Below are 114,074 nucleotides of genomic sequence, written 5' to 3' on the forward strand. Positions count from 1 at the left end.
GGGGCCCACCATGCTCATCTCGCCCTTGAGCACGCTCAGGATCTGGGGGAGTTCATCAATGCGCGTCTTGCGGATGAAAGCGCCCACGCGGGTCACGCGCGAATCGATTTTCTTGGCCCACACGGCCACGCCGTCTTTTTCGGCATCGGTGCTCATGCTGCGGAACTTCAGGCACATGAAGATCTTGCCGCCCAGGCCCACGCGTTCCTGGCGGTAAATGATCGGGCCTTCGCTTTCCAGCTTGATGGCCAGCATCGTGATCAGCATGATTGGCGAAGCCAACAACAACAGCACAGACGAGCTGACGATGTCGAACATGCGCTTGATCGCCATGCGGGTGCGGTCCTGGGCAAAGCCCTGGCCGTACACCAGCCAGCTGGCCTTCAGGCTGTCCACCGGCACTTCACCCGTGGTTTGTTCGTAAAACGCGGCCAGGTCCAGCACAGGAATGCCCTGGATGCGGGCGGACAGCAATTGGTCCATGGGGACGCTGCCACCACGCTGTTCTTTCACGGCCACGATGATCTGGTTGATGTCGTGGCGTTGAATGATGTCCTTGATCGACAGGGCGTTGGAGAAAATGTTGAATCGCTTGTCGGTGACGCCATGATCGGCTTCGCCCGCAGGGTAAAAACCGATCACCGAATGGCCCTGCACGCGACGAGCCTTCAGGTCGGAGGCGACGGAATGGGCTTCCTTGCCCGTGCCAACGATCAGGATGCGTTGCTGTACGAAAGCACTGCGCCAGGTGGTCATCAAGTAACCGCGCACCACCACCAGGCCAAAAACCAGGTAGGCCGCGGCAAAACCCATGAGCTGGTAAGCCTGGGTGCCGTCCAGCATGGTTTTGATGGCCAGCTGGTAGGCAATGGGGGCGCCCAGCAGGCAGCCCAGCAGGGCGCGGCCCAATTTGGCACGGGGGGTCTTGCGTTCTGAGCCTTCACGGTACACACCCAGCAGGCCGCAGTGCAGTGGCATCACAAAAGCAAAGCCCAAGCCGGCCCACAAGGCCGTGGACATGCTAACCAGATCGGGGGATGTGCCCGTCATGTGCAGGAAGGTCATGACCCCCAGCACGATCGCCAGGAAACTGGTCAGGCTGTCCGCCAATAGCTCGGACAGCGTCGCGATGGAGATGTGATGCTGGAAGACCCGGAACATGTGGAGCGCCTCTCAAGACCAGGCAAATCGTGCAGCTATGCAACAACCTGCTTAACCCGTAATTATTTGTAATGGCCAATTATCGGCATACCGGGTGCTTGAAATAATCCTCCAAACGAGGGGGGGGCCCTAACTCAAGGGGGTTAGTGGCCAATATCGTGAATAATTGATGCATCGCAGCAAAATGTGTGCGTGCATGGTGCAGCGGGAGCGCTGTTAGCTCAGGTCTGGCGCCGTGAGTGGGTGTTGGCCAGTCATGGCATTCTTCAGCAGCCTCAAGACCAGGCGCTTGGGGTTGTCGTCCCAGGGAGAGAACCGTGGCAATTGGAAGCGATCGCATGATTTTGTGGCAACGCCCCAGGCTGTCGACACGGCGAAGCGATAACCCAACTCTTTGAGGAGCGCCACATGTTCATGACCATAATCATGAACAGGGCGGCCATTGGGGTAGGCAAAAATCAGGGGCTCTTGGCCCACCAGGGCACCCAACAGTTGTCGATTGCGGGCGATGTCTTCGCGTGCACTGTTCAGGTCGATCCGATTCAAAATGGGGTGTGTGTGGGTGTGTCCACCAATGGTCATGCCTTGCGCCGCGAGCTGTCGAATTTGCTCATCGTTCATCATCAGTCGAGGGCGTGCCTTGCCTGATGTGGCGGTCTCCCACACGCGGAGACAGGCTTGCTCTCTTTCCTTGAATGGCAGGTATTTGACGGTGCTCAGTATCTTTTGGGCGCAGCCTCGCTTGGAGGCCATGTCATGCGCGGGCTGTTGGCCCAGCCCCAACCAATTCAGATCGAGTTCAGTGGATTCGCAGGCTCTCAACGCTTCGACAATGATGTCGTTGAACATGAGCCCATCATTGATGTAGCCACTGCACACGAAAAAGGTCGCTTTGAATCCATGCCGCTGCAGTATGGGCAGGGCAATGGTGTAGTTGTCCTGGTAACCATCGTCAAAAGTAATGCTGAGCGCGCGAGCGGGCAGGGTTCCACGCTCCAGGTGCTCGAGCGCTTGTGGCAGAGGCAGCACATTGAAGCACTCGGAGATGACCGCCATGTGCCTGGCAAATTTCTGGGCGTCAACCTGGTCGCTGGACAGCAGGGGGTCGATGTCCGGCGGCACGCGGTGGTAGGTCAGAATGGTGAGTTTGCCCTTGGTTCCTCCCGGCGACACAAGTCGTCCTGCGGCACGGAACAATGGCGTGACGGCGGTCATGTCCTGGGGGTCCTTCGCTCAGTGGCGGTGCCTGCCATCGGCAATTGCTTCCATCATATCGATTAGTGCCGCTAAAACGCCATCAAAAACCGGCTTGTTGTTCAAGTGGCAAAGGTGTTTGTGCTGCGTCAGGTCGGCTGGGGTTGCCAACCCCCTTGGTCTTGGTCCATGTCACCAGATGCTCGGCCATCCGGATGGCGGTTTGGCCATCCCAAAACTTGGGCAAGCGCCCCTTTTTCCCACCGCCGCGCAAAATCTCTCCGATGGCTCTGCTGATCACGCTGCTGTTGCGTCCAACCGCGATGTTGGTGCCCTGCTCGACGGTGATGCGCCGTTCGGTGAAGTTGTGCAGCGTGAGGCAGGGGATGCCGAGGATGGTGGCTTCTTCCTGCACAGTGCATGAGTTGGTCAGAACGCAGGCCGAGTGGCCCAGCAAGCCAATCATCTTGTGGTAGGGGATCAAGGGAAGCGTCATGATCTGACCTTCGTGCATGCCATGCAGTAAACCCAGGTGATCCAGGCAGGCTTTTGTGCTGTCGTGCATGGGCCAGATCAGGGGAATGTCTTTGCTGACCATGCGCAAGATGCTCATCAGATTGGTCAACTCTTCAGGATCGAGTGCCGTGTCCAACTGCTGGAGGTAGACCACGCCTATGCCGCTTTTGCTTTTCAGGATGTCGGTGGGCTGGTTCAACTGGCGCAAGGTGTACTTGGGCTGGGAGGCTTGCGGCAGCATGGCGCGGATGGCGTCCATCAGCAGGTTGCCCACGAACAGGACACGGTCGGCGGGAATGCCTTCTCTGGCCAGATTGTCGTGTGCCACCCATTCAGAGGTGAACAACAGCTCGCCCATGTGGTCGCACATCATCCCGTTCACCTCCTGTGGACGGGAACGATCGAAACTGCGCAAGCCGGCTTCCAGGTGGATGATGGGGATGTGGTGCCGCTGAGCGGCCAAGCTGCCAGCCAATGCCGTGTCATCGCCCGCCTGAACAATGATGGCGGCAGGATGATGCTGTTCGAACAACTGATCCAGTTGCTGCAGCGTGGCGGCCAGATGTGTCAAGCCATTGCCTGCGGGCAGACGCAGTCGGTAGTCGGGCGTGCGCAGCCCAAGGTGCTCTGACCAGTCCTGCGTCAGCTCGAACTGGCCTGGTGTGTCAATGTGCAAAAGGCGCGCCGGTGGCAGGTCTGCGCGGCAACTCAGTGCCTTGAGCAAGGGCGATGCGCGCAGGCAACCCGTCCGCGAGCCCGTCAGGCACAACAAGAATGGTGTATTTGGATTGGCCTGCGGGTTGATCTCCGGTGCCACCCACTGGTTGTTGGAGACCGGGCCGTCCAGTCCCTGGGTCAATGTGGGAATGACCGATTCTTTCAGCGTCAGGCTGGTGGCGGCCGATGCCGATGCCCCCGTGTTGCTGAGGATGGGTTCGCCGATCTCGGCACGTATCTCCTGGGCAATGCGCGACACGTTGGCGGCCGAGATGTCGTGCTCGCCAGCCAGGAATGTGGCGAGCAGTACCCGGTTGCACAGCAAATTGATGCGGCGGGGAATGCCCAAGGTCCATTCGTAGAACTCGTCGAATGCTTCAGCGCTGATCTGAGGGTTGTCGGTCCAGCCGACCTTGCGCAGACGATGCTCGATGTAGCGGCGCGTCTCGTCGCGGTCCATCGGGCCCAGGTGGTATGACGCGATGACCCGCTGGCGCAGTTGCTCCAATGAGCGCGACAGCAGCATGGTGCGCAACTCGGGCTGTCCGATCAGAAAACTTTGAAGCAGGGCCTGGTTGCCAAACTGGAAGTTCGACAGCATGCGCAACTCTTCAATCGCATCGCGACTGAGGTTCTGGGCTTCGTCCACGATCAACACTGCCCGCTTCTGCTGAGTCGCCAGCAGTGTCAGATACGCTTCGAGCGTGGAGATCAGATCCGCCTTGCTGTTGCCTTTGCTGGGGATGCCAAAGGCAGTGATCGAGGCGCGCAGCAGATCACCGGCTTCCAATTGTGTGCTCACCAATTGGGCTGCCACCACCTTCTCATGGTCGATGTCATTGAGCAGTGTGCGCACCAGGGTGGTCTTGCCCGCACCGATGTCTCCGGTGATGACGATGAAGCCCTCGGCTTGGTACAGGCCGAACTTCAGGTAGGACAGCGCGCTGCTGTGACCTTTGCTGTCAAAGAAGAAGCTGGGGTCCGGGTTGAGCAGGAACGGCGCACCGGTGAAGCCGAAATGGGTCTCGTACATGGGTTGGCGTCAGTAGCGGTAACCCAGGCCGACGTACATGGCTGATTCGTCGTTGGCGTAGAGTTGGGTGCCCTTGGCGGCGCGGTGCCGCAGGCCGAAGGTGGCTGTGGCATAAGGAGAAAGCCTGGTGCTGATGTCTCCACGCCAAAGAATGCTGCGAGTCTGGCCGGTGGGTGTCGCAATGGGGGCGGCCAGATTGGCAGTCGAGTCCACATTGGAGCGGGTCCAGCGCAGGCTGGTGTTCACCGAGGTCAATGGGGTCAGGCGCCTGCTGAACAGGGCTTCAACATAGCGCTCTCGCGTGTTATCGCCGATGATGGGCTGAGCCGTTCCCAGAGGCAGCGGTTCCGCTTTTTCCATGCCGCCAGCCAGCGTCAAGGTGTTGCGCTGCCCGAGAAATACCATGCGCCCTTGAAAAGTCTGGCGCAGAGATGCTGCCAATGAAAATGCAGGGTCGATGGCGCTGGGGCTCCCGTCATTGGTGGGAAGCGTGGCTCGGCCTAATGAGGCGGCGTAAGTGCTGGAGGTCCGCTCAGACGTGAACCCCCAGTTGAACAGCGGCCTGCGGTGGTTCCAGTCCACTTTCCAGCCGGTGCCAAAAAAACGGCGCTCAACTTTGGAGTTCAATGCTGCGCGTTCGTTGGGGTGCCACGCCAGCGTGATGCCGCGGATGGTATCGCTTTGCCGATCAGTGGCCTGTCGGATGGATTCGCGTCCCAGGATCAAGCCGACATGCACTTGCTCGTTGAGCGCATAGCTCACGCCGCCGCGGGTGGCGTTTTCCTGGTACGTGTAAGTCGATGGTGGCGTGCCGGAGGTTTGAGTGTCTTGTGCTGTCCATTCAAGCGATGCGCCGATCGGGACGGGTTGGCGCTCCAGTCGCACGATGTGCTGTGAGGCGTAGAGGTCTGGGATCGAGGCCTGGCTTTGCGTGACTTCGGTGGACTTGATGACCGAGCGTTCGAACTGCGCTTTCAACTTGGTGTTGGCATCGAAGGAGCGCTCGATGAAAGGTGCAATCGACGCCTTCGTGGTGGTGTAGCTGTCAGGAATGGCGCTGAGGTCCAGTGGGCTGGCCACTTGCCGAGTCTGGACGGATGCCTCCAGGCCCCCCCATTGGTCCACGAGGTTGGAGCGCAGGATCAACTCACCGCTTGGCAGCGTTCGATCGGGCTGGCTGTCTCTGGCGTAGTGAATGTTCTCGACCTTGAGCCGCCCGTCGATGCGCGAGCGGGCTCCGCCATACGCGATGCTCACCTCTGGCGACACGCTGATCACCAAGTCCTTGCGGGGAGCCTGATTGGTTTCCGACGCATTGGTCGTGGCCGTGGCGGTCATTTCCACCCCCGGCTTGATCGTGAGTTGCTGCGCATGCACTGCACTTGGCAACAACGCTGCCATGGCCGAGGCGAGAAGGGCGAGGGGCTCACGGCGCATAGTAGCCATATGCTCTGTTGCCCTTCGGGCCGGTGTACTTGTTCAACATGGACATGACCACCGGGCATTCCTCCACGGTCGCGAAGGCTTGCTTGACGGTGTTGAGCGCGGTTTTGCCTGCTTCAACCACCATCAGTACCTGGCCCATGGAGGTGGCCAACACCCGTGACTCGGTGCTGGGCAGCAGTGGCGGGGTGTCAAAAATGATGACCCGGTCTGGGTAAGTGGTCGCCAGTTCTTCAAGCAGTTTGTCCATGGCGCCGCTGGCCAACAGCTCGGTTGAGCGGGAGCTTGAGGTGCCTGCAGGCAGCAGCGTCAACTTGGGGATGTTGGTCTTGAGCAAAACCTCGGACAGGTCGGTTTCCGGGTGGGTCAGCATGTCCAGCAATCCTTTGGACGCAGGGATGCCCATGCGTTCCAAGGCGGAGGGGCGGATGACGTCCGCCTCGACCAGCAGCACTGTGTGGTCGAGCTCCATGGCAATGCTGACAGCCAGGTTGATGGCCGTTTGTGTTTTGCCTTCGCCTGGCAGCGCGCTGGTCACCATGATGATGTTGGCGCGCTTGGGTCGTGAGGCGGTTTGGCCGCGCACGTTTTCCAGCAAAGGTCTTTTGATGATGCGGAACTCTTCTTCCAGCTGTGAGCGTGGGTGACCTGGCACCAGCAAGCCGCAACGTGCCATTTTCATCAAATCGAGCTCGACCAGGCGAGATTTGCGCTCGTCGCCAGTGGATGTCACGGGCGCCCTTGCTGAGGGGCTTGGTGATGCCGGGGTAGTCGGGGTCGCTGGCTCTGGTGTGGCTTGCTGTGCCGCGGCCGGTGCTGCAGCTGGAGCCGGTGGCAACGCTGCCGCCACATCCACTCCGGCTCGGCGCAACTCTTCCAGGCGTTTGGCGGCTTGTTCAATGGTGTTCATGGGCGCATCAGGGTAGGAGTTGACGAGCTACGACCACGATCCATGCCGCGTTCAGAACAAAGAACACGCCGGCATTCAAGGTGAACAAGCGATTGCTTCGCTGCATGGACTCGCTGATCGCTGGACTGATGACCAGCGAAACACTGCCCAGCACCGGGCGTCCGGAAATTTCTTTGAGCTGACGGCTGTCTTGCACGGTTGGGAAAACCTGGGTCAAACCAAAGGCTGTGGCGGCACCAGCGGCCAGGGCGGCGAAAACAGCCAACAGCGCAATGATCAGTCGACTTGGTTTGACGGGGCTGGGTTTCACCCGCGGGGGTTCGACCACCCGAAAATCTGCCACTTTGGTGGTTTGGTCGATTTTTTCTCCCAAGGAAGCTGACTCGCGGCGCCCAACCAGTTGTTCGTAGTTCTTGCGCACCACTTCATAGTCTCGGTTCAGCTGCGCCAGCTCGGCCTCGACCTGGGGCATTTTCCCAGCGAGGGCGCGGGTGCGTTCCAGCTGGGCATTTTGCTCTCCAAGCTGGCCGCGCAAGGATGCCACCTTGGCTTCGGCCTCAGCCAGTGCAATGCGGATGCGCTGGAACACCGGGCTGGTGGGGGCGGCGCGCAATCGCGTGCCGCCTTGCGCGCGCAGCCTGGCATCCAGTTCTGCTTTGCGCTGTTGTTCAAGCTGGGCGATGGTGCGCCTGGCACTCACCACGTCGGGGTGTTCGTCCGTGTAGCGACGCATCAACTCATCCAGTTGGCGTTTCTGAACATCCAGACGCATTTCGAGGTCTGTGCTGGGCGTGGCGGACGAGCCCCCGTTGCCCAAAAGCTCAGGCGGGATGGAGGGTTCTTCAGTGGACAACTCTCGACGCAGTGCGTCGCGGGCCTGTTCGGCCGCACTCAGTTCCACGCGCAACCTGCCTGTTTCGTCGGAAAGGTTCGACATGCGCGCGAAGTAGTCTTGGTTGGACGTGCCAGTCAAGCCAAAGTTGCGCAGCTTGAAATCCTTGAGCTTGTTTTCAGACTCGCTGAGCTTGCTTTCGTAGGACTGAATTTGCTCGTCCAGGAACTGGCGAGCCTGCTCCGAATCACGCTGCTTGTCGCCAACCCCCGCAGTCATGAACAGAGAAACCAATTCTTCCACGATGCGCTGGGCTCGTTGGGGATTGATGTCTCGGTAGATGATCTCGTACAGGTTGTTGTTGCCACTGGGATTGACTTTGATGTCTTTCATCAAGCGATCAATCACCTTTTCCTGGTCACGTTCGTTCAGCTTGTCCAGCCCAATCCGGGGCGAGGTCATCAGGCGTTCGATGTTGGGCCGACTGATGAGGGTGCGGGCGAGCATGCGGACCTGCTGATCCACATCGGGCTGAAATGCCAGGCCCGTCATCAATGGTTTGAGCACGGTTTCCGTGTCAACGTAGATGCGGGCAGATGCTTCGTAGTGGTCGCGGATGATCAGCACCGCGAAAACGCCGACGATGGCGATCAGCCATGCCATGGCGGCACCCAGCCAACGCCGTTGCCACATGGCATTCAGTATCCCGGCGACTTGTCGAAGAAGGTCATCCATACCAAAAAGGGTTTGACGCCAGCAGCCGCGATGATGGTTGCCAGTCGTCAGATGTCATACAGCACAAGTCGGGTCAGAACCAGCTTTGTGGAACGATGATGATGTCACCGGGTTTGATTTCAACGTTGGCAGAGATGTCGCCGCGCTTGATCAGGTCCTTGAGTCGCAGGCTGTACTGCTTGCCTTGTTCTGAGCCACGCACCAGGACGGCACCATTGCCATCGGCGAAGTCGGTCAGGCCGCCGGCCTGGATCATGACGTCAAGCACGGTCATGTTTTGGCGAAAAGCGACAGCTTGTGGGCGAGTCGCCTCACCCACAATTCGAATCTGCTCGGTCGATACGCCTTGGAAATTGCTCACGATGACAGTGACCACCGGTTCGCGGATGAATTTGGCCAATGCCTTCTCGATGTCACGCGACAGATCGGCAGGGTTGCGACCAGCGGCCTCGAGGTTCTCAACCAAGGGCAGTGAGATGCGGCCGTCCGGGCGAACAGTGACCGAAGAGGACAAGTCTGGATTGCGCCAGACCACGATGTTGAGCGTGTCTAGCGCACCGATCTTGTACAGGTGATCTGACTTGCTGGCCACAGTGGGCGCTGGCGGGTAGCGGTTGAACGATGTGCACGCCGTCCCTGCCAAAACCAGGGCACTCATCAACGCGATGCGACAAAAAGAAGAAATAGCATTGTGACGAAAGACCATTGTCATTACCCCGGAAAAGTCTATGACGTAAGCATAGAGCCAATTTACATTCGGAAACGCACCAATTGCATCCCCATACCTCAAGCTTGGGGGGATGTGTCATTGGCGCGCCAAGTCGGTTTTATCACGCCTTGGTGCCCGCAGAGCTCGCCTCCCCCAAAAGAGACTGCTTGGATCAGCTCAATGATTGAGACCAGCGGGTCAGCCAAGGTGTGATGGCGCCGAATAACTTGGGCTTCTTGGCTGCCAGTATGAGTGCCATATCGGCATCCTTGGTTTTCCAGGCTTTCAGAACAATGGTTCCACCCAGCAGAATCAATATGTATGCAAAGCCGACGCCAATCTGAGTCATGACGGCAGGGTGGCTGGGCATGAGCAGCCACGATGCCAGGCCCGCGATCGTTGCCGCCAGGCACAAACGCATGATGTGGCTGATGGGGAAAGTCACGCTCAGTGATTTTTTAATCCAGATGGCGGTGATCAAAAATATGACGATCCTGGTACTGGCGTGAGAGATCAAAGCGCCTGTCAGCCCGAATTTGGGAACCAGCGCAAAAGCTGCCATGGCGCTGATCACCACAGACAGGGTCGCAATGCCTGCGCGTAGTTTTTGGTTGTCGGTGGTGGACATCAATGCGCCGAATGCGCCTTCTGGCAAGGTCAATCCGCCCACCACGACCATGACTTGCAAAACTGGGATCACGGCTTGGTATTGGCTGCCATAAAGGATGGCAATGCCGGGTTCGGACCAAATCAAGCCCGCGCCACCAATGATCAGGCCAAAAAACAAGAAGTACCTGATCGAATCACTGAGGATGATGTTGACCTTTTCGCTGCCGCCGGCGCCGTAGGCGTGCGCCATGATGGGCATCAGCATGGCTGTCAACGACGAGGACAGCAGGTCGATGCCGCCGCGGGTCAGCATGGTGGCGATGGTGAAATAACCCACTTCTTTGGCGCCGATTTGGGTGCCCAGCAAAAACGTTTCGATGGTTTTGTTGCTGAGTGTGGCGACCGCCACCAAAACAACGGTCCAGGCAATGTGTGGTCTGATGTGTTGAGTCAGTTCCGCAGGGCAGGGCGTGTAATCGGGTTTGATGCTGTTTTTTCGCATTAACCACCAGACCATGCAAATGTGCATGAAACTGACCACGCCGAAAAATATTGCGTAGTCGTTCAATTTTGCATGAGCCAGTGCAAGCAGGCCAACGCCTGCGGCATAAACCAAACTCATGACGGTATTGGTCAGTGCTTCAATGGAAAATTTCTTGTAGCCTTTGGCGATGGATACATCAAACAGATAAGCGGCCTTGGACGCAACCCCGATGATCAATATGGACAGCAGCAGCGTTCGTTGCAACTCCCAACCAGCCATTGGGATCCACCACGATGCAATCGTGAATGCAATCAATATCAACAATGTGCTGAGTTGTTGCCACTTGTTCAGCCAGCCATGTATTTGTCTGGCAAGCTGTGGCTCCCCCCGTCCCATGTATTCAGAGACGAAGCGAATTCCGGAAATTCCCAGGCCGTGATTGCAAAATACCACCAGCAAACCCGCCATCCAGATGAGGTACGAGTACTTGCCATAGTCTTCCGGGCCCAGGCTGCGCGCAATGATCGTGCTGACCACCAGGCCCATCACCGTGGTGACGTAAGTGGCCGCTGTGATGAACAACGCATCGCGGAGAGACGAAAGGCGTCCTGATTCTGGGGCTGTCACAGCGGTGTAGGATGGTCTCGCTGCATCGCCGCAGCAACATGCCAGAGGCTTTTGCTCAAAGAGGTAGTGTAACATCGCGAGTTGTTGCTCGCGTTGCTACATACTATCGGTTTGTTCGGTTGGCAATGTGTGTCCGATGTACAAATATTTTTCGCGACCATGACGTCTTTCCTATTTGTGACTTTGATGGTCGGCGTTGTGGCGATTGCCTACCTGGTCACGGAAGTCCGAAAAAAAAATACGCTTGTTTGGTTGCCCAGTTACTTTAAACAGGACTGGAAAGCGCCCGTCACGCCAGGCGTGACCAAGCATTTGATGTTCTGCTTTGTTGATCACTACGAGCCGATGTGGCTCAAGCCGACTTACGCGGTCGAATGTGCCCGAGTTGCGCGGTGGCGGCAGGACTATCCCAAGTTGTGCGCCAACCACAGAGACGCGGATGGTCGGGCGCCCGTGCACAGTTTTTTCTACCCGGAAGAAGAATACCGCCCTGAGCACATGCGGGCGCTGGTCGAGTTGTGCCAGTTGGGCTTGGGTGAGATCGACATTCATCTGCACCATGACAAGGACACGGAAGCAGGTCTGCGAGAGAAGCTGTCGCGCTTCACGGAGTTGCTGGCGCGCGACCATGGGGCCCTGCCGAGAAATGCCCTGACCGGGCAGCCGATGTGGTCGTTCATCCACGGCAACTGGGCGCTGGACAACAGCCATCCGCAGGGTCATTTCTGCGGGGTCAACAACGAGTTGGTCATCCTGCGTGAAGAGGGTTGCTATGCAGACTTCACGCTGCCGTCGGCGCCCGATCCCTGCCAGACCAGCACCATCAACAAGATTTACTACGCCATTGATGATCCGCACCGTCCCAAGTCGCACGACAAGGGCCCTCGGGTGCGCGTTGGTGGCCAGCCCACTGGTGATCTGATGATCATTCAAGGGCCGCTGGGGTTCATGCCGGGTAGCCGCAAGTTTGGCATCATTCCCAGAATCGAAAGTTCAGATGTGCGCACCAGTTGCCCACCTAAATTGGACCGGATCGACGAATGGGTGCGCACAGGCATCCATGTGGAGGGGCGTCCCGAGTGGATCTTCGTCAAGGTTCACACCCATGGTACGCAAGAGCGTGACATGGACACCTTGCTTGGCGAACCCATGGACAAGGCCTTCACGCACCTTGAGACGCGTTACAACGACGGCACGGACTGGAAGCTTCACTATGTCAGTGCCCGCGAGATGTACAACATCGTCAAGGCCGCCGAAGCAGGGTTGGATGGCGACCCCGGCCAGTACCGGGATCTGGTGGTGCCTCGGCCCAGCTACGTGCCTGAATCGGCATGATGGTGCTTGAGTGGGTAGTGGCTGCCAGCCTGGGGCTGGTGTTGTACTCGTATGCACTCTATCCCATGGTTCTGACCCTGGTGGCCATGGTGGTGCAGGTGCGAAGAGATGCCAGGTACGTGGCATCCAAGCAAGACCGTCGCATACCGACGCAAGCACGCATGCTGCCAGCGGTGGCGGTGATCATCTCGGCTTATAACGAGCAGGTGCATCTGCGCCAGCGCATCGACAATCTGCTGGGGTTGAACTACCCACCGGAGTTGCTGCGGTGTTACATCGGATCAGATGGCAGCAGTGACGCCACGGCCAGTATCCTGGCCGAGTGCGCCGATCGGCGTATTCAGGCTTGTGTATATGACGTCAACCGTGGCAAGGCCAGTGTTCTGAATGACCTGGTCGCCCAAGCTTCGGCGCCCATCCTGGTTTTCTCCGACGCGAATACTTTCTTCCATCCAGACGCGATCACTGTCCTGGTCAAGCATTTCGACCAGCCGGATGTGGGCGGTGTGAGTGGCGAGTTGCGCTTGAAGGGCAGTGGCGGAGACAACCAGGACAGTTTGTATTGGCGCGTGGAGCAGTTTCTGAAGTTCTTTGAAGCGCGCATCAACGGTCTGTTGGGCGCCAACGGTGCCATCTATGCCATTCGGCGTGACTTGTGGCAGCCATTGCGGCCAGACACTATTTGCGATGATTTTTGTGTGGCCATGAATGTGTCGGCATCCGGGCATCGGCTGGTGTATGAGCCAGCGGCGTGGGCCGAAGAGGACACGCCTCAAGCCATTGCCGAGGAGTACAACCGACGCCTGCGCATTGGCATTGGCAACTTTCAAGCTTTGGTCAGGCATCCCGAATACATCACGCGCACCTCGCTTGGTACTTCTTTCGCCTATCTTTCGCACAAGGTGCTGAGGTGGACGGCGCCGCACCTGTTGTTGCTCGGGCTCTTGGCTTCGGCCATCTTGGCGGTGGAATCCAGCGCCTGGCTGGGCTTCACGCTGATGCAGGTGTTGGCCTATGGCGCGGCCGTGATGCTGTTCCGGTTGACGCAACGCCAGGTGGCGCTGCCTTCATTGCTCAGGATGGTGGCCTTCCTTTTTGCGCTGAATTGGGCGTTCATGGTGGCGTCATGGCGCTTTGCGCGGGGCAACTACCGTGGCTCATGGCGCCGCACCGAGCGCTGAGCGGTAAAACCGGTCGTAGGCATGGTGCAGGGCTTTGGCCGACGCGTGTTCAAGTACCCAATCCCGAGCAGTTTCACCCAGTCTGGCGCGCAAAGAGGCGTCTCCCAGTAGTTGCAACAGCGCGGCTTGCGTTGCTGGCGCATCGTCGCTGCCGACCAGGATGCCGCTGTGGCCATCTTTGATGATCTCGGGGTTGCCGCCCACGGATGTGGCCAAGACGGCCAAACCAGTGGCGCAGGCTTCGAGTAGCGCGATGGACAGTCCTTCGGTCAGTGATGGCAAGGCAAACACATCAAACGCTGGCAGAAGGTCGGCCACATCGGATCGTTGACCGGTGATCAGCAGGTGTTTTGACATCCCCAATCCGGCCGCCTGCGCATTCAGCGCTTCGTGCAGTTCGCCGTAACCGACGATGACGAGCTTCAGATTCGGGTGTGATTGGGTCAACGAAGGCAAGAGCTCGATCAACAGCCGGTGATTCTTCAGGCCCACGAGGCGCCCGACGCAGCCAATCACCAAGTCGCTCGGTGCCAGTTCGAGCAGGGTGCGAGCTCTTTGTCGGCGCTCGGGTGTGAACGTGAATCGCTCCACAGGAATGCCATTGAGCACCGTGTCGGCACGATCTTTGGGCACCATGCCAGCTTGGATGTAGCGGTCAAAAACCTGCTGCCCCACCATGGCGACTCGTGCGGTGCGCTTGAGCGAGCATTCGAACAGGAATTTCAGCCGTTTGTGGCTCAGGCGCGTGCCCATGTCGTGGCATGTGTTCACCAGCTTTGGGGCGCCCCACCAGGCCAGCAGGGACAACGCGGCGTAGTAGTTTGGAACGAAATTGTGAGCATGCACGATGTCGGCCCGCATGCTGGATGCGGCATGCCGCAATGACTTGATCACGCCCCAGTCCAGAGTGCCGCTTTTGTGGCCAATGTGGACGGGGATGCCGACCGCTTTCAGTTCGCTGGAAAAACCGGTGGTGGTATTGATGCTGAAAACCGCCACCCGGTGCCCGTGCTGCTGCTGGGTGATCGCCAGGTCGGTGACCACGCGTTCCAGGCCGCCGAACTCAAGTGAATCAACGACATGAAGGATGCTCAGGGGCGTTTCCGAGGTACTCATCAGATGCTTTTGCCCACGGTGGCATTTTTGAGCGTGACAACGATGAAGATCACGATGATGCTGAGAATTTCAAAGGTGAAAGTGTGCTTGCGCCAAATAATAGGCTGCTGGAATTGAGGGGTTGCTTTGCCTGCAATGGACTGTTCGGCACAGTAAACCGTGGCAATCGACAGGCTCAGCAAGATGTACAACCCGGGCTCATAAACTCGCGATAGAAACAGGGCGCAGGTGAAAAAACCAAGCAGCGCCGAGCGCATCAGAAGTGCCCAGTAACGCTCTTCCGAGCTGGGCGGCAAGAACTCCAGCACCCTGGTAAGGCCTTTGTAGGTCACCATGATCATGCCAAGCCAGCAGAAGTATCCGAGTAAACCGAGCTCGGAGAAGCACAGCACAAAGGAGTTGTGGGCCGTGTAATAGTGGTGGTCGGTGAATTGTCCATACCCCACGCCAAAGATGGGGTGATGGCGCAGCATGATCAAGCCTTCATGCCAGGCATCAATCCGCCCCCCTGCCGATTCTTCATTGGCACTGTATGCCCGCCCCCCTGTCATGTTCACCGCGAGCGCACCGGCCATGCCAAAAGCCATGAGCAAGGCTGTCTTGACCGTGCCCAGGAAGTTTTTGATGCCAAAGAATAACAATGAAGCCACCCCGAGCAGCGCACCTCGAGAATGGGTCAGGTAAATGGTGTAAAACACCACGGCGGCGGGCAGGCCCACAATGATCAGATTTCTGAAGAAGCGACGTTTGATGTACAAACCAGCCAGTATGGGCAGGGCCACCACCAAGGCTTGACCAAAATCATTCGGGTCACTCAAAAATCCAACGCTGCGCACTCGCCATAAATAACGGGCCGAGGTTTCCTCGGCGGGAATGTCTGATGGATCCGCTTCTGAGGCGGTTTCTTCTTCTGAATCAATATTTTGCCTGAGCACCAGTTTTTCGACCATGAATCCGGTGTGGTAAGCCGCTATACCGGCAACCCCCAGCGTCACTGTGCAAAACGCGACCACGGCGCAGGTGATTTTCAGGCGCTTCATGCTCGTCACGTTCATGACGGTGGTGAGGTACAGGAGCGCGGAAATCATGAACTCGAACACGGCTGGAAGTGCGCCGCCTGCCCAGCCATTGAAAACCCGGGATATGCCCAGTGAGAAAACAAAGGCCGCCAGGAGCTTGAGGTGCAATCTGCTGGCGGCAATCTTTCCATTGTTTCTGGAGTGCACGTAAGAAACGATGAGCGTCAGGATACTCATGACCAACATGGGTCTGTACGCTACCAACTCGGGTGCAAAAACCTCGATGGGCCGTAAATATGTCAGGATCAGGTAGAAGATATAAAGCGTGAAGCTCATGTGATATTGGTGTTGCCTGTTGTGGGGTCAGGCAATGCGGTCTTTGAGCTTCAGGAAAGGGCGTTCCACCAGTCGGTGCGACAAAATCGCTGCGGCAAAAGCCAGGACGATGTTTTGCGGAAATGAGGCCACCCAGTTCAACGATTGGAAGTTCAAGAATGGTTGTTGCCAAAGATAGAGCGAATAGCTCAGAACGCCAATTTTGACCAGAAAGCGCATGTTGAGGATCTGGCTGGCAGTGCTGGTCGGGTGTCTGACCAAATGCTGCAGGATCAAGGCAATCCCGATGTTGGCGATGGTTTGTCCGATCAAAAATGCAGCGGGCCTCGACACGTAGGCGAGACCATAGCCACTGGCGACACACATCAGGCCAATTGGAATGGCTGGCCAACGCGTGAGATGAACAAACCAGCGCCATTCCCCCAGCTTGTTGTGCAGCATGGCCGCCAGGCAACCTGTGGCCAGAGCGTCGGCCACGGCCTGGAACTCTCGGCTCAACCGGATTTCGGGGCCATCGCTGAACGTGATCATCAGAAACCGAAAGCATGGCGCGAGTACCAGCATGAGGAGTCCAGCCCACACTGCCCGTCTGGTTCCCAGCAAAAACATGGTGAAGGGCCAGATCAGGTAAAACTGCTCTTCGACGGACAGCGACCACAGGTGGTTGAAGTACCAGTTGTAGTCATGTTGGTAGTTGGCAGTGAAGGTCAGGGCATGAGCCAGGTCCGGGAGGGCTGATGAGGAGTTGGTGCGGGAGGTCAGGTGATAGGTCAGGTCAATGACGCCCGCCAGGTACAGCAGCCACATGATGGCGATGTAGCAAAGGGCCGCTGGCAGGATGCGAAGGCTGCGCCGCATGTAGAACAGTTTGAGCCGAATCTGCCCATGCTTTTCGATGTCACGCAGCATCAGGGTCGTGATCAGGAAGCCGGACACGATGAAGAAGAAGCGCACTCCCACATTGCCCAGTGAGGTGAACATCGGCCGGTCGAGCCAGATTGGCGCGCCGTTGGTTGAGGCGATGTGACCGAACAGAACCAGGCAGATCGACAGGGCTCTCAGGCCATCCAGGGATGGAATGTGCGCGGGGAGTCGGGGTGCTTTGATGGGGGCCATTGGCAATGAATGTTTGCTTCGCGCTGAAGTTATGCTGGCGTGACCCGTCACAGAGGCGCAAGCTTTGTAACCCCGGATGTTAGACTGGCTTGGGAGCAAATCGACGATGATTAACCGGAATTTGTCCGAACGACCTGGGCCAGTTCATGCGCTGATGGCGGCAATCCATGCTCAAACAATGAGTGGTTTCTCATGAAGCTGCTCGCTGATTTGAGGGCCAAGCAGGCGCTTTATTCCCAATATGGGCCACCTTGTTCCTTGCTGAAGGCCGTGATGTCGGACGGCTCATTGGCGAATGCCTTGTTTCGATTGCAAGAATGGCTGGCGGGTCTTGGGTTGGCGCCATTGGCGTTGGTGCCCCATTGCTTGAACAAATGGATCAATGGTTGTGTGATTGGAACCCGGGCAAGCTTCGGTCCGGGATTTGTCCTGATTCACCCTATCGGGGTGGTCATCAACTCCAGTGTCCGTGGTGGCTGCGACATCTGGCTTGAAAGCAGTGTCGTCATTGGTGACAACCGGGGGCAGTCGCCACGGCTGGGTAGCCGCATCTTTGTGGGCTCGGGCGCCAAGATCATTGGTGGCGTGACCATCGGTGACGGGGCCAGCATTGGTGCCAATGCTGTGGTGACCAAGAGCATTGGTGGTGGTGTGACCGCCGTCGGTATCCCTGCTCGTGCATTGCCCAAGCAGGGATAGTTTTGCCCAGGCTTACCAGGACGCCGCCATCGAGTCCTTGTTGAACCTGGTGTCTTGCGTGATGGCATTCAGGCTCACGAACTCCAGCTTGTCCAGGGTGATGCCTTGTTGCAGTTGCGACCAGGTGTTGGTGTTCCACTTCACGCTGGGCTCGCCCTGCACGTAAAAGCTCGAGCCATTGTCGGCAATGTAAAGGCCATACCTTTTCATCGCGGTGGCAACGGCCTTGGCCTGTGTGTTCCAGGTTGACGGGATCACGAAGTCAGGGCGCAGGCGCAGCAAGGCGCCGAAGGGGATGCCGCCGGTTGCCAATTGCCCGGCAGCATGGCGGCCTGGCCACACATAGCCGTTGCTGGCGCGGATGCTGGCCATGACGCTTCCGGGTAATGTGACGCGCAGGGCGTGCTTGATCTCGCCTGCGCTGGCTTCATCTGCCCGCACCAGAAGCGGCAGGATGGGCAGTCCGGCGGCATCGCCGGATCCCCAGGAGGCGGGGCGCAGTTCAAGCGAATTCAGATCCCAGGCTGCTGAGGCATAGCTGTGCCACTGGCCATTGTATTTGTAGGTGTAATAACTTTCCCACAGTCGGCACGATCCGGTTTCAAGAACCACGGCATGACTGTCGGTGGCGAACTGATTCGAGACGTTGGTGCCGCCTTCGATCTTGATGGTCGCGTCCGGCGGGAAGGGGAAGCGGCGCTGAGATGCCGCCACGCTGCCGCAGTTGCGTTGCAATTTGAAAGATGAGCCGTTGGTCACGGCGCAATCGCTTTCGTCGGGGACGCCCGCGCCGTTACCGTCTCGGGGATCGGTGATGTCGTACGAAATCAATGGCCAGGTCGTGGTGCTTGGGGAGCCGTCAACGACGTTGTACGGTATGCCGTAGTAATCAGCTGCAGCCGGGTCTTCGGTCACACCCCAGTCCAGGTGCATGCGCGGGTTGCCGAGTTTGCTCTGCATCAAAGCCTTCCACGTTGAGTTCTGGGCGTGGGCCGGGAACTTGGTGGTGTCGTCAACGCGGGTGTTGAAAATCGCATTGGCGGGAAAGATGGCGCAACCGGCGATCACTGGGCCGGTGGTGGTGCCAGTGGTGGTGCCTGTGCCGGTAGTGGTGCCTGTGCCGGTAGTGGTACCTGTGCCGGTAGTGGTACCCGTGCCAGTGGTGGTACCCGTGCCAGTGGTGGTGCCAGTGGTAGCTGGTGGCACGGTCGTGGTGGCTGGCGGCACGGTCGTGGTGGTGGTGCCACCGCCGCCGCCGCAAGCAGTCAGTGTGGCAATCAGCGACAGGCTGAGCAACTGGATATGAGGATATTTACTGAGAGAGTTCACGCTTGATTCAATCCATGCATTTTCACTACAAAATTGCCTTCTGCCGACGTGCACGACAGCCTTTGAAAGCAGCATGGTTCTAGGTTAGCGGCAAGGTGTTTTGGCTCGGGGGCAAGTTGTAAGCGAATATAAAAATCAATTTTTTAAAGAAACATCTAAAAGTGTGAAATAAGTCAACCCCTTGAGTGGGTGCTTGTTTGGTTTACCCAGGGAGGCTGTGTCGTTTGTGCTGATCCTTGCTGGGGCCGTGTGCCTGTGGTTGTTACAACTTGGCGCATTATCCGCAACATGGGTCTGCCTTGCCTAAGCATGATGCATTCATTGGTTGGGAAAAATCGCTCTCATCAAGCGGTTAGGGTTCTGGCAAACGGTCGATTGGTTACATGAGCAGGTGGTCGCATTGGATGTAGCGGCTACAGTGCTGGCCAAGTCGGTCGAAGAATTTGTGAAGAGCCGGGCCGTGTTGGGTCATCCCAAGTTTGGACATGTTGCTCGCAATGCGAGCCTGGCTTGGCGCATCTAGTCATGTGCAGTAAGAGGTATCAATGCTTATTTCTCGTCAATTTCTTTTCGCCGCAGTGACTTCCGCCATGTTGGCTGCCTGCGGCGGTGGCGGTACTACTACAGGGACGGAGACGCCGAGCTCAGGCGGTTCTGGCACAGGGGGAACGATCCCGGCTGGCACCGGCTCAACCGGCTCGACCACGGGTGGTACGACCACGACGCCGACCACGCCCACAGTGCCTGCGGCCACGGTCACGATCACCGCACAGCCCATCAATGTGAGCACCTCTGCTGGCGGAGATGCCTCATTCAGTGTCTCGGCGTCTTCGACGGACAGCTTGAGCTATCAATGGCTGCGTGACGGTGTGGCCATTGCCGGTGCAACAGCCTCCACTTTCGTGGCCAAGGCTGTTCAGTCCGCCGACAGCGGCGCCAAGTTTTCTGTGGTTGTCAAAACCGCAGCAACCAGCGTGACCAGTTCGCAAGCGGCTTTGACGGTGACCATGGCGTCCATGACGGCATATCCCATCATGTTCGTGACCAGCGTGCCTGCTTTGGGTTTCGCCAACCAGATGAACACCTTTGGCAACCATGGCAGTGGCGTCACCGACGCGATTGCCGGGGGGGACTTGTATGTTCGCTATCCAGATGGCACTTTGCGGAATCTGACCAAGGAAGCTGGCTGGGGCGTTGACAGCGGCGGCATCCAGGGTGGTGCCAAGGCCATTTCTGTCCGTCAACCTGCGATGCATTGGGATGGCAAGAAGGCCCTGTTCTCCATGATGGTGGGCGGAGCCACTGCGCGCTATCAGGTGCCGACCAGAAATTGGCAGATGTATGAAGTGACCGGCTTGGGCAAGGGTGAGAAGGCCGTCATCACCAAGGTGGCCAACCAGCCCGCCACTTACAACAACATTTCGCCGATTTATGGCAGCGACGACAACGTCCTGTTCATTTCAGACGCCCCCTTGTTTGGCATGACCGCAACTTATCCGCAGTTGGATGAGTACGAGGCTGTTGCCACCAACACCGGTGTCTGGAAGCTGAATGTGTCAACCGGCAAAGTCACGCAACTGGAGCATTCTCCCAGCGGTGTTTTCGACCTCTTCCTGGACAGCTATGGCCGCGTCCTGTTCACCAAGTGGGATCACTTGAAGCGTGACCAGGAAGCCGACATCGACCGCTACCAGGGTGGTGTCTATGGCACCATCGATTACGAGTCTGAAACCTCGACCAAAACCAAGGCCTATCCTCGCAAAGATGCCAGCGGCAAGCTCATTGCTGACACGAAGGGCGTGCTTTATGACGTGTTCCCCGAGGCCCGTCACTTGCAGGATCCCACGCGTGATCCCAATGAACCGCTGCACGACTACAACCAGTTCATGCTGTGGCAGGTCAATGAAGATGGCTCTGACGAAGAAACCATCAACCATGTGGGCCGACACGAGTTTGGCGGCAGCTACAACGCCGGGGTGTTTCTCAATGACCCGAACTTGAGCGACGCTTTCCCGAGTTTTGGTGCCAATGTGAGCATGCGCGGCACATTCCGCCCAGATGCTGGCATGTTCCAGATGCGTGAGGACATCAACCGTCCCGGTACTTACCTTGGCACGTATTCCATGGAATTCGCCCGTCAAACGTCTGGCCGCATTGTTGAGTTCTCGATGCCTCCTGGCAAGAATCCTGAGGATGTGGCGGTGACCGACTACACGAACGCCACCCTTGATGCGGATCCCTATGGTTCTGCCGCACGTCTGGCCACGATGACCGGTCACTATCGCAACCCCTTGCGCCTCACGGATGACAGTATTCTGGTCAGCCATACGCCTGAATACCGCGTGAACAACGCCAACAGTCCTTACCGCTTCCTGTTGAAGAAGCTGGTGCCAAATCCGTTTGGCAAGGACATGATCGCGGGTCCTTCTCTGACGGGTGGTATTGTCAAGAATATCCTTTATTGGACTGATGAGGCAACGCCCCGCCAGTACCTGGGTCCTCTGAATGAGCACGATTCCGTTGAAGTTCGCTCACGTCCACGCCCTGTGTCTCGCAAGATGACGGTGGCTGATGTCGAAAAGAAGGTGCTCACGGAAGAAGGTGTGAATGAAACTGAACTGCGCACGTGGCTGCAAAGCAAGAACCTGGCGCTGATCGTGACTCGCAATGTGACCACGCGTGACCGTGCTGATGTCAGCCAGCCTTACAACCTGCGTGTGCCTGGTGGTGTTCAAAACGTGCCCAAGTCCGGTGCGGTCTATGACATCGCTGGTTTGCAGATTTTCCAAGGTGATTTGACTCGTGGCTATGGCAATGGTGCTGCCAAGGGGCGCCGTGTTTATGCCCGACCTGTTCACAACAGCACGGTTCACACGGATGTGGAATCCTGGTACCCCACGGGTGGGCAGCCTGGTACCGTGCAGATTGGCAAGGATGGGTCTACAGCTGCTTTCGTGCCTGCTGGGCGTGCATTGAGCTGGCAGTTGACCAGCCCCACTGGCAAGCCGGTGGTGCGTGAGCGGATTTGGGTGAGTTTTGCGCCTGGTGAAATCCGCACCTGCGCCAGTTGCCACGGTATCAACAAGCAGACGATCAATGGATTGACCGAGCCCAAGAATCCGCCGGAGGCTTTGCGTGATCTGATGCGCACCTGGAAAACTCGCAAATAATTCGAAGTTTCCTGATGCAATGGCGGCCCCTTGGGCCGCCATTTTCATTTGGACTTGGCGATCAGTATCGCAATGAGACCAATGCGAGGTTGACCACGCTCCAGGCAGCCAATGATTTGGTCAGCGTGATCAGCCTGGCATCTTGATGTGCCGCGAATGCGAACATGGACAGGGCAAGCGGCCAGATGTAGAAGTCCACATACTTGATGTAGAAGACGTTGCTGATGGCCAGGGTGGCGGACAACCCCAGCAATGTCAGCGCCGTCATGGGATCTTCTCGGAGCGGTGGTACACACAAGGCCAAAATCCCGGACAGGATGACCGGGCTGCTGAGGCACCAGCCCCATCGCTGGGCATCCATTTTGTCCAGAATGGAAAAGATGAATCCGCCGCGGTCGAAATGGATGGAGGCGTTGTAGGCGATCAGGCAAACGGGCAGCAGAATCAGCCAGACCAGCAACAGGGGCCGCCAACTGGTGCGGGTGGGCAGAAGCTTCCAGTTGAACAGCGCCAAGCCCATCATGGCCATGGAGACCAGGAACGTGCGGCCGCTGACGGCCATGTGGTCCTGGAATTTGGGTGGCGTGAGGCCATGCCAGTGGTAAACCAGCGCCAGCAGCATCGCCCCGGCCAGGGCCATTTTCAAGGCGAGGTTCTTGAATCGCCCTTGTTGCAGATCCCACAGCCCCAGCCCCCCGAGGATGGCAATGGCGGTTTGGCGGCTGGTGACCGACAGGGCGGACAGCACCGACGCTGTGGCCACAAACCCTTGTGTGTGCAGCCAGAGCGCCAGGAAAACCAAAAGCGTGGCCAGGGTTTCCGGGTGCCCCCACAGTGCGGGGCCCAGCTGAAATGGCGAGAAGTAAAACGCGCCGGCCAACAGCCAAGGCCAGGCCGTGGCGCCCAGTCGGCGATACGCCAGCCACCAGACCAGGCCCGTCGACATGACATGCAGCAGCAGGGTGCTGATTCGGATTGAGTCAGGCCCCATGGGAGTGCTGCCCATGAGTGCATAGTAAAGAGGGCCTGAGGCCGTGTTCATTTCACGCAGGAATGCAAAGAAATCCAGCGTGCGGAACTGTTCGATGGTGGGGTAGTGAAACCTTGTGAAATCGATTCGCGCCCCGAATGACGGGTTGTATTCAATCTTGCAGAACAGCACGCCCAGTGCCAGGCAGCCAAGTAGAAACAAGGCGGCCATGATGCGTTGGCGGCCAGGCATTGCGGGTGTATTCATGATGAAGTTTGAATGTCAGGGGCGGTTCGCAATCACCTGCTCGCACACGGCCAGTGTTTCGGTGGCGACATCGTCCCAGGTGCGGGTCATGGCCTTGGAGATGGCCGATCTGCTCCAAGGATGGCGCAGGGCCTGCTCAAGCCCATTCTCCAGAGCCGCTGTGTTCTTGGTGGGCACGAGCACGCCATTGCTGTCGTTGATGATCTCGGGGATGCCTCCAACACGGGTGGCCACCACCGGGCAGCCGCAAGCCAGGGCCTCGACCAGCACATTGGGGTAGCCCTCGGACCAACTGGGCAGCACCACGAGTTCCGCGTTGCTCATCCATTCAGCGACCTGCTGAGGCAGCAATCCCCCGGTGAGGATGACTTTGTCGCCCATGCCGCGCTGTTGAGCCGTGGCCTGGAGTTCGTCCCGCAGTGCGCCTTCGCCAATCAGGGTGAGCCGAACACCGGGGTCGCGTTGAGCCAGGCGTTCGAAGGCGTCGATCAACTCACGCAAGCCCTTGGCCTCGATCAGGCGGCCCACGTAGACCATCAGGCGGTGTTGATCATTCAAGCCGTGCTGTGCGCGCAAGGGACCGCGAGGCCTGGGATAGAACACCGTGGTGTTGAAGCCGTTGACAATGGTGTGGACTTTTTGCCCAGACACCTGGTAATGCTGGACGGTGAACCGGGTCATGGCATCACTGACGGTGATGACCGCGTCGGCTTCGCGCAGGGTGTTGCCTGTCATGCGTGCACTCAGGCCGGAGCGGACATGGATGTCGGTGCCCAGCGCTCCGATCACGATCGGACAATGGAGCTGTCGAGCCGCCTGGAGGGCGCCGGCCCCTTCGGGGTAGACCCAATAGCCGATGACGATGTCGGGCGCGAATGCGCGCAGCTTGGGCAGCAGGCTGCGCCCACAGGCCCAGCCATTGGTCAGGCGTGACAGCACTGGCAAGGCAGGGTAGGTGCCCGCCTGCACGTCGATGCCGGGCAAGGTGAAGTCGGGCCCCACCGGTGGAGGCGCCGGGCTTCTGGGGCGCAGGCCTGGAATCGAGGGATATTGGGTCTGTTGCAAGAAGACCCGAACCGTGGCTTGTCGGGACAGTGCCTGTGCCGTTTCGTAGATGAAGCGCCCCCGGGTCTTGTCAACTGGCACAGGCAAGATCGGCGTGACCACCGCAATTCGTCTCATGTGTGTTTTCAGTGATTGAGCAGCCCGACGCAGGCGCCATTGCGTGCCAATTGTCTCAGCTTGTGGGGGCTTGGCGCGTTTTAAGCGCAGCTCGGCTCAATCAGCCGCGCAGGCGCAACAGCAAATCGTCGGTTTCCTGGCTGGCTTCGCGCTGGGCGTTTTCGTCGGTGAGGAAGGACAGTTCCTGCAGCGACAGGCTCAGGTTCACCAAGCCGTCGCGCAGGTTGAACAGGGCCGCCTGCATGTCGAGGAGCTTTTGCCTCATTTGCTCTGCGCGTTCTTCGTCATGCATCACCGTACTCCTGCCCCCGAGACCATCACAACTTCAAGCGGGCCACGGGGCGGCCTGCATGCTTGACGGTCTCACTTTACCCGCGGGTCTTGAGGCGGGCTAGTGCCTATTCGCGGGGGGAGGGGCGGTGGTGTCAGCGATTGCTCTCGTTGACGATCACCCATTGGCCATCGATCAGTTTCCAGGTCAGTGCCTTGAAGCTGCTGTCCTTGAAGTTTTGCGATGTGTAGTTCTGGGTGAAGCTGGTGACCACGGCGTCGCCTCGGGCTTCGGCCTTGACCTGATTCAGCTGGACCTCGATGGGGCCGGATTTGCTGAGCAGGCGGCGGCGTTCATTGATCCATTTGGCCGAGGTCGAGCGCGCGGGGGCGAAGTCCTTGGCGTAAAAACCCATGTAGCGGTCGATGTCCTTGGCGGCCCAGGCGCTGGCCCAGGCGCGAAGGCGTTCGGTCACCGTGGGGACGGCCGCGATGGCGGGTGACGATGCCGTGCTGGCCACCACGGGCGTCGCGCTGGCAACCGCCGGGCCGCTCAACTTCTTGGCGCGGTTGTTCAGTTCTTCGCGGTTGATGGTGGGCGCGTCAATGTTGATGGCCGGGCAGCGCTGGGCGGCGTCTTCGGCCGCTTGCCAGTTCTGACCACGCTCGTTGGCGGTGTCCGCGCTGGGGTTCAGGCCCAGGTTGGCCGTCAGCGAGTTCTTGGCCGCGTGGGTGCGAGCAAAAGCCAGTTGCAGGTCGGCTTCTGCATTCACATAGGCGCGCTTGGCGGTGTACAGCTCGTTTTCGGAGTTCAGCAAGTCGAGCAGACTGCGTTGGCCGATGTCGAATTGTTGGCGGTAGGCGTCGCGGGCCTTCTCAATGGCCAGCACATTGCGGTCCAGGGCGGTCAGCTGATCCTTCAGCTTTTGGATGTCGTTGTGGGCGATGGCGGCGGTCTGGCGCACGTCGCGGCAGGCCTTGTCGCGTTGGTCGGCGGCCTGGTTGACCAGGTTGGCCAGCTGGCGGGCGCGGGCCTGGTCGGACCCACCGTTGTAGAGGTTCCAGGACATCAGGATCTCGGCGGAGGTGTCGCGCTTCTGGGTTTCGATGCCATCGAAGTTCTTGCCAACGCCGCTGCGCACGCGGGCTTCCACCTTGGGTTGGTAGTTGCTTTTCTGGCCCGAGGCCTGGGCTTTGGCGGCGCGCAGGTTTTCAACGGCGGCTTCCACCGTGGCGCTGCCGATCACGGCTTGGTTGGTGGTGTCTTCGCTGCTGCTTGAAATGCCTTTGTCCAGGCCTTGAACAGCCGCCTGGTTGCTGGCGGGGGCTTCACCCACGACGCGCAGGTAGCGGGCACTGACGTCGTGCAGGTTGGCGGCTTCGGTGGTGAGGTTGGAATCGGCCAGTGCCAGGCGGGCGTTGGCTTGCTCCGAGTCAACGCCTCGCCCCACGCCGGCTTTGACCTTGGACTGCAGTTGGTCTTGCACGTAGCGGTGCTGCACGTAGTTGTCCTGGGCCAGCTCCACCAGCCTGCGGTAGCGCTGCACGTCGATGTAGGCGCGGGAGGCTTCCAGGGCGGCCTCTTCGGTGGCGGACAGGAATTCGAAATAGCGGGTGAGCTTGGCATGCCCCAGGCGTTCGACTTCACGCCGTGTTTGCAAACCGTCCCACAGCACCTGGTTGGCACTCAATGCCACGCCATTGCGGTTGAGGCTTTGAGATTCAGGGGTGCGGTTGGTGATGCGGTCACTGTCGCGGCCCACGCTGGCCGACAGGTCCACCCGGGGCAGGTAGCCGCCTCGGGCAACGCTGATCTCGTCGGTGGCGGCGCGCAGGGCGTTCAAGCGCGCGGTGACTTCAGGGTTGCTGTCGATGGCTTTCTGGGCCGCAGCGCTCAGGCCTGTGTTGGGCGCGGTCTGGGCCTGTGCGGCGAGCGCGAAGGCGGCCAAAGCAATGGCGGTCATGCCATGTTGGAAAGTCGCTTTTTTCAAATCTGACCTCGTTCCTGGGGTTGTGGCCGCAAAAGCCTTGGGCAAAGCACGCTCATTTTGTCATCAATCGTTACATGAGCATTCACCCATTTCGGTGATTTCGCGCCAGAAGTGGCCTCGGAGCGGGACGGGCATCAAGTTTGGGCGGGGGCTGTCGATTCAGTGAGGTGACTGTTGGCGACCTTGACCCTTGACTGAGCCCCCATTGGAATGAGCCTGGCCCGTGCCGCATTGACATTGCCCTTGAAGGGAGGCTGGCCGGGGCGGGGTGTTGCAAGCACGTTCGGGGCCTGGCTGGTGCGCTGGATGGTGGTGGGCAGCTTGCTGATCGGGCCCGTTGGCAGTGCTTTTGAGTCTCAAAAGATCATGTCGGCGGCGCAACGGATGGGGCCGAGCACGGCCAATCAGGCCCAGGCCCTGATCCAGGAGGTCGCCGAGGCCGCCTCCAGCGACGAAGCCAGTCGCCTCAAGCGCATCAATTCATTTTTCAACCGCCGCGTGGAATACCGTGATGACCGTGACGTCTGGGGGCAGGTTGACTACTGGGCCACGCCGCTGGAAATGCTGAACAAGGGCGCTGGCGATTGCGAGGACTATGCCATTGGCAAGTATTTGTCCCTGATCGCGGCGGGCGTGCCTGCGGCGAAGATGAGGCTGGTTTATGTGCGGGCCGAGCTGGGTGGTGCGATCCTGGCGCACATGGTGCTGGCTTACTATCCTGAGCCCCTGGCCGAGCCTTTGATCCTGGATAACCTGATCACGGACATCCGGCCCGCGTCCAGGAGGCCGGATTTGGCGCCTGTTTTCAGCTTCAATGCCGAAGGTTTGTGGCAAGGTGTGGGCAGTACCACGGCTGGGGATCCGGTGGCACGTCTTTCGCGCTGGCGAGAGGTGTTGACCAAGACACGGGCGGAGGGTTGGTGGTGATGTGGATGACAAGGGACACTGCATGTCGCTGATTCGTCAGATCTGGCTGCTGTTGGTGGTGACGCTGCTGATGGCTTTTCTGGGCAGCTTCGCGGTCTGGATGGTTTCGTCGCGGAACTATCTGGAGACGCAGTTGCGCCTGAAAAACGCGGACAACGCCCAGTCCTTGGCCTTGGGGCTGTCGCAGCAAAAGGGCGATCTGGCCTTGATGGACCTGGTGGTGGCGGCCCAGTTCGACACCGGCTTCTACAAGCGCATCTCGCTGCGGGATCCGCGCGGGCAGGTGGTGTCCAACCACGAGGCCGACCAAAAGCGCACCGATTCACACGCGCCGACCTGGTTCGTGAACATGCTGTCGATCGATTCCACGCCAGGTGTGGCGCAGGTGTCCGATGGCTGGCGCGCCTTGGGCTCGGTGGAGGTGGTCAGCCATTCGTCGTTTGCCGATGACCAGTTGTGGCAAGGCAGCATCACCACGGCGATGTGGTTGGCGGCGTTGGGGGCCTTGGCGGGCCTGGGTGCCAGCTTCGGGGTGCGCGCCATTCGCCGGCCGCTGGATGCCACCGTCGGGCAGGCCCAGGCCTTGATGGAGCGGCGTTTCATCACGGTCGAGGAGCCCCGGGTACCCGAGTTGGCGCGTTTGAGCCAGGCCATGAACGCGGTGGTCGAGCGGCTCAAGTCTCAGTTTGACGACCAGGCTTTTCAGGTGGAGCAGTTGCGCAAGCAGGCGCATTGCGACCCATTGACTGGCCTGTCCAACCGGACGCACTTTGTGGCTCAGCTGGGTGCTGCCTTGAACAACGATGAGGGTTCGGGCCGCGGTTTGCTGTGCATGATCCGCGTGGTGGACCTGGCCATGGTCAACCGGGTGATGGGGCACCGGCAGACCGATGTGTTGCTGCAGAAGCTGGCGGCGGTGCTGAATGAGGTGTCGGTGGGCGTGGTGGGCATGGCCATCGGGCGCCTGAATGGCGGCGATTTCGCGGTGTGCCTGACGCACGACGACGTGCCTTTGCCCCAGCCTGAGCATTACGCCGACGCCATCAAACGTGCTTTTGCCGAGCTGGGCACGAGTGCCAGTGTGGTGGTGGGTGCCACACACTGGGAGCGTGGTGTGGCCATGCAGCAGGTGTTGGCCGCAGCCGATTCGGCCCTGGCTCGTGCTGAGAGCCGTGGCGGCTTCGCGGTGGAGTTGTCGCAGTTGAGTCCGGCGTCTGAATCGGCCATGGGCGAGGATGAGTGGCGCCGCCGCATGAGTTCTGCCTTACTCGAAGACCGTTTACTGTTGGTGCGCTTCCCCTTGCTGGACCGTGAGTCAAAGCTGGTGCATCACGAGTCGCCGATGCGCATGCAGTTGGAGCCGGGTGGGCCGTTCGAATCCGCAGCGCATTGGTTGCCCATGGCTTTGCGTTGCAACCTGATTTCGCAGATTGACGAAGCCGCGGTGGCCCTGGCCTTGTCGCAGATCGCGTCTGACCAGCAGCCGCGCGGGGTCAACTTGTCGCCCGCGTCTTTGCTGGACAGTGGTTTCGTGCCGCGTCTGCGTGCGCGTCTGGCCGAAGCGCCCGACGAGGCTCAGTTTTTGTGGCTTGAGGTCTCGGAAGTGGCGGCGGTCGAGCGTTTTGAACTGGTGCGAGAGCTGTGCAAGCAGTTGCGTCCGCTGGGCGCCCGCATTGGACTGGAGCACGCCGGTGAGCGCCTGACGCGCATCGAGTTCCTGTTCGAGGCGGGCCTGGACTACGTCAAGCTGGACGCCTCGGTGGTGCAGGGTGTGGCGCAGGACCTGGCGCGTGCGGCCTTTGTGGCGGCCACGGCGTCCATGCTGCATGGCCTGGGTTTGCAGGTTTACGCGGAAGGCGTGACCGAGCTTGAAGACATTCCCGCCTTGATCAATTGCGGCATCGATGGGGTGACCGGGCCGGCCGTCAAGGAATGAGGCGGCGGGTTCTTCTTCAGCGCTCTCGCAGCGCGTAGGCCTGCGCTTTGAGCACGGGCTTGAGCAGGTAGGACAGCACCGTTTTCTTGCCGGTGAGGATGTCCACCTCGGCCGTCATGCCTGGGATGATGGGCATCTTGGCGCTGAAGTTGGCAGCCTTGGTGCGCACGCGCACGACGTAATAGGTGTTGACGCCGCGCTCGTCGGTGATGGTGTCGGGGCTGATGTTTTCCACGATGGCGTCCATGCCGCCGTAGATGGAAAAGTCGTACGCCGTGAGCTTGACGGTGGCGGCCTGACCGGGGTGGATGAAGGCGATGTCGCGCGGTTGCACGCGGGCTTCCAGCACCAGGGCATCGTCCAGCGGCACGATTTCCAGGATGTCTTTGCCAGGCTGCACCACGCCGCCCACGGTGTTGGCCAGCAGGCGCTGGATGCGACCGCGAACCGGCGACTTCACCTGGGCTTTGTCGACCTTGTCGGCCAAGGCCACAGCGCCTTCGTTCAGGGCGTTGAGCTTGCCCAGCACGTCCGACAAATCCTTGCGGACCTCGTTGCGGAAGGTGAGTTCGGTTTCCTGGATCTTGCGTTGCGCTTCATTGATGGCGGCCATCACGCGGCCGCTTTGCGCGCCAGCTTGCTCCATGTCGCCCCTGGCCTTGCTGACGTCACGCTCCAGCCTCAGCACTTCCACTTCAGAAACTGCACCGGTGGCCAGCAAGGGGCGGGTCTTGGCCAGCTCCTGTTGCGACAGATCCAGGGTGCGCACAGCGGATTCGCGGCGTGAGCGCATTTCGCTCAACTCTTGCTGCCGCTGTGCCAGTTGTTGTTGGTTGATGCCGATCATGGAGGCCAGTTCAGCGCGCTTGGCATCGTAGAGCTGGCGTTCCTCGTCGACGATGCGCAGTTCGTCGGCGTTGTCGGTGGTGGGCGTGGGCGGCGCAAAGGCCCCGCCTTCGGCCAGTGCTTTCAAGCGGGCGAGCTTGGTGCGCAGTGCAAAGGCGTTGGCGTTGCTTTCGCGCATGCCGGAGGTGGCCCGGGTTTCGTCAATCTTCAGCAGCAACTGGCCTTGCTCGACCACCTGGCCTTCCTTGACCAGGATCTCCGACACCACACCGCCGTCGTAAGACTGGATGACCTGCAGTTGCCGCGAGGGGATGACCTTGGCCTCGCCCTTGGTGACTTCATCGATCTCGGCGACGGCGGCCCAGACGATCAGACCCAGCACCACGAACATGGCTGAGCGCACCAGGGTCTGGGCGCGGTAGGTGCCGTGGGTGGACATGACCGCATCGGCGTCCAGCTCGAAGCTGCGCATGCCGGCGGCCTGGGCGGATTCGGCGGTGACGCGCGGCCCGGCGATGTGGTCCAGCAACCAATCGGTGGCGGGCGCGGTGAAGCGCCGGATCGACTCCAGCACGGCGATCATCACTTGGCCCAGTTTCATGAGTGTCTTCATGGTCGCTGCCTTGGTGCTGCTTCAGACAGCGCGGGCGATGCGCCCGGACGCCAGTGCCTGCAGGATCTGCTCGCGCGGACCATCGGCCATGACCTTGCCCTGGTCGACCACGATGACGCGGTCGACGAAAGACAGCATGGAGGTGCGGTGCGTGACCAGCACCACGGTCTTGCCGGCCGAAAACTCTTTCATGCGCTGGGTGACGAAGGCCTCGGTGGAGAAGTCCATGGCGCTGGTGGGTTCGTCCAGCAGCAGGATGGGTGCGTTGTGCAGCACCGCGCGGGCGATGCCCACGCCTTGCCGTTGTCCGCCCGACAGCAACTCGCCACGCTCGCCCACGGGCATGTCAAAGCCTTGCGGATGGCGGTGGATCATGTCGCTGATGCCGGCCAGCTCGGAGGCTGCCACGATGGCGTCGTCTTGCGCATGGGGCATGCCAAAGATGATGTTTTCGCGCAGCGTGCCGAAGAACAAGGTGACGTCTTGCGAGACATAGCCCAAGTTGCGGCGCACGTCGGCGGGGTCGAGCTGGCGCATGTCGATGCCGTCCAGCAGCACCGCGCCCTGGGCAGGCTGGTACAGGCCCAGGATCAGTTTTTGCAGCGTGGTCTTGCCGGAACCCACCTTGCCGATCAGGGCGACCTTTTCACCCGGCTTGATCTTGAAGCTGATGTTGTCCAGCGCGGAATCCTGGCGGCCGGGGTAGGCGAACGACACATGGCGAAATTCGATCTCGCCCTTGATCTCGCGGCGTTCCACGAAGTTGGTGCCCAGGGGGCGCTCCACCGGCTGGTCCATGATCTTGTTGAGCGACTCCATCGCGGTGACAGCGCCCTGGTACTGCATCAGCAGGCCCACGATCTGACCTGCGGGTGCCAGCGCGCGGCCCGCCAGCATGGTCGCGGCGATCAATCCGCCCATGGTCAGGCTCTTGTCGGTGATCAGGTACACGCCGATCAAAATGATGGCGACCGAGACCAGTTGTTGCAGGCTGGCCGTGGTGTACATGGCACTGGACGACAACCCGCGCATGCGCACGTTCAGCTTGGCGAGGTACTGGTTGGCGCGCTCCCAACGGGCCTGGATCAGGCCTTCGGCGCCTTGCGATTTGATGGTCTCGATGCCGGTCAGGCTTTCCACCAGCGTGGCATTGCGTTGGGCCGACGCCTGGTAGGTGCTTTGCGACAACTCGTGCAGGCGGTGCTGCAGCACATAGCCTGCCACCAGGATGAAGGTGAACACCAGCACCACCGGGATCACCAGCCACAGCGAGATCCAGCCAATGACGACCACGAACAGCAAGGCGAAGGGCAGGTCGACCAGGGCAGTGACGGTGCTGGAGGCGATGAAATCGCGCACTTGCTCGAAGCCACGCAGGTTGGCCGCGAAGGAGCCCACCGACTGCGGTCGATTCTCCAGTTTCATGCCCAGCACGCGCTCCATCAGCGTGGCCGAGATTTGCACATCGATGCGCGCGCTGGCCTCGTCCACAAAGTGGCTGCGCAACAGGCGCATGGCCAGGTCCGAGGCCTGCACCAGCATCACGCCGATGGCCAGCGCCCACAGGGTTTCGACAGCGTGGTTGGGCACCACCCGGTCATACACGTTCATCGAAAAAATGGGAAAGGCCAGGGCGAACAGGTTGATCAGCAGGGCGGCCGACAGCACGTCACGGTAGACAAAGCGCTGGGCCAGCACGGCGCCCCAGAACCAGTGGCCGGTTTTGGTGTCGCGCACTTCAGGCGTGCGCTCGTCGAATCTGAAATGGGGCCGGGCGAACAACACGATGCCGCTGTAACGCGCGGCCATCTCCTGCGCGGACAGCTCGATGCTGCCTTGCCCGGTCTCCGGCAGCAGCACCTTGGCCTTGCCCTGGGCATCCTGGCTGAGCAGCACGCAAGCCTGGTTGTCCTTGAGGACCAGGATCGCGGGCAGGGTCTTGTCGTCGATGTCTTTCAGGCTCAGGCGCTGCAGCTTGGCGGCCAGGCCAGCCCGTGCGGCAGCCCGTTCGCCCAGTGCCAAGGGCAGGGGGCCTTTGTCCATCGGCAGCCCGGCTGACAAGGAGGCGCGGGTGGCCGCATGGCCATGCAGCCGTGCCACTTCGATCAGGCAATCCAGCAGTGGGTCGGGGGCGATCAGATCCTCGCGCAGGCGAGCCGTGGCGTCAGCAGGCGATGTGCTGGATGGCGGCATGACCGCGGCAATGGGTTCCTGGGGCTTGTTCACTCAACGGATATCGGCACAGTGGACGCCAAATTGACCACTTACGCGGTCGGCGTAGTACTTTTCAAGCGTCATGCGGACAGTGCGGAAGGCCAGTTCGTTCCAGGGGATGTCCTTCTCGCTGAACAATTGGGCCTCGATGGTTTCCGGGCCCGGCGCGAAATCGGTGTCCAGCAGGCGTGCGCGGTAGAAAAAATGCACCTGGCCGGCCGTCAGCACATTGATCACGCAATACAGGCCTTGCATCTCGAAGTGGGCGCCGGCTTCTTCGTCGGTTTCGCGGGCAGCGCCTTCTTCGGTGCTTTCGCCCAACTCCATGAAGCCGGCGGGCAAGGTCCAGAAACCTTTGCGAGGCTCGATGTTGCGCCGACACAGTAGCACCTTGTCTTCCCAAATGGGAAGGGTACCCACCACGTTGAGCGGGTTCACATAGTGGACATGGTGGCAGGCGGGGCAGACCGCGCGCTCCCGGTTGTCGTCATCGGGCACGCGATATTCGACTCGGGTGCCACAGACTTGACAGTGCTCGATGCGGCGTGAAAAAAGCATGGGCCTCAGTGTAAGGGCATCAGGCTGGATCAGTCGGCGTGGCGGGTCAAGCGGTGGGCGTCCAGTTGCACGATCCAGGGGGCGAAAGACTCCATCACCCGCAGGGCCTGCCCGTGCTGCCAGAACACCGAGCTGCGTGCCCAGCGCGGATGTCTGCCCGGCCATGCCGCGCGCAGCCGCGATTCGGCCCGGCCATGTCGGGCCAGTTGCTGGATGCGCAGAGGTTCGCGGCAGACATGGCTGCGCTGGAACAGCAGCTCGGCCAGCGGTCGCGTGCCCAGGCCGGTCAGCGCTTTCCAGGTGCCTTGCAGTGCGCGGTGCGAGGTGGCGCTGCGTGCCCAGACCACGGGCACACCATCGAGCAGGAGCACCACTTCGCGGACGTGGCCACTGCGGCAGGCCAGGTCTTGGCGCTCTTGCGGCCAAAGGCGTTGGCTGCCCTGGCGCTGCACCCGAACCTCGACCACGCCATGCGCCCGCAACCGCGCGGTGAGCGAGCCCGTGGCGGTCAGCCAGGCGTGCAGCGATGCGCTGGAGGGGTGGGGATCGCGACGCCGACCATGGTGGCGGGCGCTGCGGTGGTTGGGCAAACTGGGGGCGGCGGAACGAGGTAGCATCGGGCCGCGATGATAGCCTCGACACCCCAACCTTGGCCTGCGGGCTGGATTTCCCCGCCGTTCGGGCCGGGCGTGCGCGCGCTCATGACGGCGCGCGAAAGCTTGAACATCGCCACCGCCAGCCAGCCACCCTGGGACGGGTTCAACCTGGGCAACCATGTGGGCGATGACCTGGCCGATGTGTTGAAGCACCGCGCCGAACTGGCAGCCGCTTTGCAAGCCCAACCCGTTTGGTTGCAGCAGGTGCACGGCCACCGCGTGGTGCGCTTGACCCAGGCGAACGCAGGCGCCTTGGCCGAGACACAAGCCGATGGCGTGTTCACCACCGAGCCCGGCCTGGTTTGCGCCATCATGGTGGCCGACTGCCTGCCCATCCTGCTGGTGGCGCCAGAGGGGCGCGGTGTGGCGGCGCTGCACGCGGGTTGGCGGGGCCTGGCTGGGGCCGGTGACTTGAATGGCCTGGGCATCGCCGACGCTGGGGTGGCCGCCCTGTGCGAGGCGACCTCATCTGATCCGGCCGACTTGCAGGTCTGGCTGGGCCCCTGCATAGGCCCGACAGCGTTCCAGGTGGGCGTTGATGTTCTGACAGGTTTCGGCGTTGATCCCACCCAAGACCATCATCGCTTCGTCCGGCAGTCACCGGACCGTTGGCTGGCAGACCTGGCAGGTTTGGCGGCAGACCGGCTTCAATCGGTGGGCCTCAAACGCATCGAAGGGGGCCAGTGGTGCACGGTGTCCGAGCCTTCACGCTTCTTTTCGTTCCGGCGTGACCGTGTCACTGGGCGGCAGGCCGCCTGCATCTGGCTCGACGGCGCGTGAGGCTTGTGCGTCTTCGGCGGCCTCTTTCGCGCGGCGGGCCTGTCGGCGCATCGGTGTGCCCAGCAGGTACATCACCAAGGCCAAGGGGCCGACGCCGTACAAGAAAAAGGTGACGATTGCCCCCAGCACGCTGCCGACGGGGCTGACGGCTTCGGCCACCGTCATCAACATCACCACGAACATCCAGGCTATCGCAACGATCCACATTTCAGGTCAGGGCCTTTGTCAAGCCATGGGCGGCCCGAAGTTTGCTTTGAGTGAGGCGAAAACACATCAAACCGAGGACAGATGTTGATCCACCGTAAAAAAACTGTGCTCAGAATACGGCAACATTGATGCACCCACCCGGGTGTTCGCAACCTCGCAGGTCCTGCCAAGGAGACATATGGCTGTCATTCAACGGTCTCGCTCAAAAAAATCGACGAATGCTTCCGCCGCGAACCCGCCGCCACCGCTTGAATCCACGCAGATTCTGACCGACAGCGTGGGCACCAGCCTGCAATCCATTGCTGGCTTGACTGTGCCTTGGGACCAGATGTCCCGCATCCAGCAAGAGTATGTCGATCAGGCGACGACCTTGTGGAACCAGGCGCTGGAGCAACCCGGACAACTCAAGCCCGACGATCGCCGCTTTGCCGCGCCCGAATGGAGCAGCACGCCGGCCAGCGCTTTCATGGCCTCGATGTATTTGCTCAACGCGCGCACCTTGCAGCGCCTGGCTGACAGCCTGAGCGGCGACGAAAAAGCCCGCGATCGTGTGCGCTTTGCCGTGCAGCAATGGGTGGACGCGGCCGCGCCCTCCAACTTCCTGGCGCTGAACCCCGAGGCGCAGAAAAAAGCCATCGAGTCCAAGGGCGAGAGCATCACCCAAGGCCTGCAGATGCTGCTGAGCGACATCCGCCAGGGGCACATGTCGCAGACCGACGAAAGCGTGTTCGAAGTGGGCCGCAACGTGGCCACCTCTGAAGGCTCGGTCGTGTTCGAGAACGAATACCTGCAGTTGATCGAGTACAAGCCGCTGACCGACAAGGTCCACGCCTTGCCCTTGTTGATCGTGCCGCCGTGCATCAACAAGTTCTACATCCTGGACCTGCAGCCCGACAATTCGCTGGTGCGGTTTGCCGTCTCGCAGGGCCACCGCGTGTTCGTGGTCAGTTGGGTCAATGCCGATGAAGACCTGGCCCAGTCCACCTGGGACGACTACATCGAAAAAGGCACGATCGAGGCCATCAACGTGGTCCGAGAGATCACGGGCGCAGAAAAGATCAACACGCTGGGTTTTTGCGTGGGCGGCACCTTGCTGGCCACGGCCCTGGCGGTGATGGACGCGCGTGGCGACAAGCCCGCGGCCAGCATGACCTTGCTGACCACCTTCCTGGACTTCATCAACACCGGCACCCTGGATTTGTTCGTGGACGAGGCGATGGTGCAGATGCGCGAAACCAGCATTGGCGAACGCAGCCCGCAAGGCGGGGGCCTGATGCGCGGCGGCGAATTGGCCGCCACGTTCTCGTTCCTCCGCGCCAACGACCTGGTCTGGAACTACGTGGTGGGCAATTACCTCAAGGGTGAAAAGCCGCCGGCTTTCGACCTGCTGTACTGGAACGGCGACAGCACCAACCTGCCCGGCCCCATGTATTGCTGGTACCTGCGCAACACCTACCTGGAAAACAAGCTGGCCCAGCCCAATGCCGTGACGGTGTGCGGCCAGCCTGTGGATTTGCGCCGTCTGGACATGCCCACTTTTGTGTACGGTTCGCGTGAAGACCACATCGTCCCGTGGGACAGTGCTTACGCCTCCACCCAGTTGACGCAAGGGCCCATCACCTTCGTGCTGGGCGCCTCAGGTCACATCGCGGGGGTCATCAATCCGCCGCAGAAAAACAAGCGCAGCTACTGGACCAGCGGCAAGCCAGGCACATTCCCGCCCACCGCCAAAGAATGGATGGCCACGGCGCAAGAGCATCCCGGCAGTTGGTGGACCACCTGGGCCGAATGGCTGGGCAAGCACGCGGGCAAGCAGATTGCGGCACCCAAGCAGTTGGGCAGCAAAAAACATCGGCCGATCGAACCGGCCCCGGGCCGTTACGTCTTGCGCAAGGCGTGAACCGCGCTCATCATTCTTCATCGCTGATTGACCTTCTGGAATAAAAAGGAACCTGTCATGACTGACATCGTGATCGTGGCTGCTTCTCGCACCGCCGTGGGCAAGTTTGGCGGCACCTTGGCCAAAACCCCTGCCTCCGAACTGGGGGCCGTGGTGATCCAGGATTTGCTCAAACGCACCAAGTTGGCGGGTGACCAGATCAGCGAAGTGATCCTGGGCCAGGTGCTGGCGGCCGGTTGTGGCCAGAACCCGGCCCGCCAGGCCGTGATCAAGGCAGGTTTGCCGCAGGGCGTGCCTGCCTTCACCATCAACAAGGTGTGTGGCTCGGGCCTGAAGGCCGTGATGCTGGCCGCTCAGTCCATCCGCGACGGAGACTCCGAGATCGTGATCGCGGGTGGCCAGGAGAGCATGAGCCTGGCCCCGCACGTCTTGCCCGGTTCGCGCGAAGGCCAGCGCATGGGCGACTGGAAACTGATCGACACCATGATCACCGATGGCCTGTGGGACGTCTACAACCAGTACCACATGGGGATCACCGCCGAGAACGTGGCCAAGAAGTACGAGATCAGCCGTGAGCAGCAGGATACGCTGGCGCTGGCTTCGCAACAGAAGGCTGCGGCTGCGGTTGATTCCGGTCGATTCAAGGACGAGATCGCCCCGGTGCTGATTGCCCAACGCAAGGGTGACCCGTTGGTGTTTGACACCGATGAGTTCGTCAACCGCAAATCTACCGCCGAGGTGCTGGCAGGCTTGCGCCCTGCCTTCGACAAGGCGGGTACCGTGACGGCTGGCAATGCCTCGGGCTTGAACGATGGCGCGGCGGCCGTGATGGTCATGAGCGCCAAGAAAGCCCAGCAGCTGGGCTTGACGCCCCTGGCACGCATCGCCTCTTATGCCAGCGCTGCGCTGGATCCGGCCTACATGGGCATGGGGCCCGTGCCCGCATCACGCCGTGCGCTGGAACGCGCCGGCTGGAAGGCGGCCGACCTGGACCTGCTTGAAATCAACGAAGCCTTTGCTGCGCAGGCTTGCGCCGTGCACAAGGAAATGGGCTGGGACACCAGCAAGGTCAATGTCAACGGTGGCGCCATCGCCATCGGCCACCCCATCGGAGCTTCGGGCTGCCGCGTGCTGGTCACGCTGCTGCACGAAATGCAAAAACGCGATGCCCACAAAGGCATTGCTTCACTGTGCATCGGCGGCGGCATGGGCGTGGCCCTGACGGTCGAACGCTGATCGCCCGATTTGTTCTTTATTCCTTTCTCTCTCGCAACGATTAGATTTTTTCCCCAAAAGAGGAGCATTCCATGAGTCAAAAAGTGGCCTACGTGACCGGCGGTATGGGCGGCATCGGCACCTCGATCTGCCAGCGTCTGCACAAAGACGGTTTCAAGGTGATCGCAGGCTGCGGGCCCAGTCGTGACTTCAAGAAGTGGCTGGATGAGCAAAAGGCGCTGGGCTACAACTTCTACGCTTCAGTGGGCAATGTGGCCGATTGGGATTCCACCGTGGAAGCCTTCAAGAAAACGCGCGCCGAGCATGGCCCGGTTGATGTGCTGGTCAACAACGCCGGCATCACGCGTGACGGCATGTTCCGCAAAATGACCAAGGCCGATTGGGATGCGGTGATGGACACCAACCTGAACAGCCTGTTCAACGTGACCAAGCAGGTCATTGATGACATGGTGGACCGGGGTTGGGGCCGCGTGGTCAACATCAGCTCGGTCAATGGCGAGAAGGGCCAGTTTGGCCAAACCAACTACTCGGCCGCCAAGGCTGGCATGCATGGCTTCACCATGGCCCTGGCCCAGGAAGTGGCCAACAAGGGTGTGACGGTGAACACCGTGTCCCCAGGCTACATTGGCACCGACATGGTGCGCGCGATTCGCCAGGACGTGCTGGACAAGATCGTGGCCACGATTCCGGTGAAGCGCCTGGGCACGCCTGAAGACATCGCCTCGATGGTGTCGTGGGTGTCCAGCGACGAGTCGGGCTTTGCCACGGGTGCGGATTTCTCGATCAACGGTGGTCTGCACATGGGCTGAGTCTGTGCCCTTGGCATTGGCGTTGGCTTGACCAAAAAGCCCCGCAGGTCTTTGGATCGCGGGGCTTTTTCTCGCCTGGACAGCCGTGGTGTTTCAGGCGGCTGCTTCTTGCTCCAGCACCAGGCGGTCGAGCGCGGCGCAAACATCGGCGAACCGGCCTGCGATGACGGTGCGGCGGGCATCGGCCGGGTCGCTGCTGATGCGCAATCGACGTGGGGTGATGACCCCAGGGCTCGTGAGCCGCTGCTCGGGCGCGAAGCTGGGCTCGGTGCGAGCGGCCACGGCACGCGCAGCGTTGGAAGAGCGAACAAAAAAAGCACGGGCAAAGTGATGAATCATGGAGAACTCCGGCAACAACGATTGAAGTTCGGCAGGATTCCAAAATGGCGTCAACGTGCGGGACTGCACGCTCAACAGAGGCGCAAATGCCCGCCACCCGCACGGTGACGTTGCCAACATGGCAAGTTAGATCACATCAAGAGCTGATTTCGGATCAGGCCCACGGCCAGCCCTTCGAGTTCGAACTCGGGGTGGTCGGGCGGCACGATGATGGGTTGGAAATCAGCGTTTTCGGGCAACAGCTCAATGCCTTTGGCCGTGCGCATGAAGCGCTTCACGGTGACTTCATCGCCCAGGCGCGCCACCACGATCTGGCCATTGCGGGCTTCTTTGGCGCGGGCCACAGCCAGCAGGTCGCCGTCGAGGATGCCGATGTCTTTCATGCTCATGCCGCGCACGCGCAAGAGGTAGTCGGGGCGCTTGGAGAACAGGCTGGGTTCAAGCGAATAACTTTGCTCAACGTGCTCTTGCGCGAGGATGGGGCTGCCGGCGGCCACCCGACCGATCAGCGGCAGCACCAGTTGCTCAAGACCCGGCAGGCTCAAATTGAACGGAGCGCCAGCAGAGCCGGATTTCTTGCGGGTTTCGTTCACGGTGCGCAGGGTGCCGGCCTTGAGCCGGATGCCACGTGATGTGCCGCCCAGCAACTCGATCACACCTTTGCGCGCCAGTGCTTGCAGGTGTTCTTCAGCGGCATTGGCCGAGCGAAAACCCAACTCGGTGGCGATTTCTGCGCGGGTGGGTGGTGCACCGGTGCGCGCGATGGCCCGCTGGATCAGCTCGAAGATCTCTTGCTGGCGGGGCGTGAGTTTGGGTTTATCGTTCATCTGGCTGTTTGGTTGCTTGTGTGATCTGCTAACCGCTGGATGGCTTGGTTGACTGTCATTCTATACAGGCCTGTTCGTTTGTCCAGTGTTTTTGATGAAAGTGCGTGACATGGATGTGAATTCGCCCTTGGTGGTGGTGCTGGGCACCGGTGGCACGATTGCAGGCACGGGGGCGGGACCTGACGATGTGAGCTACCGGGCTGCACAGCTGAGTGTTGAACAGTTGCTGCAGGCTGTGCCAGGTTTGGCAGGCTTGGCGCTGGAAACCCGGCAAGTCGCGCAGATCGACAGCAAGGACATGGACTGGTCGGTGTGGCAGGCCCTGGCCGATCAGCTTCAGGAAGTTCTGGCGCGCAATGACGTCGGAGCGGTGGTGATCACCCATGGCACCGATACCCTGGAAGAAACCGCTTACCTGTTGCACCGTTTGCTGGATGTCCACAAGCCCGTGGTCCTGACGGCGGCCATGCGCGCCGCGACCTCGGCTCAGGCGGATGGGCCTCGCAATCTGCGTGACGCGGTGCGGGTGGCTGAGCACGCGGCGGCTCAAGGGTGGGCTGGCGTCGTGGCGGTGATGGCAGGGGTGATCTGGCCCGGGCATGCCGTGCGCAAATCTCACACCTGGCACATCGATGATGCGTTTGACGGCGGTGGCGATGTGCCTTTGGGGCGCATCACCGACAGCGGCACCATCCTGGAGGGCATGCCCTGGCCGTCTCCAGGCCGCGGCGGGTGGTCCTGCCTGGAGCCTGGTGGGGTGCCCCCTCGTGTTGAGATCGTGACCAGCCATGCGGGTGCCGACGGGCGCCTGGTGGAAGCGCTTCTGACGCAAGGCCAGCAGCTTGGTCACGCCGTGGGTGGTTTGGTGGTGGCCAGCACCGGTCACGGCACCATCCACCAGGCATTGACGCGGGCTCTTGAGAAGGCCGAGCTGCAAGGCATCAGGGTCTGGCGAAGCAGCCGGGTCGCGCGGGGCGGGGTGCTGTCGCGTGAGGGCGATCATTGGCCCGCGGCGGGCACGCTGACGGCGGCCCAGGCCCGTGTGGCCTTGATGCTGGATTTGTTGGGTGTCCCGTGTGGCGGGATGAAGGACTGAACCCGTGCTGCGGTGTCCGACTAGCCAAGTGCTGCCTTCATCCCTGAGGCAAGCATTTGCCCCGAGACAGCCGTGACTTTAGAGCCAGGTCATGACAGGCTGATGACAGCCCAGGCCCGCGTGCGGATCAGGATTTGACGCGCAGCATGACGGCCTGGCCGCCGCCGGCCTTGAGCCCCTGCTCGACGCCGGGATTGGCTTCGCCCAGGGCGGGCCACCAGATCTGGACGCGGTGTTCGCCAGCCGGCAGGTCCAGGTTCAACTGACCATCGGTACCGCTCACACCAAAGTGAGGTGTGTCGACCACGTGGATGTAGCCCAGCATCTGGTCGTGGATGTTGCAGCCCAGCGTGGCCGTGCCGGCTTTGTCGAACACCACGGGTGCGGCCGGTGTGCCGGCGTAAAGCTTGATCTCGAACTTCTTGATGGGCGAGAAAGAGTAGACATGGTGGCGAACCGTGTCGAAATTGGGGAACAGCACGGGCGTGCCGGTTTGCACGACCAGCACGGTGGGCTGGAAGGCGCGGCCCTTCTGGGCCATGTTGGCGGTCGCGCTGGTGGTGGCCATGGCGCGCGTGCCTTTGATGTACACCGACACCGCTGCGTGCGCCACAGGCTGGCCCGCCTCATTGGTGACCAGGATGGCCTGCGGCGCGGCGTGGGTGCCCAGGCTGGCCGCACTGAGGGCGGTCAGGATCACGATTCGTGCTGCGGGTGACATCAGGACGGTGGCTCAGGAGTTCTTGACGATGTCGCGGCGCGTGGGCGCCAGGCGCTTGAGCAACTCGTTCTTGGCCCCGGTGGGCGCTTGGGCCCGGTTGATTTCATCACGCAGGACTTCCACCATCAGGTCGAATTCGGCGCCGGTGATGCCCAGGTCCGCGTGTGAATTGCGCATGGTTTCACCTTCGTAGACGCAGGGACCATCGGCCACCTTGCAGACGTAAGTGGCCACGCTCTCCTTGAGCGCTTTCATCTTGATGTTCGCAAAGGTGCGTTGGGTGCGCGGATCGGTAGAGACCCGGTCCAGCGTGCGGTCGGTGATCTGCGTGATGCTGGCGACACCGCCCAGTTGCTGGTACAGCGGAGCGCTGGTGCTGGGTTTCGTGGAGGATGCGCAGGCCATCAGGCTGGCCAGTGTCCAACTGATGGTCAGGCCCACCACCAGGGTGATGAGGTTGCGCTTGCGCTCGGGCGTGAGTTGAATGCGCAGGTCTGAAAGTTTCATGAATGCCACCTTTGTGATCCTTCTTTCGGCGTTTGCAACTCAATGTTGAGGCGTTCTGGTCGATACCGATCTGTCAAACAAAGGTGTTTTGGCCCGATTGGGCCGTGAAAAGGCAGTTCAGCATGCAGCGATTCCCGGCAAGTCAAACCCGAAAAAATGCGTGGCTCACCTTGGCGGTGGCGGCCGCGTGTGCGGTGTTGGTGCCCAATTCGGCTCGCGCGGGTGACCGGCTTCTGGCCACCTGGGGCGTTACTCAGGTGGAAGGCGCAGGCGGCGGCGGGCTCACGCCTTGGGCCACCATCGCAGGCAGTGGCAGCAGCAATCAGATCGGGGGCTCAGCCTTTGTCACGCACACCAGAACCAACGATGGCTATGAGCTGAAGGTGGCGGGCGCGGCAGTGGGCATCCACGACCGGGTGGAATTGAGCATGGCGCGCTGGAGCTTCAAGCTCAGCGATGTCGTGCCAGATAAATCCATCGAGATGAACTCGCTGGGTGTGAAGGTGAAAGTGATGGGCGATGCGGTGTACGACCAGGACAGCTGGCTCCCGCAGATCAGCGTGGGCGCGCAGTACAAGTCCAACGAGGACAAGGCACTGGTGAACTCGTTTGGCGCCGACAACAGCGACGTGGATGTGTATGCCTCGGCGACCAAGCTTTGGCTGGGCGCGGCGGGTGGCTACAACGTGTTGGCCAACCTGACGCTGCGCCTGACGCGTGCGAATCAGTTTGGGCTGGTGGGTTTCGGCGGCGCCGGCCATGACAAGCGCCAACTGATGGCCGAAGGCAGCGTGGGTGTGCTGCTGCGCGACGACCTGGTCGTGGGCACCGAGTACCGCCAAAAGCCCAACAACCTGGAAGACACGGCGGCCATCCTGAAAGAAGAAGCGGCCTGGGATGTGTTTGTGGCCTGGTTTCCCAGCCGGTACGTCAGCCTGACGGCCGCATGGTTGAACCTGGGCAATGTGGTCAGCAAGCCGGACCAGCAGGGCCTGTACCTGTCCGGACAAGTGACCTTTTAAGCAGGCGCCCGAGCAGCCAGTTTTTCTCCTTTACATTCGGTTCACAAGCGGTACACCGTTTGTAAACCTGAGTGGGCGAGACTGGGCTTCATGAAAAAAATCAAATCCACCTGGTTCACGCCGACGCGCGTGGTGCTGGGGGCCCTGGTGGTGGCGGCTGCCGCCTGGGGCGTCAAAAAAGTCTTCTTCACCGCGCCGGCCAAGCCGGATGTGATCACCGCCAGCGCGACTGTGGGTGACATGGAAGACACCGTGTTGGCCAGCGGCACCATCAAGTCCTTCAAGGACGTGAGCGTGGGCGCACAGGTGTCGGGGCAGATCAAGAAGCTGCACGTGGCTTTGGGCAACAAGGTGACCAAAGGCCAGTTGGTGGCCGAGATCGACTCGACCACTCAGCAAAACGCCTATCAAAACGCGCAGGCCCAGATCGCCTTGCTGCAAGCTCAATTGCTGGCCAAGCAGGCCACCTTGACGCAGGCTGAACTGTCGTTCAAGCGCAAGAAAAGCCTGCTGGCCCAGGATGCCGGATCGGCGGTTGATTTCGAAGACGCACAAGCCGCGCTGGCCACGGCCAAGGCCGACATCTCCGTGTTCAACGCCCAGATCCAGCAGGCCAAGACCTCGCTGGACACTGCGCGCGTCAACCTGGGTTACACGCGCATCACGGCGCCCATCGAGGGTGTGGTCGTGGCCGTGCTGGCCGAAGAGGGCCGCACGGTGAATGCCAACCAGTCGGCCCCTACCATCATCAAGCTGTCCAAGCTGGACACGGTGCAGATCAAGGCGCAGATATCAGAAGCCGACGTGGTGCGGGTCAAGCCGGGGCTGCCGGTGTACTTCACCATCCTGGGCGAGCCGAACAAGCGTTATGAGGCGCAGCTCAAGTCCATCGAGCCGGTGCCAGATTCATCGCAGACCGATACCACCAGCTCAACGAGCAGCACCTCCACCACGGCCACCGCCATCTATTACAACGGCCTGTTTGAGGTGCCCAACCCCGATGGCAAGCTGCGCGTGGCCATGACGGCCCAGGTCTTCATCGTGCTGGCCAAGGCCAAGGATGCCTTGCTGATCCCCGCCACGGCCTTGTCCGACAAGGCCGTGAAAGGCGAGTACACCGTGCGCGTGCTGGAAGGTGAAGAGGGTGAGCAAAAGGTGGTGCCGCGCAAGGTGAAGGTGGGCCTGAACAACCGCGTGCAGGCCCAGGTGCTGTCGGGCCTGAAGGCGGGTGAGAAGGTGGTGGTGGGTGAGGCTGGCCCGGCAGGCAGTGGCGGTGGCGGCGGTGGTCGTCGCGGCGGGATATTCTGAGCACGAAGGGCCTGACATGACACAAGCCCTGTTGGAGGTGAAAGACCTCTGGCGCGAGTTCCCGTCCGGTGAAGGCAAGGTGGCCGTCCTGAAGGGGCTGAACCTGTCGATCCGCGCGGGCGAGATGGTGGCCATCATGGGCGCCTCGGGCTCGGGCAAATCCACCTTGATGAACATCCTGGGCTGCCTGGACAGGCCCAGCCGTGGTTCCTACTTTGTGGCAGGCCATGAGACCAGCGAGCTGGCGCCCGATGGTCTCGCACGCTTGCGCCGCGCGTACTACGGCTTCATCTTCCCGCGCCACCACCTGCTGGGTGATCTGACCGCACTGGGCAACACCGAGATCCCCGCCATTTACGCAGGCCATGGCGCCGAAGAGCGCCACCAGCGTGCGCAGGCCTTGCTCACCCGATTGGGCCTGGGCGAACGCACCATGCACCGCCCCGGCCAGTTGTCCGGCGGCCAGCAACAACGCGTGAGCATCGCGCGGGCACTGATGAATGGCGGCGACGTCATCCTGGCCGACGAGCCCACGGGCGCGCTGGACAGCGTCAGCGGCGCCGAGGTGATGAACATCCTGCGCGAGTTGCATGCCGAGGGCCACACGGTCATCATCGTCACGCACGACCCCAAGGTGGCGGACCATGCGCAACGCATCATCGAGATCGCCGATGGCGAGATCGTGTCCGACCGCCTCAAGGACGGCGATGCCGTGACCACGGCCATCCTGAGCAACAACGCACCCGACAGTCCGCCTGCATGGCGCGCGCACTGGGACCGCTTCACCGAGGCCTTCACCATGGCCTTGCGCGCCATGGCCGGCCACCGCCTGCGCACCTTGCTGACCATGCTGGGCATCATCATCGGCATTGCCTCGGTGGTGTCGATGGTGGCGCTGGGGCAGGGCACGCGGGAGCGCGTGCTGAAGGACATCAGCGCGATGGGCACCAACACCATCGACATCTTCCCCGGCAAGAACTTTGGCGACCGGCAGGCGGGGCGCATCCGCACCCTGGTGCCCAGCGATGCCGATGCCTTGGCGCAGTTGAGCTATGTGGACAGCGTGACACCGAGCGTCAGCACCAGCGTGACCCTGCGGCGCGGCAATGTGGAGGCCACGGCCAGCATCACGGGTGTGGGCGACCAGTTCTTCCGCGTCAAGGGCTACACCTTGGCGAAGGGGCAGACCTTTGATGTCGACAGCATCCGCCGCCAAACCCAGGAGGCGGTGATTGACCCGACCACCGCCAAGACCATGTTCGGCCCCAATGAAGACCCGGTGGGCCAGGTGATCTTTCTGGGCAATGTGCCGGTGCGCGTGGTGGGCGTGACCGCCCCTCAGGAAAGCGCCTTCATGGCCAGCGACAGCCTGAACGTGTGGGTGCCCTACACCACGGCCCTGCGCCGCTTGCTGGGGCAATCCAACCTGCGCAGCATCACGGTGCGGGTCAGCGACACCGTGTCTTCATCGGCGGCCGAACAAGGCATCATCAAGCTGATCAAGCAGCGCCATGGCACCGAGGATTTCTTCGTGCGCAACAGCGACAGCATCCGCCAGACGGTCGAGACCACCACGGCCACCTTGACCTTGCTGATCTCGTCGATCGCGGTGATTTCGTTGATCGTGGGCGGCATTGGCGTGATGAACATCATGCTGGTGTCGGTGACCGAGCGCACGCAAGAGATCGGTGTGCGCATGGCCGTGGGCGCGCGCCAGAGCGACATCCTGCGGCAGTTCCTGATCGAAGCCGTGCTGGTCTGCCTGATTGGCGGCCTGTTGGGCATTGCCCTGGCGCTGGCCATCGGGGTCATTTTCGACACGGTGAGTGGTGGCAGTTTCAAGCTGGTGTATTCGGCGTCCACCATCGTGCTGGCCTTCGCGGTGTCGTCCTTGATCGGGGTGCTGTTCGGCTTCTTGCCAGCGCGCAACGCGGCGCGGCTGGACCCGGTTGATGCGCTGTCGCGCTGATGGTGAAACGGATGGAACCCTTGTTCATGACTGATCGTTTGTTTCTTCAACGCAGGGCCTCAGGCCAGCGCCTGGTGATGCTGGCCGTGGCCGCGATGCTGGCAGCTTGCGCCAGCCCCAGTGTTTACCGCTCGCCCGAGGTGACCGTGCCTGCGCAATGGCAGCAACAGCCTGCAGCGTCGGCGCCCAGCCCTGAGGCCCAGCCCGTGGCGGCCAACCGTTGGTGGGCGCGCTTTGGCGACCCCCAGCTCACGCAGTTGGTGGACGAAGCCCTTCAGCGCAACAACAACCTGGCCGTGGCCGCCATCAAGGTGCGCCGTGCCCAGTTGCAGGCGGGCTTGGCCGCCAGTGCGCAATTGCCCTCCGTCAACGTGGGCGCCAACACCTCGGCCAGCCGGTTGCTGGACGGTGGGCCGACCACCCGCACCAACAGCTTGAGCGCCGGGGTGAGTTGGGAGGCCGATTTGTGGGGGCGCCTGGCCGCGTTGCGCAACACCGCCGAATGGGAAGCGCAGGCCACCGACCAGGACCGGGCCGCGGCAGCCCTGTCCCTGGTGGGCACGACCGCGTCCTTGTACTGGCAAGTGGCTTATCTGAACCAACGCATCGAATCCAGCCAGCAAAGCATTGACTATGCCCGCAAGACTTTGGAGCTGGTGAAGGCACAGCATGAGGCTGGCAGCGTGACTGGCCTGGAAGAGGCGCAGGCCGTGCAGACTCTGGCCAGCCAGGAAGCCAGTCAGACGCAACTGCAGCAGCAGCGGGTGGAAGCCCGCAACGCCTTGTCCATCTTGTTCGATGGGCCACCCAGCCAAATCCTCGCCGAAGCCCAGCGACTGCCCGACGCTGCCTTGCCGGTGGTGGAGGCCGGTTTGCCCGCCTCGGTGCTGGCGCGCCGACCTGACCTGCGCGCGGCCGAGTTGCGCCTGCGCGGCAGCCTGGCCACAGTTGATGCCACGCGCACCAGTTATTACCCCACCTTGAGCCTGACGGGCAGCCTGGGCGGCACCAGCAATGTCTTGTCCAATGTGCTGAGCAACCCCGTGGCCACGCTGGGTGCGGGCCTGGCGCTGCCTTTCATCCAGTGGCGGGACATGCAGCGCAATGTGGCGGTGTCGAAAGCCGATCACGAGCAAGCCGTGTTGGGCTACAGGCAGACCTGGTACCAGGCCTTGACCGATGTGGAGAACGCGCTGTCGGCGCGCACGCAATACGAAGTGCAGGCGCAGCAATTGCAACGCTCATTGGCCGCGGCCTTGCAATCAGAGCGCTTGAGCGAGATCCAGTACCGCGCTGGCGCCGTGCCTTTGAAGACCTGGCTGGACGCGCAGGAAACCCGGCGCGTGGCCACCAACAACCTGGCGCAAAACCGCTTGGATCGCCTGACCAACCTGGTGACCCTGTACCAGGCCCTGGGCGGCTAGCGCCGGTCAGCGGTCCACGTCGTAAAAGAAGTGGTCTGCGGCCGCGCGATCGCCTGCAAAGATGCGGCGGACCAGGTCAGGGTTCTTGAACAGGTACCAATCGCCAAACATGTCGAACTTGCGGCACGAGGTGGTGATGCCATGGCGCCAGATCGTGCCGTACTTTTGACCACGCTGACGACCCAGGGCTTGAAGGCGCAAGGCGAAGTCCACGTCTTCGACGCTGACCAGTTGTTCGTTGAAACCCTTGAGTTCGTCAAAGGCGTCTCGCCTGAACCAGAACATGCCGTATGACAGGCGGTTTCTGATCACATAGGGCAGCACCGACAAGGCACTGAAGAAGATGCCGGTGGACATGCGTTCGGGGTGAATCATGGAACCGCCGCCCACGTAGCGGGGGTCATGCACCCGGGCCATCACAGCCGCCACGGTGCTCTGTGACATCCAGCTGTCGGCATCGATGGTGGCAATGGCGGGTGCCGTGCTGGCGCGGATGGCCGCGTTGCGCACGGCCGAGATGCACTTTTTGTCTTCGGCCACGCAACGTGCGCCCAAAGACTCGGCGATGGACCGCGTTTGGTCAGTGCAGCGGTTCAGCGCCACCACCACCTCGACCGATTGGCCAGCTTTTTGGGCCGAATGGAAGACGGTTTCAACGCATCGGCCGATGAAGCGCTCTTCGTTGTGGGCAGGGATGGTGACCGCCAGGGCAGGGGGCTTGCTGCTCATGAGGTTTCGGGGTTCACCTCATTACCAGCAAATGCCCTGGTAGCGCCCCGCCTCGGACCGGCCACTGGTGATTCGCACGAAATCGACCACCATCTGATGAGGCTGTATTTTGCTCAAAATGTCTTTGAACTCAGCCGCATCATTGCCAATGAGAATGACTTCAGCATGGGCCAGGATGTCGTCGATGTTGTCCACCATCAGGCGAGAGATGTGCGGGATGTGGTTCAAAATATAATCACGGTTTGACCCGGTGATGCTGGCGATCGACACATTCTTGTCGTAAAGGCGCAAATCGTAGCCCTTGCCAATCAATGTCTCAATGACTTCGACCACGGGGCTTTCACGCAAATCATCGGTGCCTGCCTTGAAGCTGAAGCCCAGCACGCCAATCTTCCTTTTGCCATGCTCGGTCAGCATCTTGATGCCGCGCTGAACCTGCAAATGGTTTCCGGGCAAGATGGAGTTCAGAATGGGCGTGTCAACATCCAGGGTCTTGGCCTTGTAGGTGAGGGCACGGACATCCTTGGGCAGGCAAGATCCACCAAAGGCAAAGCCAGGCTTCAAATAATAAGAAGACAGGTTCAGCTTGTGATCGTGACAGAAAATGTCCATCACTTTGTGGCCGTCAATGTCGAGGGATTTGCAGATATTGCCAATTTCATTGGCAAAACCCACTTTCAAGGCATGCCAAACGTTGTCGGTGTACTTCACCATTTCCGCCGACGCCACATCGGTTCTGATCAGCGGCGCGTCCATGTTCACGTAGATTTCGGCCAAAATGGCGCCGCTTCGGCTGTCCGTTTCGCCAATCACGGTTTTGGGCGGTTGGTAGTAATCGTGAACGGCCGTGCCCTCGCGCAGGAATTCGGGATTGTTGCAGACCCCGAAGTCAACACCTGCCGTTTTGCCAGAACTGGCTTCCAGGGTGGGAATCACGATGTCCTTCATCGTGCCGGGCAGCATGGTTGAGCGTGCCACGACGATGTGGAAGCTGTCTTTCTCGGCCATGGCGGCGCCGATTTCTTCGCAGACCCGGCGCACATAGGTCAGATCAAGGCTGCCGTTGAGCTGGCTGGGGGTACCCACGCAAATCAGCGAAATGTCCGAGTTGTTCACAGCCTCGGCCACATTGGTGGTGGCCGTGAGCCGCCCCTCGCGAACGCAGGTCGCAATGATGTCGCCAATGTCTTTCTCGACGATGGGGGAGACGCCTTCGTTGATCAACTTGACCTTGGTGGCATTGGAGTCCACGCCGATCACGCGATGGCCGTCATTGGCCAGGCAGCCCGCTGATACTGCACCGACATATCCAAGGCCGAAAATACTGATGTTCATTTTCAAATCACTCAAGGGTTGAAGGTGTTTAAAGTGGGTGGCGTGATGATGGCGCCATGGCCTGGGCACAAAGTTGATCGAATTGATCTACCGCAGTTCGCCAGGAGAATTTTTCACTCACCATGTGCTTCCCAGCATCGCCCATGGCGCGAGCCGTTGGTGGATTCTGAAGTAAAGCAAGCACGCGTTGCGAGAAAATGTTGGCATCGTCGGCGACATGGATGTTGACACCGTCTTGAACGGGCAAGCCTTCGGCGCCAATGGTGGATGAGACCACGGGGATTCCCATCGCCATCGCTTCAAAAATCTTGATGCGTGTGCCGCCCCCGACGCGCAGTGGAACCACTGACACGGTGGCTTTGCTCATGTAAGGCCGAACGTCGTCCACGGTCCCGGTGACCTGGATGCTGCTGTCCTGGGATGACAGCGCCTGGATGGCTGGGGTGGGGTTGCGACCAATGATGGTCAGTTTCACCCCCGGGCATTGTTTTTTGATGAGGGGGTAGGTATTTTTGGTGAATTCCAGGATGCCATCGATATTGGGCATCCAATCCATCGAACCCAGGAAGACAATGTGCTGGGGTTCCGGGGCGTATTCAATCTCCGAGAAAAATTCGGTGTTGACCCCGGTGGGAACATGGCCGAGCACATTGGTGAGCTTGAACTCATCCTGAAAACGGATGGCGTCGTCTTCGCTGACGGCAATGACCCCTTTGAATTTGGCGCATGTCTCCTGCTCGAAACGGTGGTATCGCTTCCACTGGATGCGCATGTAGGTTTTCAAAAGGATGTTCTTGGCAGATTCAAAATGCCTTTTCCATATCTGGCTTTCAACATTGTGTTGAAAAACGATGATTTTGGATGGGTCAATCCCGGAATTCAGGATGTTGGGGGTCATTGACAGGAAATCTGCGATGACGATGTCGTAATTGTTTTGCTGATCCAGGGCCGCCATGGCCTGGGTTGCTTGGTTGCTGACGTATTTGTCAATGACATAAGGATCTTTTGAAAGAAAAAGATTCTTGAGTGCACTGATTTTGAATTTGAAGCTGCTTTTGGGCTGGTCTTGCCATGGAATCCAGGTTTGCTTGCTGGAGTAAGTGGCTGCATGGTCCTTGGCCGCTTGCGGCATGCCCTGCGGAAACAGGGCCAGGTAAGTGATGTCGTGTCGGGTGTGCCACTCTTTGAGCATCTGGAAAGTGCGGATCTTTCCACCTGAATCCAATGGATACAAAGGGTCTGCTTTTATCCAGAGTATTTTTTTGGAGGAATTTTTTTGATTCGACATATGAAAGCCGCGTGCCCATGACAGTTGGTGTGGCAGTGACGTATTCTAGCGATGATGATGGCTATTCCCAGACATCAGGACATCCCACATGAGCGCCGGACACGACCACGCCCACCACGCCCACCACGCCCACCACCATGATCATGGGCACGCCCACGTTCACGCCCCGGCCAATTTCAACCAGGCCTTTGCCATCGGCATTGGCCTGAACGCCGCCTTTGTGGCCATCGAAGCGTTTTATGGCTGGAAGGTCAACTCCCTGGCCTTGTTGGCCGATGCAGGGCACAACCTCAGCGATGTGGCCGGCCTGGTGCTGGCTTGGGGTGGTGCGTTGGCGGGCAAGTTGCAGCCCAGTGCGCGCAACACCTATGGCTTCAAGCGAGCATCCATCCTGGCAGCGTTTGCCAACGCAGTGCTGCTGCTGGTGGCCATGGGATCGCTGGCCTGGGAGGCCGTGGGGCGGTTCAGCGCGCCTGTGCCCACGCAGGGTGTCACGGTCATGGTGGTGGCGGGCATCGGCATCTTGGTCAACACCGCCACGGCCCTGCTGTTCATGCGCGGCAGTGCGCATGACCTGAACATCCGCGGGGCCTTTCTGCACATGGCTGGTGATGCGCTGGTCTCCTTGGGGGTGGTCATCGCGGGGGGCTTGACCCTGAAGTTCGGCTGGAACTGGCTGGACCCGGCGGTCAGCCTGGCGATTGCCGCCGTCATCGTGGTGGGCACCTGGGGCTTGTTCCGCCAATCGATGCACCTGTTGTTCGATGGCGTGCCTGATCAGATCGACCTGGGTGCCGTGAGAGGCTACTTGCAGTCGTTGCCTGGCATCGAGCGCGTGCACGACCTGCACGTGTGGGCCATGGGCACCTCGGAGGTGGCCATGACCGCGCACCTGGTGATGCCCTCTGGCCACCCGGACGATGCCTTTCTGAAAGGCATCAACCAGCAGTTGCACGAGCAGTTCGACATCGACCACGTCACGGTGCAGGTGGTCAAAGTGCCCTTCACCCGGCCTTGTCAAGGTTGAGCATGACGACCTCCTTGCCCACCAATTCCGACGTTGCCCAGGCTTTGAATCTGGCTTGCCATTGCCGGACCTTGAGCCCCGATCTGCTGCGCCAGCAACTTGAACGGGACCCTCGCCTGGCAGGTTTGGCCCAGAGTCTGGCGCAAACGCGGCCGCACTTGTTCTCGTCCACGATGGTGTTCCTGTCCAGCCCGGTCTACCAGCGCATGGCGGAGCTGGTGTCCGCGATTGAGCGCGTCATCGCGCTGCCCGCCTACCAGGCACAGGCCCTGGCGCGTGCACCTGCCATTGCGCAGCGGGCGGAAGCACCCCTGGGCGTGTTCATGGGCTACGACTTTCACCTGGGGCCGCAAGGGCCGCAATTGATCGAGATCAACACCAACGCAGGCGGCGCCTTGCTGAACGTCGCCCTGGCCCATGCCCAGCACGCGTGTTGTGAGGCCATGGACTGGGCCTTCCCCTTGAAGCAGGTCAGCCGGGCCTCGTTGGAGCAGGTGTTCTTTGACATGTTCACCGCCGAGTGGCGCCTGCAGCGTGGCGATGCGCCCTGGGCGTCCGTCGTGATCGTGGACGACCAGCCCGAGGCGCAGTATCTGGCGCCGGAGTTCACCCTGTTCCAGCAACTGTTCGAGCGGCATGGCGTGGCCGCCAGCGTCGCCGATCCGACTGCGCTTGAGTGGCGTGATGGCCAGTTGTGGCACCAGGGCAGGGTGGTTGACATGGTCTACAACCGCCTCACCGACTTCTACCTGAGCGAGGCCCCGCATCAAGCCTTGCGCGCGGCCTTCGAGGCACAAGCCGTGGTGGTGACGCCGCACCCGCGAGCCCATGCGCTGTACGCAGACAAGCGAAATTTGATCGCCCTGAGTGACGATGCCTTGCTGCAAGCCTGGGGCGTGCCGCCACAGGACCGAAGCCTGTTGAACGCGGGCGTGCCACACACCCAGTTGGTGACCGCGGCCAAGGCCGATGAATTGTGGGCGCAACGCCGTCAGTTGTTCTTCAAGCCGGTCGGGGGTTATGCAGGCAAGGCCGCCTACCGAGGTGAGAAGCTCACCCGGGGCGTGTGGACCGACATCCTGGCTGGCGACTTCGTGGCACAGGCGCTGGTGCCTCCCGGCCAACGGGTGGCGCAGGTGGACGGTGATTTGAAAGACCTGAAATTTGACGTGCGCGCCTATGTCTACAACGGGCAGGTGCAGTTGTTGGCAGCGCGCATGTATTCTGGCCAGACCACGAACTTCCGCACCCCTGGTGGCGGTTTCGCCCCCGTGTTGGTGGTGGATGAGCACGGTTCGGCAGTCGACAACGCAGGAGTGGCATGTCTCCCGCCGGATGCACAGGCGGACTGACCGCTGGCGTGGGCCAATTTCTTGGCGCCGTTTATGCTTGACACCATGATCACCGTCCACCACCTCGAAACCTCCCGTTCACAGCGCGTGCTGTGGTTGCTTGAAGAGCTGGGCGTGCCTTACGACCTCAAGGTCTACAAGCGCAACCGCGTCACCAAGCTGGCGCCGCCCGAACTGAAAGCCGTGCACCCACTGGGCAAGTCACCCGTCATCACCGATGGTGGCGGCCAGGCCATCGCCGAGTCCGCCGTGATCCTGGAACACCTGGTGGACCAATACGGCATGCAAGCACAGGGCGACCTGGCCCATTTGCAGCCCGCCAAAGGCACGCCCGAATACGCCCAGTCGCGCTTCTGGATGCACTACGCCGAAGGCTCGCTGATGCCCTGGTTGGTGATGAAGCTGGTGTTCCTGGCGATCCCCACCCAGCCGATGCCTTTCTTTGTACGGCCCATTGCCCGCAAGATGTGCGAGCAGGTGCGCGGCAAGTTGGTCGATCCCAACCTGAGCACCGCGTTTGCCTTCATGGAGCAACACCTGAACACGCACACCTGGTTCGCGGGCGAGCACCTCACGGTGGCTGATTTTCAGATGAGCTTCGCGGTTGAGGCCGCGATGTCGCGCGGGGCCGATTCGGCGAAGTACCCAAAGCTGGCGGCCTACAAGGCCCGCATGGTGGCCCGCCCGGCGTATCAACGTGCGCTGGCCAAGGGCGGACCGGTGGTGATGTCCTGAGGACGCGAGCGCGATTCAGTCCCTGGACGGCATTTGGCGGGTGATGGCCCTGGCTGCTTGCTCACCGGCCCGCACGGCGCCGTCCATGTAGCCGCTCCAGATGTGGGACGACTCGGTCCCGGCCCAGATCAACGGTCCGGTCCTGGGCTTGAGGAATGGGCCCACATCGGCCAACAGGCCCGGCGGCAGCGTCGGGATGCAACCTGCCGAATGGTCTTCTTGGCGCGCGCGCACCACGCCGCTGGCGCTGTGGATGATGGCCATGTCATCGGCCCATTGGATTTGGGTCACCGGTGATTGCGTTCGCAGTCGAGGGCCCAATGCCTTGGCCAGGCGCAGGCTCAGTTCCTGAGCGCCTCCGACGAAGCGGCTGTCTTGAGCGCCGCCGTGCACCGAGATCAAAGCTGCCAGCCCGCCCGCGCTCTGGAGGTGCTGCAGCACGCCGAGCAAGGACAGGTCGGCAGGATCACCACCCAGGGTCAGGCCACTGACGACGTCGAACAGGGCACGGGCCTCCGCGGTCTGTGTGTTCTGGCAGACCCATTCGCGCAAGGACATGCCGTCCAGTTGCATGGCATGGCGGGATGTCCAGGGTGCGTCGCGGTTCACGCGCCAGGCGGCCCATTGCAGCTTGGCGGCCGCCTTCACGAAGTCCATGGTGGGGCCCCAGGGTGACAGGGGCAAGGGCAGACGGTGTGTGCGCCGCTGTCCGTTGAGCAGCATCACGTGGCGGCCCCGGTGGTGGGTTTTGAACGTGCCCACGCCCAGTTCCCGCGCCAGGGCCAGCACGCGGCTTTGCGTGGGGCCGACCCATTGGCCACCGGATTCGACATGTGTGGCCGGCGCGCCAGCGGAGGGTTCGTTCAAGGTCCGTCCACCCACCCGGCCTTTCGCCTCCAGCACCAGCAAGGACTGCACGCCCGTCTGCATCAGGCGGTGGGCAGCCACCAGGCCCGACAACCCGCCGCCGATCACCACCACGTCCATGTCCTGGCCTGCGTTGCTCACGGTCGTGCCGCCAGGCGGTCAGATCGGCTGGGTGCGTGTTTCCAGCCAGGCCAGGGCCGCGCCGCTGACCAGCGGGCGCAGCCGCTTCAAGACCTGCGCGTGGTAGTTGTTCAGCCATTCGACCTCATCAGCGCGCAGCAGCGACAGGTCGATGCAGCGGGTGTCGATGGGGCACAAGCTCAGTGTCTCGAACGCCAGGTACTCGCCATGTTCAGGGTCGCCGGGCGCGGTGTTGGCGACGCTGGGCGCCACGGACACGTTGATCACCAGGTTCTCGATGCGGATGCCCCATTGCTTGGGGCGGTACAGGCCGGGTTCGATCGAGGTGATCATGCCGGGGTGCATGGCCATGTGGGCCTCGGGCACCGCTTTCGAGATCGATTGCGGGCCTTCGTGCACGTTCAAGAAGTAGCCCACGCCATGCCCGGTGCCATGGCCAAAGTCGATGCCCTCGGCCCACAAAGGCCCGCGTGCGATCGCGTCCAGCATGGGTGACAAGGTGCCGCGTGGATAGCGCGCGCGCGACAAGGCCAGTGTGCCTTTGAGCACCAGGGTGAAGTCGCGCTGCTGAGCCTTGGTAGGCGTGCCGATGGCCCACACACGCGTGATGTCGGTGGTACCGCCCAGATACTGCGCGCCCGAGTCGATCAGCAACAGGCCATGCGCCGCCAAGCCCTGAGGCGTGCTCAGGACGGCAAAACTGTCCGGTGTGGCGCGGTAATGCGGCAAGGCGCCATTGGCGTTGAAGCCGGCGATGGTCGGGAAGCTCAGCGACACAAAGTCGGGTTGCTTGACGCGTTCGGCGGTCAGGCGTTCATCGACGGTCAGTTCGCTGACGTGCTCGTGGCCGAGGGCGGATTCGAACCAGGCGTAGAAGGCGCACATGGCGGCGCCATCGCGCTCCATGGCTTCGCGCACGAAGGCCGCTTCCGCATTGGTCTTACGTGATTTGGCCAAGGTGGTCGGGTTGATCGATTCGATCACGGCCACGCTGGCGGGCACCGCTTCGCGCAGGCCCCAGGTGATGCGCTTGGGGTCGATCAGCAGGCGTGCGTCGGGGGGCAGGGCGCGCAAAGCTGGCAGGGCCTGGTCATAGGGCTGGCATTGCACGCCATCTGCGACCAGGCGCGCCTGAATGTCGGCGGAGACCTTCGGTGGCGCCACGAACAAGGTGGCGCTGTCCAGCGAGATCAGGGCGTGGCCCACGAACACCGGGTTGTAGTCGACATCGGCCCCGCGCAGGTTCAGCACCCAGGCCAGGTCGTCCAGCGTGGCGATCCAGTGGTGGGTGGCGCCTTTGTCGACCAAGGCCTGGCGCAGGGCGGCCAGCTTGTCGGCGCGAGAGGTCGATGCGTGCGGCAGGGTGTGTTCAAACACCGGCACCAAAGGTGGCGCGGGGCGGTCAGGCCAGATGGCGTCCACCGGGTCTTGTGCGGTGACCAGGGTCCAGTTTTCCTGCGCCAGCGCATCGCTCAAGGATTGGGTCAAGGCCAGGCCCAGCACGGCACCGTCCACCGCCAGTTGGGCTTGCGGCGTCATCACGTTCAGGGCCTTCAGCCAGCCCACATAGGCCGGCACGGCCGCGCCTTCCAGCTTGAACAGGGCAATGCCACTGCCAGCCAGTTCGGCCTCGGCCTGTTCCCAATAGCGGCTGTCGGTGAACAGGGCGGCTTGTTGCTCGGCCACGATCAGGGTGCCGGACGAGCCGGTGAAGCCGCTCAGCCATTCGCGTGTCTGCCAGCGGTCGGGCAGGTACTCGGACAAATGCGGGTCGCTGCTGGGAACCAGGCAGGCTTGCCAGCCTTGCTGGCTCAGGTGTTGGCGCAAGGCCGAAAGGCGCTGGGGAATGGTCGAAGAAGTCATGGCCCTATGTTGCCATGATCTGCTTCAGGCCGGTGGCGGTGGGGCCGGTGGGTCGCTGCGTGCGGCGGCTTGATGGGTGTCTCGCAAATAGGGCGCGATGAAGATCCGCGCGTGCCGCTGCGAGGTGAAATAGGCCCAGGCCCAGTCCATGAACACGACCATGCGGTTGCGGAAACCGATCAGGAAGTACACGTGCACGAACAACCAGAACAACCAGGCCGAAAAGCCACTGAACTTGATCTTGATGGAGGTGAAGGGCACGTCAACCGCGGCGATGGCCGCGCGTCGGCCGATGGTGGCCAAAGCCCCGTAGTCCAGGTAGCGAAACGCACCGGCTTCCTTGCCCTGCAGGCGGCGAATGATGTTCTTCGCGGCTTTGCGCCCCATCTGCTTGGCGCCAGGGCTGACGCCAGGGACCACGGTGGGGTTCTTGGGGTCCAGGTAGCTTTTGGCGCTGGCCAGGTCGCCCACCACGTAGATGTTGGGGTGGCTGGGCAGGTTCAGTTCGGGCTGAACGATCACGCGCCCGGCGCGGTCTACTTCGCAACCCGTGCTTTTGGCCAGCGAGCGGCCCAGTGGCGAGGCGGCCACGCCCGCAGCCCAGATCACGGTGCGTGAGGGCAGGAAGTGCGAGACCGTCTGGTTGGTGCCGTCGGAGGCCAGGTCCACGGTGTCGTAGTGGATGCCAAAAGCGGTGATGTTGGTCACCTTGGCGCCCACCAGCACCTCGACGCCCAGGTCCACCAGTTGTTCCTTGGCGCGTTGCGACAGGTCGTCCGGGAAGCTGCCCAGCACCTTGGAGGCCCCTTCCAGCAGGATCACGCGGGCGCGCCGCGTATCGATGCGGCGGAACTCGGCATTCAGGGTGTGCTGGGCGATCTCCGACAAGGTGCCGGCCATTTCAACGCCCGTGGGCCCCGCGCCCACGATGGCAAAGGTCAGCCAGGGCTCGCGTTTGGCCACGTCGGTTTCGCGCTCGGCCTGCTCAAAGGCAGTCAGCACCCGGCGTCGGATGGTGAACGCATCGCCCAAGGTCTTCAGGCCGGGGGCGTACTTGGCCCAGTCGTCACGGCCAAAATAGCTGTGCGTGGCGCCGGAGGCCAAGATCAGGTGGTCGAAATGCAGGTGTTCACCACCGTCGAGCACCACGCAATTCGAGGCCGTGTCGATCGACATGACCTCGCCCAGCAGCACCGTCAGGTTGCCCCGCGCGATCTCGCCGCGCAGGATGTGCCGGATCGGGCCTGCGATGGCGGGCGCTGGCAAGCCCGCCGTGGCCACTTGATAAAGCAGGGGCTGGAAGAGGTGGTGGTTGGTCCGATCGACCACGATGATCTCGACCGCTGCCTTGGACAGCACCCTGGCTGCTTCCAGGCCACCAAAGCCGCAACCGACGATGACGACGCGGGGCACGGCGGAGGTCTTGGCGGCGTCAGGGGCGGAGATGGCGTTGGTGGGTCGATTCATGCAGGGCCGGTATGAAAAAGGGCGTTGGATCGGGACTGGTGTTTATACCAGTCGCCAAACGGCCCATGTGGCGCCGCACAGTCGTGGTGCATCCCTTGATCATGGGGACCGACTCGCCCTTTCCCCCCAAATCAGATGACTTGCGTTCGTGGCACGACCATTTGATGAAGGTTCAAGATGAACCTGGCCTTGCCCGCGCGTTTGGCTTCGTACATGGTTTCGTCTGCGCGCTGGCACAAAGTGCTGGCGTTGTCGCCCACGATGAACAGCGTGCCGCCAATGCTGGGCGTGACCACCACGGCTTGGCCGTCCAATTGGTGGGGCAAGCTCAGACGTTCGAGGATGCGGTTGCCAATGCGTTGCACCTCGTCCGGGTGGCCTGCGCCCTCCAGGATCACGGTGAATTCGTCGCCAGACAGGCGGCACACGCAGTCGGTCAGGCGCACGCACGCGTCCAGGCGGCGGCCCACTTCCACCAGGAGCTGGTCACCCACCGCGTGTCCGTGTTGGTCGTTCACCGACTTGAAGCCGTCCAGATCCACATAAAGCACAGCCAGGCTTTGAGGCTGACGGCGGGCGCGTGACATGGCCTGCTGCAGGCGTTCGCCAAAGGCGCGGCGGTTGGGCAGCCCGGTCAGGCTGTCATGACGGGCTTGCTCGGCCAGCACGCGCTGCTGTTGCTTGAGCGCTGTGATGTCGTTGAAGGTGCGGATGTGCTGGGTGATTTGACCCGCCTCGTTGCGCAGGGCGGTCACGGCCAGGCAGGTGTCGATCTGCTGGCCATCGGCGCAGGTCTGAGTGCTTTCACCCGACCAGCGCAGGCCGGCTTCCAGCGAGGCTCGCACGCCGTTCAGGTGCGAGTCTCGCAATGGCGCCATGCCCAGCAACTCGGCGCTGTGGCCCACAACCTCGGAGGGGCTCAGTCCGGTCATCGCGAGAAACGCGGGGTTGACCATGACGATGCGGTCCAGCCCGTCGCTCACCACCACAGCACCGCCGCAGGCTTGGAGCACCTGGGACGACAAGGTGTGAGCCTTGGAGGGTGGTTCTGCCGTGGCGGGCAAGGTGTTTGGGGACAGGGCTCTCTGCTTCGTCCATTGTTCGCGTTGCATTCGCCAACATTGAAGCCCGAACAGGCCCAACAGCAGCAGCGACCCGGTTTGAGTCACCAGATTGGAAGAGGACGACAGCACGTATCCGACACCCAGGGAAGCCAGCATGGGCAAAGCCAAAACCCTGGCAGAAGGATGACGAAGCTGATTGGGCGTCCCCACGATCATCGTAAGAAACGGATTCATGGACACCCCGACTGCAAAGACAGCACATGGATTTTCGGACCAAAGCTGTTGAACTTAAGCCCTGATGATGGCCGTGAAAACCGCCCATACATGTGGAGTAAGCTGCATGGTTCGACTGGAGATGCCCCTTAGCCATGCCCCCTGTAGCTGAGCACGACGCCCTGCCCACTGGCACACGCCTTGGCGAGTTCGAGATCGAACGCGTGCTCGGCGTGGGCGGTTTTGGCATCGTGTACCTGGCTTTTGACCACGCGCTGGAGCGCCAGGTCGCCATCAAGGAATACATGCCGGTGGCCTTGGCCGCCCGCGGGCAAGGCCTGGGCGTGAGCCTGCGCGCCGCCAGCCATGCCGAAACTTTCGCCCTGGGATTGCGCTCGTTCATCAACGAAGCGCGCCTGCTGGCGCGTTTCGACCATCCTGCACTGGTGAAGGTCTACCGCTTCTGGGAGGAGCACGGCACCGCCTACATGGTGATGCCTTACTACCGTGGCCAGACGGTGCAGAATGCCCGCCGCGAGATGACGGTGCCGCCGGATGAGACCTGGTTGCGACAAGTCATCGAACCCGTGCTGGGCGCGTTGGACTGCCTGCACCGCGAGCAAGTCTTCCACCGCGACATCGCGCCCGACAACATCCTTTTGCTGGACGATGTGGAGGAAGGCGAAGGCCCGCGCCCGGTGCTGCTGGACCTGGGCGCGGCGCGCCACGTGATTGGCGACCACACCCAATCGCTGACCGCCATCCTCAAGCCCAGCTTCGCGCCCATCGAGCAATACGCCGAGACCGTGCAATTGCGCCAAGGCGCCTGGACCGACCTGTACGCCCTGGCCGCCGTGGTCCACTTCTGCATCACCGGCCGACCACCCACGCCCGCCAGCGCGCGCGCCGTGCACGACGACCTGCCCGGCCTGACCCAGATGAGCGAAGGCCTGGCCAGTGGTTTTGACCGCCACTACAGCAGCAGTTTCGCCAACGCCATCGACCACGCGCTGGCGGTGCGGCCTCAAGACCGTCCTGATTCGGTGGCTGCATGGCGCCAGGAGTTGTCGGGCATCGTCAACGTGGGCCAGCAGGGCCTGATCCAGGGTGATGGCTGGGTGCCGCGGACCGTGCTGGTTCGGCCCGCCGATGGCCAAAAGCCAGCAGGCCATGAAGCCGTGGAGGCTCGCGCCTACCTGACCACGATTCCGGCGGCGGGCGCCTTGCGGGCCTTGCCCAAGTGGCCGATCACGGTGGCCAAGGGCAAGAAGCCCGTCCTGCCGCCCGCCTCAGAGCCGACGTCTGTCAAGGTTGAGTCGATCCTGAACCGGCGCTGGGTCATGGGCATGGCTTTCGTGGTGGTGGTGGCGGCCTCCGGGCTGTGGGCGCAGCGCCAATCGACGCGCTCCCAGCCTCAAGACATGCTGACCGGCGCGGCCGCTGCCGCCAGTGTGGTCAGTGCCAAGGCCAGCGCTGCATCAGGCAAGTCGGCACCCGCCAAGGCGGTGAAAGGCGAGCCCGGCCTTGAGGACGATCAAACGGCCAGAACGCGCAAGCGCGCGGGCAGCAATGTGGGCGATGTGGCGGAGCCACTCAATCCCAGGCAGGCCTGCGGATCACGCACCTTCATCTCGCTGGCGATCTGCATGAAACGGCATTGTTCACGTCCCGCTTACGCAGGGCACGCCGAGTGCAAGCGCATGACCGAGCAGGAGCAGGGGCAACGGTCTGCGTTCCCCTGAGCCGGATCAAGCCACGGCGGCTTGCTGCTTCAAGGCCTTCAAGGTGGATTGCAGCAGGCGCGCGTCCGAGCTGGCGCGGTGCCGCTGAAGGATCATGCCCAGCGCCACCTGCCGCTTCAATTCGTGCCAAGAGGCGGCTTCGCTTTCCGACAGCAGGGCGCGCAGGTTCTCCAGCTTGAAGTGCGGTGTGCGGTTGGCGGCGTCATACAGGCGGTTCAGCCAGGTGTAGTCGTGGGCCCAGGCGTCCGAGTAGACGACCATGCCTTCCAGCCAGTCGTTCAAGGCGTCGGCCACCTCCAGGGCCGAACGGCCATGGCGTTCCAGGTTGTCCCGGGTGATGTGGTGGACATCTGCCGCGCTGGGGTCCCAGTGTTGCCACTCGGGCTCGGGCTTGACCAGGCTGCACCAGGAGCTGCCGTCGGGCATCACGATGCCCACTTCAATCGGGTAGCTGCCCAGGCCGAACCCCGACGCCTCGATGTCAAGGATCGGAGGGGGGTAGTCAAGGGACGAATAGGTAGGCATGAACGACGACATCTGGACCCTGGCGTTTATTGGGTTATTCAGACCCTAGTCTCTCACTCGTTTAATCGGGTGCATCCAAGGGTTTGAACGGTTTTCGGTCATCCAATTCATCGATGTAGTGCTGAATTTGGCAACCTTCACGATGCAAAAAATCAGCCACGGCCTGTTTGAAGCCTGGGTGGGCCAACCAGTGCACCGACTGCGTGGGCGTACCCAGCAGGCCCCGTGCCAGCTTGTGCTCGCCTTGGGCGCCACCCTCGAAACGCTGGTAGCCCTTGGCGATGCACCAGGCCATGGGTTGGTAATAGCAAGCCTCGAAATGCAGGCAGGACACGGTGCTCAGCGCGCCCCAGTAGCGACCGTACGCCAGACCCAGTTCGGTGTCCACCGCCAGCAGCGCGCAGGCCATGCGCTCGCCCTCGCGGCTGGCCACGAACAGCACCCAGTCCTGGGGGCGTGACTGGCTGGCCAGGCGCCAGAACTCACGGCTCAGGTAAGGCTGTTGTCCGTGCTGCCAATAAGTCTGCGTGTAGCAGCGGTGAAAGAAATCCCAATCGCCCTGCAGGATCTGTGCGCCTTCCAGCACCTCGAAGCTCACCCCGGCATCGCGCACCTTGCGCCGCTCCTGGTGAATCTTCTTGCGCTTGTCCCGGTGCAGGCTGGCCAAGAAATCTTCGTAATCAAAGTAAGGATCGCCCTGGCGGTTTTGCCAATGGAACTGCACGCCATGGCGTTCCAGCCAGCCTTGTGCCTTGGCGGCCTTGGCCTCCTGGTCAGACACGAACAGGATGTGGGCCGATGACCAGGCTTGCTGCTGAACCTGCTGGCTGATGGCCTGCAGCAAGCTTTCACGCAGGGCTTGCTGCACGTCGGGCGCCGCCTGTGGATCGACCAACAGACGTGGCCCTGGCACCGGCGAGAACGGCACGGCCCCCAACAGCTTGGGAAAGTAGCTGGCACCCGCCGCACCAAAGGCCCGGTCGTGGGCATCGGCCCAGGCCCAGTCAAACACATACTCCCCATAAGAGTGCGACTTGGCGAAGGTGGCGCAAGCGGCCACCAGTTGGCCGGTATCGTCACGCAAGGTGAGGAACAGTGCTTGCCAGCCCGTCTTGGCACAGGCACTGCCGCTGTCCACCATGGCCGATAAAAAGCCGTGCCGCATGAAAGGCGTGCCGCCCGGAAGGCCGGCCACCAGCCGATCCCACTGGGCTGCATCAATGTCACCAGGGTGATCGTGCCATTGCACCGTCAGGTCCAAGGTGAGGGCGGCTACCATGCTGACTTGCGCGCATCCGGCGCGCCACCATGGGTTGTCGTCTTGATCATGAGTTCCGTTTCAATCATTGCCCCACCAGTGTCCGCCACCGCGCCCTTGTCGGTGGCCTTGCTGCAATTCAACCCCACCGTGGGTGATTTGGCTGGCAACGCCCGCCAGATCATCGAAGGCAGCCAGCAAGCCTACACCGAGGGCGCCCGCCTGGTGGTCACCCCCGAGCTGGCTTTGTGCGGTTACCCGCCTGAAGATCTGCTGATGCGCCCGGCCTTTCTGGCCGCCTGCGATGCCGCGGTGCAAGACATCGCCCGCGCCCTGGCCCACCTGCCTGACCTGCACCTGGTGCTGGGCCATCCTCGGGCTGGTCAGGCCGAAGAGCTCCGCACGCGTTCGGTGTCGGCGCCCAGCTTGCTCAACGCCGCCACGGTGCTGAACGCTGGCCAGGTGATCGCCAGCTACGCCAAGCGGGAGTTGCCCAACTACCAGGTGTTCGATGAGCGCCGCTATTTCATCAGCGGCCGCGAGGCGGGCCTGGGCTCGGTGGTGATCGACTTGGGCGGGTGGCGCGTGGGCCTGTTGATCTGCGAAGACGCCTGGTTCGACGAGCCCGCCTTGTCGGCCAAGGCCCTGGGCGCGCAAGCCCTGGTGGTCCTCAACGCCTCGCCCTTCCACGCGGGCAAGCGCGCCGAGCGTGAAGCCAGCATGGCGGAGCGGGCCCGTCAGACGGGGCTGCCTTTGCTTTACGCCCATCAGGTCGGGGGGCAGGACGAAGTCGTCTTCGACGGCGCCTCTTTCGCGGTTGACGCGCAAGGTCAGGTCCAGGCCCGCGCGCCCAGCTTCGAAGCCGCCACCTTGCAGATCACCCTTCAGCCCGGCGGCGCGGTCCAGGGCCCGATCGCCGACCACCTGTCGCCCGAGGCCGAAATCTGGGCGGCGCTGGTGTGCGGTGTGCGCGACTACATCGGCAAGAATGGTTTCCCCGGCATCATCCTTGGCCTGTCGGGCGGCATCGATTCGGCTTTGGTCCTGGCGATCGCGGTCGATGCCCTGGGCGCCGACAAGGTCCGCACCGTGATGATGCCTTCTCCCTACACGGCCGACATCTCCTGGATCGACGCGCGCGACATGGCCGACCGCTTGCACGTGCAGCACGACGAAATCGCCATCGCCCCGATGTTCGACGACTTCAAGGCCTCGCTGGCGCCGCTGTTCGTGGGCCGCGCCGAGGACACCACCGAAGAGAACATCCAGGCCCGCATCCGCGGCACCTTGCTCATGGCCTTGTCCAACAAGACAGGCGCCATTGTGTTGACCACGGGCAACAAAAGCGAGCTGGCGACTGGCTATTGCACCCTGTATGGCGACATGGCGGGTGGGTTTGCCGTCATCAAGGATCTGGCCAAAACGCTGGTCTACAAGCTGTCGCGCTGGCGCAATGAGCAGGCTGTAGCCGCTGGCCAAGTCGAGCCCATCCCCGAGCGCATCATCACGCGCCCCCCCTCAGCCGAACTGCGCCCCGACCAGACCGACCAGGACAGCCTGCCGCCCTATGAGGTGCTGGACGCCATCCTGGAGCGCTACATGGAGCACGACCAGTCCATCGAGGACATCGTGGCCGCGGGCTTCAAGCGGGCCGATGTGGACCAGGTGACCCGGCTGATCAAGATCAATGAATACAAGCGACGTCAGGCCCCGGTCGGGGTGCGCATCACACACCGTGCATTTGGCCGGGATTGGCGTTATCCCATCACCTCCAAGTTCCGCGCCTGACGATAATCTGGCGATCGTGCTTAAATATTCACTATTCTTTCGCAGAACTTCCCGGAGCCTTCCATGAAACAAATCACCGCCGTCATCAAACCTTTCAAGCTCGAAGAAGTCCGCGAAGCGCTGGCCGAAGTGGGCGTCACCGGCTTGACCGTCACCGAAGTCAAGGGCTTCGGCCGCCAGAAGGGCCACACCGAGCTGTACCGTGGCGCCGAGTACGTGGTCGACTTCCTGCCCAAGGTCAAGATCGAAGTGGTCGTCAAGACGGGCGACGTGGACCGCTGCATCGAGGCCATCGTCAAGGCGGCCAAGACCGGCAAGATCGGCGACGGCAAGATCTTCGTGACGGCCGTTGAGCAAGTGGTGCGCATCCGCACTGGCGAGACCGATGAAGCTGCTGTTTGATTGAAGCTGCGCCGCCCTAGCGGCGGCTTTTCAGATGTCGGGCGACACGCCGCCTGGGCCGATTTCGTTCGCGCCCGGCGGCGTTTGCTTTTGAGCCTCCAAAGCCTCTAAGGCCTTGAGCTTGATCGCATCGACCTGCAACTGGTCCAGCAAGCTGCCAGCCTGGGTGTCCAGCAGCAGCAGCTCCTGAACATCAGGCCACAGGAAGCCGCCATCCCGGCTGCGGTCGATGAACTTCAGCAAGTCGTCGTAGTACCCCGCCGTGTTGAGCAGGCCCATGGGCTTGTGGTGATAGCCCAACTGCCGCCAGGTCCAGACCTCGAAGATCTCTTCCATGGTGCCGATGCCCCCCGCCAGTGCCACAAAGGCATCGGACTGCATGGCCATGCGGTGCTTGCGCTCGTGCATGGTGTCCACCACCTGCAAGTCGGTCAGGCCCGGGTGGCCCAGTTCGCGTTGAACCAGCCGGTGGGGGATCACGCCGATCACCGAGGCGCCGTGCGCCAAAGCGGCATCGGCCACGGCGCCCATCAGGCCTGTGCTGCCACCGCCATAAACCAGTTGCCAGCCTCGCAGGCCGATCTGGCGGCCCACCTCGCGGGCGGCGGTTTCAAAGGCAGGATCATTGCCGGTGCGGGAACCGCAGTAAACGCACACTGAAAAAGCAGCCATGGGTGAAGGAGTCAGGTTCGGGTGTCGATGAGGCGGGTCTGGCACAAGGCATCGTGCAGGAACTGCCGCTGGGGGTGCAGCCAACTGAGCAGGGCATAGATGGCCATCCAGCCGAATAGCGCGCCGTACAACCATTTGGATTGGTGCCAGCCCGCCAGCCAGGCGCCCATCAGTGCGGGCGCGAACCATAGCCAGGAGCTGACGTAGCGCATCAGGGCCTGCTGGAGGCTCAGCCCCGCACCGTTGACCGCCACGACGCGCAACTGCCAGGTCTTCATCGCCAGGGTCTGGCCACCATGCGTCCAGAACCACATGAAGTACAGCGACAGCACAACGAACACCGTGGCTTGCAGCCCTTGGCGGTGTTGCAAGGCGTGGCGCTGGCCGACGATCACGCCAAAAATCAAGCCGACCACCATCACCACGCCGAACAGCAGCACGCCTTCGTACAAGAAAGCGGCCAGGCGGCGGCGCAAGGCGGGCGCATGGCCCTGGGCGCGCACCGCACATTCAGCGGCGGACAAAGGCACAAAGGGGACGGCGGGACGGGATTTCATCGGCAGGTGAAACAGGGCAAGGCGCGAACAATACACCACGGCGCCATGTGCCCAGGCCCGGGAGATGTCAGCGCGATTGCGAGGCGGGCACGGTCGTCATGGCCGCCCCTTGCGCACCCTTTTTGGGCAGCAAGGTGACCGGGTCCACGAACCCCTTGGTCGCGGCGATTTTCGGCAGCCCCGTTTGCTGGTGCAGGGGCGGCGTGGGCCGTTGGCTGACCAGTGTGGTGGTGGCACCGCGCCCGGCCTTGATGAGGGAAGGGGCCACGGCCACTTGTGCCGGGGCATTGGCCGTGGCGCCAGGCACCCAGTTGGATTTGCGGGTGGATTCGTTGTCGCGCAGCCGCTTTGACGCCTGTTGCGCCCGCTCGCGGGGGCCGGCCATGTTGTCGCTCAGCACCACGGGTTGCTGCTTGCGCCGGGCCTGCTGCGCCAATTCGCCCCGTTCTTCAGGGCTCAGGGCTTGGTAGGAGGCCCATTTTTTCTGGCGCTCTTCGGGCGACAACTGGCGGGTTTGCTGAAAGCGCAGGCGCGCTTCACCGCGCTGCTGCGGTGGCAACTTGGACCATTGGGTCATGCGCTCCTGCATGCGCTGCTGTTCCTGGGGTGACAGGCTGCCAAACCGGTTGGCCACATTCACCCAGCGTTGTTTGTTGGAGATTTCCATCGTCGGCCACAAGGCGGCCAAGGGTTGCAAAGCCCGGCGTTGGGGGCCGCTGAGGCCCGCCCAGGTGTTTGAGCCGTCTGATGAGGCGCTGGCGGCGATGGCCGCCGAGGTGTTCTTGGGCGGTGGGGCGGCCATGCTCAGATGGCAGCAGGCCAGGCCCATGCCCAACACCGCCAGTGCCCAGGCCGTCGCGGCTCGCGTCATGGCTGCGCCTCAGCCTCGCCGTCGCTGCCTTCGCTTTCGTCGCTGGCTTCACCGTCTGACTCGGCCAGGGCCGACTCGTCGGTTTCCGCCAAGGCAGGCTCCGCACTGATCGGCGGTTCGGTCTGCAGGTACTCTTCAAAACCAGGGTCGGCGTAGGCGGCCGGGGGCAAGTCGTCGGTCAGCAGCGCCATGTCCACGTCAGAGGCGGCTTGCACCTTCTCCGACTGGTACCAGATGTGGATGCCCCACAAACCCATCACCAGCGCCAGGGCTGGCAAGGCGGACGCCAGGCGCCAGCCCCAGGGCAAGGGGCCGTCGTCCATGTTGCGGCCATGGCTTGCGTCGCGGTGCTGCATGCCGTCACCCCAGCCCGAGAGCGAGGCCTGCCCGGACGAGCCGGATCCTGCCATGCTCACCCCGGCCAGTTGGCGGGACGGCGCGTATTCGGGGGCGGTGACCACGGCCACCTGGGGGCGGGCCAGCACGGCCGCACGAACGGCCTGCTCGCGCGCCACGCGCAAACGCTCGGTGATGTCGTGGGGCAGCGCCTTGGCGGAATCATCCAGCCGCGCACTGACGCGCAGGGCAAAGCGGGCTTCGATGGCCTCGATCTGCGCGCTCGACAATGGGGTGTTTGGACTTTTCACGATGCGACTGCTTTGATTTACAAGGATATTCCGCGCCCACGCAGGGCTTTGGACAAGGCCTGAACCGCCCGCGAACAATGCGTTTTCACGCTGCCCTCGGAGCAACCCATGGCGGCCGCCGTTTCAGCGACGTCCATTTCCTCCCAGTAACGCAGCAGGAAGGCTTCCCGTTGACGCGCTGGCAAGTTTCCCACTTCGGCCTCGATGATCTTGAGCGTTTCGCCCCGGCTGGCGGTGTCCTCAGCACCTTCCGTGCCCGGATCGTCGATCCTCAGGGAATCCAGCAGGTTGAAGTCGCCATCGCCGTCGTCCGAGGATGACTCGAAGTCTCCCAGGTTCTGGAAAACGGCGTTGCGCACTTTTTGGCGCCTGAACCAATCCAGCGTGGCGTTGGACAAGATCCGCGCGAACAGCATGGGCCATTCGTTGGACGGCCGGTCGGCGTAGCTTTGCGTGAGGCGGATCATCGCGTCCTGCACGATGTCCAGTGCCGAATCCTCGTCACGCACGGCAAAGGCGGTGCGTTTGAATGCGCGGCGCTCAACACTTATCAGGAAGTTGTTGAGTTCGTCTAAGGTGGAGGGACTGGGCAGGGGGGTCAAGACGCGAAGACTTGCGGCGCCAGATCGGCGAGGGCGGATTATGGCACCGTGGCGGCCACTTTCAGTGCGATAATGTTCGTCTTTGCGTCATCCCGATCTGGCCTGAATCGTCACCCCAACTGGTTTCGGTGGCAGGCCGCGCAGGCTCCAAATCCGCCTCACAAGGGCGAGCACGCTGGTGATCCGTCACCGCAGATGCTGTTTGAGGAGGGGCACCGATCGTTTTTCGTTAGAGAAAAATCCGAAAGGTCTTTTTTACATCATGGACATGTCATCTCCCACCACGCCTGAAGTTCTCAATGGTTCTGACATCCTCGTGCGCTGCTTGCAGGCCGAAGGTGTCAAATACATGTGGGGCTATCCCGGCGGCGCCGTTCTGTACATCTACGACGCCCTCTACAAACAAGACACCATCCAGCACGTGCTGGTGCGCCACGAACAGGCCGCCGTCCACGCTGCTGACGGCTACGCACGCGCCACCGGCGACGTCGGCGTGGCCCTGGTCACCTCTGGTCCCGGCGTGACCAATGCCATCACTGGCATCGCCACGGCCTACATGGACTCGATCCCCATGGTGATCATCACCGGTCAGGTGCCCACGCCCGCGATCGGCCTGGACGCCTTCCAGGAGTGCGACACCGTCGGCATCACGCGCCCCATCGTCAAGCACAACTTCCTGGTGAAGGATGTGGCCGACTTGGCCGTCACCCTGAAGAAGGCTTTCCACATTGCCCGCACCGGCCGCCCTGGCCCCGTGGTGGTCGATGTCCCGAAAGACGTCTCGCTCAACAAGACCGCGTTCAGCTACCCTGAAACGGTCGAGATGCGCTCGTACAACCCAGTTCGCAAGGGCCATGGCGGGCAGATCCGCAAGGCCGTGCAACTGATCCTGGGTGCCAAGCGGCCCTACATCTACACCGGCGGCGGCGTGATTTTGGCCAACGCGGCCAACGAACTGCGCGAGCTGGTCAACCTGCTGGGCTACCCCACCACCAGCACCCTGATGGGGCTAGGCGCCATTCCCGCGTCCGACAAGACCTTCCTGGGCATGCTGGGCATGCACGGCACCTACGAAGCCAACATGACCATGCAAAGCGCCGACGTGGTGCTGGCCGTGGGTGCCCGCTTCGACGACCGCGTGATCGGCAACCCCAAGCACTTCGCCCAGGTCGAACGCAAGATCATCCACATCGACATCGATCCTTCCTCGATCTCCAAGCGCGTCAAGGTCGATATCCCGATCGTGGGTGATGTCAAGGATGTGCTGATCGAGCTGATCGCCCAGATCAAGGAATCGACCCAACGCGCCGACCCGAACGCCCTGGCCACGTGGTGGAACCAGGTCAACGAGTGGAAGAAACGCGAGTGCCTGAAGTACAAGACGTCGGACGAAGTCATCAAGCCGCAATTCGTGGTCGAAACGCTGGCCAGGCTGACCCGTGGCACCGACTGCTACGTCACCTCCGACGTGGGCCAGCACCAGATGTTCGCCGCGCAGTTCTACCCGTTTGACGAACCCCGCCGCTGGATCAACTCCGGTGGCCTGGGCACGATGGGCGTGGGCCTGCCTTACGCCATGGGCATCAAGCTGGCCAAGCCCGACGCCGACGTGTTCTGCGTGACGGGTGAAGGCTCGATCCAGATGTGCATCCAGGAGCTGTCGACTTGCCTGCAGTACCAGACCCCGGTCAAGGTGCTGTCGCTGAACAACCGCTACCTGGGCATGGTTCGCCAGTGGCAGCAGCTGGATTACGGCAGCCGCTACTCGCACAGCTACATGGACGCGCTGCCCGACTTCGTGAAGCTGGCCGAGGCCTATGGCCACGTCGGCATGCTGATCGAGCGTCCCGGTGACGTCGAAGGCGCTTTGCGCGAAGCCATCAAGCTGAAGGACCGCACCGTGTTCCTGGACATCCGCACCGACCCGACGGAAAACGTCTGGCCGATGGTGAAGGCTGGCCAGGGCATTTCCGAGATGCTGTTGGGTTCCGAAGACCTGTAAGGCTTTATCTTCCCGGCCTTTGCAAGGGGGCCGCAGCCAGGTGCTTGCCGGTGCCTGCGCGGGCGGTTTCTCAAGCGATGCCGGGGTTTCAACACTCCTGATTCATCGAACAACGTGGCCACGGCCATCGGGTTACCGCCCGCTGGCTCAAGAGCGCGAAGGACGATCCTGACATGAAACACATCATTGCATTGCTGCTTGAAAACGAACCCGGCGCGCTGTCGCGTGTGGTCGGCTTGTTTTCTGCCCGGGGCTACAACATCGAGAGCCTGACCGTGGCCACCACCGAGGACGCCTCCCTGTCGCGCATGACCATCGTCACCAGCGGCTCGGACGACGTGATCGAACAGATCACCAAGCACCTCAACCGCCTGATCGAAGTCGTCAAGGTCGTTGACCTGTCCGAAGGCCCTTTCACCGAGCGTGAGCTGATGCTCATCAAGGTGCGCGCCGTGGGCAAGGAGCGCGAAGAGATGAAGCGCATGGCCGACATCTTCCGCGGCCGCATCGTCGACGTGACCGACAAGACCTACACCATTGAATTGACAGGCGACGCCTCGAAGCTCGATGCCTTCATCGAAGCCATTGATCGCGCCGCCATCCTAGAAACCGTGCGCACCGGGACCAGCGGGATCGGGCGTGGCGAGCGCATCTTGCGCGTCTGAACTTTCCCGCTTTTCCTCAGCTGTTTTTAGCACCCCCATTCAACCGATTCAACTGATTTTTTGACGGAGCACCACACATGAAGGTCTATTACGACAAGGACGCGGATCTGAGCCTGATCAAGGGCAAGAATGTCGCCATCATCGGCTACGGCTCGCAAGGCCACGCCCACGCCCAAAACCTGACGGATTCGGGCGTGAAGGTCACGGTCGGCCTGCGCAAGGGCGGCGCTTCCTGGGGCAAGGTCGAAGCCGCTGGCATCAAGGTCGCTGAAGTTGACGAAGCCGTCAAGGGCGCCGATGTCGTCATGATCCTGTTGCCTGACGAGAACATCCCTGAGGTTTACAAAAACAACGTCGAGCCCAACATCAAGCAAGGCGCTGTGCTGGCCTTCGCCCACGGCTTCAACGTGCACTACAACCAGGTCATCCCCCGCGCTGACCTGGACGTGATCATGGTCGCCCCCAAGGGCCCCGGCCACACCGTGCGCTCCGAATACAAAAAAGGCGGCGGCGTGCCTTCCCTGATCGCGATCTACCAGGACAAGTCCGGCAAGGCCAAGGACATCGCCCTGTCGTACGCGGCGGCCAACGGCGGCACCAAGGGTGGCGTGATCGAGACCAACTTCCGTGAAGAAACCGAAACCGACCTGTTCGGCGAACAAGCCGTGTTGTGCGGTGGCGCCGTTGAACTGGTGAAGATGGGTTTCGAGACGCTGACCGAAGCCGGTTACGCGCCTGAAATGGCCTACTTCGAGTGCCTGCACGAACTGAAGCTGATCGTTGACCTCATGTACGAAGGCGGCATCGCCAACATGAACTACTCGATCTCGAACAACGCCGAATACGGCGAGTACGTGACCGGCACCGAAGTGATCAACGAGCAATCGCGCGCTGCCATGCGCAATGCCCTGAAGCGCATCCAGACCGGTGAATACGCCAAGATGTTCATCCAGGAAGGCAAGACGAACTACCCGAGCATGACCGCTCGCCGTCGCCTGAACGCCGTGCACCCCATCGAAACCGTGGGCGGCGAACTGCGCGCGATGATGCCTTGGATCTCCAAGAACAAGCTGGTTGACCAGTCCAAGAACTGATCTTCACTGATCAGCGCTTGCATTGAAAAGCCGCCTGGGCAACCCGGCGGCTTTTTTCATGTCACGGCATGCCAGGTCTTTGGTTGGGTGATCTCGATGTCCGGGTAATGCTTGGCCGGGTGAGTGTGGTCGATGAATTCAGTGGACCGCAGGTAAGGTGTCAAAGGCATGGTTGTTTCAAAGCGGAATGACGGCGTTGGGCAAAATCTGTCACGATCAAGCATGGCCGCAAGATTAACGGTTTACGCAGCTTTACACCGGGTTGACCCGCCCTTGTCGGCGCAGCGGTGCGTCCCCACGTTGAACACCCATCGCCCACTTTCGAGGCGAGCGGAGGGTTCATGAATTCAAGCAGCATTGCCACCCTGGCCTTGAGGCAACTGATGGTGGCCGCCGCCCTGATGCTGTTGTCGGGGGCGTTCGGTTTGCCCGTGCCGGTGCAGCCCGGAATTGCCCACGCAGCCAAACTGGAAGGTCAGGGTTTTGACGACACCCTGGTGTTGTCTGACCGCACCCTGCGCCTCAATGGCCTCGGCCTGCGGGGCGTGGCTTGGGTCAAGGCTTTTGTGGCCGGGCTGTACCTGGCTGCTCCGTCCAGGGATCCCTCGCAAATCCTGGCCATGCAAGGCCCCAAGCGCCTGCGCTTGAAGGTCATGCTGGAGGCGCCCAGCACCGAGATGACCAAGTCCATGCGTCGGGGCGTGCAGCGTAACGAGCCGGCCGAGGTCCATGCCCAACTGAAGGCCCGTGTCGAGCTGCTGGCCGCCGGTCTGGACAGCATCGGCACCTTCCGGCCGGGCGATGTGCTCGACCTGGATTTCGTGCCAGGCCAGGGCACGCAGCTGGTGCTGAACGGCAAGGCCTTGTCCAAGCCCATCGCTGGCGACGATTTCTACCGTGCCATCTTGAAGATCTTCATTGGCGAGCGGCCGGTGGACAAGCGAATGAAAGCGGGGTTGCTGCGTGGTTCGGCTGCCTGACGAGCCGCGGGCGTCTGACGACCCGCACCTGCACCGCTTCATCGACGCGCTGTGGCTGGAAGATGGCCTGAGCGCTAACAGCCTGGCCGCGTACCGGCGCGATCTGGCGGGGCTGGCCGTCTGGCTGGCCAAGCAAGCGAATGCCCCCACCTTGATACAGGCCCGAGAGCAGGATCTGCAGGCCTATGCCCTCCATCGCCACGCCGAGTCCAAGCCCACCTCGGTGGGGCGACGTCTGAGCGTGTTCCGGCGGTTCTACCGCTGGGCCTTGCGCGAAGGCCTCACCACGCAGGATCCCACCCTGCGCATGGACGCGCCCCGCCAGCGCTTGCGCACGCCGGGCACCTTGACCGAGCAGCAGGTGGAGGCCTTGTTGGCCGCACCCGATGCCGACGAAACCCTGGGCTTGCGCGACCGCGCCATGCTGGAGCTGATGTACGCCAGTGGCCTGCGCGTGAGCGAGTTGGTCGAACTCAAGACCGTGCACGTCGGCTTGAACGAAGGCGTGCTGCGCATTACCGGCAAGGGCAGCAAGGAGCGGCTGGTGCCTTTTGGCGCCGAGGCGGGGGTGTGGCTGCAGCGCTACCTGATCGACTCGCGCGCCTTCATCCTGAACGGCCAGAGCAGCGATGCCTTGTTCGTCACCGCGCGCGGCGGGCCCATGACGCGGCAGATGTTCTGGAAGCTGGTCAAAAAATATGCGGTTCTGTCCGGCATCAGCCAGGCGCTGTCGCCGCACACTTTGCGCCACGCCTTTGCCACGCACCTCCTGAACCATGGCGCCGATTTGCGCGTGGTGCAGATGCTTCTGGGGCATGCTGATATCTCGACCACCCAGGTGTACACGCACGTGGCGCGAGAGCGGCTGCGTTTGCTGCATGCGCAGCACCATCCGAGGGGTTGATTCACTGCGGCTGCGGTGGCGGAGCCTCGCTTTTAGACGTCCAGAACTGTTCCAGCGCGTACAGCTCATCCTCTTCGAAGCCGGCGGCACGACGGGCTTCCATGTTGAATGGCCCTTTGAGCCGCGGCGCGTTGAAAGCCGCTGCCAGCTCTGCATAAGTGGACAGAGGATCAAGGCCCCGATCGGCACAGAGAACGCGGTACCACTTGTTGCCCACGGCCACGTGCCCGATTTCATCCCTCAAGATGATGTCCAGGATGTCTGCGCCGCGCTGGTCGTCAATCGTCAACAGCTTGGCCTTGATGGGCGGCGATGCATCGAGCCCCCGGGCTTCCATGGTTCGCGGCACCAGGGCGATGCGGGCCAGCAAACTGCCCTTGGTTTTCTCGGCCATCTCCCAAAGTGAGTTGTGCGCCGGGAAATGGCCGTAGTCGTAGCCAAGGCTCAGCAGGTGATCGCGAAGCAGGCTGAAGTGCAAGGCCTCTTCTTTGGCCACCCCCAGCCAATCCTGGTAGAACTCGTCGGGCATGCCCGGAAAACGCCATGCCAGGTCAAGCGCCAGATCGATGGCGTTGAGTTCGATGTGGGCGAGCGCGTGGATGAGGGCAGCGTGGCCCTCCGGGTTGCGCACCGAGCGTGTCTTGAGTTGGGTGTGAGGCACCAGCTCCGGGCGAGGTGGGCGGCCCGGGATGCCTGTGGGCTCAGCCATGACTTCGGCTGAACCAAGGTGGCCATCCAGGTCCAGGCCCATGGCGCCCTCGGCTTTGGCCTTCGGGTCACGGGTCAGCAAAAGCTGAAGAGCCTGGGTTCGGAGCGTGTTCATTCAGCCCACGAGATCCAACCTTGGTGGGCAGACACCAGCACCAAAATCCCGAACGCGATCCGGTACCAGGCAAACGGCACGAAATTGTGCGTGGCCACGTAGCGCAGCAACCAGCGCACGCACACCCACGCGGAAAGGAAGGAAAACGCCAGGCCGACGCCGAACAGCGGCAGGTCGTCCGCCGACAGCAGCTCGCGTTCCTTGTAAAGGCTGTACAGGCCCGCCCCAACCAGGGTGGGGATGCCCAAAAAGAAGCTGAATTCGGTAGAAGCCTTGCGCGACAAGCCCAGGAACATGCCGCCGATGATGGTGGCGCCCGAACGGCTGGTGCCGGGAATCATGCCCAGGCACTGGATGCAGCCCACCTTGAGCGCATCCAGCAGGCTCATGTCATCCACGGTTTCGACGCGGTAGTGGCTGGTGCCGGCCTTGGTGGCACGGCGCTCGGCCCACAAGATGATCAGGCCGCCGACGATGAAGGCGCTGGCCACCACCGGGGCATTGAACAAATGCGTCTTGATGAGCTTGCCGAACAGCAGGCCCAGGATGGCTGCAGGCAGGAAGCCGACGATGACATTGAGCGCAAAGCGCTGGGCTTTGGGCTCGGACCCCAGGCCGGTGACCGTGTCGCGCAAACGCTGCCAGTAGACCAGCACGATGGCGAAGATGGCGCCCGACTGGATCGCGATGTCGAACACCTTGGCCTTGTCAGCGCCCACATTGGATTGAAAATCAAGCAGCGAACCTGCCAGGATCAGGTGCCCGGTGCTGGAGATGGGCAGGAACTCGGTCAGCCCCTCGACGATGCCCATCAACACGGCTTTGAAAAACAGCAAGGTATCCACGTCGGCGAGTCCTGTGTTGCAAGCAAAGCGGCATCTTAGGGCAGGGCAAGCGCCTCAAAGCCCCATGCCCATCGCCAGAAATTGCCCACTCCCACCCTTGGATGGGGGGTCTTGTCTACACTTCGCCACATGTCTTCTGATCTCGATGCTGTTTTCGCCCCGCCAGCCCACGACTGGGTCAACCGCTATGCGCAGCTGAGCGAATCGTGGCGCACGCGTTTGCAAGCGCCCATGGCCACGGCCGTGAGTGCCCAGGCCCTGCCCGAGCCGCGCTGGGTGGCCTGGAGCGACCCGCTGGCGCACGAGCTGGGCTGGCCCGCCGATTGGCGCGAGGGGGACCTGCCTTTACAGGTCTTGACCGGCAATGCGCAATGGCCCGGCATGCAGCCCGTGGCCACGGTTTACAGCGGGCACCAGTTTGGCGTGTGGGCCGGCCAGTTGGGCGATGGCCGCGCACTGCTGTTGGGTGAATTGCAAACGGCGGTGGGCACACGCGAGTTCCAGCTCAAGGGCGCGGGCTCGACACCTTATTCGCGCCGGGCCGATGGCCGGGCCGTGTTGCGCTCGTCCATCCGCGAGTTCCTGTGCAGCGAGGCCATGCACGCCCTGGGCATCCCCACCACCCGCGCTCTGGCCCTGACCGCCTCGCCGCAAGGCGTGCGGCGCGAAACCATGGAAACCGCCGCCGTGGTCACCCGAGTGGCGCCCAGCTTCATCCGCTTCGGCCACTTCGAGCATTTCGCGCACAGCGGCGAGGGCGGCCACCACGAGGTCTTGCAGGCCCTGGTGGACCACGTGATCGAACACCAATTGCCCGAACTGCGCAATGCGCCCCAGCGCACCGTGGCCTTGCTGCAGTACGCGGTGGACAGCACCGCCCGCCTGATGGCCGCCTGGCAGTCGGTGGGTTTTTGCCATGGCGTGATGAACACCGACAACATGTCGATCCTGGGCCTGACCATTGACTACGGCCCCTACGGTTTCCTGGATGGCTTCGACCCCCAGCACATCTGCAACCATTCCGATGATCAAGGGCGTTACTCATGGCAGAACCAGCCACAGATTGGCTACTGGAACCTGCGCGCCCTGGCTCAGGCCCTGGTGCCAGTGATCCCCGAGTTCGATGGCGACGAGGACGTCATCCTCAGTGTGCTCAAGTCTTATGAGCAGCGCTTTCCGCAAGCCATGACCGAGCGCTGGCGCGCCAAGCTGGGCCTGGCCACCGAGCAGGAGGGCGATGGCGCCCTGGCTGTGGACCTGCTGACCGTGATGGCCGAGCACCGCACTGACTTCACCATCACCTTCCGCCGCCTGGCCGACTACCAAAGCAGCCTGCCGCCCGATGACGCCGCCAACGCCAGCGTGCGCGATTTGTTCATCAACCGCGAGGCTTTTGACGCCTGGGCACGCCGCTATGCCCAGCGCCTGAAGCTGGAAAACAGCGTGGATGCCGAGCGTCGCGCGCGCATGCGCCGCGTCAACCCGGCCTACGTTTTGCGGAACCATTTGGCCGAAACAGCGATCCGTCTGTCTCAGGCCGGTGACGACTCCGAGGTGCGGCGCTTGCATCAGCTCTTGCAAACCCCCTATGACGAGCAACCCGGCTGCGAGGCCGATGCCGATTTCCCGCCCGACTGGGCTCAAGCCATTGAGGTGTCCTGTTCATCATGAGCGATTACAAAGTCAAGAAGTCCGACGCGGAATGGCGTGCCCAGTTGGACCCGATGCAATTCGAAGTCACGCGCCACGCGGCCACCGAACGGGCTTTCACCGGCCAGTATTGGGACCACTTCGTGGATGGCGCCTATCGCTGCATCTGCTGCAACGCCAAGCTGTTCGAATCAAGCACCAAGTTCGACGCGGGCTGCGGCTGGCCCAGCTACTCCCAGGCGGTGGACGACAGCAGCGTTGAGCGCGTGGTCGACAAAAGCCACGGCATGGTGCGCGTCGAGGTGCGCTGCAACAATTGCGGCGCCCATTTGGGCCACGTGTTCGACGACGGGCCGGCGCCCACCGGCGAGCGTTTCTGCATCAACTCCGCCGCGATAGACTTCGAGCCGCGCTGATCCGCGCCTTTGACCCTCAACCCGGTTCCCCATGAAGATCTTTTTTGACCTGTTACCACTCTTGCTGTTCTTTGGCGCCTACACCTGGGCCGGTGGCCACAAAGAGCTGGCGGCCGAGTGGATGACCCAGTACCTGGGCTTCATGGTGTCGGGTGGCGTGGTGGCGGCCAAAGAAGCGCCCATGCTCTTGTCCACCGTCGTGATGGTGGCCTGCGGCGTGGTCCAGATTGCTGTGCTCAAGATCCTGCGCCACAAGATCGACACGATGCTGTGGGCCACCCTGGGCATCGGCATCGTGCTGGGCGGCGTGTCGATGTGGCTGCACAGCGCCATCTTCTTCCAGTGGAAGCCCACGGTGCTGTACTGGCTGATGAGCGCGGGCTTTCTGGTGGCCGAGATCATCATGAAGCGCCGGGTGCTGCACAAGATGATGGGTGGCCAGATCGACGCGCCCGATGCCGTCTGGCTCAAGCTGGGCTGGGCCTGGGTCGGCTTCTTCGCCTTCATGGGCGTGCTCAACCTGTACGTGGTCTACAACTTCACCGAAGAGCAGTGGGTGAGCTTCAAGGTCTGGGGGGCTTCGGGCCTGATGCTGCTGTTCATGCTGGCTCAGGGTTTGTACCTGAGTCGCCACATGCCCGAGCTGACCGATGACACGGCTAAGGCCAAATGAACTTTCAGGCTTGAGCATGACTCCACTCCAAGGCGTGACCGCCGAACAGATCCAATCCGCTTTGACACTGGCGCTGCAGCCGCTCAGCATCGACGTGACTGACGACAGCCACCTGCATGCCGGGCACGAAGGCGCCAAGTCTGGACGGCATTTCAGCGTGCATTTGCGTGCCCAGTGCTTTAACGGACTGTCACACGTTCAACGGCATCGCCTTGTGTATGATGCCCTTCGCGATTTGATACCGCAGGGCATCCATGCGCTGGCCATCAAGGCCGAGCCTGTCTGACAACGAAACAACCTCACAAAATTCGCTCATGAAGACTTTCCGCACCCATGTCATCAAGTCCGCCGTGCTGGCCGCGACCCTGTCGCTGGCCGCGCCCCTGGTGATGGCCCAGAACATCGCCATCGTCAATGGCAAGCCCGTGCCCAAGGCCCGGTTCGACGCCATGATGACCCAGATCCTCAAGCAAGGCCAGCAGGCCAAGACGCCTGATCTGGAAGCCAAGGTCAGAGAAGAACTGGTGCTGCGCGAGATCTTCGTGCAAGAGGCCGAAAAGAAGGGCATCGCCGCCACCAGCGACTACAAGACGCAAATGGAATTCGCGCGCCAGTCGATCTTGATCCAAGGCTTGTTTGCTGACTTCCAGGCCAAGTCCAAGGACAGCGAAGCTGACCTGCGTGCCGAATACGACAAGATCAAGGCCCAGAACGGCGACAAGGAATACCGCGCTCGCCACATCCTGGTCGAGAAGGAAGACGAAGCCAAGGCCCTGATCGCCCAGCTCAAGGCCGGTGCCAAGTTTGAAGACCTGGCCAAGAAGAGCTCCAAGGATCCTGGCTCTGCCGAAAACGGTGGCGACCTGGATTGGGCGGCACCGGGCAACTACGTGCCTGAGTTCTCCGAAGCCATGTCCAAGCTGGAAAAAGGCAAGTTCACCGAAACCCCGGTGAAGTCGCAGTTCGGCTACCACATCATCAAGCTGGAAGATTCGCGCGCCACGCAGTTCCCGCCCTACGAGGAAGTCAAGGCCCAACTGGAACAGCGCAATGCGCAAGCCAAGCTGGCCAAGTACCGCGACGACCTGAAGGCCAAGGCCAAGACCGACTTCAAGTTCAGCGCACCTGCCGCTGCCAACTGATCGCCGATCGGGTCAGTGTCCTTGCGTCAGCAGCGCGGCATTGCCGCCTGCCGCTGCCATGTTGATGCTGACCACCTGCTCGGTGCAAAACCGCAGCAGGTAATGAGGGCCCCCGGCTTTCGGGCCGGTGCCGCTCCACCCCTGGCCGCCAAAGGGTTGCGACCCGACCACGGCGCCCGTCATCCCCCGGTTCACATACACATTGCCCACACGCGTGCGGCGTGCAATGTGCTGCGCGCGTGAATCGATGCGTGTTTGCACGCCCAAGGTCAAACCATAGCCGGTGGCGTTGATCTGCTCGATCAGCGCGTCGATGTCGGGCGCCTGGGTGCCAGGCCCCCAGCGCACCACGTGCAGGATCGGGCCAAAGTGCTCGGCCGTGAGGGCGCTGACGCGGGGCAGGGTGTAGGCGGTGGGCGGCACGATGTGCGGTGCGGTTGACGGCGCAGCCAAGGTGGTCCGGCCGATCAGGCGCACGCCGGAGCGAGGCTGTTGCGCCTGGTGATCCAACTCCGACAAGTGGGCGTTGAGCAGATCGTGAGCCTGTGCATCGATGACGGGGCCCACGTCGGTGGCCCAGTCGGCGCTGTCGCCCATCACCAGGGTTTGCAAGGCGCCCGCCAGCATGGCTTCCAGCGCATCGGCGGTGGCGCTGTGCAGGCACAGCAGGCGCAAGGCCGAGCAGCGTTGGCCCGCGCTCAAAAAGGCGCTGGCCACCACGGCGTCCATCACCTGTTCGGGCAAGGCGGTGCTGTCCACCACCATGGCGTTGAGGCCGCCCGTCTCTGCAATCAAAGGCACGATGGGGCGGTCGCCCTGGGCCAGCATGCGCTGGATGCGCTTGCCCGTGGCCACCGAGCCGGTGAAGGCCACGCCCGCGCAGTGCTTGCTGGCCACCAGGGCTGCGCCCACCACCGCACCGGGGCCGCAGGCGCAGCCCAGCACGTCGGCCGGCACGCCAGCCTGGTGCAGCAGGGCCACGAAGCGGCGCCCGATGTCCGGGGTCTGGTCGGCGGGCTTGGCGGCCACGGCGTTGCCGGCCACCAGCGCGGCCATCACTTGCCCGCCAAAAATGGCCAGCGGGAAGTTCCAGGGCGCGATGCAGACGAACACGCCCCGGCCACGCAGTTGCCATTCATTGCTTTCGCCGGTGGGGCCGGGCAGCAACTGTGCTTGCAGGTGATGGCGGCCTTGCTGCGCGTAGTAGCGCGCCAGGTCGATGGTTTCGCGCACCTCGGCCACGGCATCGCTCATGGTCTTGCGGGCTTCCACCACCAGGTCGGCGGCCCAACTGTCGAACTCGGCTTCCAGCAGGTTGGCCACTTTGTCGAGCATCGCGCAGCGTGTGGGCGAGGGGGTTTCTTCCCAGCCTTGCCAGCCTTGGCTGAGCGAGTCCATCAGCGCCTGGGCCTCGGCGGCGCACAGGGCGTGGCAAGGTGATGGCAAGGTGGCTTGCTGGCGCCTGACGTGCACCGCGGCCTCCAGGGCATCACGGTGCATCTGGCAGTTCAGGTCGCGGCCAACCGCGTTGCGCCGGTCGGGGCCGTAGAGCCTGGCGGGTGGCACCACGCCAGGGCCGTGTTCGGTGTCGATGGCCGTGAGCCAGGGCGAGGCCAGCAGCTCATCCAGGCTGACCTGCGGGTCGGCCAATTGGTGCACGAAGGATGCATTGGCGCCGTTTTCCAGCAGGCGCCGCACCAGGTAGGCCAGCAGGTCGCGGTGCTCGCCCACGGGGGCGTAAATGCGCAGGGCTGCGCCGGTCTCGGGTGAGATCTTGGGGCGGCGAAGCTCGCGGTACACGCCTTCGCCCATGCCGTGCAGGCGCTGCCATTCGTAGCGCTCTGGGCCGACGCCATGTTGCCTGGCCAGTTGCATGACAGCGGCGATGGTGGCCGCGTTGTGCGTGGCGAATTGTGGGTACAGCACATCGCTGCGGGCCAGCAGCGCATCGGCGCAGGCCAGGTAAGACAGGTCGGTGTTGGCCTTGTGGGTGTAGACCGGGTAGCCGTTCAAGCCCAGTTCCTGAGCGCGCTTGATCTCGGTGTCCCAATAGGCGCCTTTGACCAGACGCACGGTGAGGCGCTTGTCGTGCAAGGTGGCCAGGCGCTGCACTTCGTCGATCACGGCCAGGGCGCGGTGCTGGTAGGCCTGCACGGCCAGGCCCAGGCCATCGCCAGCGGCGGGCATCAGGCGGGCCAGCAGGTCCAGCTGCAATTCCAGGCGGAAGGATTCTTCGGCGTCCAAGGTCAGCAGCACACCGGCCTTGTCGGCCTGGCGGGCCAGTTGCTCCAGCCTGGGCAGCAGTTCGCGCACCAGGGCGGGGTGCTGCGAAGGGTCGAAGCGGGGGTGCAGTGCGGACAGCTTGATCGACAGTCCGGGGCGTTGCGAAAAAGGCAGTTGCCGCGCTTTCTTGTCGCCGGGCTGGCCCAGTTGCGACAAGGCCCTTTGGTAAGACGCCAGGTAGCGGTCGGCATCGGCCCAGGTGCGGGCGCCTTCGCCCAGCATGTCGAAGCTGTGGCGGGTGGTCAGGCCTTGGTCGGCGTCGGACTGGGTTTGCTTGCGGGCTTGGGCCAAGGCCTCTTCCACGGTCTGGCCGAGCACGAACTGGCGACCCAGCAGTTGCAGGGCGCGGGCGGTGGCAGACACCACGGTGGGGCCTCCCAAACGCTGGACCAAGGTGGGCGCGGCCGCGCGGCCATCTTTTGAGGGCAGCAACTGGTGCGCCAGGTCCAGCACACGGGCTGAGGCACTGGACAACCAGGGGTGGGCGGAGCCGTTGCCGGCGTGCTTGGCAAAGTCGGCCTGGGTCAGCTGGTCGCCGATCAGGGCCTGGGCGGTGTCTTGATCGGGCACGCGCAACAGGGCTTCGGCCAGTCGCATCAAGGCCAGGCCTTCGGTGCTGGACAGGGGGAATTCTTGCAGCAGGGATTCGAGTGCCCAGAAGGGCGGCGGGCGGTGGCGGATGCCGCGCACCCAGGGCTCGCATTGCTGGCGCACCATGCCCCAGTCGAGCTTGTCTTGCAGGCGCAGCCTCAGCTTGTCGATTTGCGCGGCTTCATCGGCCCAGGGCAGTGGTAAGCGGTCGGAGAGTTTATTCACAGCGCACTCCAGTCAACGTCTTCAGCGTAACGTCAACGGGTGCGCGGGGTCTAGGTCATGAGAGGGGCTTTTCAGCGCTTTTTGAACACCAAGTCCCAAACACCGTGACCAAGTTTCAGTCCGCGGTTCTCGAACTTGGTCAGTGGGCGGTAAGCGGGCTTGGGCGCATAGCCTTCGGCGGTGTTGACCAGGGTGGGTTCGTCGCTCAGCACTTGCAGGATCTGGCGGGCGTAGGGCTCCCAGTCGGTGGCGCAGTGCAGGTAGGCGCCGGGGGCCAGGCGAGAGGCCAGGTGGGCCACCAAAGGTGCTTGGATCAGGCGGCGCTTGTTGTGGCGGGTCTTGTGCCACGGGTCGGGAAAGAAGATGTGCACACCGGCCAGCGAGGCAGGCTGGATCATGTGGTCCAGCACTTCGACCGCGTCGTGGCGGATCAGGCGCAGGTTGGTGATGTTCTGATCGCCAATGCGCTTGAGCAGGGCGCCCACGCCGGGCTCATGCACCTCAACGCCGATGAAATCCACGTCGGGCAAGGATTGCGCGATGGTGGCGGTGGCGTCGCCCATGCCGAAACCGATCTCCAGCACGACGGGGGCCTGGCGCTGAAAAGTGGCGGGGTAGTCCAGCGGCGCCTTGTCAAAAGGCAGCAGGTACTTGGGGCCCAGTTCAGCCAAGGCCTTGGCCTGGCCCTCCGTGGTCCGCCCCGCGCGCATCACAAAGCTGCGGATGGTGCGGTGGGGGTAGGCGGGCTCGGGTTGGTCGTCGTCGGGGGGCAGGGCGGTGCTCATGGGTGAAATCGGGAAATGCTGGCTTGAGACAGGCCGCCATTGTCGTTGACCCGACGCCCTAGGGCTGTCCCTTAAGCAGGACAGGGTACTAAATCACGCAGAAGCCAGATCGGTGTGGGGCAGCCATTCATCTGGGGGGTGATCAGTCCGTTTTTCTCGGCATTGGGCGAGCATCATAGGTTGAGCGGATTTGCCCGCCAACAGCCTGTGTGGAGTTCTGACCGTGAGCCGTGTCCCTTTGTTGCTGAATGCCAGTCGCTGTGTGGTGGCCTTCAGTTTGCTCGTCGGCATCAGTGCCTATGCTGCTGCATCGGGGGCGTCGGGCAAGACCAAGGATCCGGCGTCCAGCCCTGTTGCCACGGTGAGTGAGTCGCCCAGTTTTGCCTTGTTGGGCTTGGGCTTGGTCGCCATCGGATTGCATGGACTGGGCAGGTCTCGGCGCCATCGGTGACTGTGATTCTGGTAAACGCTGTTATCAGAAACCCGAGTTTGGACCACGGATGAGATTCCCATCCTGGTGTTGTGTGCATGATGAACATCTGCGTTGCGGTGCACGTCCAGCCCGTGACTGCCCCCATGTTCAAACTCACAACGCCAGGAGACACCGATGTCATTCCGTCCCACCACCAAACACCTGTTGCTAACGGCAGTCCAGGCGGTAGTCGCCACGCTCATGGTGCCGAGCATGGCGAGCGCCGCCACCGATCCGTTCTACCAGTACACGGATGGCACCCCGCTGGCGAGCTTTGCGCCTGGCACGGTGTTGAAGAGCCGCACGATCACGGCGTACATCGCGGGTTTCAAGACCTCGTACAAGGCCACGCAAATCGTGTATCGCTCAACCGATGCCAAGCAGCGGCCTACCGCGAACGTGACGACCATCTTCACGCCCGAATGCACCTCGTCCTGCCCGAACAAGAACAAGGTCATCTCTTACCAGTCTTTCTATGACTCGCTGAATCCGGAAGACGGGCCTTCGCGCGCCTACGCGGGCGGTAAGCGCCTGCCGGACCTGCTGCCGGCTGTCGAGACGGTCCTGTTCGGCACGTATGTGAAGAACGGCTACACCGTCGTCATCTCCGACACCGAAGGTCAGAACGCCAATTTTGCCGCCGGCCCCGAATACGGCTACAACACGCTGGACTCGATTCGCGCTGCGCTGAATTCGCCAGAGATCGGCCTCGACCGGAGCGCCAAGGTCGCGTTGCTGGGTTACTCGGGCGGCGCCATCGCCACCGAGTGGGCCGCCGAGCTGGCGCCCAGCTATGCACCCGACCTGAAGCCCAACCTGATCGGTGCGGCCTTCGGTGGCACGCTGGTGAGCCCCGAGCACAACCTGACCTATGTTGAAGGCGCGCCCATTTGGGGCGGTGTGATGCCCATGGCCGTCGTCGGCGTCGCGCGTTCTTACGAGATCGACATCAAGAAGTACCTCACCCCGCGCGGTCTCGAGGTCTACGACAGGATTCAGAAGGCCTCGATCGCCTATGTGCTCGGCCAATATGGCAAGGTGACCTGGAAGGACCTGGTCAAGCCAGAGTTCCAGGATCGCACCAAGATCCCTGAATACGTGGCTGCTGTGAACACGGTCATCATGGGCACCGGCGGCACCCCCGAGATCCCACTGCAAATCGGTCAGGGCACCGGCGGCATCTGGGAAGGTACGAAGACATCGCCAATCTGGGGCAAGGGAGACGGCGTGATGCTGGCGGGCGATGTCCGCACGCTGGCGCGCCAGTACTGCGCTCAGGGTGTGGCGGTGGAGCACAAAGAGTATGGTTCAAGCCACTTCTTGACCATGCTCAACTGGCTGCCTGCGGCAACCGCCTGGATCGATGACCGATTCGCTGGGAAACCTGCTCCGCAGAACTGCGCCAGCATCGCGCCGGGCAACTCGCTCGCTCCGCTCGTTTACAAGCCCTGAGCGGGGGGGCGGTTTTTTACCAATAGAAAGGCCGCCAGGTGTATCTACTTGGCGGCCTTTAACTTATCTGTTGGAGCGGGTGATGGGAGCCCGCTCCACTTCTAAGCCTCAGGGCAACGGTTATGGTTAGATCTACTTTGTAGCACATTGATGTAGATCCTAGTGTTGCCTTAGAACCGGTGGCCTGACCTGTATCCAGCTTCCTCTGGAATTCGACTATCATGGATTTGATAATCGTCATCTGAGGGAGATTTTTATGAACTGGAAAAAGTTCGGATTTATTTTGCTGTTTGCTTCATTAGCCATCTCGGCTTATGGGATCTATTCAAATTTTCAGACCCAGGATCAAATAAGAACGGAAGTCGTTAAGGCTTTTAATAGGCAAGTGATGGAAGGGTTTTTAACTACAATTCCAGTGCGTGCAGAACTTCGCGAGACGGCAAATATCGCAAAGATGTGCATGCTCATTGGCGGCTTCGGATCAATCATTGGAGTTGCATTTTTATATTCTTCTAGTTCCTCTCGGAAGGAAGCAGTAGAAATAGAAAAATTGGACGAGATGAAGGAAAAAATTTGGCCGAAATCTGTAGAGCCTGATCTGGAAGCAGTTAAAAGAAAACGCAGTCAGAGTGGTCTATGTATACATTGCGGGGGAGCGCTGACATTATGGAAGCTTGCCTTGGGTCAACTGGCTCATCCGGAGTGTGAGAATGAAAAATCTATGTAATCTTTCAGATTAAACATTTAAATCAAATCGACTGAAGAGCCAAGACATATAAGTTTTTGGGTTCTTCCAGCGGCCTTGACCGTTTACAAATTGATTTGCTTCATCGCTAAGTTGTGTTTGAAAATCACCAAGCCCGCAAGCATGAAGTGCAATGAAAATATCAAAAATCCACGGGTTGGCAACATTTCTGCTCTTTAAATGTTTTGCAAGTTGACCAGCTTCTTTATGAGCTTCAATTTCATGGTGACTTACTCTTCTGAAGAGGTCTGGATTGTGAATTTTTAATGCAATGGGCCAAGCTGCAACTACTTCCGATTGATTGAGTGGGTGGGCAAATGAATAGAGCGCAACCCCGTTTTCAACATCGCGAAGTGACATTTTCAAGAGTGTCGCAATTGATCCGAAATCGGATACAAAGTCCGATCGGCCACTTGGGCCTAAAAGCCTGTATCTACTAAGCGTAGCTTCACAATGTTTTTTATTGTCGTCAGGGCTGTGCTCTTCAGCACCTAGTTTTTTTGGCAGGTTGAGTGAAAGCTGAACAAATTTTGCCAAATAGGCATTTGAATCAATCCTTGAGCCATAGATGCCCTCAACAGCAGCAGCAAGTTGCTTGCGATTCATTAAGAGAACAAAAACAATCCCAGGGACTTCAAAAAAATGTTTAATTCTTTCGACTGTTTTGACAGCAAAATCTGGTCGGCAGCGATCTAGTTCATCAAGAAAGATGATAACTGGCTCTTCCTTTTCTTTGGAAAATTCTTCTAAAGTATCTTTGAAGTTTTCGACTGTTTTTTTATCATCTTCGTAACTGCTAAGGCGCTTGCTAATCAAGTCTTCTAATTTGCTGGCCGCGTCGTTCTCTAAATCGCTAATAGCCTTTGCTAGGTCATCCGCCAAATCGGTTTTGCCAAGTAGCCAATGGCCTGCAGAATTCACTGCTATTTTGGCTGCGGTTGGTAATAGAGTCGCCCCTAGTTTTGTTCCGGTTTTTAATAAACTCCCAACGGTCTTGGATTTGTTAAGCTTGGTTAATTCTACTAGTTCCCCGGCAATCATTAGAAACGGATCTTCAACATAGTCGCGTTGGAAGCAGTCAATATAGATTGTTCTATATTTTTCATTTAGGAGTGACGCATGCCAATGTCGACCAAACCACGTTTTTCCTTCACCCCAAGGAGCATCAATAGCTATCACACCGCCATCAGGCAATCTCGTCAAAAAGCCAGTTAGGCGTTTTGCAAGTTCCGCTCTTTCAAAGGCATCCCCTTGAAATGGCATATCGTCATGTTTAAAAGCTGGGGGGCGTAAAAAAAGTGGAATGATCGGAGTGTTCATGATTAATTTTCGTTTAGCGGGGTTGTCGTTGCTGGTATACCGGGTTACGTGATTTTGTGAAAAATTCGCTGAATTTGCGAAATTCTCCATATACCACCTTTTGGCGTTGGCACGTTTAGATCATTTAGCTCTTTTGCCATAGCCCTTTGGGATAAACCTCTGGCATTCATCCCATTAAATAAAGGGCGCAGTTTATTTGCAAAAATGATAGCTTCTTGCCTTCGTTGCTCAATGTTGGGTCGCAGATTTTTAGGCCCGGCGCTTCCGAGTTGAACTCCCCGCGCCTTAGCAATAGCCAAGGCTTCCTTTGTTCGCTGGCTGATGCGCTTAGCCTCATGTTCAGCAAACGCAGCCATGATGTGAATGGTTAATTCGTTTGCTTCTGGCATATCGCATGCAATAAATCGCACTTGGCTTTCCATGAGCCCGGATACAAAGTGAACATTGCGTGCCAACCTATCCAATTTTGCAATGATCAAAGTAGCGTTATTCTTTCGGCATGCATTTAAAGCGGCGCGAAGTTGGGGCCGTTTTGCCAATGGCTCCGCACCTTTTCCAGTTTCGACCTCCCTAAACTCTCCGGCTAGTTCTGCATTCCTTTGGGAAAGAAAACTAAAAACGGCGGCTTGCTGAGCTTCCAGTCCCAAGCCACTTTGGCCTTGCTTGGTTGTGCTAACTCGGTAGTAGGAGATGAACTTTTGCTTTGTCATGGCTGACCACGTGACTAGAGGTTCGTTTAATGTGTGGTCATTGTAGGATGACGGCGAGAAAAAATTCCGACAATTCTGCAAAACGCTTACTACACTGAGTCAAGGCGACGTTGGGTGTTCATCCCAATCAAGCAGTTAATTAGTAGGTGATATTTTGGAATACGGCGATTTAAAAATTATTGCGGCAATTGATTGGGTTGAGTTTGAAGTTTCGTTGGTGAACGCTTCGAATCATCAGACTTTGTCCAGGGCTTTAAGAAGCTTCCAGGTTGCGGAAAAGGTGTGGGTTGAGCCGGTTGAGCCAACTAGTAAAAACAAGACCTCTAGGAAGTTTCGCTTTCGTCTTCATGATCCAAAGAGTTGTGCTGATAGTCAGATTATTCTCACTAAGCTCGGGTCGAGATTTGAGTTTTCAGATGAGCCTGAAATAACAGCGGTGGAGGTTGCTGTTGATTTCTTTAGTCCTTCGCATGATGCGGAGCGATTGGTGGAGGCCACCATTTCTCTTTATACATATCATGCGAATCTCGTCAGTGAAAATCGCCGTGCTTCTGGCCGGGAAGCGACAACTGGGCAGGCAAAAGGGATCTTAGTTCGTAAAGATCTCCTAAATGCGGTTCACTCAGAATTGTCGCTGAACATTGGGAATGTCTCGGATGCGGTTCATCAAAGAATCTACTTGAAGAAGAAAAATAAGCAGTTGCATTTGCCCATAGCAGAACATCGGGCCAGGGTTGAGGTAACACTGCAGCATGAAAATTTGCCATTCACAACGATAGAGCAATGGTCAAAATTTCAATTTAGTAGTCTGGCAAATTACTTTAAATGGCGGAAAGACTCCGTATTAACTCCCTTGCAGCAGTGCTTGAGGTCTGTGCAAGCTAATGTAGGAACAGTTGAGATTGCCCAATTTGAACGTCTGGCGCGCCGAACTACGTTGTCTTCTACCGTAGCCGATGGTCGCCTGAATGACCGGGTCTATGACGCATTGAGAAGCTTGACAACCAAGCAACGAAAGCCGGTAAAGCTACAAAAAAACCGGGTGAAAGCGCATGTGCCGCTTCTGCTAAGTGCTTGATTCTCAACAATGATTCACCAGATGTGCGCATTGGATGTAAATACTTAATACATTGAAAAGAACAAGACATGGTCAAGGGCTCTGCAGAGCATTGACTCTTAGAGGCAACCGAAGTCCTAGATTCGGAGACCCCACCCCCTGACCATCTTCGTTTCCTCTCCGGGCAGCTTTTCAAAGTCAGATCCTTAGATATGACTGTTCACTAAGGATCGCTTAACCGGCATCTTATTGTTTTATTTGAAATAGTGATTTTTTAAAAATCACCAATCCTTATAAATAAGCCCGATTTAATGCCGGTTTAGAGTTTTTTTAGGTGATGAGGCCGGCTAGATTTTCTTCTTGTTGCATCTTCAAGTGCCTTGATTCCGGCTTCTATGTCAAATGAAATAATCGTTGGCAGCTTAAAATCAAGTTGCGAGATTATTTTCAATAAATGATCTGGAAGGTGGTCGCTTGCATAGGTCCGACCAGATGTCGTTTGTCCGCGCTCATGACCGGTAAGTTGATTTGAAATCGATTCTTCGATGCCCAGTTCTCTTTGGCAAAAGTTAATAAATGTGTGCCGAAATGAATGGAAGACCTTTTTGCCATCCCTCGGCCAGCCAAATTTATTGCCAAGCAGGCGATCATTGAACCACTTAATTGGAGCTTTTGTGTAACCCTTGTTCGGGTCGTATGAGAACTCCGGGAAGAGTCTTTCATGCCCCTTGGCAATTAATTTGACTTGCCACTTTATTAAACCTAGCTCAATTAAGGAAGGGTGAACCGGAATCTTTCGAATTGCATTTGTGTTTTTGAGCTTCTGATCGTCGTTTTCCTGATTGATCGAAATATACCAAGAGCCTTTGTCCGTTTTTTTATGTCGCTCAAATGAAGTTGACAGAGTTCTCCAATTCTTGCTCCAGTGAACAAGCCTAGCAACGGTAGCCAGTAATAGTGGGGCTGAAATTCCCTAAAGGTGTTCGCCTTAGATAGTTCGCCTCTTCCGGTTTGATACCATTCCTCGCCAAATATCTGGGTTAGTTCGTCATGCGTAAAATGATCTCGTTGATCCTGCTCCCGGCCTTGCTTTTTTTTGGTGGCAACATCGAAAGCTAGATTTTCTGCCGGATCGAAGTCAATCCAATTTTGATTTTTTGCCCAACGGAAAAGGGAACTTAAATTATTTAATCGCTTTTGAATTTCTTGTTCCGAAATTCTTGGCCACTCTTCCGGGATGTTCATTCCGTGCTTCAAAAGAGCTTTGGTTTTGTCTGCCGGTTCAGCTTTGAGCTTTGGCACGTAATGGGATAGACGTTCTCGATCAACATCCCCGAGCTTGGGGTCAGACTCTGCATCTATGAAGTGCTGGCAAGCGGCTCTAATGCGCCTTGCTTGGTCACTGGCTACCTTCCCGCCTTTGATCGCCATAAAGGCGTTTAGAACCTCTGACATGCGTTTTTGACCTTTGCCCCGACTCGGATTGATAGCAGGCCGCTCGCGAGAAAGTTCCAACTGCTCAGGCGTCATCCTGGCTTTGATGACAACGCGTAGTGCCTCCACGCCGGATGCTTCGAATTCGATTGAGTCCTTTGTGATCTTCTGTGCCTGCTCAGGCGCAAAGCCTTCCTTTGAATTCCCCAGGACACTGAAAAGCACCGCCTCACATGATCCAGAGCCCAGCAGAGCCGCTGCGACTTCGCGGGCACCCCTGACCCCTAAGACGCCGCAAAAATCGGCCTGGCGGGCGCCTGATGGCATTTGACTAGAGAGGGGAACGACATAGCCGCCCTCTGGTTGTTCAACTTCCATTGCAGTAAACGGCACGAAATGGCCAGGCATGGCGGCAGTCCTAACAAACAAACTAAGGGCACCTTTCTCGACCTCCCTTAGCAAGTGCTCTTCATCAATTCCTGATGTTGCCGTCGCATCAGCGAGCCTCATGTATCCCTGCCCGACAAGCATTGGCGAGCCGATAGCAATCTGTTCGAAGTTCATGGTTTGTTCAAGTCGAAGGAAGCGCTCACGCCAGTGTGCAAGTTGGGCGCTGGCGATGGCCTTGGCAACAGCGGGTGTGCGGCTTCCGGTTGATAGGTGCAACTCGCCCTTACCAACTGCTTGCCGAAGACGCACCGGCACAACAAGTCGCACAGCGTAGATGCCGCTGCGTCGTCTATAGAGATTGGAATTTTGGGCCACTTTAGCACTCGCTTATGTAGGAGTGCCCTGTAGCAGAGAGTTGGAAGTGCTAAAAATCGTTATAGATCAAGCACTTGCGCAGGTGTGGAGCGGGTGATGGGAATCGAACCCACGTTATTTGCTTGGGAAGCAAGAGTCCTACCATTGAACGACACCCGCGGACAGGGCGCATTCTAAACCCACAGTTCAGACTTCTTCATTCGCTGGCTGAAGAAGCGGGTGGCGTGGGCAAGCCGAGCTTGCGGGCGGTTTTGTTGACGGCATGGCCTGTGGCGGAGGCTCCGCGTTCAACCGCGCTGGCTGCTTTTTGAAGGCCATGCTTGACAGATTTTTCAACCTTGGCCGCCACCGATGAGGCTTTGCTGGCAGCGGTGGTGACAAACTGAGGAGGCTCTGCCGCGCTGGCGATGGCGCAGGTGGCGCTCAGCACGGACGTCAACACGAGGTGCCTGATGAATTCATGGGACATAAGGGCTCCGGTTATTGGCAGTGCGCTCACACGATGATGAATCATGTTGCCGAAGAGCAAGGCGATGGTGATTCGCCAAAACTGAAGTAGAAGGTGGCGCCTTGACCAGGCGTGCCTTCCGCCCAGACCTTTCCACCGTGCCGATCAATGATGCGCTTGACGATGGACAGGCCCACGCCTGAGCCTTCAAAGCGAGAATCGTGCAATCTTTGAAATGGTTTGAACAGCCGTTTTGCCTGTTCCGAGTCAAAGCCAACCCCGTTGTCACGGACGAAAAACACTGGTGGGCCCGCGGACTGGACCACGCCCACCTCGACATGGGGTTTGCTGGCCTCTGCCGCGAACTTCAGCGCGTTGCCAATCAGGTTCACGAAGACCTGCCGAGCCAACTCAAGATCAGCCTCGATTTGCGGCAGCGGGGTGGGGACCACTGGAATCGACCCGGCCGATCGGGCCAAGCGGAGGGACTCGATCACCTCACTCAGGAGTGCGTTCATGTCCACGCTGCGTGTTTCCAGGGTGACGTTGCTGGTTCGCGCCAGTGCGAGCAGTGACTCGACCACCTTCTCGGTCATCGTGGCCTGCGCGGCAACAGCTTGCAGCAGGCGGATGGCCCTGGCCTTTTCATCGGCCTCAATGAAATCCTGGGCCATTTTGGCCGCGGCGGCGATGCCCCCCAGCGGGCCGCGGATGTCGTGAGAGACGTTTCGATTGAAAGTTTCCAGGCCCTCGATGGTTTCGCTGAGCTCGGCCGTGCGAAGTTGAACGCGGTGTTCCAGCGTCTCGTTGGCTTTGACCAATGCCTCCGCGGCCAGCCTGCGCTCCACGATCTCGATCTGCAGTTGCTCGGCGGTGCGTTTGATCTCGTTGTAAAGGCTGCCGTTTTCGTAGATGCGGCCGGCTTGTGCAGCGTGGATGGTCAACAACTGCTCGTCGTCAGGCGTGAAGGCGTGTGAGCCCAGCTTGTCGACCAGCAGGATCCATCCATAGGTGCGGTTCAGCGACATGACCGGGGCGAGCAACCAGCATTCCGCCTCAGGGTAGCTGGCAGGCAAACCCGATGTGGAGGGGGGCACGTCCGACCGGGAAAACCGCCGGGCACGGCCTTCCGCCATGGCTTCGCCAAAGATGCGACCGTCTATGCCCAGGCTTTTGATCTGCTCCGCTTGTTCCGGCGCCAGGCCCCAGGTGGAGAAGTACTCATCACCGCCACCATTCTTGTCGCGCACGCCCAAAACGCTGTAGCGCGCACCCAGCAAATCCCTGGCACCACGGCACACCTTGTCCAGCAGCACGTTGGGATCCCGCTCGGAGGCCAGTTGCAAATTCAGATCGGTCAGCGCAGACAGCCTCTGATTGGCGCGTTCCAGTTCGCTGACCTTGAAGGCCAGCTTGTCGGTCAGCAGCCGCAAATGCTCGCGGTCGAACTGCAAGTTGTCTGGTTGCATCTCGGTCGAGCTGGCATGGGCCAGGGCGTGCTCGACGATGCGCAGGATTTCTTGCGGTTCGCAAGGCTTGATCAGCACGTTGGACACGCCGCAGGCATTGGCCAGGCTGCGGGCTTCCCGTTCCATGAATGTCGCCGTGTAGAAGATGACTTCGGTTTGGGCGATGGCAGGGTCGGCACGCAGCTGCCTGACAAACTCATAGCCGTCCATGGTCGGCATGAGGATGTCGCAGATCACCAGGTCCGGTCGTTCGGAGCGAACCTGCTCCAGGGCAATGCTGCCATCCCAAGCCTCGATCGATTGGTGTCCGCTGTAGCCCATGAGCGCCACGATCAGATCTCGGTTGGGCGCGTGGTCATCGACGACCAGGATCTTTGCCATGGCGGATAGACCTCAATGGCCCGGCACAGGACGCGGCAAACGCATGTGCTCTGGCAGAAACGATTCGATCTGGCTGACGAAATTTTCAGGTTCGATGGGCTTGGAGATGTAGCCGTTGAACCCGGCTGTCAGGACCTTTTGGCGGTCGTTGGGCATGGAAAAGGCCGTGACTGCGATCACGATGGGTTGCTCGCCTTGGGTGTTGGCACGCAGTCGCTCAAGCACCTGATAGCCGTCCAGTCGGGGCATCTGCAGGTCGCAGATGATGAGGTCTGGCCGCTCATGCAATGCGATATCGAGCCCTTGTTGACCGTCGCGCGCCAGCAGTACCTTGTAGCCGCTGAATGTCAACAAATAACGCACCAGCTCCATGTTGGCCGCGTTGTCTTCGATGATGAGGAAGCTTGTCGTCATGGCTCAGCACATCGGTAGGACCAGTGAGAAGGTACTGCCTTTCCCGCCTTCGCTTTGAAAAGTGATTTTACCCCCCAGCAATTCAGCGAGTTTCTGACTCAAATGCAGGCCCAGTCCAGTGCCTTCGGGTGCGTCAGGCCGCTCATTGCGCACGCGGCTGAACGCGCCGAAGAGCTTGTCTTGATCTTCCGCAGGGATGCCGATGCCGGTGTCTTCGACGTGGATTGTGGTCGGGGCACCTTTCATGCCTGGCACCAGGATGAGCCGCACGTGGCCTTGTTCGGTGAACTTCAGTGCATTGCCGACCAGGTTCAGCACGATCTGGCTGAGCGCCCTTCGGTCGGTCTGGATCATGGTGTCCTGCAGCGGTCCCTGCACGGTCAGTGTCAAACCCTTGCTGATGGCCTGAGGCTGCAAGGTGGCGGCAACCTCATCCAGCAAAGCCCGCGTGTCCACCGGTTCGATGTTCAACTCCACCTTGCCGGCTTCAATCTTGGAAACATCCAGCAGGTCGTTGATCAGCGTCAGCAGGTGGCGAGCGCTGGATTGAACGGTCTTCAGCTGCTTTTGCTGTTCATCGTTCAGAGGCCCTGGCAGTTTCATCAGCAGCGTACCTGTGAAGCCGATGATGGCGTTCAGGGGCGTGCGCAACTCGTGGCTCATGCCGGCCAGAAACCGGTCCTTGGCTTGATTGGCGTTGGCCAGTTCCAGGTTCTTTTCCTGAAGGGCCTTCTCAAAACGCTTGCGTTCACTGATGTCCCGGATGGCGCTCATCACGAAAGCGCTTTCTTCCGTGCGCAATGGGCTGAGGCTGATCTCGATCGGAAATTCGCTGCCATCCTTGCGCAGCCCCGACAAATCCAGGCCCGACCCCATGGCGCGCTTGCGAGGTTGTAAAAAGTAGTTGGAGCGGTGCCCCACATGGGCCTTGCGGTAGCGCTCGGGAAGCAGCTCATCGACGGAGCGACCTCGCAATTCGCCTTCGGCATAGCCGAACAAGCGCTCCGCTTGGCTGTTGGCGATGACAATGTGGCCAGTGGGGTTGGCCATCACGATGCCATCAGGGGTTGACTCCAGCAAGTCGCGAAACCTGGCTTCCATCAGCTTGGCGTCTCGCAGCACCTTGATGGTGGTCACATCCTTTTCGGCGGACAGCACCATGGGTTCCAGATCAGCCGTGTGCACCAGCCTGGTAGTGACATCGACATACAGCAGGGAGCCGTCTTTCCTGCGGCGCACGGCTTCATAGGTGACCGTGCCGAGACTCAAAGTTTCCCGGATGCGGATGCCTTGCTCGGTCGCGTGGTCGGTGGGTACACCGAGGGTCTCCCAGTGTTGGCCATCGACTTCTTGCGCGCTGTATCCAAAGATGGACTGCGCGCCTTTGCTCCAGTGCACGACATGGCCTTTGGCCGTCAACAAGACCAGGGCGTCGGGCGATTCGCTGGTCATCAATGCGACGGTCTCGGCTTCCATGGCGTGAGCCCCTTCCCCATTTCTGTATCTGCCATTAAATCATTGATCAGGCGGCGATACCAGATGGTGCGGATTGCCTCAGTAAAACAACGCCCAGAGCAATCCACCGATCATCAACCACTTGCCCACGTAGTAGGCCGTGCGGTTGCGCGCTTTCAAGACCTTGGCTTTGGCGCGCAGTTGGTAGAAGTGGAAGAAGAACTTGTTCAGGCCACCCACGGGTTCGCCTTCCACGTTCTGGGTGGCGGCGGCCGTCATCACCAGCGAGCCAAAGCCGTGGTTGATCCAGCGCATGATGGGCGTCCAGACCGGGCGCTCGATGTCGGCGAACAAGATGATGCGGGGGTGGTCGGTGGTGTTTTCGGCGTAGTGGATGTAGGTCTCGTCGAACATCACCACTTCGCCGTCTTTCCAGTGGTACTTCTCACCATCGACATCGATGTAGCAGCCGGGGTCGTTGGGGGTGATCAGGCCCAGGTGGTAGCGCAGCGAGCCGGCGTAGGGGTCGCGGTGGCGCACCAGGCGGGCGCCGGGTGGCAATGAGGCGAACATCGCGGCCTTGATGCTGGGAATTTGCTTGAGCAAGGCCACCGTCTTGGGGCACAGCTCCTGGGCCGAGGGCAGCTCATCGGCATACCACTTCAGGTAGAAGCGCTTCCAGCCCGTTCGGAAAAATGAGTTGAAGCCAATGTCGTTGTAGGTGTCCGCCGCCTTGATGTTGCCGCGACCGTCCAGGTGCAAGGCCTCTTCGCGCATGACCTGCCAGTTGTCCTGCAGCAGCTTCAGCTCGGGAAACTTGGTCGGGTCCAGGTAAGGCTGCGAGCCGACCTTTGAGAACATCACCATCAGCGAATTCAACGGCGCGATCAGCACCGTGAAGTCGGTCAGTGCGCGCACCAGGCCGAAGCGCATCTTGCCGCGCAGGTGCGAGTGCAGGGCGGCGGCGATGAAGGCCAGCAACACCCAGTGGCGTGGCGCCAAAGGCCACAGGTCGTTCAGAAAAGTCATGCTCGGCTCACTTGTCCAATCCGCCAAGGCAAAGGTACTTGGCTTCCAGGTAATCGTCCATGCCCTGGCGCGCGCCTTCGCGGCCCAGGCCGGATTGCTTGACGCCACCAAAGGGCACTTCGCAGGTTGAAATCAGGCCGGTGTTGACGCCGACCATGCCGTACTCCAGCGCCTCGCCCACGCGGAAGATGCGGCCCACGTCGCGGCTGTAGAAATAGCTGGCCAGGCCGAACTCGGTGTCGTTGGCCATGGCGATGGCCTCGGCTTCTGTGTTGAATTTGAACACCGGGGCCACCGGGCCGAAAATTTCTTCGCGTGCCAGGCGCATGTCGCTCGTCACGTTGGACAGCACCGTGGGGGTGTAGAAGTTGCCACCATCCAGTGGCGCGCGTTGTCCGCCGGTGACCACCTTGGCACCCTTAGCCAGGGCATCGGCCACCAGGTCTTCAACCTTGGCCAGCGCCTGGTCATCGATTAGCGGCCCTTGCACCACGCCAGCCTCGAAGCCGTTGCCCACCTTCATCTGCGCCACACGCTCCGACAGCTTGGCCACGAATTGATCGTAGACCTCGGCTTGCGCATACAGGCGGTTGGCGCACACGCAGGTCTGTCCCGCATTGCGGTATTTGGCGATGAGGGCGCCTTCCACGGCCGCATCAATGTCGGCATCGTTGAACACGATGAAGGGCGCGTTGCCGCCCAACTCCAGCGACAGCTTCTTGATGGTGGGCGCGCATTGCTTCATCAGAATGCGGCCCACTTCGGTCGATCCGGTGAAGGACAGGTGGCGCACCGTGTCGCTGGCGCACAGCGCTTTGCCCACTTCAATCGACCGGTCGGCGTCAGCGGTGATGATGTTCAACACGCCTGGCGGCATGCCCGCACGCAGGGCCAGTTCGGCCACGGCCAGGGCCGACAGCGGCGTGGCCTCGGCGGGCTTGATGACCACTGGGCAGCCAGCGGCCAGCGCGGGTGCCACCTTGCGGGTGATCATGGCGATGGGGAAGTTCCAGGGCGTGATGGCCGCGCACACGCCAATCGGCTGGCGGATCACCAGGAAACGCTTGGTGGGGTCGGTGCTGGGCACGGTTTCGCCATACACGCGGCGGGCTTCTTCGGCAAACCACTCGATGAAACTGGCGCCATAGGCCACTTCGCCCTTGGATTCGGACAGAGGCTTGCCTTGCTCGGCGGTCATGATCCGCGCCAGGTCGTCCGCGTGCTCATGCAGCAGGGCGAACCACTTCATCATGATGGTGGCCCGGGCCTTGGCTGTGAGCCCCTTCCAGGCGGGCCAGGCGCGGTTGGCGGCGCCAATGGCCAATTCGGTTTGGGCGGCGCCCAGATTGGGCACTTGCACCAGCAATTGCCCCGTGGCAGGGTCGCGCACGTCGAAACGCTCGGCAGCGTCCACCCATTGCCCGTCGATCAGGGCCTGGGTCTTGAGCAGGGTTGGGTCTTTCAGCGCGGCCAACGGGGCGGGGAAATCGGTCATGGCGGTTCTCGGGAAAGCATGCACGGGCCAGAATGATAGGCCACCCCCCTGAAACCTATAATCAGAAGCTTTGCTTCACCCGGCTGCCGTCAGGCCCGGGTCGCCCCGCCCACGTCCCGAACCGGAAGCCCCAAGATGAAAGCCGCTGAGATCCGCTCCAAGTTTCTGAAGTTCTTCGAGTCGAAGGGCCACACCATCGTGGCCTCCAGCCCCGTGGTGCCCGGTGACGACCCGACCCTGCTGTTCACCAACGCGGGCATGAACCAGTTCAAGGACGTGTTCCTGGGCTTCGACAAGCGCCCCTACACCCGCGCCACCACCTCGCAAAAGTGCATCCGCGCTGGTGGCAAGCACAACGACCTGGACAACGTGGGCTACACCGCCCGCCACCACACCTTCTTCGAGATGCTGGGCAACTTCAGCTTCGGCGACTATTTCAAGCGCGATGCCATCAGCTTCGCCTGGGAGTTGCTGACCGAGGTCTTCAAGCTGCCCAAAGACAAGCTCACCGTCACGGTCTACGCCGAAGACGACGAAGCCTACGAGATCTGGAACAAAGAGATCGGCGTGCCCGCCGAGCGCATCATCCGCATCGGTGACAACAAGGGCGCGCGCTACGCCTCCGACAATTTCTGGATGATGGGCGACACCGGCCCCTGCGGCCCTTGCACCGAGATCTTCTACGACCACGGCGACCACATCCCTGGCGGCCCGCCCGGCAGCCCCGATGAAGATGGCGACCGCTTCATCGAGATCTGGAACAACGTGTTCATGCAGTTCAACCGCGACGAAGCGGGCGTGATGCACAAGCTGCCCAAGCCCAGCGTGGACACCGGCATGGGCTTGGAGCGCATTGCGGCTGTGCTGCAAGGCGTGCATGGCAACTACGAGATCGATTTGTTCGTGGCTTTGTTGGCCGCGGCCAAGTCCGCCGTGGACGCCGCAGGCGGTGGTGATGTCGACGCATCCAGCCCCAGCCTGAAGGTGATCGCCGACCACATCCGCGCGTGCTCGTTCACCGTGGCCGATGGCGTGATCCCCAGCAACGAAGGCCGCGGCTACGTGCTGCGCCGCATCACGCGCCGCGCCATCCGCCACGGCTACAAGCTGGGCGCTCGCACGCCGTTCTTCCACAAGCTGGTGGGCGCTTTGGTCGAGCAGATGGGCGATGCCTACCCCGAGCTGCGCCAGAACGAAAAGCGCATCACCGATGTGCTCAAGACCGAAGAAGAGCGCTTCTTCCAGACCATCGCCAATGGCATGGAGATCCTGGAAACGGCCCTGGCCGCCGTTGAAAAATCCGGCACCAAGGTGATCGACGGCGACACCGCCTTCAAGCTGCATGACACCTTCGGCTTCCCGGTCGACCTGACCGCTGACGTCTGCCGCGAACGCGACGTGAGCGTGGACAGCGCCGGGTTCGATGCCGCCATGACCCGCCAGCGCGAACAAGCCCGCGCCGCCGGCAAGTTCAAGATGGCCGCTGGCCTGGAATACACCGGCGCGCCCACCACCTTCCACGGCTACGACCACCTGACCCACGAGGGCTCCAAGGTCACCGCCGTCTACGTGGACGGCTCACCAGCCCAATCCGCACGCGCCGGTGACGACGCCGTCATCGTGCTGGACGACACCCCTTTCTACGCCGAGTCCGGCGGCCAGGCGGGCGACAGCGGCGACCTGCGCAACGGCACTTCGCGCTTTGTGGTGGAAGACACCCAGAAGATCCAGGCCGACGTGTACGGCCACCACGGCCGCGTGGTTGAAGGCGAGATCAAGGTGAGCGACACCTTGAATGCCCGCGTCGATGCCGACGTGCGCGCCCGCACCATCCGCAACCACAGCGCCACCCACCTGATGCACAAGGCCTTGCGCGAAGTGCTGGGCGGCCATGTGCAGCAAAAGGGCTCGCAAGTCACCGCCGATCGCACCCGCTTCGACTTCGCGCACAACGCCCCGATGACGGCCGATGAGATCCGCCAGGTTGAAGAACTGGTCAATGCCGAGATCCTGCTCAACGAGGCCACCAACGCGGCCGTGATGGGCCTGGAAGACGCGCAAAAGACCGGCGCCATGATGCTGTTTGGCGAGAAATACGCCGACGAAGTCCGCGTGCTCAGCATCGGCACCTCCAAAGAGCTGTGCGGTGGCACGCACGTCAAACGCACCGGCGACATCGGCGTCTTCAAGATCGTGGCCGAAAGCGGTGTGGCCGCTGGCGTGCGCCGTGTTGAAGCGGTCACCGGCATTGGCGCCTTGAGCTACCTGCAATCGTTGGAAGGCACCGTGCAGGGCCTGGCCAGCCTGCTCAAGGCCGCGCCCGCCGAGGTGCCTGCCCGCGTTGCTGCAGCGCAAGATCAGATCCGCGCTTTGGAGAAGGAACTGGCCGCCATCAAGGGCAAATTGGCCTCCAGCCAGGGCGACGAGCTGATGGCCCAAGCCATCGACATCAAGGGCATCAAGGTGCTGGCCGCCGTGCTCGATGGCGCCGATGCCAAGGCCCTGCGCGACACCATGGACAAGCTCAAGGACAAGCTCAAGACCGCTGCCATCGTGCTGGCCGCGGTTGAAGGCGGCAAGGTGCAGATCGCCGCAGGCGTGACCGCCGACACCATCGGCAAACTCAAGGCGGGCGAACTGGTCAACTTCGTGGCCTTGCAAGTGGGCGGCAAGGGCGGCGGCAAGCCCGACATGGCCATGGCTGGCGGCACCGACCCCTCCAAACTGGCGCAAGCCCTGGCAGGGGTGCCTGCATGGGTGACTGAGCGACTCTGATGTCGCGTGTTCATCCCAAAAGGCTCCTTCGGGAGCCTTTTTCTTTGTGCGAATGTCGGCGCCAATGCCATCTTGTCATCCAGCATCCTGTGAACGACGGTACCCCATCCCTATAGTTCAATCACCGAGGACCGACTTACTACAAGAAAGGTGTTGCTCATGACCACCCCCGTTGCAATCCATCCCATCGTCCCCCGCGAGAAGCTGAACTTCAACCTGGACGGCGACATCCCCAAGTACTGGTTTGGCGGCGACCCTTTCAAGTCGCGCTTCTGGGATGCCCTGTCGATCATCTTCCCGCCCGGTGAAAAATTCTTCATGACCTGTGTGCGCGATTTCCGCGATCAGGTCACCGACCCGAAGATGCTGCAAGAGATCAAGGACTTCAACAAGCAGGAAGCCCAGCACGGCATCGTCCACCGTCAGGACAATGAACGCATCCGCAAGCAAGGCATCGACACCGAAGCCCTGAGCGCCTGGGTCGAAAACTTCCTGACCAACCGCTACCGCAAGTGGTACAGCCGCAGCTACACCGTGGCGGTGACCGCCGCTTTGGAGCACTTCACCTCGATCATCGCCCACAGCATGTTCGACCAGCGCGACCTGCTCAAAGAAGCCGACCCCCGTGTGCGCGCCATGTACGCCTGGCACGCCATTGAGGAAGTCGAGCACAAGGGTGTCGCCTACGACGTCATGGTTGATGTGGCCAAGGTGGGCTACTTCAAGCGCGTGCTGGCCCTGGTTGATGCCACCATCCTCTTCCCCGCCACCATCTTCTACATCCAGCGCAAGATGTTGATTCAGGACGGTTTCACCCTGGCGCAACGCATGAAGCTGATGGCGGGCGGCATCTGGTGGCTGATCAAGCCCAACGGCTTGCTGGCCCCCATGGCCAAGGCTTACTGGACCTACTACAAGGTGGGTTTCCACCCGTGGCAAGAGTCCGAGCAACGCGGCTACACCGAATGGCTGGCCGCCTTCAACACCAGCGGTGGTGATCCGGTCAAGGCCAGCGAGCAAATGCGCCAGACCCTGGCCATGTGATTGAGTTCACGACCCAAGAGGCCTCCGGTGACGGAGGCTTTTTTTTGCGTCGCTGTTGAAACCCCGATCTTCGGTAGACTGCGGCACACTCACGTTGAGTGGGCCGTTTTCATTTATGCAGATTCCATCGATCGTTCTCAAAGCCCTGGGCATCAAGCCCATTCCGCTGTTCATGCTGTCCAGCTGGATCAAGGCGGCCGCCAAGTGCGGGTTCAACGTGCAACCGCTGTTCAAAGAGGCCGGCATCACCATCGACCTGATCCGCCTGGAAGACGCCCGCGTGTCGCCCTTGCAGTTGATCTCGGTGCTGGAGCAATGTGTGGCCATGTCGCCCCACAAGCATTTCCCGGTGGTGCTGGGCGACACCTTCGCGTTTGAATCCCTGCCCGAATTTGAAACCCTGCTGACCACCAGCCCCACCTTGCGCCAGGCCCTGGACGTGGCCGAAATGGCCAAGCGCATGGTGCTGCCCTGGGCGCAGTTCGACATCCGCGAAGAGGGCGATCTGGCCTACGTGGCCATCAGCTTCGAGATCCCGATGGTCGATGTTCAGAACCTTGGCCTGCCACTGCACTACGTGACCGAAGCCCTACTGGCCTGCATCCGCAAGTTCGGCCGCTCCTTGCAGGGCTCGTCTGACGGCTTTGTGTCGGTGTCCATCAAGCGGCCCCCTCCGCCATATGCCGAGCAATTGCAGCAGTTCTTTGAAGTGCCGGTTCACTTCAACCAGCCTATGGACGCGCTCGTGTTTGAAAGCCGCATCCTTGACCAACCCCTGGAGGGCGCTTTCCCGGCCCTGCACGAGCAGGCGCATTTCCTGGCCGAGCAGCGCCTGGGCAAAGAGGCCCGTCGCCAGGGCGTGGCCGCCGAGATCGAAGAAATCATCGCCCTGAAACCTGGCTTGCTGGCGCTCGGCGTGGAAGACATGGCCGAACGCCTGAACCTGCACCCCCGCACGCTGCAGCGCCGCCTGAAGGACGAGGGCGACGGCTACCTGCACCTGCAGGCCCGCATGCGCCACCGCTTGGCCTGTGAGTGGCTGCGCAAGGGGGACATGTCCATCGACGACATCAGCGCCCGCCTCGGCTTCTCGGATCGGCGGGCTTTCACCGCAGCCTTCAAGCGCTGGGAAGGCTGCACCCCCAGCAACTGGCGTGACCAGCAGGGCAGGTCTTGAGTCGCTGAATCCCCCCGAATTTGGCTTGGCGTACGGACAACGTTCGTATCCAAATGATCTGGCTAACTCGTCGCCAATTTGCCTGGTGTGGCCGCCATCGTCCTTGAACCCCCTGCCATGTCAGGGCTGACGAGTCATGTTTATCGACATGGGTGCGAGCTATGTCGTCAATTGTTCCTGCATTGATGCCTGAAATGCTTGTGGTGGACTGCGAATTTAAATAGATTGGGATAACCGATTCATACGATCGTTCGATATTCGTTGAATCACCCCATTTATTCGAAAACACGCGTGTTCAGATATTGATTGGAAATGATTTTGCTCACCTCCCATGTCCAATCCAGGCCAACCGTGGAATCTGCCTGGAATCCTGAGATTTCGAGCTTGTCTGCCACCATTCCCATGTTCGGCTTGCCGAGTTGGGTGCGGGCTGCCGTCCGTTGTGGCTTTCCGGTCGAGGCTGCGTTCCGGGAGGCAGGTGTTGAGCTGGACGTGAACAAGCCCCACGGCGGCATGGTGACCGCCGACGCCCTGCTGCGGGCCATCGAGGTGTGCGTCAATCGCTCGACCGAGCACTATTTCCCCCTGGCTTTGGGTGAAGCCTATGTGTTTGACCGCTTCCCCCAGGTCGAGGCCTTTCTGGCCACCAGCCCCACCATGCGCGAGGCCATCGAGGCCTTGCCCTGGATTCGGGCCATGGAGTTGCCCTGGCTGTGGGTCAGCCTGGAAGAGACCGAAACCGAAGCGGCGATCGTTGTGACTCTGGATCCTGAATTGGCCCGACGTCCCGAAGCGCCTTACGTGATTGAAATCGTGCTGACCGCCTGCCGCAAATTTGCCAAGGCCATGCTTGGGCGGTCCTTGGCGCTGTTTTCTCAGCCGATGCATGCCGTGCAGTTTCAGAGGGCGCGGCCTGAGAATGCCGCCGTTTTTCAGGATTTCTTCCCTTGCCATGTTCAATTCGGGGCGCCCCGCAATGCCTTGGTGTTTCCCAAAGCCATGCTGGATGTCGCGCTGCAAGGCGCGCTGCCTTCCGTCCACGGCCAGGCACGTCAGGCCATCGTGCGAGAGCTGGAGGCCAGCAAGCCGCACTTTGCCTCGACCGAGGCCGTCCGCCAGGCCTTTGAAGGCCAGTCGGACCTGCTCAAAGGTGGCCTGGACGAGGTGGCTGACGCCATGGGCATCCATGCCCGCACCTTGCAGCGGCGCCTGCAGGCCGAAGGTTTCAAGTTCGCGGATTTGCAAGCCCAGGCCAAATATGCCCGCGCGCGTCAGATGCTGAGCAAAAAAGCCATCAGCATGGAAATCATCAGCGTGGAGCTGGGTTTTTCTGACCGGCGCGCTTTCACCTACGCTTTCAAGCGTTGGTCGGGCATTTCGCCCAGCACCTACCGTGCGCGGGTTCTTCAGTCGCCCGTGACGGCCTTGCGGCATCCTTGAGTCGGCGGGCTGGACAAGCCTGCTAGAGTCCGGCCCATGTCAGAACGTTCAGATCTCCTGGGCAAGCACATCGTGCTGGGCCTGACAGGCGGCATCGCCTGCTACAAATCGGCCGAACTGGTCCGCCTGCTGGTCAAGGCAGGCGCCACCGTTCAAGTGGTCATGACCGAAGCGGCGCAGGCCTTCATCACCCCGGTGACGATGCAGGCGCTGTCCGGTCGGCCCGTGGCCACCAGCCAATGGGATGCGCGCGAGCCCAACAACATGGCGCACATCAACCTCAGCCGCGAGGCCGATGCCATCCTGGTGGCGCCCGCCAGCGCTGATTTCATGGCGCAACTGGTGCAAGGCCGTGCGCATGAACTGCTCAGCCTGCTGTGCCTGGCGCGCCCTCGTGAGCGTTGCCCCTTGCTGGTCGCCCCCGCCATGAACCGCGAGATGTGGTCGCACCCGGCCACGCAGCGCAACGCGCAAACGCTGCGAAACGACGGCACCATCCTGCTGGGCCCCGACAGTGGCGACCAGGCCTGCGGCGAAGTCGGCGATGGCCGCATGAACGAGCCCGCCGACCTGCTGGCCGACCTGATCGCCTTTTTCCAGCCCAAGATCCTGCAAGGCCAGCGGCTGCTGATCACCGCCGGGCCCACCTTCGAATCGATCGACCCGGTGCGCGGCATCACCAACCATTCCAGCGGCAAGATGGGTTTTGCCCTGGCGCGCGCCGCGGTGGAAGCGGGTGCCCAGGTCACCCTGATTGCCGGTCCGGTCCACCTGCCCACACCCCGGGGTGTGCGCCGCATCGACGTGATGTCGGCCTTGCAGATGCAGGACGCCGTGCTACCCGCGGCCAGTGACCACGACGTGTTCATCGCCACCGCGGCGGTGGCCGACTGGCGCCCAGCCTCGCTGAGCCAGCACAAGATCAAGAAGGAAGGCAAGAAAGTGGCGCCCACTTTCGAGCTGACCGAGAACCCCGACATCCTGGCTGCCGTGGCCGCCTTGCCCAAAGCGCCTTACTGTGTGGGCTTTGCCGCCGAAAGCGAAAACCTGCTGGAGCACGCTCGGGCCAAATTGCTGCGCAAGCGCATCCCCTTGATCATCGGCAACCTGGGCCCCGCCACTTTTGGCCACGACGACAACGCGCTGCTGGTGGTGGATGCCAACAGCCAGCGGCAGTTGCCCGAAGACGGCAGCAAGGCCGACAAGCTGGTGCTGGCGCGCGCGCTCATGGTGGAGCTGGCGCACCGCCTGAATCTTCTTCCTGTGAACTGAATTGACATGACGACCGTTGACATCAAAGTGCTGGATGCACGCATGGCCGATCACTTGCCCGCTTACGCCACGCCGGGCAGTGCGGGGTTGGACTTGCGCGCTTGCCTTGACCAGGCCGTGGTGCTGGAGCCAGGGCAGGCTCAACTGATCCCCACGGGCTTGTCGATGCACCTGGGCGACCCCGGTCTGGCTGCCATGATCCTGCCCCGCTCCGGGCTGGGCCACAAGCACGGCATCGTGCTGGGCAATCTGGTTGGGCTGATCGACTCGGACTACCAGGGCCCGCTCATGGTCAGCTGCTGGAACCGTGGTAACGCGCCTTTCACCATCGAACCGATGGAGCGCATCGCGCAGATGGTCATCGTGCCGGTTGTGCAGGCCAGCTTTCGGCGCGTTGAGTCGTTTGAAGCCACGGCGCGAGGCGAGGGTGGCTTCGGTTCAACGGGCCGAGGGTAGGGCCAGCAGGCTCAGTGCAACACTGAGCCCGGCGGTGCCTGACTGGGTGCCAGCGTGAACACCGATTCGGCCACCGAGCCCTGCTCGATCTCTTCCAGCGTGGCCGTGCGCACGCCTTCCACCTTCATGGACAAACGCAGCGCCACACCAGCCAATGGGTGGTTACCATCCAGCACCACGTGGGTGTCGTAGACCTCGGTCACGGTGTAGAGCACGTCCAGTGGCAGGTCGGGCGTGGTCGAGCCTTCAGGGGGGCCTTCAAACTGCATGCCCACGTCCACTTCGGCGGGAAAGATGTCGCGGGTTTCAAAGAAAACCAGCTCGGCTTTGTAGTCGCCAAAAGCCTCTTCGGGCTCCAGGTTCAGGTCGGCCGCGAATCCTGGGGCTTGCCCGATCAGGACCTCTTCGACCTTGGCCAGCAGGTCATCGCCACCGACGAAGAACTCCATGGGTTCGGGCAGTTCGTCGATCAGTTGGCCTTGCGCATCTTCGAGTCGCCAGACCAGGCTGACGACGCAGGGGGAGGAAATCATCATCCCTCAATCATCTCATGGCCGCCATTCCAGCTTGGGCCAGTGGTCGCACAATGGCGACCATGACATTGACCACCAACGACCTGAACCACGCGCCGCTGGACGCGCCATCGACCTTGCTGGGCGGCTTGTCCCCACAGCAATTCATGCGCCGCCATTGGCAGAAAAAACCCTTGCTGATTCGCCAGGCCATGCCCGGCGTCAAGCCACCGGTGGACCGCTCCGCCTTGTTCGCCCTGGCGGGCCAGGACGAGGTCGAATCCCGCCTGATCGTGCAAGACCTGGCCAGCAACGACTGGCGCCTGCGTCAAGGCCCGATCCCCCGTCGCGGCCTGCCCAAGCTGGACCAGCCGGGCTGGACTTTGCTGGTGCAAGGACTGGACCTGCACGTGCCTGCCGCCCACGCGATGCTGCGGCAATTCGGCTTCGTGCCGCAGGCCCGCGTCGACGACCTGATGATCTCGTACGCCAGCGATGGCGGCGGTGTCGGGCCGCACTACGATTCTTACGATGTGTTTTTGCTGCAGGTCCACGGACGGCGCCGCTGGCGCGTGGGGCCGCTCAAGGACGCCAGCCTGCGCCCGGACCTGCCGTTGAAGGTGCTGGCCAACTTCGAGCCGCAGGAAGAATGGCTGCTGGAGCCCGGCGACATGCTCTACCTGCCCCCCATGTGGGGCCACGATGGTGTGGCCGAGGGCGAATGCATGACCTGCTCGATCGGTTTTCGCGCGCCCGAGGCCACCGAGATCACCCGCGAGGTGTTGGGCCGCTGTGCCGAAGCCATGGAGCCTGCCCTCCAGCCACGCCTGTACAAAGACCCCAAGCAACCCGCGACCGATCAGCCCGGGCGCATCCCGGCCGACCTGCAGCAGTTTGCGCTGGAGGCCGTGCAGCGTTTCCTGAACGATCCACAACAGATCCAGGCCGCATTGGGCGAATCCTTGACGGAACTCAAACCTCGAGTCTGGTTCGAACCCGGTGAGCCTTTGCCCGATGGCGTTGGCGTGGTGCTGGACGCCAAAACCCGCATGGCCTACGACGACAAACGCATCTTTGCCAATGGCGAATCCTGGCTGGCGGCGGGTGCCGATGCGCGCTTGATGCGGGCGCTGGCCGATCGCCGCCAGCTCAGCGCCGCCACCGTGGCCAAGGCCAGTGCCGATGCCCGCGAGTTGCTGGACCAATGGTCGGAAGATGGCTGGTTGCATCCTGACCTGTCGACAATTTGATGGCTGATGGAGGCTGCTTGCCATGGATCACACTGAAATGACGCCCCCCCCTGGCGAACCCGGCGAATTGGCCTTGGGCCGCATCGAGGGCTGGCCGGACTTCATTGACCGCGTGCGTGCCGCGATGGCCATGGCGGCAGCCCACCCGGTGCCTTTGTACTTTTGCGATGGCGATTTCAGCCGGTGGCCACTGGGCGAGCGCAGTGTCATGGAGGCTTTTCAGCAATGGGGGCTGAACAGCCGGGTGACTCATTGCACGCTGGTGGCCGCCACGCTGGATGAGCTGCCTCGTCGGCATCCGCGCTGGGTGGCCTGGCGCGGTACCTGGGCGCACCGCGTGAAATGCTATTTGGCCGATCCTGACCAGGGGCCCTCTTTGATGCCCACCCTGGTGCTTGAAAATCAGCTCGGCTTGCGCCTGCTGGATCCCATCTCGGGGCGGGGCTTGTGGTCTCGCAGGCCCTCCGACCTCAGCGAATGGCGTCAAGAAGCTGATGTTATTTTGCAACGTTGTAGCGAGGCCTTGCCTCCGACGACTTTGGGCCTATAGGGAATTGCCCGAAGCATCGTATAATTGCAGTCTGAATGAGTGGCAATTTAACGATTGCTGCACATCCAAAGTCACCGTCTCACATTTTTTTGGGGCTGTGAGCTTTGCACATAGTTCCATAGAACCCCGTTTTTTGACTATTCCTTTTGAGGACACAAGCATGAAAAAGTCGCTCCTGCTGGCTTCGTTGATCGCTGCCATGGCCCTGGCCGCTTGCGGTAAGAAAGCTGAAGAAACCGCTGTTGCTGAAGCCGCTTCGGCAGCTTCGGAAGCCGCTTCTGCCGCTTCGGCTGTTGCTGAAGTCGCTTCGGACGCTGCAGCTTCTGTGGCTGCTTCCGCTTCGGAAGCTGCTTCGGCCGTCGTTGAAGCTGCTTCGGCCGCGACTGACGCTGCCTCGAACTAATCTGTCCTCGCAGATTGAAAAAGCCGCTCTTCGGAGCGGCTTTTTTGCGTCTGGCTGAGGCATCGGTCTATGAAAAAAGCCCTGGCTGGTTCATACCAGCTCAGGGCTTTTGGCTTTTGGGCCGGTGGGTGCGGTCAGCTGAGTTCGTCCAGCAACTGCTTGGTGATGCGACGGCCGGTATCCGACGTCTCGGCTTCGCCCTTGCTGTTCAGCACCTTGACGGCGCTGTTGATGCCCTTGGCGGAGACCTGAACGCGGTAACGCTTCAGGCCATCGGCATTGGTGTCCGATGAGCCGAAGAGGCGCGAGAAGAAACCGGGCTTGCTGGCATTGGGATCGGTGCTTGGGGCCAGGCGGATCTCGTAGGTGCCTTGGCTGCGGTCGCGGTCTTCAATCGTGAAGCCGCCACGGTCCAGGGCCAGGCCCACGCGGCGCCACACGGTGTCGAAATCGTCATCGGCGGCCAGCGAAACGCCATCGGCTTCCAGCCTGACGCGGGCGGGCGCAGCAGGGGCAGCCGTGCCCGCAGCCACACTGGCCTTGGCGGCGGCCGCCGTGTCCTTGGGCGAACCCAGCTTGAGCATCAAGCGCGACAGCATTTCTGCTTCCAGGCTCGTGTCAGCGGGGCGGGCTACCCATTTGGTCTGGTCCTTGCGCGAGTCTTCGTAGATTTCCTGCGTGCCGCGGTGGGTGATGTAGATCTCGCTGCCTTGTGCGGTGCGCTCGATGCGGGTGCGGAATTGATCGCGCTCGCCAGTGTCGTACAGGCTGTCGAGGATGCCGCCCAGCAGTTTGCGCACGCCGCTTTGCGGCAGCTTGGCGCGGTTTTCCGACCAGTTGGTTTCCATGAGGCCGGTGCTGGCTTGTTCCACCGGTAATTCAAAGCCGGACTCCAGCCAGAAAGACTTGACCTGTTCCCAGACTTTTTCCGGGGGCAGGGCCACGCTCAGCCAGCGGTTCTGGCCGCTGCGCTCCAGCTTGACCAAACCGGATTGCGGCATGGCGACGGTGGTGCCTGCATCAACGCCGGGCGTGCGTTCCGGGATGGCCATGCTGCTGGCCGACACGGTGGAAGGCTGCGTTTGCTGGCCGTAGCGGGACTGGCCTGACAACTGGGTCAGGTCGGGGGGCACATCCAGGTTCACGGTTTTGGCACCGCTGCTGCGGTAATCCACTTTGTCGCCCGACAGCACATTGCTGACGGATGAGCACCCGGTGGTGCTCAGTGCGCCGATCAGCGCCAGGCTGAGAGCGGTCAGGCGGAGAGGGCTTGGTGTCTTCAACATGGGCAAGGGCATCCGGGGTCAAGTCAATCGGCGCATGGATTGCGCACAGGGCGTGATCCTACAGGGATCACAACAAGCCGCATTCGCGCAGCGCGGATTCAACGATGGTCTGGCCAGACTCGGTCAGCGTGGTCAATGGCAGGCGCAGCGCGCCACCGGCCTTGCCCATGCGGGCCAGGGCCCACTTGACGGGGATGGGGTTGGGCTCGACGAACAGGTGCTTGTGCAGTGGCAGCAAGCCCATGTGCAACTCGACTGCGCGCTGGGTGTCGCCGGCCATGGCGGCCTTGCACAGTTCGGCCATGCCACGCGGGGCCACGTTGGCCGTCACGCTGATGTTGCCGTGTCCGCCCAGCAGCATCAGGGCCACGGCGGTGGGGTCATCGCCCGAATAGATGCTGAAGCCCTTGGGCGCTTGCTTGATCAACCAGGCGGCGCGTTCGATGTTGCCGGTGGCTTCCTTCAGGCCGATGACGCCGGGCAGCGTGGCCAGACGCAGGGCGGTCTCGGGCGTCATGTCGGCCACGGTGCGGCCGGGCACGTTGTACAGCACCACAGGGATGTCCACCGCGGAAGCGATGGCCTTGAAGTGCTGGTAGATGCCTTCTTGCGTGGGCTTGTTGTAGTAAGGCACGACCTGCAGGGTGCAGTCGGCACCGACTTTCTTGGCGTACTCGCTCAGCTCGATGGCTTCGCGGGTGGAGTTGGCGCCAGCACCCGCCATGATCGGCACGCGGCCAGCGGCTTGTTCCACGGCCACGCGGATGATTTCGCGGTGTTCCTCGAATGACACGGTGGGCGATTCACCCGTGGTACCCACCACGCCGATGCAATTGGTGCCCTCGGCGATGTGCCAGTCGATCAGCTTGCGCAGACTGTCATAGTCAACGCTGCCGTCGTCGTGCAGGGGGGTGATGAGGGCGACGATACTGCCAAAAATGGATTTCATGCTGATTCCTTCAATCGCGGGATTTTACCCAGCGCGACGGGGTCCTGTGTAAAGGGGCGTGCGGGGTATGCCCGGGGCCCTGTGGCGGCGCTGTTGAACAACACCGCCTAATGCGGGTGAACGTCTTGTTTGAGCGCGGCCAGGGCCAGTTTGTCGACCAGGCCCGGCGCGATCAGTTTCAACCAACGCGCCAGCTTGCCTTTGGCTGACATGACGACTTCACGCTGGCGATTTTCAGCACCCAGGCGGATGAGTCGGGCGCATTCTTCAATGGACATGGCGCCGCGTTCGTCCAGGCCACTTTGGCCGGCTGGTTGCCCTTGGGCATTGAAGCCCCGGTAGCGGATTTCGGTGGCGACCACGCCCGGGTACGTGAGGGTGACCGTGACGCCGTGCGGCAGCATTTCAATGCGCAGGGCCTCGAAGAAACCGGTCATGGCGAACTTGGTGGCGCTGTAGGCAGTGCGCCCGGGCACACCGACCAGTCCAGCGAGGCTGGAGACGACCACGATGCGGCCCCGGCTGGCCTTCAGGTGCGGCAGGGCGGCGTGGGTGCACCAGGCGCTGCCCCACAGGTTGATGCGCATGAGTTGTTCGTACCAGGCCATGTCGGCCACGTCTTCCAACAGCGCATGCGCCGACATGCCGGCGTTGTTGACCAGGGTGTCGATGCGGCCAAATCGGGCCACGGTGTCGGCGATCAGGCCTCGGCAGGCGCCTTCCTGGCCCACATCGGTGGGGCGCACCAGCACCTGGGCACCTGCCTGGCGGCATTGTTCGGCCACTTGTTCCAGTTTGTCAGCGCTGCGGGCCGCCAGCACCAGGTCCAGCTTGGCGCCGCCTTGCCGGGCCATTTGCCGGGCCAGTTCGGCGCCAATGCCGTCAGAGGCGCCGGTGATGATCACGACTTGTCTCAAAAGCAACTCCACAGACGCGAGGCCAGGTCAAAGACCAGGTGGCTTCGGAAATACATGAGGAAGACCAATGCGAGCAGGGCAGCCGCACCCACGTAGGCCAGCCAGCGCCATGGCCGTTTTGAGGGCATGAAAAAGGGCATGGTCATCGCGACTCGGAAATCAGGCCCTGGCCAAGGTTCGGCCTGCCGGGGCTTCGTTTTCCTTGACCGGAAGGTTCAGGGCCGCGGCCAACAAACCCAGGCCCACGGCCAACCACCAGACGACATCGTAGCTGCCCGTGAGGTCATACAAGCGCCCACCCAGCCACACGCCCATGAAAGATCCGATC

102 protein-coding genes and 1 tRNA gene (1 of these 103 running past the window's edge) are annotated in these 114,074 nt (G+C 61.1%); 44 read left to right on the forward strand and 59 right to left on the reverse strand.

The features are described 5' to 3' along the window. The 8 genes from Q7V20_RS13760 to Q7V20_RS13795 form a co-directional block, all read right to left on the reverse strand. Nucleotides 1–1,161, reverse strand: a 1,161-nt coding sequence (locus Q7V20_RS13760) for a sugar transferase (protein WP_304792066.1), incomplete at its 3' end; no start/stop codon positions are given. A 216-nt stretch (nt 1,162–1,377) separates the two neighbouring features. After that, on the reverse strand, nt 1,378–2,376 hold the full coding sequence (locus Q7V20_RS13765; RefSeq protein WP_304792068.1) for a polysaccharide deacetylase family protein: 999 nt from the start codon (nt 2,374–2,376) through the stop codon (nt 1,378–1,380). 82 nt (nt 2,377–2,458) lie between these two features. Next, nucleotides 2,459–4,621, reverse strand: coding sequence for an XrtA/PEP-CTERM system-associated ATPase (locus tag Q7V20_RS13770; protein WP_304792071.1), 2,163 nt, complete (start codon nt 4,619–4,621; stop codon nt 2,459–2,461). 9 nt (nt 4,622–4,630) lie between these two features. Then, nucleotides 4,631–6,022 carry a TIGR03016 family PEP-CTERM system-associated outer membrane protein gene (locus tag Q7V20_RS13775; RefSeq protein ID WP_304792073.1) on the reverse strand — a complete coding sequence of 464 codons (1,392 nt, stop codon included), beginning with the start codon at nt 6,020–6,022 and terminating at the stop codon, nt 4,631–4,633. A gap of 25 nt (nt 6,023–6,047) precedes the next feature. Then, nucleotides 6,048–6,974 (reverse strand): XrtA-associated tyrosine autokinase, encoded by a 927-nt coding sequence (locus tag Q7V20_RS13780; protein WP_304792075.1) that lies wholly within the window; start codon nt 6,972–6,974, stop codon nt 6,048–6,050. 7 nt (nt 6,975–6,981) lie between these two features. Continuing rightward, nucleotides 6,982–8,541: an XrtA system polysaccharide chain length determinant gene (locus Q7V20_RS13785; RefSeq protein ID WP_304792078.1), complete on the reverse strand. Its 1,560-nt coding sequence runs from the start codon at nt 8,539–8,541 to the stop codon at nt 6,982–6,984. Between the two features lie 73 nt (nt 8,542–8,614). Beyond that, complete coding sequence (locus Q7V20_RS13790; protein WP_304792080.1) at nt 8,615–9,199, reverse strand: XrtA/PEP-CTERM system exopolysaccharide export protein; 585 nt, start codon at nt 9,197–9,199, stop codon at nt 8,615–8,617. A gap of 223 nt (nt 9,200–9,422) precedes the next feature. Further along, the gene (locus Q7V20_RS13795) at nt 9,423–11,045 is read right to left on the reverse strand and encodes an oligosaccharide flippase family protein (protein WP_304792083.1); all 1,623 of its coding nucleotides are present in this window, start codon (nt 11,043–11,045) and stop codon (nt 9,423–9,425) included. 177 nt (nt 11,046–11,222) lie between these two features. On the opposite strand from Q7V20_RS13795, the gene Q7V20_RS13800 reads away from it, so the two are divergent. Further along, nucleotides 11,223–12,305 carry a hypothetical protein gene (locus Q7V20_RS13800; RefSeq protein WP_304792085.1) on the forward strand — a complete coding sequence of 361 codons (1,083 nt, stop codon included), beginning with the start codon at nt 11,223–11,225 and terminating at the stop codon, nt 12,303–12,305. Next, nucleotides 12,302–13,486 (forward strand): glycosyltransferase family 2 protein, encoded by a 1,185-nt coding sequence (locus tag Q7V20_RS13805; RefSeq protein ID WP_304792088.1) that lies wholly within the window; start codon nt 12,302–12,304, stop codon nt 13,484–13,486. The genes Q7V20_RS13800 and Q7V20_RS13805 overlap by 4 nt, the downstream gene beginning before the upstream one ends. On the opposite strand, the gene Q7V20_RS13810 is transcribed toward Q7V20_RS13805, so the two are convergent. Genes Q7V20_RS13810 through Q7V20_RS13820 form a run of 3 tightly spaced genes read right to left on the reverse strand, consistent with a single transcriptional unit; the run spans nt 13,463 to nt 17,073 of the window. Next, complete coding sequence (locus Q7V20_RS13810; protein WP_304792091.1) at nt 13,463–14,602, reverse strand: glycosyltransferase; 1,140 nt, start codon at nt 14,600–14,602, stop codon at nt 13,463–13,465. The genes Q7V20_RS13805 and Q7V20_RS13810 overlap by 24 nt on opposite strands. Next, nucleotides 14,602–15,957: an O-antigen ligase gene (locus Q7V20_RS13815; RefSeq protein ID WP_304792093.1), complete on the reverse strand. Its 1,356-nt coding sequence runs from the start codon at nt 15,955–15,957 to the stop codon at nt 14,602–14,604. The genes Q7V20_RS13810 and Q7V20_RS13815 overlap by 1 nt, the downstream gene beginning before the upstream one ends. Nucleotides 15,958–15,984: 27 nt before the next feature. Then, the gene (locus Q7V20_RS13820) at nt 15,985–17,073 is read right to left on the reverse strand and encodes an acyltransferase (protein WP_304792096.1); all 1,089 of its coding nucleotides are present in this window, start codon (nt 17,071–17,073) and stop codon (nt 15,985–15,987) included. A 192-nt stretch (nt 17,074–17,265) separates the two neighbouring features. Between Q7V20_RS13820 and Q7V20_RS13825 the strand changes: the two genes are divergently transcribed. Continuing rightward, nucleotides 17,266–17,772 (forward strand): hypothetical protein, encoded by a 507-nt coding sequence (locus Q7V20_RS13825; protein WP_304792099.1) that lies wholly within the window; start codon nt 17,266–17,268, stop codon nt 17,770–17,772. A 12-nt stretch (nt 17,773–17,784) separates the two neighbouring features. Here the strand turns inward: Q7V20_RS13825 and Q7V20_RS13830 are convergent, their stop codons facing one another. Beyond that, nucleotides 17,785–19,101, reverse strand: coding sequence for a hypothetical protein (locus Q7V20_RS13830; RefSeq protein WP_304792102.1), 1,317 nt, complete (start codon nt 19,099–19,101; stop codon nt 17,785–17,787). A 590-nt stretch (nt 19,102–19,691) separates the two neighbouring features. Between Q7V20_RS13830 and Q7V20_RS13835 the strand changes: the two genes are divergently transcribed. Next, nucleotides 19,692–22,271: a hypothetical protein gene (locus Q7V20_RS13835; RefSeq protein ID WP_304792104.1), complete on the forward strand. Its 2,580-nt coding sequence runs from the start codon at nt 19,692–19,694 to the stop codon at nt 22,269–22,271. A 61-nt stretch (nt 22,272–22,332) separates the two neighbouring features. On the opposite strand, the gene Q7V20_RS13840 is transcribed toward Q7V20_RS13835, so the two are convergent. The 4 genes from Q7V20_RS13840 to Q7V20_RS13855 all read right to left on the reverse strand — a co-directional run bounded on the left by Q7V20_RS13840 (nt 22,333) and on the right by Q7V20_RS13855 (nt 26,924). Continuing rightward, nucleotides 22,333–23,508, reverse strand: coding sequence for a hypothetical protein (locus Q7V20_RS13840; protein WP_304792107.1), 1,176 nt, complete (start codon nt 23,506–23,508; stop codon nt 22,333–22,335). 15 nt (nt 23,509–23,523) lie between these two features. After that, entirely contained in the window at nt 23,524–24,690 is a 1,167-nt protein-coding gene (locus tag Q7V20_RS13845; RefSeq protein ID WP_304792110.1) for a glycosyltransferase, read from the reverse strand. A gap of 100 nt (nt 24,691–24,790) precedes the next feature. Continuing rightward, on the reverse strand, nt 24,791–24,982 hold the full coding sequence (locus Q7V20_RS13850; protein ID WP_304792111.1) for a hypothetical protein: 192 nt from the start codon (nt 24,980–24,982) through the stop codon (nt 24,791–24,793). A gap of 133 nt (nt 24,983–25,115) precedes the next feature. Next, nucleotides 25,116–26,924 (reverse strand): TolC family outer membrane protein, encoded by a 1,809-nt coding sequence (locus tag Q7V20_RS13855; protein WP_304792114.1) that lies wholly within the window; start codon nt 26,922–26,924, stop codon nt 25,116–25,118. Between the two features lie 237 nt (nt 26,925–27,161). Between Q7V20_RS13855 and Q7V20_RS13860 the strand changes: the two genes are divergently transcribed. Then, nucleotides 27,162–27,878: a transglutaminase-like cysteine peptidase gene (locus Q7V20_RS13860; protein WP_304792116.1), complete on the forward strand. Its 717-nt coding sequence runs from the start codon at nt 27,162–27,164 to the stop codon at nt 27,876–27,878. Between the two features lie 22 nt (nt 27,879–27,900). Further along, nucleotides 27,901–29,814 carry a LapD/MoxY N-terminal periplasmic domain-containing protein gene (locus tag Q7V20_RS13865; protein WP_304792118.1) on the forward strand — a complete coding sequence of 638 codons (1,914 nt, stop codon included), beginning with the start codon at nt 27,901–27,903 and terminating at the stop codon, nt 29,812–29,814. Between the two features lie 16 nt (nt 29,815–29,830). Here the strand turns inward: Q7V20_RS13865 and Q7V20_RS13870 are convergent, their stop codons facing one another. From Q7V20_RS13870 to Q7V20_RS13885, 4 genes are read right to left on the reverse strand one after another with little or no spacing between them, the layout of a single operon-like run. Continuing rightward, complete coding sequence (locus Q7V20_RS13870) at nt 29,831–31,273, reverse strand: HlyD family type I secretion periplasmic adaptor subunit (RefSeq protein ID WP_304792121.1); 1,443 nt, start codon at nt 31,271–31,273, stop codon at nt 29,831–29,833. Between the two features lie 21 nt (nt 31,274–31,294). Beyond that, complete coding sequence (locus tag Q7V20_RS13875) at nt 31,295–33,466, reverse strand: type I secretion system permease/ATPase (protein WP_304792124.1); 2,172 nt, start codon at nt 33,464–33,466, stop codon at nt 31,295–31,297. Nucleotides 33,467–33,499: 33 nt separating this feature from the next. Further along, nucleotides 33,500–34,045, reverse strand: a complete 546-nt coding sequence (locus tag Q7V20_RS13880; RefSeq protein ID WP_304792127.1) for an NUDIX hydrolase — start codon at nt 34,043–34,045, stop codon at nt 33,500–33,502. Nucleotides 34,046–34,074: 29 nt separating this feature from the next. Then, nucleotides 34,075–34,662, reverse strand: a complete 588-nt coding sequence (locus Q7V20_RS13885) for a chorismate lyase (protein WP_304792130.1) — start codon at nt 34,660–34,662, stop codon at nt 34,075–34,077. Nucleotides 34,663–34,746: 84 nt separating this feature from the next. Between Q7V20_RS13885 and pgeF the strand changes: the two genes are divergently transcribed. Further along, complete coding sequence (gene pgeF / locus Q7V20_RS13890; RefSeq protein WP_304792133.1) at nt 34,747–35,481, forward strand: peptidoglycan editing factor PgeF; 735 nt, start codon at nt 34,747–34,749, stop codon at nt 35,479–35,481. Here the strand turns inward: pgeF and Q7V20_RS13895 are convergent. Continuing rightward, nucleotides 35,407–35,688 carry a hypothetical protein gene (locus Q7V20_RS13895; protein WP_304792135.1) on the reverse strand — a complete coding sequence of 94 codons (282 nt, stop codon included), beginning with the start codon at nt 35,686–35,688 and terminating at the stop codon, nt 35,407–35,409. The two genes, pgeF and Q7V20_RS13895, sit on opposite strands and share 75 nt — an antisense overlap. Before the next feature lie 178 nt (nt 35,689–35,866). Between Q7V20_RS13895 and phaC the strand changes: the two genes are divergently transcribed. The 3 genes from phaC to phbB all read left to right on the forward strand — a co-directional run bounded on the left by phaC (nt 35,867) and on the right by phbB (nt 39,633). Next, nucleotides 35,867–37,588 carry a class I poly(R)-hydroxyalkanoic acid synthase gene (gene phaC / locus Q7V20_RS13900; protein ID WP_370652472.1) on the forward strand — a complete coding sequence of 574 codons (1,722 nt, stop codon included), beginning with the start codon at nt 35,867–35,869 and terminating at the stop codon, nt 37,586–37,588. A gap of 57 nt (nt 37,589–37,645) precedes the next feature. Continuing rightward, the gene (locus Q7V20_RS13905) at nt 37,646–38,824 is read left to right on the forward strand and encodes an acetyl-CoA C-acetyltransferase (RefSeq protein WP_304792138.1); all 1,179 of its coding nucleotides are present in this window, start codon (nt 37,646–37,648) and stop codon (nt 38,822–38,824) included. Between the two features lie 71 nt (nt 38,825–38,895). Further along, nucleotides 38,896–39,633 (forward strand): acetoacetyl-CoA reductase, encoded by a 738-nt coding sequence (phbB, locus tag Q7V20_RS13910; RefSeq protein ID WP_304792141.1) that lies wholly within the window; start codon nt 38,896–38,898, stop codon nt 39,631–39,633. A gap of 93 nt (nt 39,634–39,726) precedes the next feature. Here phbB and Q7V20_RS13915 read toward each other — a convergent pair whose 3' ends face one another. Together Q7V20_RS13915 and lexA are read right to left on the reverse strand one after the other, a co-directional pair. Continuing rightward, entirely contained in the window at nt 39,727–39,972 is a 246-nt protein-coding gene (locus Q7V20_RS13915; protein WP_304792143.1) for a hypothetical protein, read from the reverse strand. A 131-nt stretch (nt 39,973–40,103) separates the two neighbouring features. Next, complete coding sequence (gene lexA, locus Q7V20_RS13920) at nt 40,104–40,799, reverse strand: transcriptional repressor LexA (protein ID WP_304792146.1); 696 nt, start codon at nt 40,797–40,799, stop codon at nt 40,104–40,106. 109 nt (nt 40,800–40,908) lie between these two features. Between lexA and Q7V20_RS13925 the strand changes: the two genes are divergently transcribed. After that, on the forward strand, nt 40,909–41,895 hold the full coding sequence (locus Q7V20_RS13925) for an asparaginase (RefSeq protein WP_304792149.1): 987 nt from the start codon (nt 40,909–40,911) through the stop codon (nt 41,893–41,895). A gap of 127 nt (nt 41,896–42,022) precedes the next feature. On the opposite strand, the gene Q7V20_RS13930 is transcribed toward Q7V20_RS13925, so the two are convergent. Both Q7V20_RS13930 and Q7V20_RS13935 read right to left on the reverse strand, forming a co-directional pair. Continuing rightward, nucleotides 42,023–42,595 (reverse strand): methylamine utilization protein, encoded by a 573-nt coding sequence (locus Q7V20_RS13930; protein WP_304792152.1) that lies wholly within the window; start codon nt 42,593–42,595, stop codon nt 42,023–42,025. A 33-nt stretch (nt 42,596–42,628) separates the two neighbouring features. Further along, the gene (locus Q7V20_RS13935) at nt 42,629–43,123 is read right to left on the reverse strand and encodes a group 1 truncated hemoglobin (RefSeq protein WP_304792154.1); all 495 of its coding nucleotides are present in this window, start codon (nt 43,121–43,123) and stop codon (nt 42,629–42,631) included. A gap of 122 nt (nt 43,124–43,245) precedes the next feature. Between Q7V20_RS13935 and Q7V20_RS13940 the strand changes: the two genes are divergently transcribed. The 4 genes from Q7V20_RS13940 to Q7V20_RS13955 all read left to right on the forward strand — a co-directional run bounded on the left by Q7V20_RS13940 (nt 43,246) and on the right by Q7V20_RS13955 (nt 48,846). Beyond that, a complete protein-coding gene (locus Q7V20_RS13940) occupies nt 43,246–44,145 on the forward strand; it encodes a DUF3034 family protein (RefSeq protein WP_304792157.1) in 900 nt (299 codons plus the stop codon). A 90-nt stretch (nt 44,146–44,235) separates the two neighbouring features. Beyond that, nucleotides 44,236–45,453, forward strand: coding sequence for an efflux RND transporter periplasmic adaptor subunit (locus Q7V20_RS13945; protein ID WP_304792159.1), 1,218 nt, complete (start codon nt 44,236–44,238; stop codon nt 45,451–45,453). 16 nt (nt 45,454–45,469) lie between these two features. After that, the gene (locus tag Q7V20_RS13950; RefSeq protein WP_304792162.1) at nt 45,470–47,422 is read left to right on the forward strand and encodes a MacB family efflux pump subunit; all 1,953 of its coding nucleotides are present in this window, start codon (nt 45,470–45,472) and stop codon (nt 47,420–47,422) included. A 26-nt stretch (nt 47,423–47,448) separates the two neighbouring features. Further along, nucleotides 47,449–48,846, forward strand: a complete 1,398-nt coding sequence (locus Q7V20_RS13955) for an efflux transporter outer membrane subunit (protein WP_304792165.1) — start codon at nt 47,449–47,451, stop codon at nt 48,844–48,846. 6 nt (nt 48,847–48,852) lie between these two features. On the opposite strand, the gene Q7V20_RS13960 is transcribed toward Q7V20_RS13955, so the two are convergent. The 3 genes from Q7V20_RS13960 to Q7V20_RS13970 are packed head-to-tail and all read right to left on the reverse strand — an operon-like array spanning nt 48,853 to nt 52,198. Then, nucleotides 48,853–49,575: a glycosyltransferase family 2 protein gene (locus tag Q7V20_RS13960; protein ID WP_304792168.1), complete on the reverse strand. Its 723-nt coding sequence runs from the start codon at nt 49,573–49,575 to the stop codon at nt 48,853–48,855. A 21-nt stretch (nt 49,576–49,596) separates the two neighbouring features. Further along, nucleotides 49,597–50,910 (reverse strand): nucleotide sugar dehydrogenase, encoded by a 1,314-nt coding sequence (locus tag Q7V20_RS13965; protein ID WP_304792171.1) that lies wholly within the window; start codon nt 50,908–50,910, stop codon nt 49,597–49,599. 28 nt (nt 50,911–50,938) lie between these two features. Beyond that, nucleotides 50,939–52,198: a glycosyltransferase gene (locus Q7V20_RS13970; protein WP_304792174.1), complete on the reverse strand. Its 1,260-nt coding sequence runs from the start codon at nt 52,196–52,198 to the stop codon at nt 50,939–50,941. 88 nt (nt 52,199–52,286) lie between these two features. Here Q7V20_RS13970 and Q7V20_RS13975 point away from each other — a divergent pair, with 88 nt between their 5' ends. Genes Q7V20_RS13975 through Q7V20_RS13985 form a run of 3 tightly spaced genes read left to right on the forward strand, consistent with a single transcriptional unit; the run spans nt 52,287 to nt 55,312 of the window. After that, the gene (locus Q7V20_RS13975; RefSeq protein ID WP_304792177.1) at nt 52,287–53,225 is read left to right on the forward strand and encodes a cation diffusion facilitator family transporter; all 939 of its coding nucleotides are present in this window, start codon (nt 52,287–52,289) and stop codon (nt 53,223–53,225) included. A 2-nt stretch (nt 53,226–53,227) separates the two neighbouring features. Further along, a complete protein-coding gene (locus Q7V20_RS13980) occupies nt 53,228–54,577 on the forward strand; it encodes a hypothetical protein (protein WP_304792179.1) in 1,350 nt (449 codons plus the stop codon). 45 nt (nt 54,578–54,622) lie between these two features. After that, entirely contained in the window at nt 54,623–55,312 is a 690-nt protein-coding gene (locus Q7V20_RS13985) for a glutathione S-transferase family protein (protein WP_304792523.1), read from the forward strand. Nucleotides 55,313–55,327: 15 nt separating this feature from the next. On the opposite strand, the gene Q7V20_RS13990 is transcribed toward Q7V20_RS13985, so the two are convergent. The 4 genes from Q7V20_RS13990 to Q7V20_RS14005 all read right to left on the reverse strand — a co-directional run bounded on the left by Q7V20_RS13990 (nt 55,328) and on the right by Q7V20_RS14005 (nt 60,870). Continuing rightward, complete coding sequence (locus Q7V20_RS13990; RefSeq protein ID WP_304792182.1) at nt 55,328–56,320, reverse strand: FAD-dependent oxidoreductase; 993 nt, start codon at nt 56,318–56,320, stop codon at nt 55,328–55,330. 18 nt (nt 56,321–56,338) lie between these two features. Continuing rightward, entirely contained in the window at nt 56,339–58,183 is a 1,845-nt protein-coding gene (locus tag Q7V20_RS13995; RefSeq protein WP_304792185.1) for an aminopeptidase P family protein, read from the reverse strand. A 24-nt stretch (nt 58,184–58,207) separates the two neighbouring features. After that, a complete protein-coding gene (locus tag Q7V20_RS14000; protein WP_304792188.1) occupies nt 58,208–59,650 on the reverse strand; it encodes an NAD(P)/FAD-dependent oxidoreductase in 1,443 nt (480 codons plus the stop codon). Nucleotides 59,651–59,781: 131 nt separating this feature from the next. Further along, nucleotides 59,782–60,870 carry a sensor domain-containing diguanylate cyclase gene (locus Q7V20_RS14005; RefSeq protein WP_304792190.1) on the reverse strand — a complete coding sequence of 363 codons (1,089 nt, stop codon included), beginning with the start codon at nt 60,868–60,870 and terminating at the stop codon, nt 59,782–59,784. 212 nt (nt 60,871–61,082) lie between these two features. Between Q7V20_RS14005 and Q7V20_RS14010 the strand changes: the two genes are divergently transcribed. Further along, a complete protein-coding gene (locus Q7V20_RS14010) occupies nt 61,083–62,669 on the forward strand; it encodes a serine/threonine-protein kinase (protein ID WP_304792193.1) in 1,587 nt (528 codons plus the stop codon). A 6-nt stretch (nt 62,670–62,675) separates the two neighbouring features. On the opposite strand, the gene Q7V20_RS14015 is transcribed toward Q7V20_RS14010, so the two are convergent. After that, a complete protein-coding gene (locus tag Q7V20_RS14015) occupies nt 62,676–63,194 on the reverse strand; it encodes an exonuclease domain-containing protein (protein ID WP_304792196.1) in 519 nt (172 codons plus the stop codon). 61 nt (nt 63,195–63,255) lie between these two features. Continuing rightward, the gene (locus Q7V20_RS14020) at nt 63,256–64,473 is read right to left on the reverse strand and encodes a GNAT family N-acetyltransferase (RefSeq protein WP_304792198.1); all 1,218 of its coding nucleotides are present in this window, start codon (nt 64,471–64,473) and stop codon (nt 63,256–63,258) included. A gap of 48 nt (nt 64,474–64,521) precedes the next feature. On the opposite strand from Q7V20_RS14020, the gene Q7V20_RS14025 reads away from it, so the two are divergent. Continuing rightward, nucleotides 64,522–66,240 carry an NAD+ synthase gene (locus tag Q7V20_RS14025; protein WP_304792201.1) on the forward strand — a complete coding sequence of 573 codons (1,719 nt, stop codon included), beginning with the start codon at nt 64,522–64,524 and terminating at the stop codon, nt 66,238–66,240. 63 nt (nt 66,241–66,303) lie between these two features. Beyond that, the gene (locus Q7V20_RS14030; protein WP_230179533.1) at nt 66,304–66,642 is read left to right on the forward strand and encodes a P-II family nitrogen regulator; all 339 of its coding nucleotides are present in this window, start codon (nt 66,304–66,306) and stop codon (nt 66,640–66,642) included. Nucleotides 66,643–66,672: 30 nt separating this feature from the next. Here Q7V20_RS14030 and Q7V20_RS14035 read toward each other — a convergent pair whose 3' ends face one another. The 5 genes from Q7V20_RS14035 to Q7V20_RS14055 form a co-directional block, all read right to left on the reverse strand. Further along, nucleotides 66,673–67,314, reverse strand: a complete 642-nt coding sequence (locus tag Q7V20_RS14035) for a TIGR00730 family Rossman fold protein (protein ID WP_304792204.1) — start codon at nt 67,312–67,314, stop codon at nt 66,673–66,675. Nucleotides 67,315–67,325: 11 nt separating this feature from the next. Continuing rightward, entirely contained in the window at nt 67,326–67,871 is a 546-nt protein-coding gene (locus tag Q7V20_RS14040; RefSeq protein ID WP_304792207.1) for an RDD family protein, read from the reverse strand. A 67-nt stretch (nt 67,872–67,938) separates the two neighbouring features. Beyond that, nucleotides 67,939–68,742: a DUF3106 domain-containing protein gene (locus tag Q7V20_RS14045; protein ID WP_304792210.1), complete on the reverse strand. Its 804-nt coding sequence runs from the start codon at nt 68,740–68,742 to the stop codon at nt 67,939–67,941. After that, nucleotides 68,739–69,389, reverse strand: a complete 651-nt coding sequence (locus tag Q7V20_RS14050) for a DUF3619 family protein (protein WP_370652473.1) — start codon at nt 69,387–69,389, stop codon at nt 68,739–68,741. Before Q7V20_RS14050 ends, Q7V20_RS14045 begins: the two co-directional genes overlap by 4 nt. Before the next feature lie 17 nt (nt 69,390–69,406). After that, nucleotides 69,407–69,991, reverse strand: coding sequence for an RNA polymerase sigma factor (locus tag Q7V20_RS14055; protein ID WP_304792213.1), 585 nt, complete (start codon nt 69,989–69,991; stop codon nt 69,407–69,409). Nucleotides 69,992–70,253: 262 nt separating this feature from the next. Between Q7V20_RS14055 and Q7V20_RS14060 the strand changes: the two genes are divergently transcribed. The 5 genes from Q7V20_RS14060 (at nt 70,254) to xerD (ending at nt 75,636) form a co-directional block, all read left to right on the forward strand. Further along, complete coding sequence (locus Q7V20_RS14060; RefSeq protein WP_304792215.1) at nt 70,254–71,993, forward strand: acetolactate synthase 3 catalytic subunit; 1,740 nt, start codon at nt 70,254–70,256, stop codon at nt 71,991–71,993. A 173-nt stretch (nt 71,994–72,166) separates the two neighbouring features. Continuing rightward, nucleotides 72,167–72,658, forward strand: coding sequence for an acetolactate synthase small subunit (ilvN, locus tag Q7V20_RS14065; protein WP_304792218.1), 492 nt, complete (start codon nt 72,167–72,169; stop codon nt 72,656–72,658). A gap of 77 nt (nt 72,659–72,735) precedes the next feature. Continuing rightward, the gene (gene ilvC / locus Q7V20_RS14070; protein ID WP_304792220.1) at nt 72,736–73,752 is read left to right on the forward strand and encodes a ketol-acid reductoisomerase; all 1,017 of its coding nucleotides are present in this window, start codon (nt 72,736–72,738) and stop codon (nt 73,750–73,752) included. Nucleotides 73,753–74,093: 341 nt separating this feature from the next. Beyond that, nucleotides 74,094–74,732: a chalcone isomerase family protein gene (locus tag Q7V20_RS14075; RefSeq protein WP_304792222.1), complete on the forward strand. Its 639-nt coding sequence runs from the start codon at nt 74,094–74,096 to the stop codon at nt 74,730–74,732. After that, nucleotides 74,716–75,636: a site-specific tyrosine recombinase XerD gene (gene xerD, locus Q7V20_RS14080; protein ID WP_304792225.1), complete on the forward strand. Its 921-nt coding sequence runs from the start codon at nt 74,716–74,718 to the stop codon at nt 75,634–75,636. Before Q7V20_RS14075 ends, xerD begins: the two co-directional genes overlap by 17 nt. A 1-nt stretch (nt 75,637) precedes the next feature. Here xerD and Q7V20_RS14085 read toward each other — a convergent pair whose 3' ends face one another. Further along, nucleotides 75,638–76,459, reverse strand: coding sequence for a ferritin-like domain-containing protein (locus Q7V20_RS14085; RefSeq protein ID WP_370652474.1), 822 nt, complete (start codon nt 76,457–76,459; stop codon nt 75,638–75,640). After that, on the reverse strand, nt 76,456–77,304 hold the full coding sequence (locus Q7V20_RS14090; protein WP_304792228.1) for an undecaprenyl-diphosphate phosphatase: 849 nt from the start codon (nt 77,302–77,304) through the stop codon (nt 76,456–76,458). The genes Q7V20_RS14085 and Q7V20_RS14090 overlap by 4 nt, the downstream gene beginning before the upstream one ends. 129 nt (nt 77,305–77,433) lie before the next feature. On the opposite strand from Q7V20_RS14090, the gene Q7V20_RS14095 reads away from it, so the two are divergent. The 5 genes from Q7V20_RS14095 to Q7V20_RS14115 are packed head-to-tail and all read left to right on the forward strand — an operon-like array spanning nt 77,434 to nt 81,185. Then, a complete protein-coding gene (locus Q7V20_RS14095) occupies nt 77,434–78,975 on the forward strand; it encodes a YdiU family protein (RefSeq protein ID WP_304792231.1) in 1,542 nt (513 codons plus the stop codon). After that, a complete protein-coding gene (msrB, locus tag Q7V20_RS14100; protein ID WP_304792234.1) occupies nt 78,972–79,370 on the forward strand; it encodes a peptide-methionine (R)-S-oxide reductase MsrB in 399 nt (132 codons plus the stop codon). Before Q7V20_RS14095 ends, msrB begins: the two co-directional genes overlap by 4 nt. A 31-nt stretch (nt 79,371–79,401) precedes the next feature. Then, the gene (locus Q7V20_RS14105; RefSeq protein WP_304792236.1) at nt 79,402–80,043 is read left to right on the forward strand and encodes a septation protein A; all 642 of its coding nucleotides are present in this window, start codon (nt 79,402–79,404) and stop codon (nt 80,041–80,043) included. Between the two features lie 16 nt (nt 80,044–80,059). Continuing rightward, nucleotides 80,060–80,329, forward strand: coding sequence for a BolA family transcriptional regulator (locus tag Q7V20_RS14110; protein ID WP_304792239.1), 270 nt, complete (start codon nt 80,060–80,062; stop codon nt 80,327–80,329). 28 nt (nt 80,330–80,357) lie between these two features. Further along, nucleotides 80,358–81,185 carry a peptidylprolyl isomerase gene (locus tag Q7V20_RS14115; RefSeq protein WP_304792242.1) on the forward strand — a complete coding sequence of 276 codons (828 nt, stop codon included), beginning with the start codon at nt 80,358–80,360 and terminating at the stop codon, nt 81,183–81,185. Between the two features lie 12 nt (nt 81,186–81,197). Here Q7V20_RS14115 and putA read toward each other — a convergent pair whose 3' ends face one another. Continuing rightward, on the reverse strand, nt 81,198–84,284 hold the full coding sequence (putA, locus tag Q7V20_RS14120; protein WP_304792244.1) for a bifunctional proline dehydrogenase/L-glutamate gamma-semialdehyde dehydrogenase PutA: 3,087 nt from the start codon (nt 84,282–84,284) through the stop codon (nt 81,198–81,200). A 71-nt stretch (nt 84,285–84,355) separates the two neighbouring features. Then, entirely contained in the window at nt 84,356–85,069 is a 714-nt protein-coding gene (gene trmB / locus Q7V20_RS14125; RefSeq protein WP_304792247.1) for a tRNA (guanosine(46)-N7)-methyltransferase TrmB, read from the reverse strand. A gap of 223 nt (nt 85,070–85,292) precedes the next feature. Between trmB and Q7V20_RS14130 the strand changes: the two genes are divergently transcribed. The 3 genes from Q7V20_RS14130 (at nt 85,293) to Q7V20_RS14140 (ending at nt 87,720) form a co-directional block, all read left to right on the forward strand. Then, a complete protein-coding gene (locus Q7V20_RS14130) occupies nt 85,293–85,520 on the forward strand; it encodes a hypothetical protein (RefSeq protein WP_304792250.1) in 228 nt (75 codons plus the stop codon). Nucleotides 85,521–85,676: 156 nt separating this feature from the next. Continuing rightward, nucleotides 85,677–86,993, forward strand: coding sequence for a lipase family protein (locus Q7V20_RS14135; protein WP_304792253.1), 1,317 nt, complete (start codon nt 85,677–85,679; stop codon nt 86,991–86,993). 256 nt (nt 86,994–87,249) lie between these two features. Next, on the forward strand, nt 87,250–87,720 hold the full coding sequence (locus Q7V20_RS14140; protein ID WP_304792254.1) for a hypothetical protein: 471 nt from the start codon (nt 87,250–87,252) through the stop codon (nt 87,718–87,720). A 9-nt stretch (nt 87,721–87,729) separates the two neighbouring features. Here the strand turns inward: Q7V20_RS14140 and Q7V20_RS14145 are convergent, their stop codons facing one another. Next, the gene (locus tag Q7V20_RS14145; protein ID WP_304792257.1) at nt 87,730–89,058 is read right to left on the reverse strand and encodes a P-loop NTPase fold protein; all 1,329 of its coding nucleotides are present in this window, start codon (nt 89,056–89,058) and stop codon (nt 87,730–87,732) included. 44 nt (nt 89,059–89,102) lie between these two features. Next, nucleotides 89,103–89,768 (reverse strand): recombinase family protein, encoded by a 666-nt coding sequence (locus Q7V20_RS14150; RefSeq protein ID WP_304792261.1) that lies wholly within the window; start codon nt 89,766–89,768, stop codon nt 89,103–89,105. A gap of 154 nt (nt 89,769–89,922) precedes the next feature. On the opposite strand from Q7V20_RS14150, the gene Q7V20_RS14155 reads away from it, so the two are divergent. Beyond that, a complete protein-coding gene (locus Q7V20_RS14155; protein WP_304792264.1) occupies nt 89,923–90,846 on the forward strand; it encodes a hypothetical protein in 924 nt (307 codons plus the stop codon). A gap of 426 nt (nt 90,847–91,272) precedes the next feature. On the opposite strand, the gene Q7V20_RS14160 is transcribed toward Q7V20_RS14155, so the two are convergent. From Q7V20_RS14160 to Q7V20_RS14200, 9 genes are all read right to left on the reverse strand, one after another. Then, nucleotides 91,273–91,548: a hypothetical protein gene (locus Q7V20_RS14160; RefSeq protein ID WP_304792266.1), complete on the reverse strand. Its 276-nt coding sequence runs from the start codon at nt 91,546–91,548 to the stop codon at nt 91,273–91,275. A 48-nt stretch (nt 91,549–91,596) separates the two neighbouring features. After that, complete coding sequence (locus Q7V20_RS14165) at nt 91,597–93,024, reverse strand: site-specific integrase (RefSeq protein ID WP_304792269.1); 1,428 nt, start codon at nt 93,022–93,024, stop codon at nt 91,597–91,599. A gap of 85 nt (nt 93,025–93,109) precedes the next feature. Further along, nucleotides 93,110–93,183, reverse strand: a tRNA-Gly gene (locus Q7V20_RS14170). Between the two features lie 37 nt (nt 93,184–93,220). Next, nucleotides 93,221–93,493, reverse strand: a complete 273-nt coding sequence (locus Q7V20_RS14175) for a hypothetical protein (protein ID WP_304792272.1) — start codon at nt 93,491–93,493, stop codon at nt 93,221–93,223. 41 nt (nt 93,494–93,534) lie between these two features. Then, nucleotides 93,535–95,322, reverse strand: a complete 1,788-nt coding sequence (locus Q7V20_RS14180) for an ATP-binding protein (protein ID WP_304792275.1) — start codon at nt 95,320–95,322, stop codon at nt 93,535–93,537. A gap of 12 nt (nt 95,323–95,334) precedes the next feature. Next, nucleotides 95,335–95,736, reverse strand: coding sequence for a response regulator (locus Q7V20_RS14185; RefSeq protein ID WP_304792279.1), 402 nt, complete (start codon nt 95,734–95,736; stop codon nt 95,335–95,337). Between the two features lie 3 nt (nt 95,737–95,739). Next, nucleotides 95,740–97,212, reverse strand: a complete 1,473-nt coding sequence (locus Q7V20_RS14190) for a PAS domain-containing sensor histidine kinase (RefSeq protein WP_304792281.1) — start codon at nt 97,210–97,212, stop codon at nt 95,740–95,742. Nucleotides 97,213–97,290: 78 nt separating this feature from the next. Further along, nucleotides 97,291–98,220: an aspartyl/asparaginyl beta-hydroxylase domain-containing protein gene (locus tag Q7V20_RS14195; protein ID WP_304792284.1), complete on the reverse strand. Its 930-nt coding sequence runs from the start codon at nt 98,218–98,220 to the stop codon at nt 97,291–97,293. A gap of 7 nt (nt 98,221–98,227) precedes the next feature. Beyond that, on the reverse strand, nt 98,228–99,715 hold the full coding sequence (locus Q7V20_RS14200; RefSeq protein WP_304792286.1) for an NAD-dependent succinate-semialdehyde dehydrogenase: 1,488 nt from the start codon (nt 99,713–99,715) through the stop codon (nt 98,228–98,230). Between the two features lie 135 nt (nt 99,716–99,850). On the opposite strand from Q7V20_RS14200, the gene alaS reads away from it, so the two are divergent. The 6 genes from alaS (at nt 99,851) to dut (ending at nt 107,879) form a co-directional block, all read left to right on the forward strand. After that, on the forward strand, nt 99,851–102,490 hold the full coding sequence (gene alaS / locus Q7V20_RS14205) for an alanine--tRNA ligase (protein ID WP_304792289.1): 2,640 nt from the start codon (nt 99,851–99,853) through the stop codon (nt 102,488–102,490). A gap of 159 nt (nt 102,491–102,649) precedes the next feature. Next, on the forward strand, nt 102,650–103,534 hold the full coding sequence (locus Q7V20_RS14210) for a metal-dependent hydrolase (RefSeq protein WP_304792291.1): 885 nt from the start codon (nt 102,650–102,652) through the stop codon (nt 103,532–103,534). Nucleotides 103,535–103,649: 115 nt separating this feature from the next. Further along, the gene (locus tag Q7V20_RS14215) at nt 103,650–104,711 is read left to right on the forward strand and encodes an AraC family transcriptional regulator (RefSeq protein WP_304792294.1); all 1,062 of its coding nucleotides are present in this window, start codon (nt 103,650–103,652) and stop codon (nt 104,709–104,711) included. Nucleotides 104,712–105,095: 384 nt separating this feature from the next. Continuing rightward, nucleotides 105,096–106,151 (forward strand): AraC family transcriptional regulator, encoded by a 1,056-nt coding sequence (locus Q7V20_RS14220; protein ID WP_304792297.1) that lies wholly within the window; start codon nt 105,096–105,098, stop codon nt 106,149–106,151. A 36-nt stretch (nt 106,152–106,187) separates the two neighbouring features. Next, nucleotides 106,188–107,423, forward strand: a complete 1,236-nt coding sequence (coaBC, locus tag Q7V20_RS14225; protein WP_304792301.1) for a bifunctional phosphopantothenoylcysteine decarboxylase/phosphopantothenate--cysteine ligase CoaBC — start codon at nt 106,188–106,190, stop codon at nt 107,421–107,423. Nucleotides 107,424–107,429: 6 nt separating this feature from the next. After that, nucleotides 107,430–107,879: a dUTP diphosphatase gene (gene dut / locus Q7V20_RS14230; protein ID WP_304792304.1), complete on the forward strand. Its 450-nt coding sequence runs from the start codon at nt 107,430–107,432 to the stop codon at nt 107,877–107,879. A gap of 11 nt (nt 107,880–107,890) precedes the next feature. On the opposite strand, the gene Q7V20_RS14235 is transcribed toward dut, so the two are convergent. Further along, entirely contained in the window at nt 107,891–108,415 is a 525-nt protein-coding gene (locus tag Q7V20_RS14235; protein WP_304792307.1) for a peptidylprolyl isomerase, read from the reverse strand. A 59-nt stretch (nt 108,416–108,474) separates the two neighbouring features. On the opposite strand from Q7V20_RS14235, the gene Q7V20_RS14240 reads away from it, so the two are divergent. The 3 genes from Q7V20_RS14240 to Q7V20_RS14250 all read left to right on the forward strand — a co-directional run bounded on the left by Q7V20_RS14240 (nt 108,475) and on the right by Q7V20_RS14250 (nt 110,594). Next, nucleotides 108,475–109,641, forward strand: coding sequence for a cupin domain-containing protein (locus Q7V20_RS14240; RefSeq protein WP_304792309.1), 1,167 nt, complete (start codon nt 108,475–108,477; stop codon nt 109,639–109,641). Nucleotides 109,642–109,663: 22 nt separating this feature from the next. Continuing rightward, nucleotides 109,664–110,191 (forward strand): hypothetical protein, encoded by a 528-nt coding sequence (locus Q7V20_RS14245; RefSeq protein ID WP_304792312.1) that lies wholly within the window; start codon nt 109,664–109,666, stop codon nt 110,189–110,191. A 160-nt stretch (nt 110,192–110,351) separates the two neighbouring features. Further along, the gene (locus Q7V20_RS14250) at nt 110,352–110,594 is read left to right on the forward strand and encodes a hypothetical protein (protein WP_304792315.1); all 243 of its coding nucleotides are present in this window, start codon (nt 110,352–110,354) and stop codon (nt 110,592–110,594) included. A 134-nt stretch (nt 110,595–110,728) separates the two neighbouring features. On the opposite strand, the gene bamC is transcribed toward Q7V20_RS14250, so the two are convergent. The 4 genes from bamC to Q7V20_RS14270 form a co-directional block, all read right to left on the reverse strand. Next, nucleotides 110,729–111,880 carry an outer membrane protein assembly factor BamC gene (gene bamC / locus Q7V20_RS14255; RefSeq protein ID WP_304792318.1) on the reverse strand — a complete coding sequence of 384 codons (1,152 nt, stop codon included), beginning with the start codon at nt 111,878–111,880 and terminating at the stop codon, nt 110,729–110,731. A gap of 67 nt (nt 111,881–111,947) precedes the next feature. Continuing rightward, on the reverse strand, nt 111,948–112,829 hold the full coding sequence (gene dapA / locus Q7V20_RS14260; protein ID WP_304792321.1) for a 4-hydroxy-tetrahydrodipicolinate synthase: 882 nt from the start codon (nt 112,827–112,829) through the stop codon (nt 111,948–111,950). A gap of 107 nt (nt 112,830–112,936) precedes the next feature. After that, on the reverse strand, nt 112,937–113,746 hold the full coding sequence (locus Q7V20_RS14265) for an SDR family oxidoreductase (RefSeq protein WP_370652475.1): 810 nt from the start codon (nt 113,744–113,746) through the stop codon (nt 112,937–112,939). Between the two features lie 159 nt (nt 113,747–113,905). Continuing rightward, nucleotides 113,906–114,074: the 3' portion of an MFS transporter gene (locus Q7V20_RS14270; RefSeq protein WP_304792327.1), read on the reverse strand. It continues 1,073 nt past the right edge of the window; 169 of the gene's 1,242 nt are visible here — the last part of the coding sequence; the start codon falls outside the window, past its right edge — the gene reads right to left on this strand; its stop codon occupies nt 113,906–113,908.

This window comes from Aquabacterium sp., from assembly GCF_030652515.1.
Lineage (GTDB): Bacteria > Pseudomonadota > Gammaproteobacteria > Burkholderiales > Burkholderiaceae_C > Aquabacterium.

Excerpts from the sequence above, each read along its gene's own strand:
- Q7V20_RS13835 (WP_304792104.1), top strand. The coding sequence starts at position 19,692 with ATGTTGGCTGCCTGCGGCGGTGGCGGTACTACTACAGGGACGGAGACG.
- Q7V20_RS13860 (WP_304792116.1), top strand. The coding sequence starts at position 27,162 with ATGAGCCTGGCCCGTGCCGCATTGACATTGCCCTTGAAGGGAGGCTGG.
- Q7V20_RS14085 (WP_370652474.1), bottom strand. The coding sequence starts at position 76,459 with ATGAACACGCTCCGAACCCAGGCTCTTCAGCTTTTGCTGACCCGTGAC.
- Q7V20_RS14030 (WP_230179533.1), top strand. The coding sequence starts at position 66,304 with ATGAAACAAATCACCGCCGTCATCAAACCTTTCAAGCTCGAAGAAGTC.
- ilvN (WP_304792218.1), top strand. The coding sequence starts at position 72,167 with ATGAAACACATCATTGCATTGCTGCTTGAAAACGAACCCGGCGCGCTG.
- Q7V20_RS13785 (WP_304792078.1), bottom strand. The coding sequence starts at position 8,541 with ATGGATGACCTTCTTCGACAAGTCGCCGGGATACTGAATGCCATGTGG.
- Q7V20_RS13980 (WP_304792179.1), top strand. The coding sequence starts at position 53,228 with ATGACGACCTCCTTGCCCACCAATTCCGACGTTGCCCAGGCTTTGAAT.
- Q7V20_RS14180 (WP_304792275.1), bottom strand. The coding sequence starts at position 95,322 with ATGGCAAAGATCCTGGTCGTCGATGACCACGCGCCCAACCGAGATCTG.
- Q7V20_RS14035 (WP_304792204.1), bottom strand. The coding sequence starts at position 67,314 with ATGGCTGCTTTTTCAGTGTGCGTTTACTGCGGTTCCCGCACCGGCAAT.
- Q7V20_RS14140 (WP_304792254.1), top strand. The coding sequence starts at position 87,250 with ATGAACTGGAAAAAGTTCGGATTTATTTTGCTGTTTGCTTCATTAGCC.
- Q7V20_RS13850 (WP_304792111.1), bottom strand. The coding sequence starts at position 24,982 with ATGCATGACGAAGAACGCGCAGAGCAAATGAGGCAAAAGCTCCTCGAC.
- Q7V20_RS13795 (WP_304792083.1), bottom strand. The coding sequence starts at position 11,045 with ATGTTACACTACCTCTTTGAGCAAAAGCCTCTGGCATGTTGCTGCGGC.
- msrB (WP_304792234.1), top strand. The coding sequence starts at position 78,972 with ATGAGCGATTACAAAGTCAAGAAGTCCGACGCGGAATGGCGTGCCCAG.
- Q7V20_RS13965 (WP_304792171.1), bottom strand. The coding sequence starts at position 50,910 with ATGAACATCAGTATTTTCGGCCTTGGATATGTCGGTGCAGTATCAGCG.
- Q7V20_RS13870 (WP_304792121.1), bottom strand. The coding sequence starts at position 31,273 with ATGAAGACACTCATGAAACTGGGCCAAGTGATGATCGCCGTGCTGGAG.
- Q7V20_RS13935 (WP_304792154.1), bottom strand. The coding sequence starts at position 43,123 with ATGAAACTTTCAGACCTGCGCATTCAACTCACGCCCGAGCGCAAGCGC.
- Q7V20_RS14160 (WP_304792266.1), bottom strand. The coding sequence starts at position 91,548 with ATGAAAGACTCTTCCCGGAGTTCTCATACGACCCGAACAAGGGTTACA.
- Q7V20_RS13815 (WP_304792093.1), bottom strand. The coding sequence starts at position 15,957 with ATGAGCTTCACGCTTTATATCTTCTACCTGATCCTGACATATTTACGG.
- Q7V20_RS14025 (WP_304792201.1), top strand. The coding sequence starts at position 64,522 with ATGAGTTCCGTTTCAATCATTGCCCCACCAGTGTCCGCCACCGCGCCC.
- Q7V20_RS14000 (WP_304792188.1), bottom strand. The coding sequence starts at position 59,650 with ATGAATCGACCCACCAACGCCATCTCCGCCCCTGACGCCGCCAAGACC.
- Q7V20_RS14115 (WP_304792242.1), top strand. The coding sequence starts at position 80,358 with ATGAAGACTTTCCGCACCCATGTCATCAAGTCCGCCGTGCTGGCCGCG.
- Q7V20_RS14200 (WP_304792286.1), bottom strand. The coding sequence starts at position 99,715 with ATGACCGATTTCCCCGCCCCGTTGGCCGCGCTGAAAGACCCAACCCTG.
- Q7V20_RS13810 (WP_304792091.1), bottom strand. The coding sequence starts at position 14,602 with ATGAGTACCTCGGAAACGCCCCTGAGCATCCTTCATGTCGTTGATTCA.
- Q7V20_RS14095 (WP_304792231.1), top strand. The coding sequence starts at position 77,434 with ATGTCTTCTGATCTCGATGCTGTTTTCGCCCCGCCAGCCCACGACTGG.
- Q7V20_RS14135 (WP_304792253.1), top strand. The coding sequence starts at position 85,677 with ATGTCATTCCGTCCCACCACCAAACACCTGTTGCTAACGGCAGTCCAG.
- Q7V20_RS14105 (WP_304792236.1), top strand. The coding sequence starts at position 79,402 with ATGAAGATCTTTTTTGACCTGTTACCACTCTTGCTGTTCTTTGGCGCC.
- Q7V20_RS13885 (WP_304792130.1), bottom strand. The coding sequence starts at position 34,662 with ATGCTACCTCGTTCCGCCGCCCCCAGTTTGCCCAACCACCGCAGCGCC.
- Q7V20_RS13945 (WP_304792159.1), top strand. The coding sequence starts at position 44,236 with ATGAAAAAAATCAAATCCACCTGGTTCACGCCGACGCGCGTGGTGCTG.
- bamC (WP_304792318.1), bottom strand. The coding sequence starts at position 111,880 with ATGTTGAAGACACCAAGCCCTCTCCGCCTGACCGCTCTCAGCCTGGCG.
- Q7V20_RS14005 (WP_304792190.1), bottom strand. The coding sequence starts at position 60,870 with ATGCTGGCTTCCCTGGGTGTCGGATACGTGCTGTCGTCCTCTTCCAAT.
- Q7V20_RS13845 (WP_304792110.1), bottom strand. The coding sequence starts at position 24,690 with ATGAGACGAATTGCGGTGGTCACGCCGATCTTGCCTGTGCCAGTTGAC.
- Q7V20_RS13955 (WP_304792165.1), top strand. The coding sequence starts at position 47,449 with ATGACTGATCGTTTGTTTCTTCAACGCAGGGCCTCAGGCCAGCGCCTG.
- Q7V20_RS14195 (WP_304792284.1), bottom strand. The coding sequence starts at position 98,220 with ATGACTTTTCTGAACGACCTGTGGCCTTTGGCGCCACGCCACTGGGTG.
- Q7V20_RS13780 (WP_304792075.1), bottom strand. The coding sequence starts at position 6,974 with ATGAACACCATTGAACAAGCCGCCAAACGCCTGGAAGAGTTGCGCCGA.
- Q7V20_RS14110 (WP_304792239.1), top strand. The coding sequence starts at position 80,060 with ATGACTCCACTCCAAGGCGTGACCGCCGAACAGATCCAATCCGCTTTG.
- Q7V20_RS13840 (WP_304792107.1), bottom strand. The coding sequence starts at position 23,508 with ATGAATACACCCGCAATGCCTGGCCGCCAACGCATCATGGCCGCCTTG.
- Q7V20_RS14215 (WP_304792294.1), top strand. The coding sequence starts at position 103,650 with ATGCAGATTCCATCGATCGTTCTCAAAGCCCTGGGCATCAAGCCCATT.
- Q7V20_RS14175 (WP_304792272.1), bottom strand. The coding sequence starts at position 93,493 with ATGTCCCATGAATTCATCAGGCACCTCGTGTTGACGTCCGTGCTGAGC.
- Q7V20_RS14145 (WP_304792257.1), bottom strand. The coding sequence starts at position 89,058 with ATGAACACTCCGATCATTCCACTTTTTTTACGCCCCCCAGCTTTTAAA.
- Q7V20_RS14240 (WP_304792309.1), top strand. The coding sequence starts at position 108,475 with ATGACATTGACCACCAACGACCTGAACCACGCGCCGCTGGACGCGCCA.
- lexA (WP_304792146.1), bottom strand. The coding sequence starts at position 40,799 with ATGAACGATAAACCCAAACTCACGCCCCGCCAGCAAGAGATCTTCGAG.
- dut (WP_304792304.1), top strand. The coding sequence starts at position 107,430 with ATGACGACCGTTGACATCAAAGTGCTGGATGCACGCATGGCCGATCAC.
- Q7V20_RS13915 (WP_304792143.1), bottom strand. The coding sequence starts at position 39,972 with ATGATTCATCACTTTGCCCGTGCTTTTTTTGTTCGCTCTTCCAACGCT.
- Q7V20_RS14245 (WP_304792312.1), top strand. The coding sequence starts at position 109,664 with ATGGATCACACTGAAATGACGCCCCCCCCTGGCGAACCCGGCGAATTG.
- Q7V20_RS13895 (WP_304792135.1), bottom strand. The coding sequence starts at position 35,688 with ATGTGGATCGTTGCGATAGCCTGGATGTTCGTGGTGATGTTGATGACG.
- Q7V20_RS14185 (WP_304792279.1), bottom strand. The coding sequence starts at position 95,736 with ATGACGACAAGCTTCCTCATCATCGAAGACAACGCGGCCAACATGGAG.
- Q7V20_RS14045 (WP_304792210.1), bottom strand. The coding sequence starts at position 68,742 with ATGACGCGAGCCGCGACGGCCTGGGCACTGGCGGTGTTGGGCATGGGC.
- Q7V20_RS13765 (WP_304792068.1), bottom strand. The coding sequence starts at position 2,376 with ATGACCGCCGTCACGCCATTGTTCCGTGCCGCAGGACGACTTGTGTCG.
- Q7V20_RS13775 (WP_304792073.1), bottom strand. The coding sequence starts at position 6,022 with ATGGCAGCGTTGTTGCCAAGTGCAGTGCATGCGCAGCAACTCACGATC.
- Q7V20_RS13905 (WP_304792138.1), top strand. The coding sequence starts at position 37,646 with ATGACTGACATCGTGATCGTGGCTGCTTCTCGCACCGCCGTGGGCAAG.
- Q7V20_RS14150 (WP_304792261.1), bottom strand. The coding sequence starts at position 89,768 with ATGACAAAGCAAAAGTTCATCTCCTACTACCGAGTTAGCACAACCAAG.
- Q7V20_RS14190 (WP_304792281.1), bottom strand. The coding sequence starts at position 97,212 with ATGGAAGCCGAGACCGTCGCATTGATGACCAGCGAATCGCCCGACGCC.
- Q7V20_RS13995 (WP_304792185.1), bottom strand. The coding sequence starts at position 58,183 with ATGACTTCTTCGACCATTCCCCAGCGCCTTTCGGCCTTGCGCCAACAC.
- Q7V20_RS13825 (WP_304792099.1), top strand. The coding sequence starts at position 17,266 with ATGAAGCTGCTCGCTGATTTGAGGGCCAAGCAGGCGCTTTATTCCCAA.
- Q7V20_RS14235 (WP_304792307.1), bottom strand. The coding sequence starts at position 108,415 with ATGATGATTTCCTCCCCCTGCGTCGTCAGCCTGGTCTGGCGACTCGAA.
- Q7V20_RS13925 (WP_304792149.1), top strand. The coding sequence starts at position 40,909 with ATGGATGTGAATTCGCCCTTGGTGGTGGTGCTGGGCACCGGTGGCACG.
- Q7V20_RS13950 (WP_304792162.1), top strand. The coding sequence starts at position 45,470 with ATGACACAAGCCCTGTTGGAGGTGAAAGACCTCTGGCGCGAGTTCCCG.
- Q7V20_RS13940 (WP_304792157.1), top strand. The coding sequence starts at position 43,246 with ATGCAGCGATTCCCGGCAAGTCAAACCCGAAAAAATGCGTGGCTCACC.
- Q7V20_RS13975 (WP_304792177.1), top strand. The coding sequence starts at position 52,287 with ATGAGCGCCGGACACGACCACGCCCACCACGCCCACCACGCCCACCAC.
- Q7V20_RS13820 (WP_304792096.1), bottom strand. The coding sequence starts at position 17,073 with ATGGCCCCCATCAAAGCACCCCGACTCCCCGCGCACATTCCATCCCTG.
- trmB (WP_304792247.1), bottom strand. The coding sequence starts at position 85,069 with ATGAGCACCGCCCTGCCCCCCGACGACGACCAACCCGAGCCCGCCTAC.
- pgeF (WP_304792133.1), top strand. The coding sequence starts at position 34,747 with ATGACGGCGCGCGAAAGCTTGAACATCGCCACCGCCAGCCAGCCACCC.
- Q7V20_RS13865 (WP_304792118.1), top strand. The coding sequence starts at position 27,901 with ATGTCGCTGATTCGTCAGATCTGGCTGCTGTTGGTGGTGACGCTGCTG.
- Q7V20_RS14020 (WP_304792198.1), bottom strand. The coding sequence starts at position 64,473 with ATGGTAGCCGCCCTCACCTTGGACCTGACGGTGCAATGGCACGATCAC.
- Q7V20_RS13985 (WP_304792523.1), top strand. The coding sequence starts at position 54,623 with ATGATCACCGTCCACCACCTCGAAACCTCCCGTTCACAGCGCGTGCTG.
- Q7V20_RS14075 (WP_304792222.1), top strand. The coding sequence starts at position 74,094 with ATGAATTCAAGCAGCATTGCCACCCTGGCCTTGAGGCAACTGATGGTG.
- Q7V20_RS14250 (WP_304792315.1), top strand. The coding sequence starts at position 110,352 with ATGAAAAAGTCGCTCCTGCTGGCTTCGTTGATCGCTGCCATGGCCCTG.
- Q7V20_RS14210 (WP_304792291.1), top strand. The coding sequence starts at position 102,650 with ATGACCACCCCCGTTGCAATCCATCCCATCGTCCCCCGCGAGAAGCTG.
- Q7V20_RS14015 (WP_304792196.1), bottom strand. The coding sequence starts at position 63,194 with ATGCCTACCTATTCGTCCCTTGACTACCCCCCTCCGATCCTTGACATC.
- Q7V20_RS13880 (WP_304792127.1), bottom strand. The coding sequence starts at position 34,045 with ATGCTTTTTTCACGCCGCATCGAGCACTGTCAAGTCTGTGGCACCCGA.
- phbB (WP_304792141.1), top strand. The coding sequence starts at position 38,896 with ATGAGTCAAAAAGTGGCCTACGTGACCGGCGGTATGGGCGGCATCGGC.
- coaBC (WP_304792301.1), top strand. The coding sequence starts at position 106,188 with ATGTCAGAACGTTCAGATCTCCTGGGCAAGCACATCGTGCTGGGCCTG.
- Q7V20_RS14040 (WP_304792207.1), bottom strand. The coding sequence starts at position 67,871 with ATGAAATCCCGTCCCGCCGTCCCCTTTGTGCCTTTGTCCGCCGCTGAA.
- Q7V20_RS13970 (WP_304792174.1), bottom strand. The coding sequence starts at position 52,198 with ATGTCGAATCAAAAAAATTCCTCCAAAAAAATACTCTGGATAAAAGCA.
- dapA (WP_304792321.1), bottom strand. The coding sequence starts at position 112,829 with ATGAAATCCATTTTTGGCAGTATCGTCGCCCTCATCACCCCCCTGCAC.
- Q7V20_RS13960 (WP_304792168.1), bottom strand. The coding sequence starts at position 49,575 with ATGAGCAGCAAGCCCCCTGCCCTGGCGGTCACCATCCCTGCCCACAAC.
- Q7V20_RS14060 (WP_304792215.1), top strand. The coding sequence starts at position 70,254 with ATGGACATGTCATCTCCCACCACGCCTGAAGTTCTCAATGGTTCTGAC.
- Q7V20_RS13805 (WP_304792088.1), top strand. The coding sequence starts at position 12,302 with ATGATGGTGCTTGAGTGGGTAGTGGCTGCCAGCCTGGGGCTGGTGTTG.
- Q7V20_RS13790 (WP_304792080.1), bottom strand. The coding sequence starts at position 9,199 with ATGAGTGCCCTGGTTTTGGCAGGGACGGCGTGCACATCGTTCAACCGC.
- phaC (WP_370652472.1), top strand. The coding sequence starts at position 35,867 with ATGGCTGTCATTCAACGGTCTCGCTCAAAAAAATCGACGAATGCTTCC.
- Q7V20_RS13855 (WP_304792114.1), bottom strand. The coding sequence starts at position 26,924 with ATGACCGCCATTGCTTTGGCCGCCTTCGCGCTCGCCGCACAGGCCCAG.
- Q7V20_RS13875 (WP_304792124.1), bottom strand. The coding sequence starts at position 33,466 with ATGCCGCCATCCAGCACATCGCCTGCTGACGCCACGGCTCGCCTGCGC.
- alaS (WP_304792289.1), top strand. The coding sequence starts at position 99,851 with ATGAAAGCCGCTGAGATCCGCTCCAAGTTTCTGAAGTTCTTCGAGTCG.
- ilvC (WP_304792220.1), top strand. The coding sequence starts at position 72,736 with ATGAAGGTCTATTACGACAAGGACGCGGATCTGAGCCTGATCAAGGGC.
- Q7V20_RS14010 (WP_304792193.1), top strand. The coding sequence starts at position 61,083 with ATGCCCCCTGTAGCTGAGCACGACGCCCTGCCCACTGGCACACGCCTT.
- Q7V20_RS13770 (WP_304792071.1), bottom strand. The coding sequence starts at position 4,621 with ATGTACGAGACCCATTTCGGCTTCACCGGTGCGCCGTTCCTGCTCAAC.